The sequence below is a fragment of the Nocardioides psychrotolerans genome, from assembly GCF_900113685.1.
In the GTDB taxonomy this organism is placed as follows: Bacteria; Actinomycetota; Actinomycetes; order Propionibacteriales; family Nocardioidaceae; genus Nocardioides; species Nocardioides psychrotolerans.
In genome coordinates, this window is sequence record NZ_FOQG01000005.1 from 170,995 (window position 1) to 264,877 (window position 93,883).

A 93,883-nucleotide genomic window follows, 5' to 3' on the forward strand; every position below is an offset into this window, starting at 1 on the left:
AGCACGGTGAACTTCGCCCTCGTCATGCCGACGGCGTTCGCGCTGGCGTGCTTCCTGCTGCTCGGTCGTCGGGTGCGGCCCACCACCGGCTCGGTCGTCCTCCCGGCGATCGGCATCGGCTTCCTCACCCCGCTGCTGAGCATCCCGGGGCAGCTGCCCGTCACCTACCTCGACCTCGTCGACGCCCCGTCGTACGACGCGGTGCGGGTGGTCCTCTGGCTCATGCTCGTGGCCGCCACGGCGGTGCTGGTGCGGGAGCTGGTCGCCGCCTGGCGCGCGCCGACGGTGCGCGAGCCCGGGCTTCGCGGCGCCTACCCGACGGCCTACCTGGCGCTGTGGCTCGCGACGTTCGCGATCCTCGCCGTGGTCACGCCGCCGGCGGGCGTGGTGGCCTACCTCGTGCCCTGCTATGCCCTCAGCCTCGCCGTGCTCGTCACCGTGGCGCGATCACCGGTGGGCGGCGTGCCTCGGACCCGAGCGCGTCCGGGAGGTGGGCGCGGGGACCGAGTCGTGGGACGGGCGCCCATCGGGGGGTGAGGCCCTGATGCGCCGCGCCGGACCGACGTACGGCTAGGTGGGGCGGTGGCCGCCGTGCGCGCCGGCTGGCACACGCCTGGGTCCGCGAGGGGCTCGACCCCGAGAAGTGGGCACGGAGCTGGCAGGTCGTCAGCGAAGAGCTGCGGGGCGACACCGGGAAGGCGCGTTGCTCGGCCTGGCGCTGGGCCTCACCAGCCGGGTGGCAGTGCGGTGAAGTCGGGCTCACGCCCCTCGGCGAAGGCCGTGAGAGCCTCGAGGTTGGCGGGGCCTCCCATGAGCTCGGCGAAGGCGGCGTTCTCGCGCTCGCGGGCCGCCCGGATCTCGGACCGCAGCGGCTCGGTCATCGTGCGCTTCACCGCGACCAACGAGGAGATCGGGCGGCGGGCGAGGAGCTCCGCGTGACGACGCGCCTCGGGCAGCAGGTCGTCGGGCTCGCAGACCCGCCAGACCAGGCCCATCTCCAGCGCCTCCTGGGCACTGACCCACTCGGCCGACAGCAGCACCCACGCCGCGTCCTGGCGGCCGAGCAGCTGGGGGAAGAGGTAGGACGACGCCGCCTCCGGTGCCACCCCGAGGCTGGTGAACGGGCACTTCAGCCTCGCCGTCGACGACATGAAGGCGAGGTCGGCGTAGCCCAGGATCGTCATCCCGATGCCGAGCCCGACGCCGTTGACCGCGCACACCAACGGCTTGGGAAAGTCGACCAGCGCGTCGAGCAGTCCGAGGAAGCCGTGCTTGCCGCGCGCGAAGTCGGGGTTGGTCGCGAGCTGGTGCATCTCCAGCAGGTCGGTGCCCGCGCTGAAGCCCCGGCCGTTGCCGGTCAGCAGCACGACGGCGACGTCGGGGTCCTCCGCCGCGGCGATCAGCGCTTCCGCCGTCGCGTCGTAGAGCGCCTCGTTGAACGCGTTGAGAGCCTCGGGGCGGTCCAGGGTGATGGTCCGGACGCGGGCCTCGTCGGTGATCTGCAGGGTCATGGCGGCATGCTATCGCCCAACTAGAACGTGTTCTAGGTCATGGCCGTCCGGGCGTCGGTGGTCGCGTCTAGGCTCACAGCGTGGGCGCGGACACCGGCACGGGCGAGCGACGGGTGTGGCGACCCGACTGGCCGTGCTCGGTCGGCGGGGTGCTCCGGCCCCACCGCCGCGGCGGCGGCGACCCGACCTACACGATCGACGCGGCCGGCCGCCACTGGCGCGGCATCCGAACGCCGGAGGGTCCCACCACGCTGTGCGTGGAGGCCCGTCCGGGCGAGGGCGAGGTGGTCGGTGCGGCCTGGGGGCCGGGGGCGACCTGGGTCCTCGACGGGCTGCCCGCGCTGCTCGGCGCCGACGACGACTGGAGCACCTTCGAGCCCCGGCACCCGGTGCTGGCCGAGGCCCGCAAGCAGCACCCGCACGTGCGGCTGGGCCGCACGGGCCTCGTCATGGAGGCACTGGTGCCGGCGATCATCGAGCAGAAGGTGACCGGCCAGGAGGCGTTCGCCGGCTTCCGGATGCTCGTGCACCGCTTCGGCGAGCGGGCGCCGGGCCCGGGTGCCGACCTCAAGCTGTGGCTCCAGCCCACGCCCGACGTGCTCCGCACGGTCCCGAGCTGGGAGTGGCTCCGGCTGCACGTCGACCCCGCCCGCTCGCGCACCATCGTCACGGTCGCGCGGGTGGCCGACGCGCTCGAGCGCACGGCCGGGTTGTCGGGCGAGGAGGCGGAGCGGCGGATGCGCTCGGTCCCGGGCATCGGGGTGTGGACGAGCGCGGAGGTGCGCCAGCGCGCGCTCGGCGATCCTGACGCGGTGTCGTTCGGCGACTACCACGTCTGCAAGGACGTGGGCTGGGCCCTGACCGGCACGCCCTTCGACGACGTCGAGCTCGAGGAGTTTCTCGAGCCGTGGCGGCCGCAGCGTGGTCGGGTGCCCACGTTGATCGCCATGGCGGGGCTGCGCCGACCGCGCCACGGAGCGCGGATGTCACCGCGCGGGCACCTGCCCGCCACCGTTGTCCGACACCCGTCCGCCTGACTCGCTAGATTGTCCGACGTGTCCCTGCGCCGCCCGTCTCCCACGCGGCTCCTGACCGTCGCCCGCAAGACCCTGCTGAGCGTCCTGACGGTCCAGCTCGGGGTCGCGATCGTGATGTCGTTGGTCGACTCCTACCGGCGCCGCGGCAAGAAGCCCAAGCCCTTCCCGGTCAGTCCTCCCAGCACGGTCGAGGTGGGCTTCGGGTCGGTGACGACGTACACGTTCGGCAAGGACCTCTACGACGACATGATCGCGGCCATCGAGGGCGCGAAGAAGCAGATCCTCTTCGAGACCTACATCTGGAAGGGCGACGCGACGGGGGAGCGGTTCAAGGACGCGCTCGCGGCGGCGGCCGATCGAGGGGTCGAGGTCTACTGCATCTACGACGGCTTCGCCAACCTGGTCGTCTCGCCGGTGTTCAAGCGCTTCCCCGACAACATGCTGGTGCTGCGCTACCCCGTCTACGCCGCCGGGTGGCGCTTCTTCGACCTCAGCCGCTACGGCCGTGACCACCGCAAGATCCTGGTCGTCGACGACAACACCGGCTTCGTGGGCGGCTACAACATCGGCTCGGCCTACGAGACCGAGTGGCGCGACACGCACGTGCGCATCACCGGCCCGGCCGTCTGGGACCTCAAGCGCGCCTTCGCCGACTTCTGGAACCTCAACCGCCGGCGCCGGATCCGGCACAGCGAGCGGCCGCTGCTGCTCGAGACCGCCTCCACGTGGGAGCCGCAGATCCGGGTCCAGCGCAACGTGCCACGGCTGTGGATGTTCCCCATCCGGTCGATGTACATCGAGGCGATCAACCGGGCCAGTCGCAACGTGTGGATCACCACCGCCTACTTCACGCCCGACCAGGACTTCGTCAACGCGATGCGCCACGCCGCCCAGCGCGGGGTCGACGTGCGCCTGCTGCTCCCGCTGAAGTCCAACCACATCGTGGCCGACTGGATCTCGCGCGGCTACTTCACCCAGCTGCTGGATGCAGGCGTGCGGGTCTTCCGCTACAAGGACGCCATGGTGCACGCCAAGACCGCCACCGTCGACGGCACCTGGACCACCGTCGGCACCGCCAACATCGACCGGCTCAGCCTCACCGGCAACTACGAGATCAACGTCGAGTTCATCGACGAGTCATTGGCCAAGCAGCTGGAGCAGATCTTTGCCACCGACGAGGGCAACTGCCTGGAGCTGACGAGCCTCGAGTGGGAGGCACGCGACCTGCACCGCAAGTTCACCGAGTTCTTCCTGGCTCCGCTGCGACCCCTGCTCTGAGGCTCGGCCCCGCGCTCGTCACGGCGCTGTCGGTGGGCGCCCGTACGCTGGCTCTATGCGTCCCGTCACCGACCTCGAGCGCCGCGTCGCGCCCTTCCACGTGGAGGCCGACTACCAGCCCAGCGGCGACCAGCCGGCCGCCATCGCGGAGATCACCAAGCGGATCAACGGCGGGGTCCAGGACGTCGTGCTGCTCGGCGCCACCGGCACCGGCAAGACCGCGACCGTGGCGTGGGTGGCCGAGCAGGTGCAGCGGCCCATGTTGGTGCTGCAGCCCAACAAGACGCTGGCCGCGCAGTTCGCCAACGAGCTGCGGATGCTCTTCCCGGAGAACGCGATCGAATACTTCGTCTCCTACTACGACTACTACCAGCCCGAGGCCTACGTCCCCCAGACCGACACCTACATCGAGAAGGACTCCTCCATCAACGAGGAGGTCGAGCGGCTGCGGCACTCGGCGACCAACTCGCTGCTGACCCGACGCGACGTCATCGTGGTCTCGACTGTGTCCTGCATCTACGGTCTCGGCACCCCCCAGGAATACGTCGACCGCATGCTGCGGCTGCGCGTGGGCGAGGAGCGCGACCGTGACTCGATCCTGCGTCAGCTCGTCGAGATCCAATACACGCGCAACGACATGTCGTTCACCCGCGGCACGTTCCGGGTCCGCGGCGACACCCTCGAGATCTTCCCCGTCTATGAGGAGCACGCCGTCCGCATCGAGTTCTTCGGCGACGAGATCGAGCGGCTGATGTCTCTGCACGCTGTGACCGGCGAGGTGCTCACCGAGGACACTGAGCTCTACGTCTTCCCCGCGACCCACTACGTCGCCGGCCCCGAGCGCATGGAGCGGGCGATCGCCGGCATCGAGGCCGAGCTCGAGGAGCAGCTCGCGACGTTCGAGAAGCAGGGCAAGCTCCTGGAGGCGCAGCGCCTGCGGATGCGCACGACGTACGACGTCGAGATGATGCGCCAGGTCGGCTCCTGCTCCGGCATCGAGAACTACTCGATGCACATGGACGGTCGCGCGCGCGGCACCGCCCCCAACTGTCTGCTCGACTACTTCCCCGAGGACTACCTCGTGGTCGTCGACGAGTCCCACGTCGCGGTGCCCCAGATCGGCGGCATGTACGAAGGCGACATGTCGCGCAAGCGCAACCTCGTCGACCACGGCTTCCGGCTGCCCAGCGCGATGGACAACCGGCCGCTGCGCTGGGAGGAGTTCCTCGAGCGGATCGGCCAGACGATCTACCTCTCGGCGACGCCGGGCAACTACGAGCTCGACAAGGTCACCGGTGCCGACGGTCAGCCCGACACCGTCCAGCAGATCATCCGACCCACCGGTCTGATCGACCCCGAGGTCGTCATCAAGCAGACCAAGGGCCAGATCGACGACCTCATCCACGAGATCCGCACACGCGCCGAGAAGAACGAGCGGGTCCTGGTCACGACGCTGACCAAGAAGATGTCCGAGGACCTCACCGACTACCTCCTCGACGCCGGCATCCGCACCCGCTACCTCCACTCCGAGGTCGACACCCTCAAGCGCATCGAGCTGCTCCGCGACCTGAGGCTCGGGGAATACGACGTCCTCGTCGGCATCAACCTGCTCCGCGAGGGCCTCGACCTGCCCGAGGTGTCGCTGGTCTCGATCCTCGACGCCGACAAGGAGGGCTTCCTGCGCTCCGACAAGTCCCTCATCCAGACGATCGGTCGCGCCGCCCGCAACGTCTCGGGCCAGGTCCACATGTATGCCGACAAGATCACCCCCTCCATGGCGAAGGCGATCGACGAGACCAACCGTCGCCGGGTCATCCAGGTCGCCTACAACACCGAGCACGGCATCGACCCGACCCCGCTGCGCAAGAAGATCGCGGACATCACCGAGATGCTGGCCCGCGAGGACGAGAACACCCAGGAGCTCCTCGAGACCTGGGCCGGCACAGCAGCCAAGGGGCGCGCCGGTGGCGTCAAGGCCAAGCAGCCGGTCCCAGGCCTGTCCAAGGCCGCTTCGGGACAGCACGCCAAGGACCTGGCCGGCATGCCGAGCTCCGAGCTGGCCTCGCTCATCCAGGAGCTGACCGACCAGATGAAGGCAGCCGCTGCCGAGCTGCAGTTCGAGGTCGCCGCCCGCATGCGCGACGAGATCTCCGACCTGAAGAGGGAGCTGCGGCAGATGATGGAGGCCACCAAGTAGGTCGCCCACGTCGAGTCGGCGCGTTGTTGCGGGACCGCACGCCGAGTCGGCTCGGACGCCGAGCGGCCGCCGTCATCGACCCCCCTCAGCGCACGACCGTGAGCGGCCCCTCGTCAGGGGTGGGGGCCTCGAAGTGGTCGAAGTACTCAGCGGCGAGTTCTTCGGGGATCACGAAGTCATCGGCGTCCCGGCCGAGTCGATCGCGCACCCGCGCGAGCACCGTCTCACGGTCGGTGGCGAGATAGATCGTCTCCGGGACGACACCCACATCGCCCAGCAGACCCCGGTAGTCGTCGCGCATGGCCCGCGACCAGAACGAGAAGTCCAGGACGACGTCCTGGCCGGCCGCGACGAGGGAGCGCAGCCGCGTGCGGAGGTCCGACTCGATCTCAGCGCGGACCGAGGGCGACAGCGGCACCTGCGTGAGACCGCGGCGCCACATCTCGACGTCGAAGGAAAGCCGAACCATGCCGTCGACCTCGAGTCCCCTCGCGTAGGTCGACTTGCCGGAGCCCGAGGGACCGCACATGAGGACCACGCGGGGCATGGCCGGAGCCTACGTCGGGTGCGGGCACAATGGCGCCGTGACCTCGGGAGCCGACTCGGCCTACTTCGAGCGCCTCGGCGCGACGTCCTTTCGGGCGACCGACCACGTCGGTGGTGCGTGGGACACCGCGACCCAGCACGTCGCGCCGGCGTTGGGGCTGATGGTCCATGCCGTCGAGGCCGACCTGCGCAGCCGCAGGGACGACGCCCTCGTGGTCGGCCGCCTCTCCTTCGACATCCTCGGCACGATGCCGGTCGACGTGGTCGACATCGAGGTGGCGGTGGTCCGCCCCGGCCGCACCATCGAGCTGGTCGAGGCACGGCTCGGCCACACCGGGCGCGACGTCGTGCGGCTCCGGGCCTGGCTGCTCCGGCCCGGGGAGACCAGCCACCTCGCGGGCAGCGCCTTCGCCGCCCTGCCCAGCCCGGACCAGACCCCCGTCTGGGACGGGACGTCGCTGTGGCCGGGCGGGTTCATCGGATCCGTGGACGTGCGCCGACACCTGCACGAGCCCGGCCGCGGCACCTACTGGGTCCGCAGCAGGGTGCCGCTCCTGGCCGGTGAGCAGGTCAGCCCGCTCGCCGCGACCGCCGGTCTGTTCGACATCGCCAACGGCATGGTCGTGCGTGCCGACCCGCAGCACGTGGCGTTCCCCAACGTCGACCTGACCGCCCACCTCTTCCGCGCTCCGGCCCCAGGGTGGGTCGGCTTCGACACCACCGTGTCGTTCGGCGCCGGCGGCCTCGGCGTGACCAGCACCGTCCTGCACGACGTCGACGGCCCGGTCGGGACGATGTCGCAGGCGCTCACGGTCCGCCCCGTGAGCGCGCCCTCAGCGCCCCGGTAGGGCTCCGACCAACCCCTGCACCAGCTCGTACGTCGGACGGTCGGCCGCCGCGACCAGCCCGCGGGTCGTCGGGTCCTGCGGTCGGTAGGGCCCGCCGGTGAACGTCCCGACATGGCCACCCGCCTCGCTGAGCAGGAGCGAGCCCGGGGCGTGGTCCCAGGGCTTCGCGACCCAGTAGAGGGCGTAGTCGGCCGCGCCCTCGACCAGGTGCGGGTAGTCGACCCCGCAGCAGACCCAGGTGAGGTCGAGCTCGCGCAGCGTTCCGAGCGCCCGTCCCAACCAGCTGCGGCGGGACGTGACGCCGCGCAGGTCCTCGCCGAGGGGCGCACGCACCAGGCGCTCGCCGTTGCGCCAGGCGCCGGCGCCACGCTCGGCGACGTAGGCGACCTCGTGCTGGGGCTGCCAGATCCAGCTGCGCACGACCTCGCCCTGACGGAGCTCGGCCACCATCACCGCGTGGTCGGGCGAGCCGTTCACGAAGTTTTTCGTGCCGTCGACGGGGTCGACGGTGAACGCGTGCTCCGCCTCGGCGTAGTGGTCGAGCAGGCGGGGGTCGGCCGCGGTCGCCTCCTCGCCCAGGACGAGAGCGTCCGGGTAGGCCCGGAGCAGCGCCTCGGTGAGAAGCGCCTCGGCCTCATGGTCGGCGACCGTGACGAGGTCACCGGGATTCTTCTCCGAGACCTCATGGGCGCTCAGTGCCCGGAACCGCGGGTTGATGACCTCCTCGGCCACGTCACGGAGCAGGGTCAGGACCTCGTCTGTCTCCACGGGACGAACCTACCGAGGCGCGCGGCCGCGCAGCCACCGGGCCAGCAACGGGGTGAGCAGGAGGACGACCAGGAGTCGGAACAGTTGCACCGCCATGACGTAGGTGACGTCCGCGCCGCTGTCCGCGGCGGTGGCGAGCACCGCGAAGAGTCCGCCCGGAGTGGTGGCGAGGTAGGCCGTGAGCCCGTCGACCGACGTGAGCCAGGCCAGGGCCGACCCCATCAGTGCCGAGAGCACGATCATGGCGATGATGAGGCCGGTGACCACGGGGAGCATCCGGGTGATGGAGGCCAGGCTGGCCCGCGTGAAGCGCAGCCCGACCTGGACGCCGATCAGGGCGTATCCCAGCCACTGCAGCGGGGTCGGCACGGACACCTCGCCGAGCCACCCGGCGGACACGACGACGGCGGCGATGGTGAGCGGGGCGAGCAGGGTCATGGTCGAGACGGGAACGACCCGCGCGACCAGGAGGCCACCGCCGACGGTGAGGGCGACGTACGCCAGGGAGGCGGCGCCCAGCGACCCGTCGCCGCCGGCGAGCGTGCCGACGCCGGACGCGGGGTCGAAGACGACGGCCGTCACCAGCGGCATCGTCACCAGCACGAGAAGGACCCGGAGGTACTGCACGACGGTCACGACCCGGTCGTCGGCGCCGAGGTCGCGCGCGATGGCGACCACCCCGGAGGCGCCTCCGGCCACGAGCGCGAAGGCTCCGGTCACGGGGGAGACGTCACGTCGCAGCGCGAGGAGCCGCCCGGTCAGGAGGCTGAGCACGATGGTGCCGAGCGTGACCAGCAGGATCGGCCCGATCTCCCCGACCATGCGGCGCAGCGCCTCCACGCTCACCAAGGTCCCGATGGTGACGCCGATGAGGGCCTGGCCCAGCCGGAACGCGGCGACCGGCACCTTGATCTCAGTCGGGGAGGTCAGCGCGTGGGCCATCCCGCCGAGGAGCGAGCCGAAGAGCACCGCGGAGGGCACGCCTGCCAGCGCGAGCGCGATGCTCAGCACCACGGTCGTCGTCAGCACGAGGACGATGCCGGCCAGCGGTGTCCGTCCCCGAGCAGTCACACCACCACCCTAGGAGCGCCGGCGATCAGGGGCCTGACCGACTCTCGACCGGCCGGTGGTCGCGCCTAGGCTCACCCGCATGGACGTCAGAGAGCTCCAGGTGACCTTCGACTGCGCCGACCCCCACGGCCTGGCGGGCTTCTGGTGCGAGGCGATCGGTTACGCCTGCGACGCGCCACCACCCGGCTTCGACACGTGGGACGCCGCGCTCGACGCCTTCGGCGTGCCGCCCGACCAGCGCAACGGGCGGTCCGCCTGCCACGACCCGACGGGCGCGGGCCCGCGGTTGTTCTTCCAGGTCGTGCCCGAGGGCAAGACCGCCAAGAACCGGCTGCACCTCGACGTGCGGGCCGCGCCGGGCCTCCGGGGCGAGGAGCGGATGGCGGCGCTGGAGGCTGAGGGGAAGCGGCTGGTCGCCCTCGGCGCCGCGCGAGTGCAGCGTCACGAGCCCGCGCCCCCGTTGAGCCACGGGTTCCTCGTCATGGCCGACCCGGAGGGCAACGAGTTCTGCCTCGACTGACGCCCCCCTAAGATCATGGGGTGAGAGTCGAGCCGCCGACCAGGACCGTGCTGACGGTCTGGGGCGTCGGTCTCGCGGTCTACCTCGTGGCCGTGTTCCACCGCTCTTCCCTTGCGGTCGCAGGCCTGGCGGCGAGCGAGCGTTTCGACATCTCCGCCTCGCAGCTGGCGACCTTCACGATGCTCCAGCTGCTCGTCTACGCCGGCATGCAGATCCCCGTCGGCCTGCTCGTCGACCGGTTCGGCTCGCGCAGCGTCATGCTCGCCGGCACCCTCATGCTCGCCGGCGCCCAGGCGTTGTTCGCGGTCGCCGAGAGCTATCCACTGGCGCTGCTCGCACGCACCCTCGTCGGGGTGGGCGACGCCTTGACGTTCATCTGCGTGCTGCGGCTGGTCAGCCGCTGGTTCCCCGCCCGACGGGTCCCCCTCGTCACGCAGCTGACCGGCACCCTCGGGCAGGTCGGCGCCATCGGCGCTGCGATCCCGATGACCTACGCCCTGGGTCGCTGGGGCTGGACGACGGCCTACCTCGGCGCAGCCGTGCTCGGCTCCGTGCTCGCCGTCGCGATCCTGGTGGCCGTCCACGACTCGCCGGACGGGCGCAACCTGCGCGGCCCGCGGATGTCGTGGGGCGCGATGCGACAGACGTTGTCGGCGTCCTGGGCCCACCCCGGAACCCGCCTCGGCTTCTGGATGCACTTCTCCACACAGTTCAGCGCGACCGCACTCTCCCTGCTCTGGGGCTACCCGTTCCTGGTGCGCGGCGAGGGGTTGTCGTCGCGCCAGGCCGGCGTGCTGCTGTCGCTGATGATCGTGGCGGTGATGCTCAGCGGGCCGGTGCTCGGCTGGCTGATCGGCCGGCACCCCTGGCACCGCTCGACGATCGTGCTCACCATCGTCTGGTCGATCGTGGCGGTGTGGACCGTGGTGCTCGTCTGGCCGGGCGAGGCGCCGTTGCCGGTGCTCGTGGCCCTGGTCCTGGTGGCAGGTGTTGGAGGACCGGCGTCGATGATCGGCTTCGACCTCGGTCGCACCTCCAACCCCGTCGAGCGACTCGCGAGCGCCAGCGGCATCATTAACCAGGCCGGGTTCACGGCTTCCTTGATCCTCGTCGTGGCGATCGGCGTCATCCTCGACTGGCGCACCCCGGGCGACAGCACGGCGTACACGCCCGAGGCGTTCCGGTGGGCGATGAGCTCGCAGTACGTCCTGTGGGGGATCGGCCTGGTCCAGATCTGGCGCTACCGTCGCAAGGCACGCGCGGTCATCGACCGGACCCAGCTCGAGTCCGGCGTCCTGGCCTGAGTCGTCACGTGCGCGAGGCGACGGTCGCGACCACGAGCAGCACGGGCGTGTGTGCCACGAGCACGGCCAGAGCATGTCGCCCCACCGGGACCAGCACCCGACCGACCGTCGTGGCCAGCGGGCGCCACCAGGTGCCCACCAGCACCGTGACCACGAGGGTGCTCGCCGCCACGAGCGCCACCCGACCGATCGGCACGTCGACGCCGGCGACGAGGTCCTGGTCGAGCGCGATGTCGTTGAGCCACAGCCCGCCGACCGCACCGGCGTACGCCGCGACGACGACGCAGACCAGGAGGGTGCCACGCTGCCCGCGCAACCATGTCGCCACACCACGCCGATGGTGGCCGAGCACCAGGCCGTGCACGAAGAGCAGCTGCCAGGCGAGGGGGGGATAGGTGTCGGCGAACTGCGCCGGTGACCAGTCGGGGTGCCAGACCTGTCCGAGACCCCACAGCGCCCACGACAGGGAGAGCACCACCCACCAGAGACGTCGACGAAGCAGCGCGAGGACCAGGGGTGCCAGGAGTCCCAGGAGCACGAAGAGCCCCAGGATGCTGGTCACCCACGGACCGGTCTCCAGGAACAGCAGGCGTTGCGCGGCAGCCCAGGGGGTCGGGTAGTCGAAGAGGTGGTCGGCGTCGGGGAACAGCTCTCGCACCTGACCGGTGACCGGGTCGCGCAGCTGCATCAGGCGTCCGGCACGCACCCCGGGGACGAGGCTGACGACGTAGACGGCGAGGGCGGTGAGGACGGCTGCCGCGTAGAGCCGGCCCACGCGTCGCAGGGAGCGCACGGCCGCCGAGGAGGCGATTGCCAGGCCGGAGAGCAGCACCAGCCCCTCTGCCACCGGGACGGCACCGAGCGCCGAGCCGGCGATCTCGTGGTAGCCCAGGACCACGGCGAGGTGACCGGCCACCACCACGAGGACCAAGGCCCCGCGCACCAGGTCCAGCCGGAGGTCGCGTCCTGCCTCGTCCACCGGCCCCACGTCCGTCACCCGGGTCGTGGCGCGACCGGTCAGGAGTGCGAGCGCGAGCAGCAGCAGGAGCAGGAGGCCACCGATGCCGAGCCCGCGGACTGACGGGTCGGGGGTGACCCCGGCAGGCAGGTCGCTGCCGGCGACCGGGACGAAGGAACCGTCACCGTCGCGGACCGGGTCGTCGACGGCCGGAGTGACGGACTCGACCGGCTCGCTGACCGGGCCGAGGTCGATCGTGGACTCCTCGAGGTCGGCTCTGACGGCGGCCGCGATCTCGGGATCGGCGGTGACCCTCCAGTCCACCGCGAGGGTGTCGACCTCGGGCTCGATCCGGTCGACCTCGAGCCAGCTGATGAGCCCGATGAGAGGACGGTCCACCGCGCTGCCGAAGACCTGACGCCACCACGAGCGCTTCAGCTGCAGCTCCGTGGCTCCCCCGACGGCGGGGTTGTAGAGCGCGGAGGTCTGCACCAGCATCGGCCGGTCACCGGCCGCCGCGAAGCGGTCGTAGAAGGGACGCCCGTTGGTCCCCGGGGCGTAGCCCCAGGTCTCCGCGAGGCGTGCGTCGTACTCACCGGTCGGGACGACGTTGCTGTCGATGCCTTGGTCCTGGCCGAAGCGGTAGAGCGTCAGTCCCACCCAGTCGACGACGTCGTCGCCGGGGAAGTAGGGGCCGTAGGGGTCGTCGCCGGGAGCCAGGCGGCCGTTCCCGTCGGTGTCCAGGGGCTCGACGTCGACCTCGTCGGGCAGCCCGATGTCGCCGTCGGCGCCCTGCTCCTCGCGGTAGGGGTAGCCCGAGCCGTAGACCGGGGACCAGACGGTCTCCACGTGGGGCGCCGTGGCGTCGAGTCCTTCGGCGAGCAGCCTGAAGGCTGCCTTGTAGGCGACCGCCTGCTGGCCCCACGGCTCCCACGAACCGTTCATCTCGGCTCCGAAGCGCGCGAGGAACCAGGTGCCGAGCTCGTCGTGCAGCCCGTCGAGCAGGGAGCCGAGACCTTCGGCGTCCTCGGTCGAGAGCCCCTCGAGCGGCGTCCGTGGCTGGAGGTCCACGACCACGACCGCGCCCAGGGTCGCGATCGCGCGCACCTGGCGCTCGAGGAACACCTGGTCCTCGTTGCTGAGCGGGTAGTCGACCTGGAAGGTGAAGGACGACGGCGAGGCGCCGAGCGCGTCGGCGTAGTCCTGGGGGACCGCCGTCTCGATGTCGAGCTCCGGGCCGAACCACGGAGCGCCCGGCGCGGGCCTGGGCATCGTGTCCCCGGCCCCGGTCTCGCTGAGGGCAGAAGCTGGAGCAGGTAGGACGAGCAGCACGGCGAGCAGGGCACCCCCGGCTGCGACGGCCCCGGTCACCAGCGCAGGTCGGGACCTGGTCACTCGCTCGCGCGTAGGCACAGGAGGTCCCACAGGTTGCGGCCGTCAGCACGCTCGTAGGACAGGTCATCGAGGGCAGCGGTGGCCAGGGCCAGCCCGCGCCCCGACTCGGCCAGCACGTCGGGCATGGCCACCCCGCTCAGGTCGAGCGCCGTCGGGAGGCCGTTGTCGCCCAGATGGGCCATCAGCTGGGTGTCGGTGACGCCGATGACGATCTCGAAGCGACGGCCGTCCTGTCCGGGCACGTCGACGTGGTCGGCTGCGTAGGCGTGCTCGACGACGTTCCCGAGGATCTCGATGACCGACATCTCGAAGCGGATCCGGTCGCGGTCGGAGATATCGGGGTTGCTGATCCAGAGGTGCTCGAGCATCGCGTGCACGAGATCCATGATCTCCGGGGTAGCAGGGGCCGAGAGCGACAACCGGTTCTCGAGGGCGATGACCGCGCGAGCGGGTCCGGGCTCAGTCATCGAAGGCACCGTCCACGGACTCGCGCGCCCGCAGCACTCGGTCGAGGTTGGTGAGCTCGAAGACCGTCATCACGGCGGGCGACACCCGGGCGATGCGGAGGTCCCCTCCGGCCTGGCGTGCGGACTTGAGGCCGCCGATGAGGGCCCCCAGGCCGGAGGAGTCCAGGAAGCTGGTCTCGCCCATGTCGACGACGATGCGCGTCGTCCCGGCGCTGACGAGCTCGGAGAGGATCTCCTTGAGCCGTCGGGCGGACACCATGTTGAGACGGCCCTCAGGTGTCACGACACCGACGCCGTCGTCTCGGGTGTGGACCGCGAACTCGATCATGGTGCTCCTTGGTGGGTGGGACCGACACTGACGGTGGTGGGCGCAGGCTCGCTGGGGGCAACGTATCCCCGGTAGCGCGCCGCCTTGATGATGACGGAGAAGATCAGCAGGTCGAACACGACCCACACCATGTTGAAGAGGCTCCCCGGGATGTTGGCCTGTCCGGTCGCCATGCGGACGGAGCCCGCGACGAGCGCTCCGACGAGCAGGCCCATCGCCCACAGCTGGGGACGGATCAGGTGCCATGCCGGGCCGGTGGGCTCCCGCTTGGTCTTCGGCGTGACGGCGAAGTCCAGGCTGCGGCCCAGGAAGACGTTGCCGAAGGCGGTCGTGAACGACGCGATCCACACCGGGAAGAGGGCGAGGGAGTACTGCTGACCGCGCCAGGTCTTGCGTCCGTCCGCAACCACGAAGAACAAGAGCTGATTGATGATGAGGAACGGGATCAGCCGCACGAAGAACTCGGTGCTCAGGGCGTTGACCGGAAGCACGCCCAACGTGAGGTAGATGACCGGGGCAGCGATGTAGACCAGCGCGGCGAACCCGGACAGATAGCTCCACATCGTGGAGAAGTACATCAACCGTTGGGCCAGGGTCAGGCCCCTTTGCGTCAGGGGGTTCTCCTTGAACAGCACCTGCACCGTGCCCTGGGCCCAGCGCAGGCGCTGGGTCAGCATCGTCTGGAGGTCCTCGGGAGCCAGGCCGGTGGCGAGGACCTCGTCGTGGTAGGCCGACCGCCAGCCCAGCGTGTGCAGCCGCATGCAGGTCGCCATGTCCTCGGTGACCGAGATGGTGGCCATCGGCATCACAGCCTGGGCCTCGTCACCCCGGTCGACGTCGATGGCGTTGACGAGGGCCTGCACGGTCTCCACCGCTCCTAGCGGCGACCAGTCGCGGTGGGCCATCTGCAGGAGGACGCTCTCGTCGACCGTGGCCAGTGCGAGGTCCGGATCTGCGCCGATGCCCTCGAGCTCCGCGATGACGGCCAGGTCGGCCTGCAATGCCTCGAGGTCGGCGGCCACCAGGCCGCGACGGATGGCGGCCACCCGCTTCTGGAACGTGTAGGTCACGTCGAAGAGCGCACCACCCCTGGCCAGCTCACGGCGTGAGCACCCGATCTCGTGCAGGATCGCGTCGAGTGCCTCACGAGCCTCGGTCTCGTCCGGCTCCAGCGTCCTCCTCGCCGACCGGAGCACGGCGCGGGCGGTCTTGAGAGCCCGATGGACCCCGACCTCGACCTCACCCACGTAGCGCGACACACCCAGCTGCATCAGGGCCTCGCGACGGATGACGGCGTTGGAGCCGCAGAAGAAGGCGGAGTTCCACCCGTCCTTGCCCTGCTGGATCGGGCCGTAGAACAACGGGGCCTGGCTGCCGAGCGGGTCGTCCTCCGGCACGTTCGTGAAGTACTGAGGGGTCTGCACGAGCGCCATCCGCTCGTCGGTGAAGAAGCCCAGGGTGTGGTCGAGGATCTCGGGCTCGGGGATCATGTCGGCGTCGAGGATCAGCAGGAACTCACCCTCGGTGGTGAGCAGCGCGTTGTTGAGGTTGCCGGCCTTGGCATGGCGCGGCATGCCTGCCCACTCCGCCGACCGGGTGATCCACCCGATCCCCTCCGCCTCGGCGGCCGCTCGCATCTCGGGTCGGTTGCCGTCGTCGAGGATCCAGGTCTCGTGCGGGTAGGAGATCGCCTTGGCCGCGCGAGCCGTCGTCATCACGAGGTCGATGGGCTCGTTGTAGGTCGCGACGAAGACGTCGACGGTCAGCCCCGGCCCGGGCGGCGCGGGGGTGTCGCGCTCCTTGAGTCGCCACATGCCCAGGCCGAAGAGCAGCGAGTCGACGAGGCTGTAGGTCTCGGCCAGGACCAGGGGCACGGCGATCCACCAGGCGTCCCAGTTGACCGAGAAAAGCCAGCGCCAGACGACGTAGTTGAGGCCCAGGATCGACGTCAGGACGACGACGAAACGGATCAGCAGCAGCCGACGACTCACCGAGCGTCTCCCGCCACCGGGGCTCGGAACACCGCCACGGCCGTGACGTCGTCCAACGCAGTTCGGTCCCGAGCCAGTCGAGCCACGAGCTCCAGCAGCGTGCCGACGTCGTCGGCCCTGCGCATCAGGGCGCCGACCTCGTGCCACCACTCGATGGGATCGTCGATGAGATCGAGGAGGCCGTCGCTGAAGACCAGCATCCGACTGCCCGGTTCGAGCGTGACCTGGTGCTCGCTCCAGTGGTCGTCGGGCAGGATGCCGAAGGGCCGGTCGACGCTGTCGAGACGCTGCTCGCTCCCGTCGCCGTGCACGAGCAGGCAGAGGCCGGCACCTGCGTCGACGTAACGAGTGAACCCGTCATCAAGGTCGATCGCCGCCTCGAAGAGCGTCACGAAGGACTCGGTGCGCTCGAGGTCGGGCAGCAGGCTGCGAGCCACCTGCGTGGCAGTGATCCCGAGGTCGACCCCGGCGGTGACGGCGGCGTTGGTGCTGCGGATCGCGGCGCGGACCCCCGCTCCCACCAGGGCTGCTCCCGTGCCCTTGCCCATCACGTCACCCAGCCCGAGGTGGACGACGCCGTTGGTGACGCCGTAGTCGTAGAAGTCGCCGCCGACAGCGAGGGCGGGCAGGCAGAGCCCGTTGATCTCCCAGCCGCCGGTGCGCACGGCCCGGGCCGGGAGCATGGAGGCCTGCACGTGTCCGGCCTGCGACATCTCCGCCGAGGACACCAGCTCCTGCTCCGCCCAGGCCGCCATGTCGCGGAACGCGACGAGGAGGTCACCGTCGAGCGTGCGGGGCTCGGAGTCGTAGATGCAGAACGTGCCGACCACGTTGCCGATCGCGTCGCGCAGCGGGTGGCCGGCGTAGAAACGGACGTGGCCGTGCTCCACGAGGGGCAGGTGCCGGAAGCGTTCGTCCTGACTGGCGTCCTCGACCATCAGCAGGCGACCCTCGTCGGTCGTGCGGTCGCAGAACGTCTCCACCCGGGGCATCTCTGACACGTCAACCCCCTGAGCGCTGGGGAACCAGGCCCGGTCGTTGTCGAGGATCGTGATCGTCGTCATCGGCACGCCGAAGACGGTGCGGGCCAGGCGGGTGATCCGCTCGAAACGCTCGTCCTTCTGGCCCTCGGACAATTGGAGGCTCTCGACCGCGCGTTGGCGTCGCTCCTCGACGACCGGGTCGCGGGTCGGGCCTGATGGGGGAGTCATACCTGGTCCTTCGGCTGGTGTCGTGCCGCTCTGAAGGTGAACGTCCCCCACGGCCCCTTGAGCCCAGCCTCACACCCCGGCCCAAGTCTGTGCAAGGAAGCCACGCCGGTGGCACCGCATCATTGCCTGTTGCCATTCGCTAGATTGAATCAACGTCCAAGCTACCCAGGAGGTGACGGGCATGACGTCAGCACATCGAGCTGTGGTCGTCGACGACGACGACGACATCCGCGACCTCCTCGTCCACGTGCTCCGCGAGGCCGGTCTCGAGGTGTCCACGGCGTCCGACGGAGCGTCCGCCCTCGCCATGGTCCGCGAGGTGCAGCCCGACCTGGTCACCCTCGATCTGTCGTTGCCGGACATGGACGGCACGGACGTGTGTCGCGCCCTGCGCGAGTTCAGTGACGCCTACGTCGTGATGATCACCGGACGTGACGCCGAGATCGATCGGTTGGTGGGGCTGGAGGTCGGCGCCGACGACTACATGTCCAAGCCGTTCTCCCCCCGGGAGGTGCGCGCCCGGGTGTCAGCGTTGCTGCGCCGACCGCGAGTCGGCGCCGTCGCCGTCGCTGAGACCGCCCCTGACACCTCATCGGCGCCGGTGCCGACCCCGGAGCCGCGTGGCCCCGTCGACGTCGGTGGTGGGCTCGTGCTCGACGCCGAACACCACGTGGCGGTGCTGGACGGTCAGCGGGTCATGCTGACCCGCGCCGAGTTCGACCTGCTGCACGCCTTGGCGTCCCGTCCCGGCACCGGGTGGGAGCGTGGCGACCTGGTGCGCGAGGTGTGGGATGGCGAGTTCATCGAGTCCGACTTCCTCGTCGACGTCCACATCGGCAACGTGAGACGCAAGCTCCGGCGGGCGGGCAGCGTCCACCACTGGATCCGCACCATCGACGGCGCAAGCTACGTCTTCGACGTCGCGTGAGGTGCCCGGACGTCCTCAGCGGCGGGCGTGGCGGTTGGCGTTGAGCCCGACGGGTCGGGCGACGTCGAGCGCCACGCAGAAGACACCGGCGACCTGCTCCAGCATCACCAGCGACCTCGCGTGGTCCAGCACGGGGACGATGTCGGACATGTCCTGACGATGCCCAGGGTGCGGGTGGCCCCGACAGTGTCGCTGCGCTCGCCGAACGGGCCCCAGAGATCGGGTTGCACGATCGCCCGTCCTAGGGACGGCGACGGGGTTAGCCTGTGGACACCGTCACTGGTGGCGGGTCGAGCCGGGGAGGGCACGAGCTAAGGACGCGTCTCGTTGTGTGATAACAAGAACACGTTCTAGTGTGACGCTCGTCGTAGACATGGGGAGGTGTAGCGATGGCGCACAGTGCCGTGTCGATCCTGCGTGGGCCCGGTGAGCTGGCTGCGATGACCGTGGAGGTCGTCAAGCGGATCTTCACCAAGCCGTTCCAGTTCCGCGAGTTCGTGGAGCAGGCCTGGTTCATCACCAGCGTCACGCTCATGCCCACGATCCTGGTCTCCATCCCCTTCGGCGCGGTCATCTCGCTCCAGGTCGGCAACCTCACCGGGCAGCTGGGCGCGCAGTCCTTCGCCGGCGCCACCGCGGTCCTGGCCGTCGTCCGTGAGGCGGCACCCATCGCGGCGGCGCTGATCATCGCCGGCGCGGCCGGCTCTGCGATCTGCTCCGACCTCGGCGCCCGCAAGATCCGTGAGGAGATCGACGCGATGGAGGTCCTCGGTGTCGACCCGCTCGAGCGGCTGGTGGCGCCGCGGGTCGTCGCCACCATGTTCGTCGCGCTGATGATCATCGGCATCGTCATCGCCGCCGGCATCGGCGGGGGCTACTTCTTCACCGTCATCGTCCAGGGCGGCTCGGCCGGTGCGTTCCTGTCGTCTTTCACGGCACTGGCGAGCATCACCGACCTCTACATCGCGATCATCAAGGCCGTCGTGTTCGGCGGCATGGCCGCGATCGTCGGTGCCTACAAGGGCCTCAACGCCGGCGGCGGCCCCAGCGGTGTTGGTCGAGCGGTCAACGAGGCGGTGATCGTCGCGTTCATGCTGCTGTTCTTCATCAACGCCGTCATCACCGCCATCTACTTCCAAGTCGTCCCGCCCCCGGGGATCTGACGTGGCGAGCATCGGATCCATCGCAGGCGCCGTCGTCGACGGGCGACGCAAGTCGCTGGAGGCCTACGGCGACCAGCTGATGTTCTACGTCAAGGCGCTCGCCTGGACACCGAGGGCGATCCGCCGCTACCCCCGCGAGATCACCAACACCCTGGCCGAGGTCACCTTCGGTGCCGGGGGACTGACCCTGATCGCCGGGACGGTCGGCGTCATCGCGTTCCTGGCGTTCTTCGCCGGCACCGAGGTCGGCATCCAGGGCTACGCCTCGCTGAGCCAGCTGGGGGTCGCGAAGTTCAGCGCCTTCATCTCCGCCTACTTCAACACCCGCGAGGTGGCGCCGCTGATCTCCTCGATCGCGCTCGCGGCCACGGTCGGCTGTGGCTACACCGCCCGTCTCGGCGCCATGCGCATCTCGGAGGAGATCGACGCCCTCGAGGTGATGGGGATCCCCTCGCTGCCGTTCCTCGTCACGACCCGCATGATCGCGGCGTTCATCGCCGTCATCCCGCTCTACGTCGTGGCGCTCAGCGCCTCCTACCTCTCGCCGCGCCTGATCACCACGCTGATCTACGGGCAGTCGGCCGGCACCTACGACCACTACTTCCTGCAGTTCCTGCCACCCATCGACATCCTCTGGTCCTTCTTCAAGCTGCTCTTCCTGTCGGCGGCGATCATCCTGATCCACTGCTACTACGGCTACACCGCCTCAGGCGGCCCGGCCGGGGTCGGCATGGCGGTCGGTCGTGCGATCCGCACGAGCATCGTGTTCACCGTGGTGGCCGACTTCTTCCTGAGCTTCGCCATCTGGGGCTCGACCACGACCGTGCGGATCACGGGGTAGTCGACGATGCTGGTCAACATCCACCACGACTCCCCGGCCGAGCACCGTCGACTGCTGCTCGCCGGTGTCGTCTTCCTGACCGCCATGGCCGCCCTGGTCTACCTCTCCGTCGCGATCTACCAGAAGAAGTTCGACACCGTCACGATGGTGACCGTCAAGGCCGACCGGGCGGGGCTCCAGCTCGCCAAGTTCGGCGACGTGCGCCTCAACGGTGCGCTGATCGGTCAGGTCCGCAGCGTCGAGCAGGACGGGGCGATGGCCTCGATCGAGGTGGCCCTCGAGCCCGAGGCGGCCCAGGAGATCACCGAGGACGTGCGCGTCCAGATCCTGCCCACGACGCTGTTCGGGCAGAAGTTCCTCTCGTTCATCCCGTCGGAGCAGCAGAGCGGGAGACCCCTGAGCGACGGCTCGGTCATCCCTGCCGGCCAGGTGGAGACCAACGTCGAGCTGAGCGAGATCCTGGCCAACCTCTTCCCGCTGCTGCGTGCGGTCCGTCCGGCCGACCTCAACTCCACCCTCAACGCCCTCGCCACCGCGCTCGAGGGCCGCGGGGACCAGCTCGGCGACACCATCGAGGAGCTCGACTCCTACCTCGGGGCCATCGACGACAGCCTGCCCACGCTGCGTCAGGACCTCGTCGAGCTGGCGGCGGTCGCCGACACCTACGACCTCGCGGCACCGGACCTGATCGGCGTGCTGCGCAACCTGACCGTCACCAGCAAGACGATCGTGGCGAAGCGTCAGGAGCTCGACGTCTTCTTCACCGACGTCGCCGGACTCTCCGAGACCACCACCAGGATCCTGGCCGACAACGAGTCCGACCTGATCCGCATCGGCGAGGTGACGCAGCCGGTGCTCAAGCTCCTCGAGATCTACTCACCCGAGTTTCCCTGCCTGATCAAGGGCGCAGCCCGTTACCGCCCACTGCTCGCCAAGACCTTCGAAGGCAACCAGGTCAAGCAGTTCATCGAGTTCGGCACCGCCCAGTACCAGGCCTACGACCAGAGCGACCTACCGGAGTACGGCGAGGTGGGTCACGGTCCGTGGTGCTCCGGGCTGCCCTTCCCGCCGGTCCCGATCGGCCCCAACTCGTTCGACGACGGTGCCGACCTCGACGACAACCCGCCGAGCAGCGCCCTCCCGATCCTGCCGATCCCGGGCCTGTCCAAGGCAGCCGCGGCCGCAGGGTTCGGCTCGGGCATGTCCAGCGGCTACGCCGGCAGCCAGGCCGAGCAATCGGTCGTCAACGCGCTGCTGGCCGGCCGTTCTGGTCGGGCCGCCGACAGCTACGGCGCCCTCGGCTCGCTGCTCTACGCCCCCGTCGTACGGGGAGGTGGCGCCTGATGTCCCGCAACTCCGTGTTCATCTCCTCGGGCGTCAAGCTGCTGATCTTCACGATCGTCTCCGTGCTGGTCACCGGGCTGCTCGCCGCGATCATGGGCAACATCGGTTTCGGGGCGGGTCGGGAGTATCGCGCGGTCTTCACCTCCGCCTCGATGCTCGAGAAGGGCGACGACGTCCGGATCGCCGGCGTCAGCGTGGGGGAGGTGCGCAAGGTCGAGCACCACGACCGCACCCAGGCCATGGTCACCTTCCGCATCAAGGCCGACGTGCCCATGACGACCGCCGCTCGCGCGGAGATCCGCTTCCTCAACCTCGTCGGCGACCGCTACCTCGCCCTCGAGGAGGGCGTGTCCAGCGAGGCCCAGCCGCTCCAGGAGGACGACGTCCTGCCCGTGGCGCAGACCAGCCCGGCCCTGGACCTCACCACCTTGTTCAACGGCTTCAAGCCGCTCTTCCAGGCGCTCCAGCCCGAGCAGGTCAACGAGCTCACGATGAACCTGATCCAGGTACTCCAGGGTGAGGGCGGCACGGTCCGTGGCCTCCTGCAGAACACGGCGTCGCTGACCAACGCGCTCGCCGATCGTGACCAGCTGGTCGGTGAGGTGATCGACAACCTGAGCACCACCCTCGAGACCGTCGACGGGCGCCGCGAGCAGCTGAGCACCCTGGTGGTCGAGCTCAAGGACTGGATGGGCGACCTGGCCCGCGACCGCGACGTCATCGGGTCGTCCCTGGGCAGCATCAGCGACCTCACGGTGGTCCTGGCCGACCTGCTGCGCGAGAGCCGCCCGGTGCTCAAGGCCGACATCGCCGAGCTGCGCAAGCTGGCGGTCCTGCTGAACGAGAAGGCCAACCAGGAGCAGATCGTCGAGCTGCTCGACCGGCTCCCCGAGTCGATGACCGACCAGACCAGGACCGGGACCTACGGGTCTTGGTACAACTACTACATCTGCGGCTTCTCGGGCAAGATCACCCTGCCCGAGCTCCAGGTCCCGGGCATCCCGAAGGGGCTGCTCAACCAGCTCCTGTCGGGTCTCGACGACATCGAGTTCCACTCCAGCGCGCCGCGGTGCAACAGGTGATGACGACGTGAAGCGCTACTCGGAAGCCCAGATCCTCCGCCTCGGGGCGATGAGCCTGGTCGTGATGCTCGTGGTCATGGCCGCGGCCTTCAACCTCTCCAAGTTCCCTGGTTTCGGGGGCACGTCGTACCTCGCCGAGTTCACCGACGCCAGCGGCCTCCACCGCGGCAACATGGTCCAGGTCGGCGGGATCCGGGTCGGCCGCGTCCAGGACGTCACCCTCGAGGGCAACACCGTGCTCGTGCAGTTCGAGGTCGAGAACGGCGTGGAGTTCGGCACCGAGAGCGGGGCGTCGGTCGAGGTGCTCAGCCTCCTGGGCGAGAAGTACCTCGAGCTCACCCCCGCCGGCGAGGGCCAGCTCGACGAGGACACCCGCATCCCGAAGGAGCGCACCCAGTCGGCCTACGACATCGTCGGCGTCTTCGGCGATCTCACCACCACCACCGAGGAGATCGACAAGGACCAGCTGGTCCAGGCCCTCGGCGTCGTCGCGGACACCGTGGATGCCGCCGCCCCCGAGATCGAGGACAGCCTGACCGGCATCTCGCGGCTCTCGCAGACCGTCGCCTCGCGCGACCAGGAGATCCAGGCGCTGCTGGCCAGCTCCAAGGACGTCAGCAAGCTCCTGGCCGACCGCAGCCAGGACATCGTGCAGCTGCTCAGGAGCAGCGACCTGGTCTTCGCCGAGGTCCAGCGCCGCAAGGACGCCATCCACCGACTCCTGGTCAACGCGCGCAGCCTCGCCGTCGAGCTGCGCGGGGTCGCGACCGACAACCAGCGCCAGATAGGGCCCGCCCTGCGTGAGGTCGACGAGCTGCTGACGCTGCTCAACGGCAAGGAGAAGGAGCTGAAGGCGACGCTGGCGGCGCTCGGGCCCTACGTCTCGATCCTGGGCAACATCATCGGCACCGGTCCGTGGTTCGACGCCTATGCCGTCAACCTGGCCGCGATCCCCACGGGCGAGTTCCTGCCCGGGCCGGCGCAGTGAGAGGCCCCGCCATGAGACCCCTGTCCAAGATCGTCACCCCCGTCATCGTCGCGGTGCTGCTCGTCGCCGCCGTCATCACGTTCACCACGGGCGGCGGGGAGGGGACCCGCACGGTCACGGCGCACTTCCCGCGTGCCGTCAGCGTCTACATCGGCACCGACGTGCGCATCCTGGGCGTCACCGTCGGCGAGGTCACCGCGGTGGTTCCCGAGGGGGAGTCGGTGCGCGTCGAGATCGAGTACGTCGCCGCGTTCGACGTGCCCGCCGACGCCCAGGCCGTCATCGTCACACCGACGCTCGTGTCCGACCGCTTCGTCCAGCTCACCCCGGCCTACACGGAGGGGAAGGTGATGGCCGATGGTGCCGACATCGCGCTGCCGGACACGGCCGTCCCCGTCGAGCTCGACCGCATCTACGCCGCGCTGCGCGACCTCAGCCAGACCCTCGGGCCCAACGGAGTCAACGCCGACGGAACGCTCGACAACCTGCTCGAGGCGGGAGCCGAGGGTCTCGACGGACAGGGCGCCCGTGCCAACCAGATGATCCGCGACCTGTCCGAGGCCGCGGCGACCTTCGGCGAGGGCAGCGGCGACCTCTTCGACACCGTCTCCCAGCTTGCCGACTTCACCAGCACGCTGGCCTCCAACGACAAGCTCGTGCGCGCCTTCATCCGCCGCCTGGCCGGCGTCTCCTCGCAGCTCTCGGCCGAGCGGGGCGAGCTCCAGGGCGCACTGGCCTCCGTCGCTGATGCCGTCGGCACCGTCGAGACCTTCGTCCGGGGCAACCGCAAGGCGCTGGTGCGCAACGTCGAGAGGCTGAGCAGCATCGTCGAGGTCATCAACTCCGAGAAGACCAACCTCGACGACGCGCTGCGCATCGCCCCGGTCGCGATCGGCAACCTCGTGCTGGCCTACAACTCCGAGTCCGGAACCATTGGCTCGCGCATCGGCGTGAGCGGCAACGTGTGGGACGCCGACGGGTTCCTCTGCTCGGTCGTCCAGCAGTCGGCGCTCCCACGGATCAGCAAGGACCTGGCCTGCCAGATCTTCTCCACGCTGCTCGAGCCGATCGGCAAGGCACCGACCGTCCCGCCCGGCCCAGGCGGACGTGCCACCGGCGCAGCGGCCTCCGGGTCCGACGTACGACCGGAGCCTGCGGAGCGCGACGTCGTGCAGCAGCACTACGCCAGCGAGCTCGAGCCCAGCCTCGCGACCCTCCTGGGAGGCACCCCGTGATCCGCACGCCACGTCGTCGCTGGGTGGGCCTGGTCGCCGCCCTCGCGCTCGTGTCCTCGGGGTGCGAGTTCGACGGTGCCTACGACCTCCCGCTGCCGGGGTCGCCGGTCGACGCCGACGAGGCCTATGAGATCACCGCGGAGTTCCGCGACATCCTCAACATCGTGCCCCGCTCGCCGGTCATGGTCGACGACGTCACGGTCGGTGAGGTGATCGACGTGGAGCGCGTCGGGTGGCACGCGAAGATCACCCTGCGGGTGCGCGACGACATCAGGCTCCCCGACAACACGATCGCCGACATCCGGCAGGTCAGCCTGTTGGGGGAGAAGTACGTCGCCCTCGAGCAGCCGGAGGCAGGCACCGCCCAGGGACGTCTCGAGGACGGCGACAACCTGCCGCTGGAGGCCACCGGTCGCAACCCCGAGGTCGAGGAGGTGCTGGGCGCGCTGTCGTTCCTGCTCAGCGGCGGAGGCGTGGGCCAGCTCGGCGTGATCACCGAGGAGATCAACGACGTCATGGGTGGGCGCACCGACAAGGTGCGCAGCCTGCTGGGCTCGCTCGAGAGCGTCATCGGCACCCTGGACGCGCAGAAGGACGACATCATCAGCGCGCTCGAGTCGTTGAACAACCTCACCAGCACCCTCAACCAGGAGCGCACGACGATCGAGGGCGCGCTGAACGCAGCGGGACCCGCCATCGAGGTCCTGGGCAACCAGCACGACGAGCTGGTCGCGATGCTGTCCTCGCTGGACCGGCTCGGTGTCGTCGGCACCCGCGTCATCGGCGCCAGCAAGGACGACCTGATCGCCTCGCTGCGCAGTCTGCAGCCGATCGTCAACCGGCTGCGTGCCGCGGGCGACAAGCTGGCCCCGGGGCTCAACCTGATCCTGAGCTTCCCGTTCCCGCAGGAGGCCAGCGAGATCGTGCTCGGCGACTACGCCAACACCTCCATCAAGGCCGACATCAACATCGCCAACTTCCTCTCGCCCGGCGAGGGCGGTCCTGCCCCCGACCTGCCCGACATCCCGCTCCCCGGGCTGCCCGACGACCCGCTCAACACGGTCCTCGACTGCCTGACCAGCGCCGACCTCACCAGCAAGGCGTGCGTCAAGGTGCTCCGCAGCATCAACCTGCTCTCGAAGCTGGTGAAGGACTGCAAGCGCGCCAAGTACGCCGACAACCCGGTCTGCCTGGCCTTAAAGGAGTTGGAGACCGGCGGCCTCGAGCTGCCCGACCTCGAGCTCCCGGTCCCGGACCTCGGTGGGTTGCTGCCCGGCCTGGGTCGGCTCAACTTGGCCCTCACCAGCGGCACGGCGAGCCCCGAGCCCAGCACCACCAGCCTGCTCGGAGGTGGGGCGGCATGACCCGCACCGGGATCCGGATCCGCCTGCTGGCGTTCGTCGTGCTGGCCTGCGTCGGCATCGTCTACGTCACCGCCTCCTACCTCGGCTTCGTCGACAAGGTCCTGGGACGCGGGATCACCGTCGAGGCGACCCTGCCGCGCTCGGGTGGTCTGTTCGAGGGCAGCGAGGTGACCTACCGGGGCGTCCAGATCGGCAAGGTCGCCTCGATGACCCCGACCCGCTCGGGGGTCAGCATCGAGCTGGCCCTCGAGGAAGGCACCCGGCTGCCGCTGGACGCACCGATGTTCGTGCACAACCTCTCGGCCGTCGGGGAGCAGTACCTCGACTTCGAGCCCGCCGACGACGAGGGCCCCTACGCCGAGAACGGCAGCACGCTGGCCGGGTCGATGGAGTCCCTGCCCGTCGACGAGGCCGACCTGCTGGTCGAGCTCGACTCCTTCATCGGCTCGGTCGACCAGGAGAACCTCAAGACCCTCATCGAAGAGCTCGGCGTGATGTTCCGCGACACCGGGGTGCCCCTCCAGCGGCTGCTCGACGGTGGAGGCGAGTTCATCCGGGAGGCCGCGGCCAACACCGACGTGACGATCCGGCTGCTCGAGACGGCGCTGCCGGTGCTGCGCACCCAGCGTGCCGAGGGAGAGAACATCCGCGCGTTCTCGCGGGACCTGCGCCTGCTCACCGCCGCCCTGCGTGACTCCGACCAGGACATCCGCACGACGCTCGAGGGCACGCCGGGCACCGCCCGCGAGGTGCAGGCACTGCTGGAGGACCTCGAGCCCACGCTGCCGATCCTGCTGGGCAACGCTGTGAGCGTGAACCAGATCGTGGTCTCTCACCTCGACGGCCTCGAGCAGCTGCTGGTGACCTTCCCGCGCACGATCGCCGGCGGCTTCACGGGCACGACGCCCGACGGCTTCGGACATGTCAGCCTGCAGTTCGACAACAGCGTCCCGCCGTGCACCAAGGGCTACAAGCCGCCGTCGCAGTGGCGGCAGGCCAACGACCTGACCGACGCCCCGATCTTCCCGGCCCAGTGCCGCAGCGGACCGCCGTACGTCATGCGCGGTCCGAAGTACTCACCCGGTGCCCAGCGGCCGCCGGCCTCGCCGCCGCGCGCCCTGGGTGGCTCCTACGACCCCGCCTCGGGTCTGGTCTACGGTGCTGTGGACCGCAACGGCGACCCGGTGCGCTTCACCGATCCGGGCGACCTGTCGATCTTGGGGGATGACTCGTGGAAATGGCTGCTGGTGGGACCGGTGTCCCAGCGATGACGCCAGCGATGACGCCAGCGATGACGCCCGAGAGTGGGGCTGCCCGGTTCCCCGTCGTCCTCACCGTCCTGGTCGTGGTGCTCCTGGTGGCGTGCGGGGTCGGCGGATATGCCGCGCTCCGTGAGCACGACAACCGGACCGCGGCGCGGGCCGAGCAGGAACGCTACGGCGAGGTCCTGGTGGCGGCGCGCCGGATGGCCGCTGCGTTCGTCAACATCGACTACCGCAAACCCGAGGAGAGCTTCGAGGCCGTGGCCGACAACGCGACGGGCGAGTTCCTCGAGCAGTACCAAGGATCGAGCGAGAGCCTGGTCGACCTGCTGACCAGCAACGAGTCGGTCATGACCGGCGCGGTCCGATCCGCAGCCGTGACCGGCCTCGACGCCGACAGCGCGACCGTGATCGTCGCGACCAACGGCAGCGTCAGCAACGTGTCCAGCAACGAGGAGCAGACCGCGCGCGACTTCCGCCTGCGCCTCGACCTGCTGCTCGTCGACGGCGAATGGCGCACCAACAACCTCGAGTTCGTCGGATGAGCGCCTCGGGACCGGGTCCGCGCCCGCCCAAGCGGCCGCGGGGCGCCCGCACCCCGACCTCGCGACCGCGCAAGGTCGCGGGACGCACGTCGGGTCCCGGGGACCCGCTCGACGAGGCCCTGGCGGAGGCGCCCGCGAGCGCGCCGGAGCCGGAGGTCCACCACGAGCACGTCGAGTGGCCGATCGAGGACGAGCAGGAACGGCCACCCTCACGGCTCACGACGGGACTGCTGGCGGGCCTCGTCGTGCTGCTCGCGGTGGTGGCGGCAGGGGAGGGGTTCTACCTCTACGGCCAGGACGACCCCGTGGTCTCCTCCGACCGTCCGATCGTGACCGGCAAGGTGGCCGCGACCTCCGCCGTCGACACGGCTGCCCGCTCGGCAGTCGACATCGTCTCGTCGTCCTTCCGGACCTACGACGAGCAGGTGGACCTGGCGGCCTCGAAGATGACCGACTCCTTCGCCGAGGAGTTCCGCCAGACCAAGGACGAGATCCGCGACGACTTCGTCGCGCAGAAGACCGAGGTGACCGCCGAGGTGGCCGCCCAGGGCGTCGTGCAGGCCTCGCCGGAGCAGGTGGTCGCCCTGGTCTTCCTCGACCAGAGCACCACCAAGGCGGGCACCGACCTCAACGTCGCCCAGTACAAGATCCTGGTGACCGTCGTGCGCACCGAGGGTGGCTGGTTGGTCTCCCAGCTGGAGACCATCTGATAGCGTTCGGGCGAACTAGAACACGTTCCAGAAATGCCGCCGCTGAGACGAGGCGGCGCGTCTGTTGAGCATGACCGCCCAGGCACGGAAGGATCACGGCGTGACCTCTCCCACACCCGACGCCGTCGACACCGACCTCCTCATCATCGGCGCCGGGCCCACCGGTCTCTACGCCGCCTACTACGCAGGCTTCCGCGGCCACCGGGTCGCCGTGGTCGACTCGCTGCCCGAGCTCGGTGGCCAGATCACCGCGATGTACCCCGAAAAGCAGATCCTCGACGTCGCCGGCTTCCCCAGCATCAAGGGCCGCGACCTCGTCGAGGGCCTGGTCAGCCAGGCGGGGACCGCGAGGCCCACCTATCTGCTGGACCGCACGGCCTCGACGCTGGCGCAGGACGACGACGGGGTCACCGTCGGCCTCGATGACGGCACGACGGTCCGGGCCGGCGCCGTGATCATCACCGCCGGCATCGGCAAGTTCAGTCCCCGTCCGCTGCCCGCCCAGGCCGACTGGCTCGGGCGTGGTCTGGCGTTCTTCGTGCCGAGCTTCGTCCCCTACGCCGGCAAGGACGTCGTCATCGTCGGCGGCGGCGACAGTGCCTTCGACTGGGCGGTCCACCTCGAGCCGGTCGCGAGGTCGGTGACGCTCGTGCACCGACGCGACGCGTTCCGCGCCCACGAGCGCACCGTCCAGCAGGTGCGGGACTCCTCGGTCGAGATCGTGACCAAGGCCGAGGTGACCGCGATCAACGGTGGTGCCACCGTGGAGTCTGTGGACATCACCGTCGACGGGGTCACCACGACCCGGCCCGCGCAGGCCATCGTGGCTGCCCTCGGCTTCATCGCCGACCTCGGCCCCATGCAGCAGTGGGGGCTCGAGGTCCTCAAGCGGCACATCGTGGTCGACCCGTCGATGCAGACCAACCTGCCTCGGGTCTTCGCCGCCGGCGACATCACGGAGTACCCCGGCAAGGTCCGTCTGATCGCAGTCGGCTTCGGCGAGGCCGCCACGGCCGTCAACAACGCGACCGTCGCCATGGACCCCTCGGCCAAGGTGTTCCCGGGTCACTCGTCCGAGGCCTGAGCTGCACGTCCCCGACAACCAAGGAGAACACCCATGAAGATCAAGGTCGACTTCGACCTCTGCGAGTCCAACGCCCTCTGTGAGGCGATGGCCCCCGAGGTCTTCGAGCTCGATGACGACGACTACCTCGTGGTCAAGTCCGAGGAGACCACGCCCGAGAACCTCGAGAACGTCAAGCGCGCCGTGGCGGCCTGCCCGCGCGCCGCGATCTCCCTGGAGGACTAGGTCACATGGCTGCAGAGAAGGACCTGTCACTCGACGGCCGCGTCGCGATCGTCACCGGGGCAGGCGCCGGGCTCGGGCGTGCCGAGGCGCTCGCCCTCGCCGACGCCGGCGCCCGGATCGTCCTCAACGACCTGCCGGGCGCTGCCGACGAGGCTGCCGAGGAGATCCGCTCGCGCGGGGTCGACGTCACGATCGTCGAGGGCGACGTGGCCGAGCGCTCCACCGCCGACGCGATGATGGCGGCCGCCGTCGACGGTTTCGGCCAGCTCGACGTCGTGGTCAACAACGCCGGCATGACCCGGGACCGGATGCTCTTCAACATGAGCGACGACGAGTGGGACGCGGTCATCCGCGTCCACCTGCGCGGTCACTTCCTGCTCTCACGCAACGCCGCCTCCTACTGGCGGCAGAAGTCCAAGGACAGCGAGGCGCCGGTCTACGGACGAGTCGTCAACACCGCATCAGAAGCCTTCCTCGGGGGCTCCCCGGGGCAGGCCAACTATGCGGCTGCCAAGGCGGGCATCACCGCGCTCACGCTGTCGACGGCGCGTGGCCTCGGCAAGGTCGGCGTCCGCGCCAACGCCATCTGCCCCCGCGCCCGCACCGCCATGACGGCCCAGGTGTTCGGTGAGGACCAGTCGGGCCTCGAGATCGACCCCTACTCGCCCGAGCACGTGGCCCCCCTGGTCGCCTATCTCGCGTCACCGGCCGCCGACACCATCACCGGCCAGGTGTTCGTCGTCTACGGCGGGATGGTCGCCCTGGTGGCGGCCCCCGTGGTGGAGCAGCGATTCGACAAGGCCGGAGCAGCCTGGACGCTCGACGACCTCGACCAGCAGCTCGGCGGCTACTTCGAGGGGCGCGACCCCGCGCAGGGCTTCGCCGCCGACTCGATCATGCAGCTGACCGTCTAGCCACCTCAGTCCCACGTCACGCGAAGGAGCAACACCATGGGTCGTCTCGACGGCAAGGTCGCCATCGTCACCGGCGGCGCTCAGGGCCAGGGGGCGGGCATCGCCCGCGCCTACGTTGCCGAGGGTGCGCGGACGCTGATCGCCGACATCGCGAAGGACGAGGGGCAGGCACTGGCCGACGAGCTCGGCCCGGACGCCCACTTCGTGCACCACGACGTCAGCGACGCGGCCTCGTGGACGGCGGTCGTCGAGGACGTCAACACGCGCTTCGGTCCGGTCAGCATCCTGGCCAACAACGCCGGGATCCTGCGCTTCGGCGACATCGAGCGTCACGGTGCCGACGAGGTCGAGCTGCTCTGGCGCATCAACCAGCTCGGCTGCTTCCTCGGCATGCAGGCCGTCACCCGCACCATGCGCAAGAACGGAGGTGGTTCGATCATCAATGCCTCGTCGGTCGAAGGACTCGCCGGCATGGCCGGCTGCACGGCGTACGCCGCCACCAAGTGGGCCATCCGCGGCATGACCAAGTGCGCGGCCATGGAGCTCGGGCCCAAGGGGATCCGGGTCAACTCGGTGCACCCGGGCATGATCGACACCCCGATGACGCGCGTCCACGGGGGCGACGCGGCGATGGAGTTCGGCGCGTCCAGGATCCCGCTGCGGCGGGTCGGCCACCCCGAGGACGTCGCACCGCTCTACGTGTTCCTCGGCTCGGACGAGTCGGCCTACATCAACGGCGCCGAGATCGCGATCGACGGCGGCGTCACCTCCACCCACGCGTTCGGCGGTTGAGGCATGGCCAACCAACGCTCGCAGGTCGTGATGAGCGACGAGGAGGTCGACACCTTCCTCATCCAGCGGCGCAACGCCACCATCGCCACGCTCGGCCCGCAGGGCCGGCCGCACCTGGTGGCCATGTGGTATGCCTACCTTGACGGCCACATCTGGATCGAGACCAAGGCCAAGTCGCAGAAGGTCGTGAACCTCCGCCGCGACCCCACGATGAGCTTCCTGGTCGAGACCGGCAACACCTACGACCAGCTCCGGGGCGTGGCCATCGAGGGCACCGGTGTGATCATCGAGGACACCGACATGGTGTGGGACGTGTGCGTCAACGTCTTCGAGCGCTACAACGCGCCTTACACCGAGGAGCTCAAGCCGTTCGTGGAGCTGATGGCCAAGAACCGCGTCGTGGTGCGCCTCGACGCCGTGCGCACGCGCAGCTGGGACCACCGCAACCTCGGCCTGCCGGCGATGGACCTGGGGGGCTCGACCGCGGAGTTCCTCGGCCGCTAGCTGGTCCACGTCACGGGGTCGGTGACGTCGCGAGCGATCGTCCGGATCTAGCCGACAGCCGGGCGGCGTCGTCGGCCCGATTCTAGCCGCGTTGAGTGCGCTCTACGGATGCGCGACTGTCGTAGTCGGACGTGCTCAATCGGGCTCCACCCACCTTCCTCACGCCTGAGGCGGGTGCTCCGAAAGCCAATGAGTACGTTCGACTACGCGTCAGGGAGGGGCCACCTCCCGGCACAGATGAGAGGGGCCCACATGGACCCTTCTCACCCTCGGGACGCGGCTGCCACGAGCTGGTCGCGGGCCTGCGTGCTGCCGGCGACGGTGAAATGTCCAGCTCGAGGTCGCGGGTGAGGTAGCTGTCGGCGCCGGTGTTGATGCGCCGCAACATCGCGTTGATGAAGCGGGTCACCCACCTGAGCACGTACTGGACTCACGTCACCTCCCGAGACCGGCAGCCGGAGACGGAAGGGTGGTGGCAGGTCGTGCGCCGGTCAGTCGCGCAGGAGCAGCCGCACGGCGTTCTCCATGTGGGCGCCGGTCTCGGCGGCGGTGGACCGGCCGGTGACCCAGGCGACCAGGGCCGAGAGCCAGACGTCGCCGATGACCCGGGCGATGGCGACGTCGTCGTCGGTGAGCTCGGTCGCTCCCGGGTGCATGGCCTGAGTGAGCATCGAGCTGAGCAGCATGCCGACCGAGTGGATCTCGTTGGCCACGGACGCGTCGGCGAACATGAAGGCCCGGGTCAGAGCCTCGGTGAGGTGAGGGTCGCCCTGGAGGCCGCGGGTGGTCTTCTTGAGCACGAAGATGACCCGCTCCGAGCTGGTGTCGCCCGGGATCGGCTTGTCACGGAAAGCCGCCTCGGCGTGCTCGAACTCGCTGGCCAGTGCCGAGACCAGCAGGTGGATCTTGGACGGGAAGTAGCGGTAGAGAGTCCCGAGGGCCACCTCCGCCTTGTCAGCGACGGCGCGCATCTGGACCGCGTCGAACCCGCCGTCACGGGCCAGCTCGTAGGTGGCGTCGAGGATGCGTTTGCGGCGGTCGCGTTGTGCCGCAGATCCGAGATCGTCCACCGTCAGGGAGTTAGCACTGCTCACAAGGGACTCCTTGTGCTCGGGGTGCGCGGCACGTCGCGACGGTGGAATGTGCCGAGGACCTGGGTGGTGTTGGATGACTCAGGTCATCAGGCTAGCAATGAGTGGGTCATAATAGGAACACGTTCCACTTCGTCCGGCCCGGCGTGTCAGTCTTCCGGCAAGTGTCCGGATGTCGATGCGATCCCGCGGGGGTCGCATCACCGTTACCCAGAGAGAGGTCGTGACGCGTGCGCATCGCCATGCTGTCCTACCGCAGCAAGTCGCACTGTGGGGGCCAAGGCATCTACCTGCGCCACCTCAGCCGAGAGCTCACCCGCCTCGGCCACACCGTCGAGGTGTTCTCCGGACAGCCCTACCCCGACCTCGACGAGGGCGTCGCCCTCACCAAGGTGCCGAGTCTCGACCTCTACCGCGAGCCCGACCCGTTCCGGGTGCCTCAGCTCAAGGAGTTCCGCGACCTGATCGACGTCGAGGAGTTCGCCACGATGTGCGCCGCGGGCTTCCCGGAGCCCAAGACGTTCTCCAAGCGGGTCGCGCGGCTGCTCGCCGAGCGCGTCGGTGACTTCGACATCGCCCATGACAACCAGGTGCTCGGCTACGGGATGCTCGACATCGAGAAGCTCGGGCTGCCCCTGATCACGACGCTGCACCACCCGATCACCTTCGACCGGCGCATCGACCTCGCGCAGACCCGCAACCCGTGGCGCAAGGTCACCCTGCGTCGTTGGTACGGCTTCCTGCGGATGCAGGGCAAGGTGGCCCGGCAGGCACGCAAGATCATGACCCCGTCGGAGACCTCCAAGCGCGACATCGCCACCGACTTCGGGGTGGACCCGGCGAAGATGCAGGTGATCCTGCTCGGCGTCGACGACGGCTTCAAGCCGCCCACCAAGCCGCGCGTCCCCGGCCGGATCATGGCGATGGCGAGCGCGGACGCCCCGATGAAGGGCATCGCCACGCTCCTCGAGGCCTTCGCCAAGCTGCGCACCGAGCGGGACGTCGAGCTGATCTTGGTGACGAAGCCGCAGGCCGGCGGTCGCACCGAGAAGCTCATCGAGAAGCTCTCGATCGGCGACGCGGTGCGCTTCGTCCACGGCGTCAGCGAGGAGGAGCTCGTGGACCTCATGGGCTCGGCCGAGCTCGCCTGCGTGCCTTCGCTCTACGAGGGCTTCTCGCTCCCGACCGCCGAGCTGATGGCCTGCGCGACGCCGCTGGTCGTCTCCCGCGCAGGTGCCATCCCGGAGGTGGTGGGCCCCGACGGTCTCTGCGCCGAGGTGGTCACCCCCGGGGACGTCGGCGAGCTCAAGGCCGCCATCGAGGGCCTGCTCGACGACCCCGCCAAGCGCGTGCGCATGGGCGCAGCCGGTCGTCAGCGGGTCGAGGAGCTGTTCAGCTGGCGAGCGGTCGCCGCGACCGTCGCCCAGGCCTATGGCGAGGTCATCGCCGACTTCGAGCACGAGCGTGCCGCCGGCGCGTCGACCGCAGGAACCGAGAGGAAGAACCTTGCTGACCGTTGATTTCGACCGCCTGGGCCTGAAGGCCGGCGACCGGGTCCTCGACATGGGGTGTGGCGCAGGTCGCCACGCGTTCGAGATGTATCGCCGCGGGGGAGACGTGGTGGCGTTCGACATGGACGCCGACGAGCTCTCCGGGGTGCTCGAGCTCTTCTCCGCGATGAAGCAGGCCGGCGAGGTGCCGGTGGGCGCCGAGGCCGACATCAAGCAGGGCGACGCGCTCCAGCTGCCCTTCGCCGACGGTGAGTTCGACCGGATCGTCGCGGCCGAGGTGCTCGAGCACATCCACGCCGACGTGGAGGCCATCAAGGAGCTGGTCCGTGTGCTGCGACCTGGCGGCACCATGGCGATCTCCGTGCCCCGTTGGCTGCCCGAGGTCATCAACTGGAAGCTGTCGGACGACTACCACAACGCCGAGGGCGGCCACATCCGGATCTACACCGACCACGAGCTGGTCGACAAGGTCACCAAGGCCGGCCGCTTCAACGACGGCACGCCCGGCGAGGCGATGGTCTTCGAGGGCAAGGGCTACGCCCACGGGCTGCACGCGCCCTACTGGTGGATCAAGTGCGCGGTCGGTGTCACCAACGACGACCACCCGCTCGCCAAGGCCTACCACAAGCTCCTCGTGTGGGAGATCATGAAGCAGCCCAAGGCCCTGCAGCTCGCCGGCAAGGTGCTCGACCCGATGATCGGCAAGAGCATGGTGCTCTACTTCCGCAAGCCCGAGACCGATGCCCTGGACGGCAATGTCTGACCCGTTGGCGCGGATCCCCTACGTCGACGGCATCCTGACCGCGGCCCAGGTCGCAGAGACCGCGGCGTCGATCGCGGCGATGCAGGAGCCGAGCGGGGCGATCCCGTGGACGGTGGGCGAGCACGTCGACATCTGGAACCACGTCGAGGCGGCCATGGCGCTCCTCGTCGGTGGCGAGGTGGAGGCCGCCGAGCGTGCCTATGCCTGGGTCCCGACGATGCAACGCGAGGACGGCTCGTGGCCGATGAAGATCGTGGCCGGTGAGGTCGACGACCCGCGCGGCGAGGTCAACATGTCGGCCTACTTCGCGGTCGGCATCTGGCACCACTGGCTCGTACGCCGTGACATCGGCTTCGTCCGGCGCCACTGGCCCTCGGTGCGCGCCGGCCTCGACTGGGTTGTGTCGCAGCAGGTGGCCTTCGGCGGCATCAACTGGACCCCGACCGAGAGCTTCTCGCTGCTCACCGGCTGCTCGAGCATCTACCACTCGCTCCGCGCCGGTGTGGCGTTGGCCGACCTGCTCGACGACCCGCAGCCGGAGTGGGAGATCGCGGGCGGCCGTCTCGGGCACGCCGTGCGCGAGCACGCCGACATGTTCGAGGACAAGGCGAACTACTCGATGGACTGGTACTACCCGGTCCTCGGTGGAGCTGTCCGCGGCGACGCCGCCTACGCGCTGCTCGAGACGCGGTGGGACGACTTCGTGGTGCCGGGCCTCGGCATCCACTGCGTCGACACCAACCCGTGGGTGACCGGCGCGGAGACCTGTGAGCTCGCGATGGCCCTCGACGCGATCGGCGACCACCGCCGCGCCCTGCGGCTGGTGAGCGACATGCAGCACCTGCGGGGCGAGGACGGGAAGTACTGGACCGGCTGGGTCTACGGCGACGACGTCAACTGGCCGCACGAGCACACGACGTACACCGCTGCTGCCGTGATCCTCGCGATCGACGCCCTCGGGGAGACCCACGGCCACAGCACGGCCGGCTCGGGCATCATGCGCGGTACGTCGCTGGCGCCGCACTTCGCCGAGCTGATGCTCGAGTGCGAGTGCACCGTGGGGGATCCGGTCGGCTGAGGCGCGTCAGCCGACGGGGTGGCCCGCATCGCCGGTGAGCCGCCGCAGGACCCGCATTGAGCCCAGGGTGTCGACCTCGACGAACGCGCCGCTGTCGAGCGCGCGCCGGAAGACGTGGAAGGGTGCTTGGCCCCCGTCGGCGGGGTGCTCGAAGACGTCGTGGATGACCAGGCTGCCGCCGGGCATCACCCAGTGGGCCCAGCCGGTGTAGTCGTCCTGCGCGGCGACCTCGGCGTGACCGCCGTCGATGAAGAGCATCGCAAGCGGGGTGCGCCAGAGCGCCGCGACCGTGGTGCTCCTCCCCAGCACTGCGACGAGCTGGTCCTCGAGGCCGGCGGCGGCGATGGTCCTGCGGAAGACCGGCAGCGTGTCCATCAGGCCCGTCTCCGGATCGACCAGCGAGGCGTCGTGGTGCTCCCAGCCGGCCTGGTTCTCCTCGGAGCCGCGGTGGTGGTCGACGGTGAAGACCGTGCCTCCGACCTCGCGGGCGGCCGCGCCGAGGTAGATCGCGGACTTCCCGCAGTAGGTCCCCACCTCCAGCGCTGGGCCGTGGGTGAGTCGCTCACATGCCACCCGGTGCAGCAGGAGGCCCTCGTCCTCGGGCATGAAGCCCTTGGCAGCGAGTGCGTGGGCGAGCAGGTCGGCGGGCATGCTGGTGTCGGACACGACCATGACTCTAGAATATGAAACACGTTCTAGTTTTGGCCTCCTCCAGAAAGGGCCCGCATGTCGATCGGGATCTCCGACGAGCACGTCGAGCTGGCGGCCAGCATGCGCACGTGGGCGGGCTCGCTCAAGGGCATCGATGTTGCTCGCGCCGTCGATGCGCAGCCGGCTGCTGCGTTCGGTGAGGTGTGGGCGTCGGTCGTCGAGATGGGGGTCGCGACCATCGGCCTGCCGGAGTCGGTCGGTGGCGGTGGCGGGACCGCGCTGGATGTCGCGGTTGCTCTCGAAGCGTGTGCCCACGAGCTCGTGCCCGGAGCGTTGCTGTCCACCGTGGTGGCGATGTCGGTGCTTGCCCCGGTGATGGAGACGGCTCCCGGGCTGGCCGAGGTGCTGGGCTCCGGCGCGTCCTTCGGGCTGGCGCTGGATCCCGCGCTCGCCGTGGTCTGGGACGCGCCCGGTGCCACCCACCTGCTCCTGAGCGACGCCGACGACCAGTGGTACGTCGTGCCCGCGACGGCCGCCGACGTGACCGGGCTGCTGGGGCTCGACCTGACCCGGCGCTACGGATCGGCGCGGGTCGATCTCGACGCCGCAGGGGTGGTCCGCGTGGCCGGGCTGAGCGGTGACCTGGTGCGTCGTACGGCCATCACGTTCGCGGCCGCCGAGGCTGCCGGCGTCGCGCGCTGGTGCCTGAAGACCGCCGTCGACCACGCCAAGGTGCGCGAGCAGTTCGGGAAGCCGATCGGGTCCTTCCAGGCGATCAAGCACCTGTGCGCCGAGATGCTCGAGACCGCCGAGGCGGTCACGGCGGCGGCATGGGACGTCGCGTCCGCGGCGTTCGGCGACGAGGAGCAGTGGGCCTTCGCGGTGGACGTCGCCTCGGTGGTGGCCTTCGACGGCGCCGTGTCGGTGGCGAAGAGCTGCATCCAGGTGCTCGGGGGCATCGGCTTCACCTACGAGCACGAAGCGCACTTCTACCTGCGCCGGGCGCTGACGCTGCGGGGCCTGCTGGGCTCGGCGGACGAGGCCGCACTGTCCCTGACGGCGAGCGCGGTGGCCGGCACGCGACGACGCGTCGCGGTCGACCTCGACGGGCGCGACGACGCGGTGCGCGAGGAGATCGCGTCCCTGGTCGACCGGGTCGCGGCAGCAGGGTCGGACCAGCTGCGCGCCGGCCTGGTCGACACCGGGTTGTTGACGCCGCACTGGCCGGCGCCGTACGGCCTGGGGGCGGACGCCGTCACCCAGCTGGTCATCGACCAGGAGCTGGCGCGTGCGCGGGTCGAGCGACCCGACATCGTTATCGCCGGCTGGGCCCTGCCCACGATCCTCGAGCACGGGACGCCGGAGCAACGGGAGCGGTTGGTCCGACCGTCGCTGCTGGGCGAGCTCACCTGGTGCCAGCTCTTCTCCGAGCCGGGCTCAGGCTCCGACCTGGCGTCGCTACGCACCCGCGCGTCGCGGGTCGAGGGCGGCTGGCGACTCTCGGGGCAGAAGGTGTGGACGTCGGTCGCCCAGAAGGCTGACTGGGGCATCTGCCTGGCGCGCACCGACGCGGACGTCCCGCAGCACCAGGGCATCAGCTATTTCCTCGTCGACATGAGGAGTGCCGGCATCGACGTGCGTCCCCTGCGCGAGATCACCGGCGAGGCGCTCTTCAACGAGGTCTTCCTCGATGACGTCTTCGTGCCTGACGACTGCCTGGTGGCCGGCGAGGGCGATGGTTGGCGCCTGGCGCGCACGACCTTGGCCAACGAGCGGGTCGCCATGGCGACCAGCCGCCTCGACAAGAGCACGGAGCGGGCCGTGGCGCTGGCTTCTGCCGGCTCCGGCTCCAGCACTGGGGTGGGGCCTGGGGCTGGGGCCCGGGCTGGGGCTGCGGTGGGAATGACCGTGGCAGAGCGGGTGCGGATCGGCCGCGCTGTTGCGCTCTCGACGGTCTGCTCGCTCCTCGGCACGCGCTCCACCCTGCGCTCGCTGGCCGGCCAGGGCCCCGGTGCGGAGTCGAGCGTCGCCAAGCTCCTCGGTGTCCGCAACCGCCAGGACGGCGCCGAGCTGGTGGTCGAGCTCTACGGCGACCGTCTCGTCACCGACGACCCCGACGTCAGGGCCGCCGTCTGGGAGATGCTCAACACCCGGTGCCTGTCCATCGCCGGCGGCACCACCCAGATCCTGCGCAACATCGTCGGCGAGCGGATCCTGGGGTTGCCGCGCTGACCTGCTGCTGACCTGCTGCTGACCGGCTGGCGACCGGGGAGGAAATCACGCACCCGCTGCGTGATTTCCTCCCCGGTCGGCGCCGGGCTCTCGAGCGCGTGTCCTCAGGGGCTCGTCCACAGGCCCGACCAGTGCCACTGGCCGTTGGTCTCGCCCCGCGGCAGGCTCGCCGCATGGAGCAGAAGACGTACGAAGCGCTGCTGAAGCGTCAGGACGGCGTGATCTCGCGGCGCCAGGTGAGGGGGCTCGGAGGCAACGACCGCGACCTTGCCCGCCTGGTGCGGCAACGCGAGCTGACGCGCCTCCACACTGGCGTCTACATCGACCACACCGGCGAGCCCACCTGGCGGCAGCGAGCCTGGGCGGCGGTGCTGCTGCACCACCCTTCTGCCCTGGCTGGAGCAGCCGCGCTGCACGCCCACGGGCTGACGTCCGTGAGGGCGCCCGAGGTCATCACGGTGGTCGTGGCCGCCGGCCGCAGCGTCGATGATCCCTCAGGCGTGAGCACGAGCCGGCTGCGTTGCTACGACGACGCGGTGCAGCACCACCTCAGCCCGCCCCGGCTGCGTCTAGAGCACGCGGTCGTGATGCACGCCTCGGCCGCCCGCGACGAGGACACCGCCGTGGCACGGCTGGCAGACGCGGTGCAGTCGCGTCGTACGACCCCTGCCCGGCTGCTGTCCGCGCTCGAGCTGCTGCCCCGGTTGCCGCGGCGCGCTCTGGTGCGGGAGGTCCTCAACGACGTGGCCAGTGGTGCCTACTCCGCCATGGAGCGGCGCTTCCTCCTCGGTGTCGAGCGGGCGCACGGGCTGCCGGTCGGAGCCCGCCAGGTGCGAGTCACGCACGGCGACCGTGTGGCTTTCCAGGATGTCGCCTACCCCGAGCAGGCCACGGTCGTGGAGTTGGACGGGCGGCTCGGCCACGAGCGCGCATCTGATCGCTGGGCCGACCTCGAGGGTGACTTGGACGCCCTCGTCGCGGGTGAGGCCACGCTCCGCGCGGGCTGGCGTCAGGTGATCGCCCAGTGCCGCCTCGCGGGCGTGCTCGGGCGGGTGCCCGTGGCGCGCGGGTGGGAGGGCGCGGTGCGCGCCTGCTTGCCCGAGTGCGAGGCAGTCGACCGGGGAGGATCCCACGCACCGCTGCGTGACTTCCTCCCCCGTTCGGTCCCGGTCCGGGTGAGCACCATTGCGCCGTCTCGGCGGGCCGTGCACCATCGCGCCGACTGGGCTCAGGTGTGCTCGCGGCGGTAGGTGTTCCAGTGCCAGTGCAGGTAGCGATCGATCGCGCGCACGATGTGAGCGGAGCGGATCGAGGGGAAGACGTCGAAGGCGTGCTGGGCGCCGGGGAGCTCGGCATAGACGACCGTCCGCTTGGAGACCCGGCGCAGCTTCTCGACGAACAGTCGGGCCTGGTCGACGTGGGCGAGGGAGTCGTGGGCGCCGTGGAGCACGAAGAAGTCGGGTGCGTCGGGGGTGATCCGCAGGATGGGGGAGGCGTCCTCGAAGGCCTCGGGGTCACACTCCCAACGCTTCTTGAGGACGCGGGGGCCGAGGAACCGATCGCGCATCAAGATGGCGCTCTTGAGACCGGTCGAGCCCGCGAAGTCATAGATGCCGTAGTGGGGGACGGCGCACTGCACCGAGGCGTCGGCGTCCTCGAAGCCCGGCTGCCACGAGGTGTCACCGGCGGTGAGCGCCGCGAGCGAGACCAGGTGGCCTCCGGCAGAGCCGCCGGTGATGGCGATGTAGTCGGGGTTGCCGCCGTAGGACCCGATGTGCTCGCGGATCCAGGCGATGGCCTGCTTGACGTCGATGACCTGCGCGGGGAACGGGTCGCGCGGCGTGAGGCGGTAGTTGATCGCGACGCACACCCAGCCCTTGGCCGCGAGGTGCTGCATCAGCGGGATGCCCTGCTCCTCCTTCTTGCCGATGGTCCAGCCGCCGCCGTGCACCTGCAGGAGCACCGGAGCACCCTCGGGCGGACGGCCGACCGGGAGGTAGATGTCGAGGAGGCCCCGCTTGCCGTGGTCGTTGTAGGCGATGTTGCGCTCGACGCGGACCTGGTCGTTGCGCAGGCGGAAGGGGTAGACGAGCTTGCGCCACGGCACGGCGAGCTCCGCCGGCGTGGGCGCGTGGTCGAGCTGCTCGACGTAGTCGAGGCCGATACCCTCCGCCAGTGCGTCCTCGACCTCGGTGCCGACGCGGCGGGCCTGGTCGACCAGGAAGAGGAGCCCCGCGGCGCTCGCACCGGCCAGGGCGAGGCCGAGCGGGTCACGCCGGCGACCCGTCGCGTGGGTGATGGCGTCGGCCGCCGTGAACGCGAGCACCTGCGGTGCCAGCTCACCGGTCAACCACCCGGCGAAGAACACGGAGAAGCTGACGCGGAAGCCCGGCAGCGGTCGGATGGCGTTGGCCGTGAGAGCGGCGATGACGACCTGGCGACGAAGGAAGCCCATAACACCAGGCTAGACGACTCGTTGAGAACACGTTCTACTTCCCACGCCTAGGATGCCGATCATGGACCGCCTGTCAGGCCTCGACGCCAGCTTCCTCTACCTGGAGACGCCGGCCCAGCTCATGCACGTCTGCGGGCTGATCGTCCTCGACCCGGCGACCATGCCGGCGCCGTACTCCTTCGGGGCCATGCAGGAGGCGATCGACCAGCAGGTCAAGGGCGTCCCGGCGTTCACCCGCAAGCTGCGCCGCGTGCCGATGGGGCTCGACCACCCGATCTGGGTGCGGGACAAGCAGTTCGACATCGAGCGTCACGTGCACCGGCTGGCCCTGCCGAGCCCGGGCGGCTACGCCGAGCTGGTGTCGCTCGCCTCCCACCTCGCCGCACTGCCGCTGGACCGCTCGCGACCCCTGTGGGAGATGTGGGTGATCGAGGGCTACGAGGGCGGCGACAAGGTCGTGGTCTTCACCAAGATGCACCACGCGACGGTCGACGGGGTCTCGGGCTCCAACCTGATCTCCCACCTGTGCGCGCTCGAGCCGGACGCCGAGCCGATGGCGCTGATGGCGGGGGAGAAGCACGGTCGCGAGGCCGGAGCGCGCGAGCTGTTGGGGCGCGCGGTCCTCGCCAACCTCACCCGACCGGTGCACGCCGCTCGCATCCTGGCCCCGACGGCCAAGGGGGTGACGCGCACGATCAGCCGCGCCCGAGCCGGCACGGCGATGGCCGCGCCCCTCACGGCCCCCCGTACGTCGTTCAACGGCACCATCACCGGCCACCGCACCATCGGGGTGACCGACCTCGACCTGGAGGTGGTGCGCGACATCAAGACCGCCACGGGCACGACCGTCAACGACGTCGTGCTGACGCTCGCCGGTGGCGCCCTGCGCGCCTACCTCGAAGAGCGCGACGAGCTGCCCGACAGCTCGCTGCTCGCCTCGGTGCCGGTGAGCGTGCGCGAGCAGTCGAGACGCGACGGCGGGGCCAACAAGGTCTCCACGCTCTTCGCCCGGCTGGGCACCGACGTCGAGGACCCGCTCGAGCGGCTCCAGGACATGGCGCAGTCCAACCGCCACGCCAAGGAGCACCACAACGCGATCAGCGCCGACGCGCTGCAGGACTGGGCGGAGTTCGCTGCCCCACGCACCTTCGGCCTCGCGGTGCGGGCCTACGCCGGGCTGCGGTTGGCCGAGAAGCACCCGGTGGTCCACAACCTCGTGATCTCCAACGTGCCCGGGCCGCCCATGCCGCTCTTCTTCATGGGGGCGCAGATCATCGGTCTCTATCCGCTCGGCCCGGTCTTCCACGGCGCCGGCGTCAACATCACGGTCATGTCCAACGACGGCCGTCTGAACGTCGGCGTGATCGCGTGCCGCGAGTCGATGCCCGACGTGGAGTCGCTGGTCAAGCACTTCCCCCTCGAGCTGGAGCGGCTGAGCCAGGCCGTCGCAGCGGCGAGCGACGAGGCGACGCCGCTGGAGAAGGCTCGCGCCAGGAAGCGGTCGAAGCCTCCGGCCTGATCTCGCAGGGTCGGGGGCGTGGCAGGCTCAGGCCGGTCGGCGGAAGTCGCGTCGACGCGCGTTGACCGTGGCCGCGGCCTCGACGACGGCCGGCACGAACTTCTCGGACTCGAGCACGCACCCGGCGTGGCCGGTGTCGATGTCGTGGATCGTGGCGCCGGGGATGGCCCGGGCCAGGCTGATCTGGCGCGCCGCCGGGATGACGCGGTCGCGCAGGCCCACGACGACAGCCGTCGGCACGTCGATCTGCCCGAGCCACGGCCGGGAGTGGTGGCGCCCGAGCGCCGCGAGCGCCTGCCCCACGGCCCAGGGGCTGGTGGAGCGGAACTCACGCATCGCCCACTCGTGGATGTCGGAGGGCGCCAGGTCCAGGGCCCGGGCGGTCGCGCGGGCCGCGGTGAGCGCCGTACGGGATCGCGAGACGCCGCGGGCGCCGAGCATGGTGGCGCCCATGCCGCTGAAGAAGAGCCGCTCGGCGGCGTTGAGCTGGAACTTGTCGGTCGTCGCGCAGAGCACGAGGCCCTGGATCTTGTCCGCGTGCTGCCGCCACACCCGCTGGGCGACGACGCCACCCATCGAGTAGCCGGCGATGATCACGTCCTCGAGCCCCAGCACGTCGATCAGGGCCGCAACGTCGTCGGCGCAGTCGACGAGGGAGAACTCCTCGCTGCGGATGCCCTGGCCGTGCCAGCGCTGGTCGAGGGTCACGACGCGGAAACGGCGTGAGAGCGGCTCGATCGCGGGGAACCAGGTCAGCAGGCCGGTGCAACCGAGCGCGTGCAGGAGCACGATCGTGGGGGAGTCGGCCGAGGGGCCCGGCGTGTCCGTGACGTACGTCGACCCGCCGCGACCGGGCAGCTCCACCAGGCGGCCCGGGGGGATGCGCACCCACGGGATGTAGACCTGACGGCGCACGAGCGCCCCCGGTGAGAACACGGCCATCGACCCTCCCTCGGCATCTGGTCCCCTAGACTAGAACAGGTTACAGTTTCGCTGATCAGCGACCCCGACACGTACAGGAGATCGACGTGGGTTCGGATGGCTTCACCCAGGCAGACCAGGAGTCTATCGACGCGGTGCGCTCCGTCATCGGGCAGGCGCTCGACCGGGACGGCGACTGGGCGGCGCTCGCGTCGGCCGGGATGCTCGGGCTCGCGGTGCCCGAGGCGCAGGGCGGGGAGGGCCTCGGTCTCGCCGAGGTCGGCGTGCTGCTGCGCGAGACCGGGGTGCGTGGGGTGCACCTGCCCGTGTGGGAGACGCTGTGCTGCGGGGCGCTCACCATCGCCGCCCACGGCACGCCCGAGCAGCAGGCGCTGCTGGCTGGCGTCGCGTCCGGGGAGACCGTGCTCACGCCGGCCCTGCGCGAGGTCGGGCTCGCGATCACCGACCGGCCCGGCACCACGTTCGCCGCCGGCACGGTGACGGGACGCAAGATCGCCGTGACCTACGCCGACACCGCAGCGCGCCTGCTCGTGACGGCCCTCGACGGGGACGACGTGGTCGTCGCGCTCGTCGACCCTCACGGCCCGGGCGTCACGCTGCTCGAGTCGGGCTCGTCGGCCCGGATCACGACCCACACGGTCGTCCTGGACGGCGCGCCCGCCGAGCTTCTCGGCGCCGGCGCTGCGCGGACGCTGGTCGACCACGCGGTGGCAGGGCTCGCGCTGACGGCCGCCGGTGTCGTCGCGGGGGCGCGCGACCTCACCGCCACCTACATCAAGGGCCGCACCCAGTTCGGCCGCACGCTGGCGCAGTTCCAGGCGGTCGCGATGCAGATCGCGGACGTCTACATCGCCTCGCGGACGATCGCCCTCGCTGCGGAGAACGCCGTGTGGCGAGTCGGTGCCGGCCTGGACGCGGCCGACGACCTCGCCGTGGCGTCGTACTGGATCGGTGCCGAAGGCCCGAAGGCCTTGCGCACCTGTCACCACCTGCACGGCGGCATGGGGGTCGACGAGACCTACCCGCTGCATCACTACTTCTCCTGGATCACCGACATCGCGCACGCGCTTGAGTGCCTGCCCGGCGATGTGCCGGTCGAGGACCCGACCACGAAGAACCTCGAGCTCACCGCGGAGCAGCGCCGGCTCAAGGGCGAGCTGCGCGACTACTTCACCGGGCTCGCCTCCCACGACCAGCACGTCGACATGGGTCGCGACCGCCACGGCCCGACCTACCAGCGGGTCGTCAAGCAGATGGGCACCGACGGCTGGATGGGCGTCGGCTGGCCGAAGGAGTACGGCGGCCACGGGCTCGGCGAGATCGAGCAGACGCTCTTCGCCAACGAGGCCCAGCGCGCCGACGTGCACCTGCCGGCCGTGACGCTGCAGACCGTCGGCCCCACGCTGATCCGCTACGGCACGGAGAAGCAGAAGGGAATGTTCCTCGAGAAGATCCTCGCCGGTGACGTCCACTTCGCGATCGGCTACAGCGAACCCGACGCGGGCACGGACCTGGCCGCGCTGCGCACGACGGCACGCCGCGACGGCGATCACTACGTGGTGAACGGCCAGAAGATGTGGACCACCGGCGGGCACCAGGCCGACTACGTGTGGCTGGCCGTCCGCACCGACACCGAGGCGCCCAAGCACCGGGGGATCTCGATCCTCATCGTGGACACCACGGACCCGGGCTACTCGTTCACGCCGATCATCACCGCCGACGGCTCCCACCACGTCAACGCGACCTACTACAACGACGTCCGCGTGCCCGTCGACATGCTCGTGGGCGAGGAGAACCAGGGGTGGAAGCTGATCACCACCCAGCTCAACCACGAGCGGGTGATGCTGGGTCCGGCCGGGCGCATCGAGGGCCTGCGCGACCGGGTCGCCGACTGGGCGACCAAGGCCGGGGTGATCGACCGCGCCGACGTGCGCGACGTGATGGGACGCGTCACTGCGGCCTTCCGCGTCAACGAGCTCCTCAACTGGGAGGTCGCCCGTGCCGCCGCGACCGGTGAGGTCTCGGTGGGCGACGCGTCGTCGTCGAAGGTCTTCGCCGCCGACCAGGTCCAGCACCTGGCGGCCGACCTCGGCGGGATCGTGCACCGCTACGGCGACCCGGCCGAGGAGGAGACCAAGGCCTTGCTCGACTACCTGGACGCCCAGGCCAAGCGCAACCTCGTGCTCACCTTCGGTGGCGGGGTCAACGAGGTGCAGCGCGAGCTCATCGCGATGTTCGGCCTGGGGCTGCCGCGGGTGCCGCGGTGAGTGGTCCCGCGACGCTCGAGCCAGTCGAGACCCACGATCGGATCATGGCCGAGGCCGAGCGGATCAAGGCCTTCGGCGAGGCGGCGGAGCGCGAGGCGCGCGACCCGGTCAACCAGCCCACGATCAACAACTGGGTCGAGGCGATGGGCAACACCAACCCACGCTGGCAGGGTGGCGAGGCGCCACCCTCGATGGCGCAGGTCTGGACGATGTACGGGTTGGGCGGCAGGCCGCCTGCCGACGACCCGCTGCACGCGATGATGAAGGTGCTCACCGACGCGGGCTACACCGCCGTGCTGGGCACCAACTGCGAGCAGACCTACGAGCGCACGTTGAAGGTCGGCGAGCAGGTGCGCGTCACCACCGCGCTCGACTCCGTCGTCGGGCCCAAGACCACCGGCATGGGCGTCGGCTACTTCGTGACGTCGCGCAACACCTGGTACGTCGATGCACCTGACGGGCAGCGCGAGGTCGTCGCGCGGATGCTGTTCCGGGTGCTGAAGTTCGTCCCGCGGGTCTCGACCGACGGGGACTCCGCATGAGCGTCCGGCCGATGATCGGCCGAGACTCCCGCTTCTTCTGGGACGGCACGGCCGTCGGCGAGCTGAGGGTCCAGAGCTGCAACGCGTGCGGTGAGCTGCGCTTCCCGCCGGGGCCTGCCTGTCCCGACTGCGGTGCCCTCGACCGCGGCCACGTGGTGTCGGCCGGCGTGGGCACGGTCTTCAGCTATGTCATCCATCGGCACCCGCCGGTCCCCGGCAAGGTGCTGCCGATCGTGCTCGCGCTGATCGACCTCGACGAGGGCGTGCGCATGGTGGGCGAGGTGACCGACGTACACCCCGACGAGATCGCCATCGGCCAACGGCTGCAGGTGGACTTCCACCGCGTCGACGACGACCTGACCCTGCCGATCTGGCGCCCCGCTCCCCAGGAGCTTGCCCAGGAGCCTGCCCAGGAGGAGACCGCGTGAACGTCGGAGACACCATCCCTGAGTGGAGCGTGGCGATCACGCCCACGCTGATCGTGAGCACCGCGATCGCGACGCGTGACTTCCAGGACGTGCACCACGACCGGGACCTGGCGCAGGGCCACGGGTCGAAGGACATCTTCATGAACATCCTGACCTCGACCGGGCTGGTCGAGCGCTTCGTGACCGACTGGGCCGGTGGCGACACCGACGTGCGGGGGATCGCGATCCGCCTCGGCGCGCCGGCGTACCCCTCGGACACGTTGACCTTCTCCGGCACGGTCTCCGCGATCGAGGACGGAGTCGCCGTGATCGAGGTCAAGGGTGCGGTGTCGCTGGGCGACCACGTCGTCGGCACCGTGCGGGTGTCCGCGTGACCGGCCTGTCGGGCAAGGCGGCGATCGTCGGGATCGGCGCGACGGAGTTCTCCAAGGAGTCGGGGCGTTCGGAGCTGCAGCTCTCGGTCGAGGCGGTCCAGCACGCGCTGGTCGACTGCGGCCTGACGGCTGCCGACGTCGATGGGCTCACGACGTTCACGATGGACACCTCCTCGGAGATCGCGGTGGCGCGCGAGCTCGGGATCAAGGAGCTGCGGTTCTTCAGCCGGATCAACTACGGCGGCGGAGCGGCCTGCGCGACGGTGCAGCAGGCGGCGATGGCAATCGCGACCGGAGTCGCCGACGTCGTGGTCTGCTACCGCGGGTTCAACGAGCGCTCGGAGAGCCGCTTCGGCCAGTTCTCCCTCGCGGCCGCGACACAGGTCAACACCAACGGCCTCGACAACGCGTGGACCTACCCGATGGGGCTCGGCACGCCCGCGGCCACCGTGGCGATGCAGGCCCGTCGCTACATGCACGAGTACGGCGCCACGTCGGCCGACTTCGGCGCCGTCGCGGTCGCGGATCGTCGTCACGCGGCGACCAACCCCGAGGCGTTCTTCTACGGCAAGCCGATCACCATCGAGGACCACCAGGCCTCGCGGATGATCGCCGACCCGCTGCACCTGCTCGACTGCTGCCAGGAGAGCGACGGCGCGGTCGCGCTCGTGGTCGTGTCGGCCGAGCGAGCACGCGACCTGGCCCAGGCGCCGGCGTACGTCGCCGCGGCGGCCCAGGGCAGCGGTGCCGACCAGTTCGTGATGACGTCCTACTACCGCGACGACATCGGCATCCCGGAGATGGGTGTCGTGGGTCGCGAGCTGTGGCGCCAGTCCGGGCTGCGCCCCGACGACATGCCGATGGCGATCCTCTACGACCACTTCACGCCCTACGTGCTGATGCAGCTCGAGGAGCTCGGCTTCTGCGGCCGCGGCGAGGCGCCGGGGTTCGTCGCCGACGGGGCGATCGAGATCGGCGGCCGGCTCCCGCTCAACACCCATGGTGGTCAGCTCGGCGAGGCCTACATCCACGGCATGAACGGCATCGCCGAGGGCGTCCGCCAGATCCGTGGCACCTCGGTCAACCCGGTGCCCGACGCCGCTCACGTGCTCGTCACCGCCGGCACCGGCGTCCCCACGAGCGGGTTGATCCTCTCGGCCTGAGGGAGCCGTCACAATGGCCGGCGTGAGCCAGCCCGTCGTCGTGTCCATCCACGTCGCCAAGGGACGTCGGCTGCCGATGCGGTCGGTCGAGCAGGCCGAGGTGGTGGAGGCGCGGGGGATCGTGGGCGACCGCTACGAGGGCTCGAAGCACCGGCAGGTGAGCATCCAGAGCCTGGAGGCGATCGGCGAGGCGTCGGAGGTCTTCGGGGCGCCGATCGACCCAGCCCTGACGCGCCGCAACATCACGGTCTCCGCAGGCGTCATCCCGAAAGCACCCGGCAGCCTGATCCGCATCGGTGACCTGCTGCTCGAGGTCGTGCGGGTCGCCGCCCCCTGCAAGCTCCTTGACGACACCATCGGTCCCGATGCGCAGGTCGCGCTGCGCCGCCGCGGCGGCTCGATCTGTCGGGTGCTCGAGTCGGGCGTCGTCGCGGTCGGTGACGGCGTGGAGCTGCCACCGGTCTCGTGAGTGGGACCTGCTCAGCTGTGGGGGCGGGGCTCGAGGTCGCTTCCTGGGTTGCTGGGTCTCGACGTGCGCTGCTCGCTGGCGCTCGTCACTGCTCGACCGGCGGGTGGCCGTCGTGACGCACGTGCGACGCTGGCGCCGTGGCCCAGGACCCGATTGCGCGGCTGCTCGCGGACCCGCCCGACCTGCCGGTCGTGGCCGGGCTCGACGCGCTGCGCCGGGCCGTGGCGGACCGTGGGGCCGCGGTCGTCATGGCCCCTCCGGGCACCGGCAAGACGACGATGGTGCCGCCGGCGCTCGCGGCCCTCGTCGACGGCCGCGTGGTCGTCACCCAGCCGCGTCGGATCGCGGCCCGCGCGGCCGCCCGTCGCCTGGCCCACCTGTTGGGGGAGCCGGTGGGGCAGACGGTGGGCTACGCGGTGCGGGGCGACCAGCGGGTCAGCAGCGCGACGCGCGTGGAGTTCGTGACGACCGGGATCCTGCTGCGCCGGCTCCAACGTGATCCCGGGCTGACCGGCGTCGGCGCGGTCGTGCTCGACGAGGTGCACGAGCGCCAGCTCGACACCGACCTGACATTGGCGCTGCTCGTCGACGTGCGCCGCCACCTGCGCGACGACCTCCCACTCGTCGCGATGTCCGCAACGGTGGAGGCCGAGCGCACGGCCGCCCTCCTCGGCGACGCGGGCGACTCCGGCGACGACGTGGCCGGGCCCGTGCCCGTCGTCGACGTGCCCGGCGCCCTGCACCCGGTGACCGAGGTCTGGTCGCCGTTGCCGCCCGGGGTCAAGCGCTCCGACGACCGCGGCATCACCCCTGCCTTCCTTGACCACGTCGCCGCGACCACCCGCCGTGCCCTGGCACAGCACGACGGTGACGCGCTGGTCTTCCTCCCGGGGGTGGCCGAGGTCGGCGGCGTCGTACGACGACTCGCCAGCCTCGACGCCGACGTCTTGCCGCTCCACGGGCGACTGCCCGGCCGCGAGCAGGACGCCGCGCTCACGGCCGGGCCGCGGCGCAGGGTCGTCGTGTCGACGTCAGTGGCGGAGTCGTCGCTGACCGTGCCCGGCGTGCGGATCGTCGTCGACGCTGGCCTGTCCCGCGAGCCCCGGACCGACCACCGTCGCGGCCTCGCGGGACTGGTCACCGTCCGGGTGAGCAGGGCGTCCGCCGAGCAGCGCGCGGGCCGCGCGGGCCGTGAGGGCCCCGGGGCCGTCCACCGCTGCTGGTCCGAGGCCGAGCACGCGCACCTGCCGGCACACCCCGCCGCGGAGATCGCGACGGCCGACCTGACCGCCTTCGCGCTCGACCTGGCCTGCTGGGGCAGCGGTGACGGAGCCGGCCTCGCCCTGCTCGACCCTCCACCGGCCCCGGCGATGGAGGCCGCGCAGACGACGCTCCTCGGCCTCGGCGCGCTGGCGCCCGACGGCACCGTCACCGAGCGTGGCCGCGCGATCGCAGCCGTCGCCGCCGACCCGCGGCTGGCCCGGGCGCTGCTCGACGGAGCTGCGCTCGTCGGTGGTCGACGCGCAGCCGAGGTCGTCGCCCTGCTGTCCGAGGACGTCCGCTCCCCGGGCGCCGATCTCGTGGCCGCGCTGAGGGCCGTGCGTCGTGGTGGTCCCGACGCCGGCCCCTGGACCGCGGCGGTGAAGCGCCTCGAGGCGGCACTGCCGGCCGACCGGAGGGGCGGAGGGGGCAGCGAGAGGCTGGGCGACGACCTCGCCGTCGGGCTCGTGGTCGCCCTGGCGCACCCCGAGCGCATCGCCCGGCTGAGGCCGGGCGGCACGGCGTACCTCATGACCGGCGGCACAGGTGCCGCCTTCCGGGCGGGGGAGTCCTCGCTTGCCGGGGTGCCCTGGCTCGCCGTTGCCGACGCCGACCGTCCGGCGGGCCGTCGTGACGCGACCATCCGCTCAGCGGCGCCGATCGACGAGGACCTCGCGCTCGAGGCTGCCTCGGCGCTGTGGGAGGAGGCCGAGCAGGTCGGGTGGGTCGAGGGCCGCGTGGTCGCTCGTCGTACGACGTCACTCGGCGCGATCGAGCTCTCCGCCTCCACCATCCCCGACCCGGCCCCTCACCTCGTGGCGGGCGCCGTCCGCGACGGGCTGCGCAGCGACGGCCTCGCCGTGCTGCCCTGGAAGCCGTCGGCGCTCGAGCTGCGCCGGCGCCTGGCCTTCCTGCACCGCGCCCTGGGCGCCCCCTGGCCGGACGTGTCGGACGAGGCGCTGACGGACGCGGTCGAGGCCTGGCTCGGGCCCGACCTTGCCCGGGTCCGCGGCACCCGCGACCTGGGCCGGATCGACGTCACCTCGGCGCTGAGGCGGCTGCTGCCGTGGCCCGAGGCCGGTCGTCTCGACGAGCTGGCCCCGGAGCGGGTGGTGGTGCCGAGCGGGTCGGCGGTGCGCGTCGACTACGACGGTGACCAGCCCGTCCTCGCCGTCCGCATCCAGGAGGTCTTCGGCTGGCGGGCCGCCCCAGCGTTGGCCGAGGGACGGGTCCCACTCCTGTTGCACCTGCTGTCACCGGCGCGGCGCCCGGCAGCGGTCACCGCCGACCTAGCGTCGTTCTGGGCGACCGGCTATCCCGCGGTGCGCGCGGAGCTCCGCGGGCGCTACCCCAAGCACGCCTGGCCCGACGACCCGTGGACGGCGCCACCGACGACGCGGACCAAGCCACGTCGCTGAGATCGGGTGGCGCCGGACCGCAAGACCAGGCCTCACCCGGCGAGCTTGTCGCGGAAGAACGCGAGCACCCGGTCGACGCCCTCCTGCTGACGGTGCGCAGTGACGGTGGAGTGGCCCTTGCCCTCGAACTCGACCCGGATGAAGGCCCCGCCGATCTCGCGGGTGAGGGTGTCGAAGCGGGTGCCGGTCGCGACGTCGGAGGCGTACTGCAGGCCCAGCACCTGGCAGCCACCAGCCGCCCGTGACTTGACGACGCTCAGGTCGGCCGGCGAGAGGTTGAGGTCGGCGGCTCGCGCCTTTCCGACGGGGAACGGCGCCGAGGGTTGGCACAGCACGGGGGCGGCGACGGCGTCGTCGACCATCATCGCCAGGGCGAAGCCGCCCGTGAAGCACATCCCCAGGGCCCCGACGCCGGGCCCGCCGAGCTCGGCGTGCAGGTCGCGCGCGAGGCTGCGCAGCCAGCCCGCGACCGGTGAGGTCTCGCGCTTCGCGAGCTTGGTGAACTCCTTGCTCACGCAGACCTGCCGCAGCGCACCCGTCACGCTGCCCACGCCCAGCGACTTCTCGGGGGTGCCGAAGAGGTGCGGCATCACGACCGTGAAGCCGGCCGCCACGACCTCCTCGCCGAAGCCGATCACCTCAGGCGTCAGGCCCGGGATCTCGTGGATCACGATGACGCCGGGCCCGCTGCCCTTGCGGTACGTCGGGTGGGTCGCCGTGGTGCCGCGAAGCGTCTCGCCGGTGTGCGCACCGCGGGTCCAGCTGTCGAGGAGGCTCATGCGCCGAGGATAGGGGCCAGGCAACCGGCGCCTGGCTAGTCTCGCCGCATGGGGGAACGACACGTGCGGCTGGTGCTGCCCCACCAGCTGTTCCGCGACCACCTCGACGCCCCCGAGGACACGGTCTTCGTCCTGGTCGAGCACGACCTGCTGTTCCGGCACTACCGCTTCCACGCCCAGAAGCTCGTCCTGCACCGCGCCTCGATGCGTCGGTTCGCTGACCTGCTCCGCGAGCACGACCGTGAGGTCCACGTCGTCGAGACCAGCGCCGAGGCGACCAGCCACGACCAGCTCACCGACCTCCTCGCCCGTCTGGAGCCGAGCCGCGTCGACGTCTTCGACGTCGTGGACGACTGGCTCTCCCGGGACCTTCACCGGGCCGTGACCGACCTCGAGGTGCTGGAGACCCCCAACTTCCTCACGACCCGGCAGCAGCTCACCGACCACTTCGCCGGCTCGTCCGCGCGCATGCAGACCTTCTACACCTGGCAGCGTCGCCGGCTCGACGTCCTGGTCGAGGCCGACGGCAGCCCTGTCGGCGGGAAGTGGTCCTTCGACGAGGACAACCGCAAGAAGCTGCCGAAGAATCATCGTGTCCCGGACATCACGCCGCCCGCGCGCCACGAGGCGGTGGAGGAGGCGATCGCGTGGGTCGCCCGCGAGTTCCCCGACGCGCCCGGCAACGCCGAGACCTTCGCCTGGCCCACCTCCCACGCCGAGGCCGAGGCGTCGTACGACGAGTTCCTGGCGCAGCGTCTCGACGGGTTCGGCCCGTTCGAGGACGCGATCTCGGCCCAGCACGGCTTCGTCTTCCACTCGCTGCTGACCCCGGGGCTCAACATCGGGCTCGTCTCGCCCCACCACGTCCTCTCCCGAGCGCTCGAGCACGCCGAGGGGCACGACGTGCCGCTGGCCTCGCTGGAGGGCTTCGTGCGGCAGGTGATCGGGTGGCGCGAATACATGCGCGCGACCTATCACCTGTGGGGTCGCCGGATGCGCAGCCGCAACCACCTCCAGCACACCCGACCCCTGAGCAAGGGCTGGTGGGAGGCGACCACCGGGCTCGCCCCCGTCGACCTCGTGCTGCGGCGGGTCCTGGACACGGGCTACGCCCACCACATCGAGCGGCTCATGGTCCTCGGCAACGCCCAGTGCCTGCTGCGCACCGACCCCGACGCGACCTACGAGTGGTTCATGGAGCTCTTCGTCGACGCCTACGACTGGGTGATGGTGCCCAACGTCTACGCGATGAGCCAGTTCGCGGCCGGTGCCGCGATCACCACCAAGCCCTACGTCTCGGGCAGCAACTACCTGCGGAAGATGTCGGACCTGCCCAAGGGCGAGTGGTGCGACGACTGGGACGCGCTCTACTGGACCTTCGTGCGCGACCACCTCGACGTCTTCGCCGGCAACCCGCGATCGCGGATGATCGCCAACCTCTACGACCGGATGGACGCTGCCAAGAAGGCCGCCCACACCCGCCGCGCCCACGACTGGATCACCTGACCCCGCCGGGACCTTGGGCCCTTCTCGGGCTCCTCCCGCGGCGAAAGAGTCGGCGGTGGAGGAGCCTCTCGCGGGCATCGGCTCGCCGTCCTCCGCGGAGGGAGACCACCATGAAGGCACTCGTCTACCACGGCCCTGGTCGCAAGAGCTGGGACGAGGTCCCGGACCCGAGCATCCAGCAGCCCACGGACGTCATCGTCCGCATCGACACGACCACGATCTGCGGCACGGACCTGCACATCCTCAAGGGTGACGTGCCCGCGGTCGCCGAGGGCCGCATCCTCGGCCACGAGGGCGTCGGGACCGTCGTCGAGACCGGATCGGCCGTGTCGACCGTAGCCGTGGGTGATCGGGTGATCATCTCCTGCATCAGTGCCTGTGGCTCGTGCTCCTACTGCCACCAGGGCCTCTACGCGCACTGCCTCGCGGAGGAGGGCGCCAGCGGCATCGGCTGGATCTTCGGCCACCTCATCGACGGCACCCAGGCCGAGCTCGTGCGCGTGCCCTTCGCGGACAACTCGGTCTACAAGATCCCTGAGGGGGTCACCGACGAGCAGGCCGTCATGCTCTCCGACATCTTGCCGACCGGCTTCGAGATCGGCGTCCGCTACGGGCGCGTCAAGCCCGGGGACGTCGTCGCCGTCGTCGGGGCCGGGCCCGTGGGACTGGCCGCGATGATGACCGCCGGCCTGTACGGCGCCGCGCGCGTCATCGCGCTCGACATCGACCACAACCGTCTCGACCAGGCGCTGGCCTTCGGGGCGAGCGACACCGTCGACAGCGCTGCTGCGGACTGGGTGGAGCAGGTGATGGCCATGACCGACGGTCACGGCGTCGATGTGGCGATCGAAGCCGTGGGCATCCCTCAGACCTTCGATGCCTGCACCAAGATCGTCCGTCCGGGCGGCACGGTCGCCAACGTCGGCGTGCACGGAGCACCGGTCCAGCTGAACCTGCAGGACCTGTGGATCTCCGACATCGCGATCACCATGGGCCTGGTCAGCACCTCGACGACCCCGATGCTGCTCAAGCTGGTGGCCCAGAACAAGCTCCACGCCGAGCGTTTCGCCACCCACCACTTCGACCTCGACCAGATCCTCGACGCCTACGAGACCTTCGGCACCGCCGCGGACACCAAGGCGCTCAAGGTGGTGATGAGCCGGCGATGACCAGCCGGCGACTGAGCCCGCCCCACTGAGCCCGCCCCACTGAGCCCGCCCCACTAGGGTTCGGAGCATGGCCGACCCGCTCGTGCTCGACCCGACCGAACAACGCCTGCTCGGCAGCCTCCTGGAGAAGGAGACGACGGTCCCGGCGTCCTATCCGCTCTCGCTCAACGCGCTGCGCACCGCCTGCAACCAGACCAGCAGCCGCGACCCGATCACCGACCTCGACGAGCCCACCGTCGAGCGGGTCGCCCGTGAGCTCAAGGATCGCGGCCTGGTCCGCATCGTGTGGGCGGCGACCGGGCGCCGCACGCTGAAGTACCACCAGACGCTCGCCGAGGACCTCTCGCTCGCCGACGACGAGCGGGCCCTGGTGACCGTCCTGCTGCTGCGGGGTGCCCAGACCCCCGGTGAGCTGCGCTCCCGCTCGGAGCGGCTGCACACTTTCGCCGACAAGGGTGCCGCCGAGGTCGTCCTGGGCCGGCTCGCCGCGCGACCGACCCCGTTGGTCAGGGAGCTCGGAAGGCGACCTGGCCAGCACGACAACCGGTGGATCCATCTCCTCGGCCCCGTCGAGGTCGAGACCACACCGAGCGCCCCCGGACCGACCGTGGACCGGGAGCGGGTGATCGTCGACGGCCGTGAGGCGCGCGACGAGCGGGTCCGCTCGTCGTACGGCGTGGTGGCGGAGGCCTACGCCGCCGCGCTGGCCGACGAGCTCGACGACCTGCCGTTCGAGCGCTGGCTCCTGGGGCACGTGGCCGACCTCGCCGGCCCCTACCCGGTCGTCGAGGTGGGGTGCGGGCCCGGCCACGTGACCGCCCACCTCGCGGCGCTGGGCGTCGAGGCGTCCGGGATCGATCTCGCGCCGGAGATGGTCGAGGTGGCCCGCCGCCTGCACCCCGAGGGCGACTATGCGGTCGGTGACCTGCGTCGGCTGATGCGCCCCACCACCAGTGACGGCTGGGGCGCGGTGCTCGCCTGGTACTCCCTGATCCACCTCGCCGGCTCCGAGCTGCCCGACGCGATCGCGGCGCTGGTCCGTCCGCTGCGCACCGGCGGAGTGCTCGTGCTCGCGATGCACGCCGGTGCCGAGGTGCGTCACCTCGACGCGTGGTTCGACCATGAGGTCGCGCTGGACTTCGTGGGGCACGAGCCGGCCGCGCTCGTCGCGCTCGTCCGGGCTGCCGGGCTCACCGACGTCGAGTGGTACCTCCGCGGGCCGGTGGCCTCGCGGGGCGAGACCACCGAGCGGCTGTACGTCGTCGGGAGGGCGTCGGGCACAGTGGCGTCGGGCACAGTGGCGTCGGGCACGGTGGCGTCGGGCACGGTGGCGTCGGGCACGGTGGCGTCATGACCTCGGCTTTCGCAGATTCCTGGCTGATCACGCCGATCACGTCCGACCTCGTGCGGGGCGCGCTCGAGCTCGAGCCCACCGCGCTGGGCCTCCGACCGCACCGGCTGCCGGCGTGGGCCCGCGCCCAGGTGCCGGACGGCCAGCTGGCGATGGCCGAGGCCCAGCCCTCCGGCGTACGCCTGGTGCTGCGGACCGCGGCCACCTCCCTCGAGATCGACGTGCTGCCGACCAGGATGGCCTACCGCGGGGCGCCGCCGCGGCCCGACGGCGTCTACGACCTGCTCGTCGACGGCGTCCTGGTCGACCAGCAGAGCGCCGACGGTGGCCACGTCCACACGATCGACATGGCGACCGGTGCGGCCGAGCTGACGCGGGGCCCGGTCGGGACGCTGCGCTTCTCCGGGCTCGCCGCGGGAGAGAAGGACGTCGAGGTGTGGCTGCCCCACAACGAGGCCACCGAGCTCGTCGCGCTGCGCTCCGACGCCCCGGTCCGCCCGGTCCCGGACCGCGGGCACCCCGTCTGGGTGCACCACGGGAGCTCGATCAGCCACGGCTCCAACGCTGCGGGCCCGAGCACCACGTGGCCCGCGCTCGCTGCGGCAGGAGGCGGTGTCGAGCTGGTCAACCTCGGCTTCGGCGGTAGCGCGCTGCTCGACCCGTTCACCGCGCGCACCATCCGCGACGTCCCGGCTGACCTGATCAGCGTCAAGATCGGGATCAACCTGGTCAACACCGACCTGATGCGGCTGCGCGCCTTCGGTCCGGCCGTCCACGGCTTCCTCGACACCATCCGAGAGGGCCATCCCACGACACAGCTGCTGGTGGTCTCACCGCTGTGGTGCGAGATCCACGAGGAGACCCCGGGCCCCGCCGCGCCGGACCTCAGTGCCCTGTCCGAGGGGCGACTCGGCTTCGTGGCGACCGGCGACCCTGCGGATGGGACCCGGCTGACGTTGCGGATCATCCGGGAGCAGCTGGCGGCCATCGTGGCTGCGCGTGCCGCGGACGACGCGCACCCGCACCTGATCGATGGCCGGGAGCTCTACGGCGAGGCCGACGCGGTGGATCTGCCGCTGCCCGACCAGCTGCACCCCGACGCTGCCACTCATCGCCTGATCGGTGAGCGCTTCGCGGCGCTTGCGTTCGGTGCCGGCGGGGCGTTCAGCGCACAACGCTGACCCGGAGCGGGACCGGTCGGAGGTCCTGTCTACGGTGACGACTTCGTCCGGGAGCGACCAGGGCAGCGACTCACAGGGGAGGAGGACCATGGACGCGGTGCTCGACTGGGTCGTCGAGATCATGAAGACGATCGGGGCGCCGGGCGTGGGCCTGGCGACCCTGCTCGAGACGGTCTTTCCTCCGATCCCGTCCGAGGCGGTGCTGCCGCTGGCCGGCTACACCGCCAGCCAGGGCCACTACGGGCTCCTCGCCGCGATCATCTGGGCGACCGTCGGCTCGCTGGTCGGCGCCCTGGTCCTCTACTACGCAGGAGCCGTGCTGGGGGTGGGCCGGCTGTGCGCGATCGCCGAGCGGGTGCCGCTCGTGCACGCCCGCGACGTCGAGCGCTCGACCGAGTGGTTCGACCGCCACGGCCGGGCCGCGGTGTTCCTCGGCCGCCTCGTGCCCGGGGTGCGGAGCCTCATCTCCATCCCCGCGGGGGTCAACCGGATGCCGGTCCTCCAGTTCGCCGGCTACACCACCGCCGGCAGCCTGCTGTGGAACGCCGGGCTGATCGTGGCCGGCTACCAGCTGGCCGAGCAGTGGCACGTGGTCGAGGGCCGCATGGGGGAGGTCTCCCACGTGGTCTACGTCCTGCTGGCACTCCTGCTGGCCGTGTTCGTCGTACGGCGGCTGCGGGCGCGGGCGGAGAAGCTGTAACTCCCCGGATGCCCCGGGCCCTACGTCGTGATGCAGGCAGCGGCGTGGCGTGCGGCGGCGCGAGCGGCGTCCACGTCGTCGCCGAGGGCGAGGGTGACGGCCATGCGTCGACGCCCGGCGACGGCGGGCTTGCCGAAGATTCGGACCTGGGTGTCGGGGGCGGCCAGGGCGCGGTCGACGCCGGCGTACGACGGCGCCACCTGGTCGCCCTCGAGGAGCACCGCGCACGAAGCCGAGGCGCCGCGGGTGCGGATCGAGGGGATCGGGAGGCCGAGGATCGCGCGCACGTGCAGGGCGAACTGCGAGAGGTCCTGGGAGACCAGGGTGACCAGGCCGGTGTCGTGCGGGCGCGGGGAGAGCTCGGAGAAGATCGCCTCGTCGCCGCGCACGAAGAGCTCGACGCCGAACAGCCCGCGACCGGCAGGCTGGCAGAGATCACCCACGACCGTCGCCGCGATCTCCTGGGCCCGCGCCAGCACCGCCGGGCTCATCGGCTGCGGCTGCCACGACTCGCGGTAGTCGCCGTCGACCTGCACGTGCCCGATCGGGTCGCAGAAGGAGATGACGTCGGGGCCCCCGTCGGCAGAGGCGTGCCTCACCGTCAGCAGGGTGATCTCGTAGTCGAAGGGCACGAAGCCCTCCACGATGACGCGGCCCTGCCCGGCGCGACCGCCGGACTGCGCGTAGTCCCACGCCGGTGCGACGTCCTCGGGCGTGTGCAGCGTCGACTGGCCCTTGCCCGAGGAGGACATGACCGGCTTCACGACGCACGGCAGCCCGATCTCCTCGACGGCGGCGGCGTAGTCCTCGGCGGTGCCGGCGAAGCGGTAGGGCGACGTGGGCAACCCGAGGTCCTCGGCGGCGAGCCGGCGGATGCCCTCGCGGTCCATCGTCAGCCGGGCCGCGCGGGCGGTCGGGATGACGGTCACGCCCTCGGACTCCAGCTCCTGGAGGGTGGGGGTGTGGATCGCCTCGATCTCCGGCACGACGAAGTGCGGCCGCTCCAGCTCGACCACCCGGCGCACCTCGGCCGGGTCGAGCATGTCGATGACGTGGCTGCGGTGGGCGACCTGCATGGCCGGCGCGTCGGCGTAGCGGTCGACGGCGATGGTCTCGACGCCGAGGCGTTGAAGCTCGATGACCACCTCCTTGCCGAGCTCTCCCGAGCCCAGCAGCAGCACGCGGGTGGCGGTCGAGCTCAGCGGCGTGCCCAGGATCGTCACGGGCACCAACCTAGTGGGTGCTCTTCCCGCGACGGTCAACGACTGGCGCTCACCAGGGCGAGCACGTCCCAGACGAAAGCACGCGTGCGGAGCGCCCGCTCGGGGTCGGCCTCACGGTGCACGCGCCCCCACGGGTCCGGCCGGTCGGCCACCGCAGCGAGCACGAGGTCGTGCCACTCGTCGGGCAGGATCCCCAGCGCCCACCGGGCTGCGGGCTCCTTGCCGACCACGGCGCCTTCGCGGGCGGTGTAGAGGATCCGGCACATCGTGAGGACCAGGTAGGGCTGCATCCAGGCGTTGCGCAGCGCTGCGGGGTCGTCCTCGACGGCGGCCGCACGCTGGCGGGCCTCGCCGACGGCCTCGGCGAAGAGCGCCCCGCGCGAGACCCGGGGGAGCAGGTCGTGGGCGGGCGGCCCGCTGACGATGCAGGATTGCTCACGAAGCACCCAGCGCGTGTGGGCGGAGTTGTCGTGGCCCGAGCGTTCCAGGACGCGGCTGCCGTTGTCGACGTAGAGCCAGCGTCGCCCGACGGTCGTCGGGTTGGCCAGGTCGGTCACCGGTGCATAGCTGCCCTCGAGGTGACCGGCCCACGGGGAGTCCAGGTCGGGCAGGTGCGCGTGCACGGTCCTCAGCGCTGCCTCGGCTGCCGGGGTCGGGCCGGTGCGCGTGACGACCAGGAAGTCGACGTCGCTGTGCTCGTCGGCGTCTCCCGCGGCGAAGGAGCCGACCAGGTGGACACCGACGACCTCGTCGCCCAGAGCCTCGCGTGCACGCTCGTCGAGCGCCCGCAGCACGTCGACCAGATCGGCAGCCGAGTCGGGGCCGACCTGGGGCTCGAGGTGCGCGAGCAGCCCCGGGTCCATGCGGTCAGGCTAGCGTCAGCGCCACGTCGGAGAGGACCGGCGAGCCGTCGCGCTCGCCGCCGGCGATGGTCGCTGCAGCGACGATGCGGTCGTCCTCGCGCCAACCCTGCACGCGGATCGTCTCGCCGGGGAAGACCACCCCGGAGAAGCGGCCGCCGAAGCCGGCCACCCCGGTCGCGTCACCGCCGAGCAGTCCGTCGGTGAGCTCGCGCAGCACGATCCCGTAGGAGCACAGGCCGTGCAGGATCGGTGCCGGGAAACCGGCCGCCTTCGCGAAGTCGGGGTCGGCGTGCAGCGGGTTGCGGTCACCGCACAGCCGGTAGAGCAGCGCCTGCTGCGGCGTCACGTCGTACGTCGTGTCGGTGTCGGCCGGCCGGTCGGGCAGCCCGATCTTCTCGGAGCTGCCACGGTCCCCGCCCCAGCCGCCCTCGCCCTTGACGAAGATCGACGAGCGGACCGTCCACAGCTCCTCGCCGGACGGCGCCGTGGCGACGCCCTCCTGCCAGATCACAGCAGCCTTGCCCTTGTCCCAGATGTCGCTGATGTGCACCCGGATCGTCGCCTCGCCGGAGGTCGGCAGGGGGCCGTTGACCGTGATCGACTGCGAGCCGTGCACGACCTGGGCGAGGTTGATGTCGCAGCCGGGCAGGTCGAGGGGCGGAGGGTCGGTCTCGTGGAAGCTCGGGGCGACGACGCCGAAGGACGGGAGCACCTGGAGCGCAGGACCGTCGAGGGTGTGGCGCAGGGCGTCGCTGCTCAGGTTGTCGCCGGCACGGGAGCCGGCTCCGATGCCGAGGTGGTAGAGCAGCACGTCGCTCGGTGACCAGGCGAAGTGGCGCTCACCGATCTCGGCGCCGATCGCGACGGACGGGTCGATAGGCATCAGGCGGTCTCCTGGATCTCGGCGGGGATCTCGGCGGGGGCCTCGGCGACGGGGCTCTGGACCGGCGAGTTCGCAGCGATGTCCTCGGCAGCGAGGTAGCCGAAGGCCAGCGCCGGGCCGATCGTGGCGCCCGGGCCGGCGTAGGTGTTGCCCATGACGGCCGACGACACGTTGCCGGCGGCATAGAGGCCGCCGATGACCGAGCCGTCCGGGCGCAGCACCCGGGCGCGCTCGTCGGTGACGAGGCCGCCCTTGGTGCCGAGGTCGCCGGGGACGATCTTGACGGCGTAGAAGGGGCCCTGGTCGATGGTGTGCAACGACGGGTTGGGCTTGACCGTGGGGTCGGAGTAGTACTGGTCGTAGCCCGACTCGCCGCGGTGGAAGTCCTCGTCGGTGCCGGACCGGGCGAAGCCGTTGAAGCGATCGATGGTCGCGGCGAGGGCGTCGGCCGGGACCTCGATCTCGGCAGCCAACGCCTCGATGGAGTCGGCCTTCCTGATGGTGCCGTGCTTGTACCAACGGCCCGGGAAGGGCTGGCGCGGCATGAGGCCGGCGAACAGGTAGCGGTTGCGGTAGCGCTGGTCGATGATCATCCAGCTCGGCACGTGGCCGACACCGGACGCCTCCCCCTGGTAGATCTCGTGCACGGCCTCGACGTAGGGCAGCGCCTCGTTCATGTAACGCCGGCCGGCCTGGTTGACGATGATCGAGCCGGGCAGGTTGCGCTCGGCCAGGCAGAACCATGGCCCCGACGGCAGCGGGATCGTGGGTCCCCACCAGGCGTCGTCGAGCAGGTCGGTCTGGGCACCGGCGCCGATGCCGGCCAGGATGCCGGCGCCGGTGTTGAACTCCGACCCGGTGGTCCAGTCGATGCTGGTGGGCTGCGGCTGGTACTTCTCCCGCATCTCGAGGTTGCGCTCGAACCCGCCGCTGCCGAGGATCACACCGCGCAGCGCTAGTACGACGTGCTCCTCACCGTCGCGCAGCACGCGCACGCCGACGACCCGGCCGTCCTCGATGACCAGGTCCTTCAGCTCGGTCTCGAAGTGCACCGGCACGCCGGCGTCGATGAGTCCCTTGCGCAGGCCGATGGCGATCGCGTTGCCCATCGCGAACATGCGACGACCACGCAGCCCGGCGATGATCCGGTTGAGGAGCACCTTGAGCATCGTGAGCGGGCCCTTGACGGTGCGCATGCCGAGGCTGAGCTTCCGGAAGTCGGCCTGGGTGACGATCAGGTTGGCCGGGGCCTTGGTGTATTGCGGGTGCAGCCGCTCCAGCTCGTCACCGAGGAAGCTCGCGTCCAGGGGGATCGGCTCGACCGAGCGCCCCTTGAGCCTTCCGCCCGGTGCCTCGGGGTGGTAGTCGGCGTAGTCCGGGACCCAGGCGAAGCGCACCGGGGTGTTCTCGCGGATGAAGTCCATGACCTCGGCGCCACGCTCGAGGTAGGTGTCGCGACGGACCTTGGGCACGACGTCGCCGACGATGGAGTCGAGGTACCGCTTGGACTCCTCCAGGGCGTCGGCCTGGCCGGCGGCCTGGAGTGCGTAGTTGCCCGGCATCCACACGCCGCCCCCGCTGCGTGCGGTCGAGCCGCCGAAGTAGGCGCTCTTCTCGACGAGGATGGTGTCCAGGCCGTGCTTGCGGGAGGCCAGCGCTGCAGTCATGCCGGCGCCACCAGCGCCGACCACGACCACGTCCACCGACTCAGGCAGAGGGGTGCTCATGGCACGAAACTGTAACAGGTTCTAGTATGACGTCCGTGACCCATCAGGACGCTGTTCCGGCCGCCGTCGATCGGCTGGCGCAGGCGCAGGAGACCCGCACCCCGTGCGCCCCCGTGCGCGATCTCATCGGCACCGACGACCTGCCGGCGGCGTACGCCGTGCAGCGGGGGCTGGTGCAGCGTCGCCTCGCGGCGGGCGCCACCGTGGTCGGTCGCAAGATCGGCGCCACCTCCGAGGCCGTGCAGCGCCAGCTCGGCGTCGACCGGCCCGACTTCGGCTACCTGCTCGACGAGATGGACGTCAGTGCCCAGTCGCCCGTGTCGATGGCACGGCTGCTGCAGCCGCGGGTCGAGGCGGAGGTCGCGTTCGTGCTCAGCGACGACATCGCGCCGGGGACCGAGGACGAGATCACCCTGGAGCTGGTGCGCGCCGCCGTCGAGGTCGCGTTGCCGGCCCTGGAGATCGTGGACTCGCGGATCGCCGACTGGGCGATCACCTTCACCGACACCGTGGCCGACAACGCCTCCAGCGGCCTGTTCGTGGTCGGCAGCGAGGGGCGCACGCTCGACGACTTCTCGCCGGTCGACGTGGTGATGTCGCTGAAGATCAACGGCGAGGAGCGCTCCAGCGGCACCGGCGCCGCCTGCCTCGGTGACCCCCTCGAGGCGCTGCGCTGGCTCGCCGTCCAAGCCTTCCGCTTCGGTGACCCGTTGCGGGCCGGCCACCTGATCCTGTCCGGGGCCCTGGGCCCGTTCGTCCCCTTCGCGCCGGGTGACCGGGTGGAGGCGTCCATCAGCGGGTTCGCCCCGTTGGTCGCCCAGTTCGAGGAGTAGACCCAATGTCCACCAAGCAGAAGCTCACCGCCGCGATCGTCGGCCCCGGCAACATCGGCACGGACCTGCTCTACAAGCTGCTGCGCTCGGCCGAGAACGGAGGGAGCATCGAGCCACGCTGGATGATCGGAGTCGACCCGGCGTCCGAGGGCCTGCGCCTCGCGGCCGACCAGGGGCTGGAGGCCTCCCACGAGGGGGTCGACTGGCTGCTCAAGCAGGACGTGCTGCCCGACCTGATCTTCGAGGCGACCTCGGCCTACGTGCACCGCGAATACGCCCCGCGCTACGAGGAGGCCGGCATCCGCGCGATCGACCTGACGCCCGCCGCCGTCGGTCCCGCCGTCATCCCGCCGGTCAACGGTGAGGAGCACGTGGGCGCGTGGAACGTCAACATGATCACCTGCGGCGGCCAGGCCACGATCCCGATGGTCGCGGCTGTCTCGCGAGCGGCCCAGGGCTTCGGCGGAGTGTCCTACGCCGAGATCGTCGCCTCGGTCTCGTCCATGTCCGCCGGTCCGGGCACGCGTGCCAACATCGACGAGTTCACCCGTACGACGTCCGCGGGTGTCATGTCCATCGGCGGAGCCGAGCGCGGCAAGGCGATCATCATCCTCAACCCGGCCGAGCCGCCGATGATCATGCGCGACACGATCTACTGCGCGGTGTCGCCGGATGCCGACCGAGACGCGATCATCGCGTCGGTCTTCGCGATGGAGAAGGCGGTGCAGGAGTACGTCCCGGGCTACCGACTCCTCCAGGAGCCCCAGATCGACGAGCCCTCCGCTGCGACCCAGGGCCAGACCAAGGTCTCGATCTTCGTGGAGGTCGAGGGTGCCGGCGACTTCCTGCCGCCCTACGCCGGCAACCTCGACATCATGACCGCCGCGGCCACCCAGGTCGGTCAGAACATCGCCCGCTCGCTGCTCGGAGGCAACTGACATGCCCGCTCACGCTGCTGACCTCAACACCCTCACCCGCACCTGGTCCGGCGCGCACGGCACGGAGCCGTGGGGAGACCTGGACCTGCGGCTGACCGACACCTGCCTGCGCGACGGCTCGCACCACAAGCGCCACCAGTTCACCGCGACCGAGGTCCACGACATCGTCGAGGCGCTCGATGCGTCCGGGGTGCCGGTCATCGAGGTGACGCACGGTGACGGCCTGGGGGGCTCGTCGTTCAACTACGGCTTCTCCCGCACACCGGAGCAGGAGCTCATCAAGATCGCGGCCGAGACCGCCAAGCGCGCCAAGATCGCCTTCCTGATGCTCCCGGGGCTCGGCACGAAGGACGACATCCGTGCCGCGCAGGACAACGGCGGCCAGATCTGCCGGGTCGCCACGCACTGCACCGAGGCCGACGTCTCGATCCAGCACTTCGGGCTGGCCCGCGAGCTCGGCCTGGAGACCGTCGGCTTCCTGATGATGAGCCACACCCAGCCGCCCGAGGTGCTCGCGAAGCAGGCCCGGATCATGGTCGACGCCGGTTGTCAGTGCGTCTACGTCGTCGACTCCGCCGGGGCGCTCGTCATGGAGCAGACCGCCGACCGGGTCTCCGCCCTCGTCGCCGAGATCGGCCACGAGGCGACCGTGGGCTTCCACGGCCACGAGAACCTCGGGCTCGGCGTCGCCAACACCGTCATCGCGGCCCGCGCGGGTGCCACCCAGATCGACGGCTCCGTGCGCCGCTTCGGTGCGGGTGCGGGCAACACGCCGCTGGAGGCCTTCGTCGGGGTGTGCGACAAGCTGGGCTGGAAGACCGGCATCGACTTCCTGACCATCGTGGACGCCTCCGAGGACGTCGTCCGTCCTGCGATGCCCGAGGAGTGCCAGCTCGACCGGATGACGCTGATGATGGGCTACGCCGGCGTCTACTCCTCCTTCCTCAAGCACGCCGGCAACGCCGCCGAGCGCTACGGCGTCTCGGGCGCCAAGATCCTGCTCGAGGCCGGTCGCCGCAAGCTGATCGGCGGCCAGGAGGACCAGCTCATCGACATCGCGCTGATGCTGCGGGCCGAGGCCGACAAAGTGGCTTCGAACTCCTGACTCGGCTGTTGGCTGGGACGAAGGCCGATCGCACGTGGGTCGGCGCGGGGTGTCGTTCGGCGGCATGACGCGGCTCCGGGCCCCGGGCGCTCCGAAGGCCTGAGCGACGATGGTGTGGCGCGTGACGGCACAATGCAGACATGGCAGAGCGGAGTGCGTGGATGCAGCAGGTGGCGGCCGACCCGGATCACTCGTCCTGGTACGTCGAGCGGTTCCGCTCGATGGCAGCGGCCGGCGACGACTTGGCTGGGGAGGCGCGTCTGATCGACACGATGGTCGGCCGTGGGTCACGCATCCTCGACGCGGGTTGCGGCCCGGGTCGCGTGGGCTCCGCGCTGGCCCGACTCGGGCACAACGTGGTCGGTGTTGACGTCGACCCGGTGCTGATCGAGGCGGCCGCCGAAGACCACCCGGGTCCTCGTTGGATCGTCGAGGACTTGGCGGAGCTCAATCTGGGTGCTCACGGGATCCCGGATCTTTTCGACGTCATCGTGTGTGCCGGGAACGTGATGACGTTTCTGGCCCCGAGCACCCGCGTTGAAGTGCTGCGACGGTTGAGGAAGCACGTTCATGGCGAGGGACGCGTCGCGATTGGCTTCGGTGCCGGCCGGGGCTACGAGTTTTCCGAGTTCCTGAACGATGCTCGTCAAGCGGGGCTGGAGGCCGACCTGTTGTTGTCCACGTGGGACCTGCGTCCGTGGCTTCAGGACTCGGACTTCCTGGTGGCAGTCCTGAGACCCGTCTAAGTATCGACGGCTCTGAGCCTAGGCCGACCTGAGGTGCGCCCGCTTGCAGTGCAGAGCGACATTCCTGGCGAACGCAGTCCCTATGCGGTGGGTCCTTCGGCTGGGTCGCTCGGCGGTGACACCGCCTCCAGGCTGTAGGTCACGGGGAGGTCGTTCATCCCTGCGTGTCCTTCGCCGATGTCGTTGATGCTCTCGAGCGCCACCACCTCGGTCACTCCCGCCTGTGAGAGGGCATCGATCGCGTAGCGCTTCAGGGCACTGGAGCCGCCCGGTGACTGAAGGCCGTCGGCGAGGACGCGATCGCCTCCGATGCCCGCGTTGAGCACGGAGAGCACGGATCCCCCTCGGTCGAGCCGGCGCTGCCGCCGTCGCTCGGTGCTGCGGCCCACGATCCGGCGCAGTGTCTCCCGCACAGCCGGTGTTCGCGGGGTGCAGGGTCGAGGCCGCCACGGCCGGCTGCCAGGTGACCGACGCCGAACCCGGAGCCACCGGAGCCATGAGCGCCACCGGTGGACGTCTCCCGCGCGACCAGGGGAGGGGGAGCCGTGAAAGACCAACTCGGGACTGGATGAGCCGATCCGTGCTGTGACGGGCCGTCCGCCCGCACCTGCGCCGCCCCGACGCTGAGCGTCACGTCGCACAGCTTCTGCGAGGCGGCGATCAGCTGGCCGCGTTGCAACGACACGTCCGCGGAGCCAGCCTCTGTCGAGGCTGACACGTTCGTCAGCATGAACCACCTCGAGGCTGCCCGGGCGCCAGGGTGCGATGCCCGGACCTCAGAGCCCCGGTTCCTCCGTGTCACGATCGGAGAGGTGAACATTGCCCGGGTCGACCAACACGGTGTCCGCCACGTGTTCGGACAGCCGTTGGCGGGCGATGTGCGACAGGCCCGTGTCGGTGATCAGTGCGGAGGCGCTGGAGAGCGTGGCCATCGAGCTCAGCCCCACCACTCCCCACTTGGTCGAGTCTGCGAGGACCACGAGGCGACGGCCGCTGGCGATCATGGTCCGGTTGGTCTCTGCCTCATGGAGGTTGGGGGTGCTGTAGCCGCCGTTGAGGTCCATGCCGTGAACCCCCATGAACACCACGTCGACGTGGAGCGACCGCAGGGCGGCGATCGCGATCGGCCCGACCAGGGCGTCGGACGGTGTGCGAAGTCCGCCCGTGAGGAGGACGGTGTGGCTGGGCACCCGTGCGTCGTGGAGGAGGTCGGCGACCCACACCGAGTTCGTGACGACCGTGAGGCCGGGGATCGCGACCAGGTGCCGCGCCAGGGCGAAGGTCGTCGTCCCGGCGGAGACGGCGATGGCCGAACCCGGACGGACCATCTGCACGGCACGGGCGGCGATCGCCTCCTTCTGGGCCAGCTGGCGCACGGACTTGGCCTCGAAGCCGGGCTCGCTCGAGCTCGGCTCCGCACGCACGACCGCACCGCCGTGCACCTTCTCCAGAGCACCCTGCTCGTGAAGGGTCAGGAGGTCCCGCCGGATGGTCATGTCGGACACCCCGAGCGTGGTGACCAGGTGGCTGACCCGCACGATGCCATCCCGTTCGAGCTGAGCCATGATCTCTGAGCGCCGCTGAGCTGCCAACATCACATCTCCCTGATGACCGCGATGCGTCCGGCGTCGACCGACACGTGTCCCTCTGCCTGCCGGTCCTCCACGAGGTCGAGCCCGTGGGCCTCCACGACGACGTCCTCGTCGGTGTGGTTCACCACGAACAACCAGGACTGGCCATCATCAGCAGTACGCCGGGTGACCTCGACCCCCGGTGGCACGACCGCGATGGGAGCGACGTCTGCCTCGGCGAGGAGCATCGCGACCAGCCCGTCACACCCCGCACGGTCGAGTCGGCACGCGGCGTACCAGGCCGAGCCGTCGCCCACCGTGTGCCGGGTGATCGCCGGGACCCCGGGGGCCGGACCGTCGACGTACGTCGCGAGGGCCTCGGCCCCGGCCAGACGCAGGTCCTCGGCCCAGACGTCCGCGGTCCACCCGTTGGACAGCTCGACCGTCTCACCGAGGCGCAGCGGCAAGAACTCCTCGACCCGGAGGCCGAGCAGGTCGCGGAAGGCCCCCGGATAGCCACCGAGGCGGATGTGGTCGTGCTCGTCGACGATCCCGCTGAAGTAGGTGACCAGCACGGTCGCGCCGCCCTCCGCCGCCGCGAGCAGGCGATCGACGGCGGTGTCCGTGACCGAGTAGAGCGTGGGCACGAGCACCAGGTCGTAGCGGCTGAGGTCGTCCTCGGGATGAGCCAGGTCGACGCCCACCCCGGCGTCGGTGAGCGACCGATGCAGGGCGTGGGCGCGGTCGAGGTAGGTGACGTCGACGCTGGGGTGCGAGTCGAGCTCGCACGCCCACCAGGCATGCCAGTCGAAGACGATCGCCACATGGTTGTGCACGACGGACCCCGCGACCTCGGCGACGGCATCCAGCACCTGCCGCAGCTCGACCGCCTCCCGCCACACCCTCGTGTCGGTGCCGGCGTGCGGCACGATCCCTGCGTGGAACTTCTCGGCGCCGGCCCGTGCTGCACGCCACTGGAAGAACAGCACGCCGTCGGCGCCCCTGCTCACGTGCTGGATCGCGGAGCGCAACAGCTCACCGGGCCGTCGGGCGATGTTGCGTGGCTGCCAGTTGACCGCGCTGGGCGAGGTCTCCATCAGCAGCCAGGGGCCACCGCCGGCGAGGCCACGAGTCAGGTCGGCGCAGAACGCGAGCTCGCGATAGCTGTCCGGGTCGGCCGCCACCAGGTAGTGGTCGTTCGAGACCACGTCGACCTCGCGGGCCCATGCCCAGTAGTCCATCTCACGAATGTGCTCGGTGACCATGAAGTTCGTGGTCACCGGAACTCCGGGCGATACCTCGTGCAGGATGTCGCGCTCGGCCACGTAGTTGGCCAGCAGCTCGTCGGAGGAGAAGCGTCGGAAGTCCAGCTCCTGCGTGGGATTGCCGGAAGCCGCGGCGGATCGAGGTGGCAGGACCTGCTCGAAGTCGGTGTAGCGCTGGGACCAGAAGGCGGTACCCCAGGCGTCGTTGAGCGCGTCGACGGCGCCGTACCTGGCGCGGAGCCATTCCCGGAATGCAGTCGCGCTCACGTCGCAGAAGCACAGGGCGTTGTGACAGCCGAGCTCGTTGCCGACGTGCCAGAGCTGCAAGCCGTCGAGATCGCCGTAGCGTTCGGCGAGCTGGCGGCACAGGTGTGCTGCGTAGGTCCGATAGATGGGCGAGCTCGGACAGAAGGCCTGTCTGCCTCCGGGCCACAACCGCGTGCCCTCGCGTGTCATCGGCAGCATCTCGGGATGGAGGGTGCTCAGCCACGGTGGTGGAGAAGCCGTCGCGGTCGCGAGGTCGATCCCGATGCCAGCAGACGTGAGACGTCCCAGCACGTCGTCGAGCCACGCGAAGCGGTAGTCGCCCGGTCCGACCTCCAGGTGTGCCCACGAGAAGACGCCGACGGTGACGAGGTCGACACCGGCCTCGAGCATCAGCCGCACGTCCTCGTCCCAGACCTCAGCGGGCCATTGCTCCGGGTTGTAGTCGCCACCGAAGGCGAGCCGCGCAGGTGCTTGCCCGGCGCTCGGAAGGCGCCCTCGGACACGTGTTGAAAACAACAGCTCACCTTCCTGAATGTTTGCTCTTGTGTGATGCAGCCCGAACTTCTACGCTGTCGATTGTTGCAATGTGACCGCCATCACGTCAATCTCGGCCAAACCAGTGTTCGTTCTTGTTTACCTTGGAGGCTCTTCATGAATCAACCACGCCCCGGCTACCAGCAGATCCCGGCGTCCGTGCTCGGGATGGCCGCCTCCCGCAGGAACGTGCTCCGGGGCGGCCTGCTGACGGGTGCGCTCCTGGGCTCGTCGACCTTCCTGGCTGCCTGTGGAGGTGACAGCGGCGGCGGTGACGCGTCCGGAGCCGTCAAGTTCGGCATGAACGAGGCCAGCGGCGCAGGTCCAGCCTTCGACCGCCTGGCCCAGATGGCCGAGGCCTACGCCAAGAAGTCCGGCGTCAAGGTCGACCGCAACGAGGTCGACCACAACACGTTCCAGGAGAACATCAACACCTACCTCCAGGGCAACCCCGACGACGTCTTCACCTGGTTCGCCGGCTTCCGGATGAACGAGTTCGCCGAGAAGGGCCTGATCAGCGACGTCAGCGACGTCTGGCCGATCGACGGCATGGCCGACAGCTTCAAGACGGCCGCGACCGCGAGCGACGGGAAGCAGTACTTCGTTCCGAAGGACTACTACCCGTGGGCGGTCTTCTACAAGAAGTCGGTCTTCGAGAAGTTCGGCTACGTCCCGCCGACGGACCTTGCCGAGCTGATGACGTTGACCAAGAAGATGCAGGGCGACGACATCACTCCGTTCGCCTTCGCCGACAAGGACGGCTGGCCCGCGATGGGCACCTTCGACATCCTCAACATGCGCATCAACGGCTTCGACTTCCACATGAGCCTGATGGCAGGCGACGAGGAGTGGGACTCCGCGGAGGTCAAGCAGGTGTTCGAGACCTGGGCCAGCCTGCTTCCGGTGCACCAGGCAGACCCGCTGGGTCGCACGTGGCAAGAGGCTGCCACGTCGATGAGCAAGGGCGAGTGCGGCATGTACCTCCTCGGCACCTTCGTCGTGGACGCGATCCCCGACGACGAGGACGACCTCGACTTCTTCACGTTCCCCGAGCTCGACAGCTCGATCGGCGCGACCGCGCTGGACGCGCCGATCGACGGTTTCTGCCTCTCTGTCGCCGGCAAGAACCAGGCGGGCGGCAAGGAGATGCTCAAGTACCTCGGCACGGCGGAAGCGGCCGACGCTGGCAACAAGGGCACCACGCCGTTCATCGCTGCCAACTCCAACGCCACCACCAGTGGCTACTCGGCGTTGCAGACGAAGTCGGCCGAGGTCGTCGGAGCCGCGGAGAACATCGCCCAGTTCCTCGACCGTGACACCCGCGCGGACTTCGCCACGACGGTCATCATCCCGTCGATCCAGAAGTTCCTCGACGATCCCTCCGACATCGACGGGGTGACCAAGAGCATCCAGGAGCAGAAGGAGTCGATCTTCGTCTGATGCTGACCAGTCTCCGGCACGAACACCTCGAGGAGTGTGAGGACCAGTGGCAGCGCCCTCAGCCAAGACCAAGCCACCCCTAGGGACGGCAGCCAAGTCACGCAATCGTCGGCTCCCGCCGCGCGACCGCGCCGTGGTCATCGCGATGGTCGCGGTCCCCACACTCTTCGTGGTGGTCCTCGTGTGGGTGCCCGCGATCTTGTCGATGGTGCTCTCGTTCGGCGCTTGGAACGGCATCGGCGACCTCGACCAGATCACGTGGATCGGCACCAAGAACTACGAGGACATCGTTCAGATCTACCCGCCCTTCTGGCCGGCGATCCAGCACAACCTGATCTGGTTGCTGTTCCTGTTCCTCGGGCCGACGCTCCTGGGGATGCTGCTGGCCGTGATCCTGGACCGCAACATGCGCGGTGGCCGCTTCTACCAGACGGCGTTCTACATGCCGGTGGTGCTCTCGCTGGCCCTGGTCGGCTTCATCTGGCAGCTCTTCTACTCCCGTGACCAGGGCCTCATCAACCAGGTCTTCAACTCCGAGGTCGACTGGTACGGCGACTCGAGCGTCAACCTCTGGGCTGTCCTGGTGGCCACCGCGTGGCGACACACCGGCTACGTCATGCTCATCTATCTGGCCGGCCTGAAGGGTGTGGATTCTTCGCTGCGGGAGGCCGCCGCGATGGACGGGGCGAGCGAGCGCCAGACGTTCTTCCGGGTCGTCTTCCCGGTGATGAGGCCGATCAACATGATCGTCCTGGTGATCGTCGTCATCGAGTCCCTGCGCGCCTTCGACCTGGTCTGGGTCGTCAACCGCGGCACCAACGGCCTCGAGCTGATCGGGGCACTCGTCGCCCAGAACGTCGTGGGTGAGGCCAGCCGCTACGGCTTCGGCTCTGCCTTGGCGGTGATCATGATGCTGATCTCGACGGTCTTCATCGCGATCTACCTTCGCATCGTCTTCAAGGAGGAGCGGCGATGAGCGCGACTGCCACGGCACCCGACCGCCTTCGTGCGGGCGGCAAGCCACCACGAAGGGCCGAGGGTGGGGCGCTGAGCCGGCCGCGCGGCACGATCGCGACCGTGATCATGGCGGTGCTGGCGCTGGTGTGGCTCTTCCCGCTGATCTGGGCCGTGCTCAACTCGTTCCGCAGCTACGCCTACACGCAGCAGAACGGCTACCTCTCGTTCGGTGGCTGGACCCTCGACAACTACCGCACGGTCTGGCAGGACTCCGGCCTCGGCAAGTACTTCCTCAACTCCTTGATCATCACGGTTCCGGCCGTCATCCTGACGCTGTTCTTGTCGTCGTTGGTCGCCTTCGTGCTCGCCCGGTTCAGCTACCGGTTCAATCTGACCTTGTTGGCGGTCTTCCTGGCAGCCAACCTGATGCCGCCCCAGGCCCTGCTGATCCCGGTCTACCGGATGTTCCGCTCGATCCCGCTGCCCTTGTTCATGAGCGAGTCCGGAACCGTGCTGGGCAGCTACTGGGGACTGATCGCGATCAATGTCGCCTTCCAGATGGGGTTCTGCACGTTCGTGCTCAGCAACTACATGAAGACGTTGCCGCACGAGATCTACGAGCAGGCCCAGCTCGACGGAGCCAGCGTGTGGCGGCAGTACTGGCAGCTGACCATGCCCCTGGTTCGTCCCGCCCTCGCGGCGCTGGGGACCCTCGAGGTCACCTGGATCTACAACGAGTTCTTCTGGGCCACCGTCCTGCTCGGCGGTCAGGGCGACAAGTTCCCGATCACCAGCGCGCTCAACAACCTGCGCGGGCAGTTCTTCGTCGACTACAACCTGCTCTCGGCAGGGTCGGTCCTGGTGGCGCTCCCGGTGCTCGTCGTGTTCTTCGTCCTCCAGAAACAGTTCGTGGCCGGTCTGACCCTCGGCTCCACCAAGGGCTAGCAACGAGGACCCGTGAACAACACATCTGTCCACCTGACCCGGGCGGGCGTCAGCCTGGTGCTCTCGCCCACCCCGTCGGGAGAGCCGTCGCTGCTCCACTGGGGAGCTGCTCTCGACGCCCTCTCGGACGCAGATCTCGAGGCTCTCGCGAGGCTGCACCGGCCGGGGGTGCCGCACTCCGCGGTCGACCTCCCGCGACAGGCGGGGTTGCTGGCGCAGTCGGCGTCCGGCTTCACCGGTCTGCCGGCGCTCGAGGGCTTCCGCCCCGACGCCACCGCAGGCGCGGTAGCGCCGCACTTCACCGACTGGGCATGGGAGCTGGAGGAGGGGCCACCGGCTGACGCGATGATCCGGCTGATGGCCGCCGACGACGAGGCGGGTTGGGCCGTGGTGGTGCGGTTGGGGCTCACGCGCGAAGGCCTGGTCACCATCGGCACCCGGGTCACCAACGTCGGGGTGGGCGAGCTCGTGCTGACAGCCGTGCGGTGCGCGCTGCCTGTCGGGACGCGGGCAACCGAGCTCCTCGACCTCACCGGCCGTTGGTGCCGCGAGCGCAGCCCCCAGCGTCGACCGTGGCTGATCGGCACCCATCTGCGCGAGGGGAGACACGGTCGCACCGGCCACGACGCGACCCTCCTGCTCGCGGCGGGTCAGCCCGGTTTCGGTTTCCGCCACGGCGACGTCTGGGCAACGCACGTGGCGTGGAGCGGCGACCATGCGGCGTACGCCGAACGGACCCCCGAGGGGGAATGTCGCCTGGGTGGCGGCGAGCTGCTGGGGCCGGGGGAGATCCGCCTGGGAGAGGGGGAGTGCTACGAGAGCCCCCTCCTGGTCGGCTCCTTCTCCAGCGTGGGGCTCGACACCGTCGGCGAGCGTTACGTCGCTTGGGTGCGGCGCCAGCACGGCGACCGTCCGCCCCGACCGGTGCTGGTCAACACCTGGGAGGCGGTCTACTTCGACCACGACCTGGTCCGGCTGACGAGTCTTGCCGATGCCGCGGCGGCAGTGGGGGCGGAACGGTTCGTCCTCGATGACGGTTGGTTCCGTGGCCGCAGGCACGACCGCGCCGGTCTGGGCGACTGGACCGTCGACCCGGAGGTGTGGCCCCAGGGGCTGCACCCGCTCATCGACCACGTCCGCTCCGCCGGCATGGACTTCGGGCTCTGGGTCGAGCCCGAGATGGTCAACGAGGACTCCGACCTGGCCCGCGAGCACCCCGACTGGGTGTTGCGTGGACGCGCCGGGCTGCCGGTTGGCTGGCGCCACCAGCAGGTGCTCGACCTCCAGGTGCCGGAGGCCTACGCCCACGTGCGCGACGCCCTGCTCGCACTCCTCGATGAGTACGACATCGCGTTCCTCAAGTGGGACCACAACCGCGATCTCATCGACGCGGGCCACGCCGCTCGGCCCGCCGTGCACGGTCAGACGCTCGCCTTCTACCGGCTTCTGGACGGGCTGCGCGCCGCACACCCCGGCCTCGAGATCGAGTCCTGTGCGAGCGGCGGAGGACGCATCGACCTGGGGGTCCTTGCCCGGACCGACCGGGTCTGGCCCAGTGACACGATCGACGCCGTGGAGCGCCAGCGCATCCAGCGCTGGACCGGGTTGCTCGTGCCGCCGGAGATGCTCGGGACCCACGTCGGGGGCCTGGTCGCCCACACGACGGGTCGCACCCTTGGTCTCGGCTTCCGGGCTGCCACGGCTCTGCTGGGGCACTTCGGCATCGAGTGGGACCTGACGATGGCGAGCGACGCGGAGCGGGCGGAGATGGCGGCCTGGGTGGCACTGCACAAGCGGATCCGGCCGCTGGTGGCGTCCGGTCGGGTCGTACGGGGCGAGGCACCTGATCCTGCTGTGGTCGTCTCGGGAGTCGTGGCTCCTGACGGCGGCGAGGGCTGGTACGTCGTGGCCACCGTGGCGACCGTCGTGACCCAGAGCCTGGCGCCGGTCGTGCTTCCCGGCCTGGACCCGACGCGCCGGTATCGCATCAGCTGCGAGACACCGGGCGGACAGCGCCACACCGCAGATCTCGGTGAGTCCTGGGTCGACGGGGACCCTGTCGAGGTCGGTGGTTCGGTGCTCGGAACGGTCGGCGTGCGGCTGCCCGTGATGGCGCCCGAGGAGGCCTGCGTGATCCGGGCGGTGGCGCTCACGCCTGAAGGGTGAACAGACCTGCGCTCGCGAGCCGGGATGCTTCACCCTGGACACGTCTAGTCTCGGCTTTGGGTCGTGGACATCTCTCGGCCCGACCGGGGGAGGGGGAGCGCAACCCCTAGGCGGGGGGCGCTTCGGCTGGGTCAGTCAGAGCCTTGTCGAACGTGAGCGCGGCGCCGTTGATGCACCAGCGCTGGCCGGTGGACGAAGGGCCGTCGCCGAAGACGTGACCCAGGTGGCCCCCGCAGTTGGTGCAGGTTGCCTCGCGGCGCGGAAACAGCAGCTTGAAGTCGGTGCGGATGAGCGCAGCATCGCGAGTAACGGCGTCCGAGAAGCTGGGCCAACCCGTCCCGGAGTCGAACTGATCGGTTGAAAGGAACAACTCGGCAGCGCAGCCCGCGCACCGGTAGATGCCGTCTGAATCGGACGGATGCACGTATGGGCTGCTCCCAGGAGCTTCTGTGCCCGACCGGCGGAGCACGCGGTAGGTCTCGGGGCCCAGGCGTGCCCGCCATTCGGCGTCCGTGCGCACCACCTGCGGATCGGGTCGGGCGCGCCGCTTGAACATGGGACCAGCCTAGTTGCCGAGTCCTGACCTCCTGCTCACGACGTGGGCAGGTCGAGGTGGTCCTGGGGAATCAGGCGCCATCCTCGCTCAGGGTCGCGGGTGGCAGCCAGTCGGCCCCGAGGAGCAGGGCGAGGTCGGTGAGGCCGGTGGTGTCGCTTCCCACCGTGTCGGAGGCGGCGGCGATGCGCTCCACCATGACCCTGCCGACCTGTTCCTCGACGGTGCCCTCGGCGTAGGCGATGTGCCACGGTGAGACCTGGTGGTCGCGGTGGGTGCGGCCGGTCACCTGCCGCGCGGCGATGCCCGAGAAGCGGGCCTGATGGAAGACGCCGACCCGCGGTGCGGAGCTCGCCCGGCGGCCCTCGGTGAGGGTCTCGCCGGCGTGTAGGCTGATCGAGGCGACCGTGGTGAAGACGCAGACCTTCGCCTGCCCGGTCTGGAACCGGAGCCTCTCGGCCTCGGGGTCGAACCGGCCGCGGCCGTAGATGGTGGCCACGTCGATGCCTGAGTCACGCAGCCGATCGGCGATGGGGTCGGCGGCGGTCGCGACGAACTCGACCGAGCACGCCACCTGTCGCTCCGCCTCGACCTGCTGGGCGATCCAGGCGACCGTCGAGTCGACGCGGATCAGGCCGGCCTTCTGCCGGAAACGCAGCAGCGCGGCACGGCCCTTCGCGATGCTGCGGCCGCGTCGGGCAAGGTCCATCTCTCGGCAGAACTCTCCCCAGTCGGCAACGTATGCCGTGCGCTCTGCCGGCGTGAGCGCGACCGGCATGCCGGAGATCGGCACCGGCCCCCACGCCGCAGCGCGGTGCAGCATGGCCGGGGGCCGCTCCTCGTCGAGCCAGCCGCGGACCAGCTTGAGGTCCGCGGCGCGCCGGGCCGGATCGTCGGTCCACGTCGCGCCGTAGCGTCCCCGCTCCACTCCCACGCCGTGGCGCTCGAGCGCGCTGGCGAACGCGGCCGCGGGCTTCGTTGCCGAGGTCCACTCCTGCATCGGCTCGCCGAGCACCTGCGCATAGGCCGGCGCGAGGTAGGGCAGCTCGAGCGGCGTGTGTCCGGGCGTCGCGGTCGTCGCGATGACGAACGGCGCCTTGTCGTGTGGTCGCCCGTGTCCTGAGATCCGTGCCCAGAGCTTCCATCGTCTCGTCGTCGTACGTCGCAGTGCGTGGGCCTCGTCGGCGATGATCACGTCCCACGTGTGGTCCTTGACCTTCTCCAGCCGGTCCCAGGTGATCACGACCCATTCGAGACCGCCGTCGCCCAGGCCTGAGATGGTGCGGCACCAGTGGCCGATCGTGATCGCGGCGGGCCGGTCGGCGATGACGAGCACCCGCCGGGCGCCGCGGAGGTCGCCCACCGCCGTGGCTCCGAGGACCGCGGAGATGGTCTTGCCCACGCCGGGCTCGTCGGCCAGCAGGAACTGCCGTCCGCCCGACGCGGCGCGCGCCGCGATCGCATCAGCAGCTTCGAACTGGATCCTGCGGGGCTCGAGCACCGCTGTCGGCTCGGGGCTGGGCGTCGGGTGGTCGGGGTTGAGGGTGTTCTCGATGAACCGCCCGAGCGTGTGCGGACCTGGAGCGTAGGGCGCGAGGTGCGCGGGCAGAGCGCGCCCGACGTGCAGGTGGGTCTTGAGCTCCGGGTGCCAGGTGGCGCCGTCGACCTGTGTCGCGTAGGGCACGTCGAGCACCCACAGCCGTTCACCCGGCCCAGGGGTCGGTAACGGCCGCTGTTGCTGTCGCGTCCCGCTCCGGCGCGGGGACGTGCTGCGTCGACGAGCGCTGGATCGACGAGGACTGGCCACCCCCGGACGCTATCGGGTCTCAACCACGAACACGGCCGGCTCGCCCAGGTCCGAGCGCGGTCGATGGGCGCCCTGCGCCCACGCCCGTGCTGAACCTTGTCGCGCGCCGCACGTGCAGGCGTCGACTGAGCCAATCCACGGCGTGACACAAGATCGCGCTTGACAGACGTCTCGAACGTATGTTCTAATGAAGCAGATGCAGTAGTACTCCGTCTTTCGGAGCTCGTTACGTGACGCGCTGGCATCGACGTTCTTGAGAGTCCCGGTGGGTGAGTCCCCGGGCGACCGTCGACCACAGGTGTCCTCATGTCGAACGCTACGCTCCAGCAGCACCCGGTGCTTGCCGCGATGCAGGCTGTTGAGCGAGCGCTGGAGGAGACGGCCGAGGTCGAGCCGCTCTACATGGCGACGGACGACAAGGCGGAAGCCCTGCTCGCGCTCAGCTCGCTGGTCGACCGGCTCGAGGAGCTGCAGATGCGCGTGCTGGCCGCGGCCGGCGACGTCGCCGCTCGGGACGGCGCTCGGGACCCCGCCGCCTGGCTGGCGCACCACGGGCGCCGTGACCGCGGGGAGTGTCGCCGTCTGCTTCACCTGGCGCGCGCCCTGGCCACGCGACCCAGGACGCAGGGGGCGCTGCGCGACGGCTTGATCAACCTGGCGCAGGCCGAGGTCGTGGCGCGCGCCGTCGAGGCGCTGCCGGGCGCGGTCGACCAGGAGGTCCGGGCTCAGGCCGAGGAGCTGCTGGTGACGGAGGCGGCCACGTTCGGGCCGCAGGCGCTGAGGGTCATGGGTCGCCGGGTCCTGAGCGTCGTCGCGCCCGAGGTCGCCGAGGAGCTGGAGCGCCGCTTGCTCGAGCAGGAGGAGAAGCGGGCGGCGCGTCGCAGCTCGCTGACGACCCGACGCAACGGCGACGGCACCACCGACATCCACATCCGTGTCGCCGACCGCCATGCTCAACGGCTGCTGACCTATCTCCAGGCGCTCACCGCTCCGCGCGCGGAGGGCGAGAGGTCCCCCGACGATCGACGCGCTCCCCAGCAGCGGCTCGGGGAGGCCTTCGGAACGTTCCTCGAGGCGGCCGACCCGGCGCGGATGCCGTTGCACGGCGGGGACGCGACGACGGTCCTGGTCAACATCGATCTCACGACCCTGCGCGGCCAGCTCGGCGTCGCGCTCGTCGGTGACGAGCCGATCTCGGCCGGCGAGGCCAGGCGGCTCGCATGCACGGCGGGGATCATCCCTGTGGTCCTCGGCGGTCAGGGCCAGGTGCTCGACCTGGGCCGGGCGCGCTGGCTGTTCTCGCCCGCGCAACGCAAAGCGCTCGCGGTGCGTCAGCCGACCTGCCGGGGCGAGGGCTGCGACATCCCGGCCGCCTGGTGCGAGGCCCACCATGGCGGCACCCCCTGGTCCCGAGGTGGGCGCACCGACCTCGCAGACGGGGTGCTGCTGTGCTCCTACCACCACCATCGAGCCCACGACCACCGCTATCGCAGCGACCGGCTCGCCGACGGGCGGGTCCGCTTCCACCTGCAGACGTGGACCGGGACGCAGTCCACGACGGAAGTGCATAAGTTGGCGCCACCTGCCGAGGTCGACCAAAACAAGAACGTGTTCTAGTATTACTCCTGTCCCACCATGACAGGAGATCGAGATGTCCCAGGCTGTGCTCGACGGAGTGCGTGATCTGCTTCCCACGTTCCGGGATCGTGCTGATGAGACCGAGCGTCTCCGCGTCGTCCCCGAGTCCAACATCAAGGAGCTCGAGGAGACCGGCTTCTTCAAGCTGCTCCAGCCGAAGCGGTTCGACGGCCACGAGGCCGACCCGATCACCTTCTACACGGCCGTCCGCGACATCGCGGGCGCCTGTGGGTCGACGGGCTGGGTCTCCAGCGTCGTCGGCGTCCACCCCTGGCAGGTCGCGCTGTTCGCCGACGAGGCGCAACAGGCCGTGTGGGGCGAGGACACCAACACCCGGCTGAGCTCGTCGTACGCCCCGACGGGGAAGGCGACCGTCACCGACGGTGGCTACCGACTGTCGGGCAAGTGGAGCTTCTCCTCAGGCTGCGACCACTGCTCGTGGGTGCTGCTCGGCGGGCTGGTCTTCAACGAGGACGGCAACGTCATCGACTTCAAGACCTTCATGGTGCCGCGCGACAACTACACGATCATCGACGTCTGGCACATGGTGGGTCTGAGCGGCACGGGCTCCAACGACATCCTCGTCGAGGACGTGTTCATCCCCGAGGCCTTCACGCTGAGCATGGGCGAGACCGGTCAGTGCAAGGGCCCGGGCCAGGAGCAGAACACCTCCGACCTCTACAAGCTGCCCTTCCACTCGATCTTCACCGGCACCATCACCACCCCGATCATCGGCATGGCGATGGGCGCCTACGTCGACCACATCGAGATGCAGCAGAAGCGCAGCCGTGCGGCGTACCTCGGCGAGAAGGCCTCCAAGGACCCCTTCGCCATGGTCCGCATCGCCCGCGCCTCCTCGGAGATCGACGCTGCCTGGGCGCTGCTGGTCAACAACATCCGCGAGGAGCAGGACTACGTCGCCAAAGGGGAGAAGATCCCGCTCGGCACGCGGCTGAAGGTCCGCCGCGACCAGGTCATCGGCAGCCAGCGCGCCATCGAGGCCATCGACTCGCTGTTTGAGGCCTCCGGTGGTCGGGCCCTGGCCGAGGGCACCTACCTCCAGCGCGCCTGGCGCGACGCCCACGCGGGTCGGGTCCACGCGGCCAACGACCCCGAGCGCGCGCTCCAGATGTTCGGCGCCCACGAGTTCGGCCACAAGGTCGACCCGGGGATGTACTGACCTGCGATGACCGACTTCTCCCAGGAAGCGACTCGGCGCTCGGCGAAGGCCGGCGAGATCACGCTCAACTACTACGAGGCGGGGGTCTCGACCGAGGTCGGTGGGGGTCTGCCTCTCGTCATGCTCCACGGCGGCGGCCCGGGCGCCAGCGCCTGGTCCAACTTCGGCCGCGCACTGCCCGGCTTCGCCGCGTCGTTCCGCACGCTGCTCGTCGACCAGCCCGGCTTCGGCGCCTCCGACAAGCCGCCGGTGGTCGGCAACTTCTACCGGCACTCCGCCGACCACGTGGTCAGGCTGCTCGACGAGCTCGGCATCGAGAAGGTGCACCTGCTGGGCAACAGCCTCGGGGGCGGCACGGCGATGCGCCTGGCGCTCACCTACCCCGACCGGGTCGGGAGGCTGGTGCTGATGGGCCCGGGCGGCCTCTCGCTCAACCTCTTTCACGCCGACCCCACCGAGGGCGTGCAGCGGCTGATGGACTTCGGCGCCGACCCCACGCGCGAGAAGCTCCGCGCGTTCATCTCCACCATGGTCGTCGACCAGTCGCTCGTGACCGACGAGCTCGTCGAGGAGCGCTTCGCCGACGCGACCGCGCCCGGCGCCCAGGAGGCCATGCGATCGATGGGCATGAGCTTCTGGAACACCGAGACCGCCGAGGACGGGATGCTCTGGCGCGAGGCGCACCGCCTGCGCAAGCACACGCTGCTCACCTGGGGACGCGAGGACCGGGTCAACCCGCTCGACGGCGCCATGGTCGCGCTCAAGCTCATCCCGAAGGCGTCGCTGCATGTCTTCCCGAACTGCGGGCACTGGGCACAGATCGAGGCCGCCGACGAGTTCCGCGAGGTCGCCGCGTCGTTCTACGCCCGACACGTCGAACGACGTGCCGCACCGACTCAGGAGCCCTGATGAGCATCGACATCAAGTCCATGGGCTACGTGCGCGTCGCCTCCACCGACCTCGAGCAGTGGCGCACGTTCGCCGGCAAGGTGCTCGGTCTGGCCGAGGGTCGCGGGCCAAACCCGGACCACCAGTACTGGCGCATCGACCAGGTCTCCGCGCGCCTCGTGGTCGTCCCCTCCGACGTCGACCAGCTCTCCGCGGTCGGCTGGGAGGTCGCCGACCCGCGTGCCCTCCAGGAGGCCCGGGAGCACCTGCAGAAGGCCGGTGTCGCGTTCGAGGAGGGCACCGCGGAGGAGCTCGCCGAGCGCCGCGTCCAGGAGCTGGTGCGCTTCAGCGACCCGTGGGACAACGTCTTCGAGCTGTTCCACGGCATCACCTATGAGTCGCACCCGCTCGTGACGCCGTACGCCGCCCGCTTCGTCACCGGGGACCAGGGGATGGGCCACATCGTGGTGCCCGTCCTCGATGACGTCGAGGCGTTGCGCTTCTACACCGACGTGCTCGGCTTCCGCCTGCGCGACTCGATGAGCATGCCGGGGGAGTTCGTCGGCAAGGAGCCCGGCTCCAAGGTGTGGCTGCGCTTCCTGGGGGTCAACCCGCGCCACCACTCGCTCGCGTTCCTGCCGATGCCCAACGACTCCAAGTGCGTGCACATCATGCTCGAGGTCGAGGACCTCGACGACGTGGGCCGTGCCCTGACCCGGGTGCGCAAGCACAAGGCCCCGCTCTCGGCCACGCTCGGGCGTCACATGAACGACGAGATGGTGTCGTTCTACGTGAAGTCCCCGGGTGGCTTCGACATCGAGTTCGGCACCGACGGCCTGACCGTGGAGGACGACCGTTGGGTCGCCCGTGAGTCGACCGCCGTGTCTTACTGGGGGCACGACTTCGGTGGAGGCCACTGAGCATGACTAGCGTTGGGGCCATGCCACACCACTCCGGCACTCCCGAGATCCCCGACGGGATGAGCCACGACGCCCGCGAGACCTGGCCCAGCCCGGAGCTCATCAGCTCCTGGCTCGGCGACGTGGACTTCGACGTCGAGTGGCGTCCCGGGGAGGGCTCGGGCGTCCACGCCGACGACCCCGAGGCCGTCGCGGCCGCTCGCCGCTTCCGTGACGTGCTCGGCAGCTTCGCCTCCGGTGTCACCGTCGTCACCTCCACGAGCAACGGCGAGCCGGTCGGCATGACCTGCCAGTCGTTCTCCAGCGTCTCGCTCGACCCGCCGCTCGTGCTCTTCATCCCCGCCAAGACCTCGCGGGCCTGGCCGCTCATGCAGCGCTCCGGCAAGTTCTGTGTCAATTTCCTCGCCGCCGACCAGGCCGACCTCTCCAACACCATGGCCAGCCGTGGCACCGACAAGTTCGCCGACATCACCTGGGCCCCCTCGGCAGCCACCGGCTCGCCGCTCTTCGCCGACACCGTCGGCTACGTCGACTGCCAGATCCACGCTGTCCACGAGGCCGGGGACCACTACGTCGTCATCGGTCGTGTGCTCGAGCTGGGCCTGCAGGGTGCCGAGTCGCCGCTTCTCTTCTTCCAGGGGCAATACCGCACGACGCACTGATCCCGACGCTTGCGCGACGGACCAAGCCGGCGCGAGACCGGCGACGAACGCCTGGTGTGCAGACGATCACGTTCGACAGCCATGGTGTGCGGTGCGAGGCCTGGCGGCTGACCGCTCGTTCGGACGCGCTGACGACCGGTGCCGGGAGACCGTGCGTGGTGATGGGACACGGGTTCGGGGCGACCCGAGATGCGGGCCTGCTGCCGTTCGCGGAGCGGTTCGCCGACGCTGGAGCCGACGTGCTGGTCTTCGACTATCGCGGCTTCGGGACCTCCGAGGGCCGGCCGCGACAAGACGTGGACCACCGACGGCACCGCGAGGACTACCGCGCGGCGGTCGACGCCGCGAGGGCGCTCGAGGGGATCGACCCGGAGCGGATCGTGCTGTGGGGGAGCTCCTACTCCGGTGGGCACGTGGTCGTCGTGGCCGCGGGGGACCCGCGGATCGCGGCGGTGGTCAGCCAGGGTGCGGCGATGGACGGGCTCGCGGCGTTCCGTGGGGTGCAGCAGACGAGTGGGAGCGGCAAGGCGCTCGCGCTCACGACCGCGGGGCTCCGCGACCTGGGCCGGTGGGCGACCCGGCGAGCGCCCTATCTCGTGCCCGTCGTCGGGGAGCCCGGCACCGCGGCGGTCATCTCGGCACCGGGTGCGGTGAAGGGCTACGAGAACATCATGGGGCCGACGTTCCGCAACGAGATGTGCGCCCGCGGGATCCTGCGGATCGCCACCAACCGCCCGGTGCGGCATGCGGCGGACGTTCGCTGCCCGGTGCTGCTGGTGATCGCGGAGGCGGACAACATCGCTCCCGTCGCCTCAGTGCACGAGGTTGCCCGCAGGCTGGGCGACCGGGTCGAAACGCTGTCGTTCGCGTGCGGCCACTTCGACATCTACGTCGACGAGGTCTTCGAGGCCAACGTCCGTGCCCAGGTCACCTTCCTGGAGAAGGTGCTGGCGCCCTGACGGCGGTTCGGGCGCAGGTCCGTCGGGCGCGGGATGCGGGTGCGGCTCCAGCGAACCTCAGAGCTCGAGCAGCGCGCGGTGCTCGTGCGCCTGGCCGAAGAGCTGGCCGAGTGCGTGGGCGCGCTTGAGGACGAGGTGCGCGTCGTGCTCCCACGTGATCGCGATGCCGCCGTGCAGCTGCACGGTCTCGCCGGCGATGCGAGCCATCGCCTCCGAGCAGTAAGACTTGGCCACGTGGGTCAGCCGCTCGGCGTTGTCGGCACCGCTCGACACGGCGTACGACGCCGCCCAGGACGCCGAGCGCGACATCTCGAGCAGCACCAGCATGTCCGCCATGCGGTGCTTGAGCGCCTGGAACGAGCCGATCGGGCGACCGAACTGCGCGCGATCCTTCGAGTAGGCGACCGTCATGACCAGGGCCCGGGCGGCCAGCCCCGCCTGGAGCGCGGCCGTGCCGACGGCACCCACGAGGCGGGCACGATCGAGCGCGGGAGCCGCTGAACCGATCACGGTCGTCGTGGCACCAGTGAGGTCGACGTGCGCCAGGCGGATCGTCTGGTCCATCGACGCAGCCCAGGTGCGGGTGGCGCTGGCCGGGTCGACCTCGACCAGGCCCGCCTCGGTGATCGCGACCAGGACGGTGGCGGTGTCGCCGTCGAGGACCGGCCCGTCGCCGAGGGCGATCGCGGCGACCTCGCCCGCCGCGATACGGGGGAGCAGCCGGGCCTGGGCGTCCTCGTCGGCGCCGGCCAGCAGCGCCTCCGTCACCACGAGCGTGGACAGCAGGGGGCTGGGCGCCAGCGAGCGGCCGAGCTCCTCCAGGACGATCAGCGGCTCGAGGAGCGTGAAGCCCGCGCCGCCGTACTCCTCCGGGATCGCGAGCGCGCTGACGCCGATCTGCTCGCACAGGGTCTGCCACAGGATCTCGTCGTGGCCGAGGTCGGAGCTCATCGCGGCACGTACGGCGCGTGAGTCGGCGCGCCTCTCCAGCAACGAGCGGACCATCGTGGCCAGCTCCTGCTGCTCGGGGGAGAACGAGAAGTCCATCAGCCCACCAGCTCCTGCAGGATCCTGGCACGGTGGTGTGCCGGGGTGCCCCAGGCGGTCACGAGCGCCCGCACCTTGGTGATCCAGATGCTGAGGTCGAGCTCCGCGGTGTAGCCGATCGCCCCGTGAACCTGGAGGCCCGTGCGCGAGGAGAGGTAGGCCGCGTCGCCGGCGGCCACCTTGGCCGCCGAGACGCCGACCTCACCGAGCGCCGCCCCGAGGACGAGCGGCCGGGCGAAGTCGAGAGCGATGCGTACGTCGGCCAGCGCGTGCTTGATCGCCTGGTAGGACCCGATCTCGCGCCCGAACTGCTTGCGCTGCTTCACGTAGGCGACGGCGTCGGCCAGGATCCGCTCGCCCGCGCCGAGCAGCTGGGCCGAGGTGGCCAGGACGGCGAGGTCGAACGCCGCGTCCAGGTCGCCGGCAGTCACGGCGTCCTCTGCCGAGACGGTGAACAGGTGACGGGTGCGGTCGACCGAGGTCTTGTGCTCCCCTGGGGTCGCCCTGGCCAGGGAACCGCCGGTGACGACGAAGACGTGGTCGGCGACGTCGGCGTCCAGGGCATAGGGCACGAGAGGAGGGACGGCGACCGTGGCCACGCCCTCGACCTCCCGGCCGAGCGCGAGCGGGAGGTAGGCCGCGGACTCGACCCAGGGCCCGGGGACCGCGTGCCGGCCGAGGGACTCGAAGGCGATGCAGACCTCGACGGGGGTGGCGTCGGTGGCCAGCATGGTCAGGCCCTGGTCAGCCAGTCGCTTCCACAGCGCGAGACCCGGGGCGTGGTCACCGCTCGCCCAGGCTCGGGCCGCGCCCACGGTGTCGGCCGACGACAGGAGGGACTCCAGCGACGACCGGAAGTCGCCTTGGTCATCGGTGAGCTCGAACTTCACGTCCTCGCCCCCTTCGGCTCGCGGGGCAGTCCGAGGATCCGCTCCGCCACGATGTTGCGCTGCACCTCGTTGGTGCCGGCATAGATGGGGCCCGACAGCGAGAAGACGTAGCCGTCGAGCCAGGTGGAGTCCACCTCGGCCTCGGGCCCGAGGAGGTCGAGGGCGGTCTCGTGCAGGGCGATGTCGAGCTCGGACCAGAAGACCTTGTTGACCGAACCGGCGGCTCCCATGTCGCCGCCTCCGGCGAGGCGCGTGACCGTGCCCCACGTGTAGAGCCGGTAGGCCTGCGCCTTCACCCACGCGTCGACCACCTGCTCGCCGGTCGAGCCCGCGATCTTGCCGGTCGAGCCCGCGTCGTGACCGTCGAGACCCGCCCTGTAGAGGTCGACCAGCCGGTCGGCGGCTGCACAGAAACGGCCGGGTGAACGCAGGGACAGCCCCCGCTCGTTGCCGGCGGTGCTCATCGCGACGCTCCAGCCCTCGCCCACCCCGCCGAGCACGTCGGAGTCGGGCACGAAGACGTCCTCGAAGAAGATCTCCGCGAAGCCGGCCTCGCCGTCGAGCTGCGCGATGGGGCGGACCGTGACGCCCTCGGCGTCGAGGGGGAAGAGGAAGTAGGTCAGCCCGGCGTGACGCTGGGCCCCGGGGTCGGAGCGGAACAGCCCGAAGCCCCAGTGGGCGAAGGACGCCCGCGAGGACCAGGTCTTCTGCCCGCCGAGCAGCCAGCCGCCGCGGGCCTCGTCGCGTCGAGCCGTCGACGTCAGGGACGCGAGGTCCGAGCCGGCCTCGGGTTCGGACCAGCATTGCGCCCAGATCTGCTCGCCGGTCGCCATCGTCGGCAGGAAGCGGGCCTGCTGCTCCGGGGTGCCGTGGTCGAAGAGGATGGGTGCCAGCAGGAAGATGCCGTTCTGGGAGACGCGGCCCGGCGCGCCGGCGCGGTAGTACTCCTCCTCGAAGATCACCCACTCGACCAGCGAGGCCTCGCGGCCGTGGAAGGCCTCGGGCCACGACACGACCGACCAGCGCGCTGCCGACAGTCGGGCCTCCCACTCCTGGTGGGCCACCCAGCCCTCGGCGGTGTCCATCGAGGGCAGCGGCGTGCTCGGCACGTTGGCCGCGAGCCAGGCGCGGGCCTCGGCCTGGAAGGCCAGCTCCGACTCCGACAGGGTCAGGTCCATCTCAGTCCTCTCGCAGGGCGGTCTTGAGGACCTTGCCCGACAGGTTGCGGGGGAGTGCGTCCACGAAGGTGACGTGCCGGGGCACCTTGAAGTTGGCGAGGCGCTGGCGGGCGAAGGCGATGACGTCCTCGACGGTGAGCGCCCCCTCGGAGGACGTGCCGGAGCGGACGACGTACGCCTTGCCGACCTCACCCAGGCGTTCATCCGGTACGCCGATCACGGCAACGTCCGCGACCCCGCCGAGGCGGGCGAGGGCCTGCTCGACCTCCGCGGGATAGACGTTGAAGCCACCGGAGATGTACATGTCCTTGAGTCGGTCGGTGATGCGCAGGTTGCCCGCCTCGTCGACCGTGCCGACGTCGCCGGTGTGGAGCCAGCCGTCGGCGTCGACGGTCTCGGCGGTCGCGGCCGGGTCGTCGAGGTAGCCCAGCATCACGTGCTCGCCACGGAGCAGCAACTCACCGGCCTCCCCGGTGGTGGAGTCGATGCGCACCTCCATGCCGGGGATCGCGCGGCCGCAGGTGGTGGCGACCGTCTCCGCGGAGTCGTCCTCACGGCACATGGTCGCGACGACGGCCTCGGTCATGCCGAAGGCGGTGACGACCTGGTCGATGCCCAGCCCCTCGGGTGCGGGCGCGCGCATGCGCTCGATGAGCACGACCGGCACGACGGCGGCTCCGGTGACGGCGAGCCGCAGCGACGAGAGGTCTCGCTCCTCACGGCCCGGCGCGCCCAGCAGGGACTGGTAGATCGTGGGAGCACCAGGCAGCAGCGTGATGCGCTCGGTCTCGATCAACGTCATCGTCGCGTCGAGGTCGAAGGTCGCGACCGGGTAGAGCGTCGCGCCGGTGAGCAGCCCGACGACGATGCCGATCTTGTAGCCGAAGGAGTGGAAGAACGGGTTGACCACGAGGTAGCGGTCATCAGCCCGCACGCCGCCGAGGTCGGCCCACACCTGCGCGACGCCGATCGTCTGGCGGTGCGCCGACATGGCGCCCTTGGAGCGACCGGTCGTGCCGGAGGTGAAGAGGATGTCGGCGACGTCGTCGCGGGAGACCGCGTCGGCTGCCCGGTCGATGTCGCCGGGGTCGGTGGCGACCGCGTCGAGCCGCGTCACCTCGACGACCTCGACGACGGTGGCCAGGTCGCTCGCTGCGCGCAGGTCGGCGACCTGCGTGCGACCGAGGAAGCCGTCGGCCACAACGACGAGGAGGGCACCCGTGCGGTCGACCACGTCGGCGACCTCGGACCCCGTGTAGCGGGAGTTGACCGGCACGAGCGTGCCGCCGGCGTAGGTCACCGCGAGCGCGGCGACCGCCCAGTCGATGCTGTTGGGCGCCCAGAGGACGACCCGGCCACCGCGTTCCAGGCCGCGCGACCGGTAGCCCGCGGCGACGCGTCGGACGTCGTGCAGCAGGTTGATGAAGGACAGGACGCGGTCGCCCTCGACGTACGCCGGGTGGTCACCGAAGCGGTCGGCAGCCGCGCGCAGGACCCGCGGCAACGTCGTCGGCATCGTGTCTCCTATCCACACCAAGCAAGTGCTTGGTAGGGTAGCACTCGTGGACCTGAGCTACTCCGAGGAAGACCAGGCGTTCCGGGTCGAGATCCGGACCTGGCTCGAGGACAACCTGACCGGCGAGTGGGCCGCGCTGCGCGGTGTCGGCGGCCCCGGTCGCGACCACGAGATGTTCGAGGAGCGGCGGGCGTGGAACCGCCACCTCGCGGCCCACGGCTGGACCTGCGTCGGCTGGCCCGTCGAGCACGGTGGCCGCGGCCTCAGCCTGTGGCAGCAGGTGATCTTCCACGAGGAGTACGCCCGTGCCCAGGGCCCGGCCCGCGTCAACCACCTCGGCGAGGAGCTGCTAGGGCCCACGCTGATCGCCTTCGGCACCCCCGAGCAGCAGCAGCGGTTCCTGCCCAGGATCGTGGCGGTCGAGGAGCTGTGGGCGCAGGGCTACTCCGAGCCCGGCGCCGGCTCCGACCTGGCCAACGTGCAGACGAAGGCTCGGCTGACCGACGACAGGCAGGACTGGGTGATCGACGGGCAGAAGGTGTGGACCTCCAACGCCCACCTCTCCCAGTGGGTGTTCGTGATCGCCCGCACCGAGCCCGGGTCGCAGCGCCACCACGGCCTCTCCTTCCTGCTCGTGCCGCTCGACCAGGAGGGCATCGACGTGCGCCCGATCGAGCAGCTGACCGGCGGCTCGGAGTTCAACGAGGTCTTCTTCACCGGTGCCCGCACCGACGCCGACCTGGTGGTCGGGGAGGTCGGCAAGGGCTGGCCGGTCGCGATGGGGTTGCTCGGCTTCGAGCGCGGCGTTTCGACGCTGGGGCAGACGGTCGACTACGCCCGCGAGCTCGCCGGGGTCGTGGACCTGGCCAAGCAGACCGGCGGGATCGACGACGCCGTGCTGCGAGACCGACTGGCCGGCCTCAGCGCCGAGCTGGAGGTCGTGCGGGCGTTCGCGCTGCGCGGGCTGTCGTCGGTCGAGGGCGGCTCGGACTCGGCAGCCGGCGGGGGAGCGGGCTCGATCTTCAAGCTGGTCTGGGCCAACTGGCACCAACGGCTCGGTGAGGTGGCTCTGCAGGTGGCCGGTCCTGCCTCGCTGCTCGCACGGGAGTCGGGCACGCCCTACGACCTCGACGAGTGGCAACGACTCTTCCTCTTCTCCCGCGCCGACACGATCTACGGCGGCAGCGACGAGGTCCAGAAGAATATCCTCGCCGAGCGTGTGCTCGGCCTTCCGAAGGAGCCCCGCGGATGACCCGCCCCCAGAATGTGTCGGAGCGACCCGAGCAGCCCGCCCCCGACTACGTCCGAGGCCACGACCTGCTCGAGGGCAAGGTCGTCGTCGTGACAGCCGCTGCCGGTGCGGGCATCGGCGCCGCCGTCGTACGACGGGTGCTCGAGGAGGGTGCCAAGGCCGTCGTGTTCAGCGACACCCACGCCCGGCGGCTCGCGGAGGCCGAGCAGGCGCTGGCCGAGGAGTTCGGCGGTGATCGCGTGCGCCAGCTGGTCTGCGACGTGACCGACGAGGCCCAGGTGGGTGCGCTGCTCGACGTCGCCGACGAGCTCGGTGGCGTCGACATCATGATCAACAACGCCGGCCTCGGCGGCACCGCCAACGTGCTCGACATGACCGACGAGCAGTGGCTCAAGGTCCTCGACATCACGTTGACCGGCACCTTCCGCTGCGTGCGCGCGGCCGGGCAGCGCTTCGTCGCCTCGGGCACCAAGGGCGTGATCGTCAACAACGCCTCGGTCATCGGTTGGCGTGCCCAGGAGGGCCAGGCACACTATGCGGCGGCCAAGGCCGGCGTGATGGCGCTGACCCGGTGCGCTGCCCTCGACCTGGCGCCGCACGGCATCCGCGTCAACGCGGTCTCGCCGAGCCTGGCGATGCACCCGTTCCTCGCCAAGGTCACCTCCGACGAGCTGCTCCACGAGCTCAAGCAGCGTGAGGCCTTCGGCCGCGCGGCGGAGCCGTGGGAGATCGCCAACGTGATGGTGATGCTGGCCAGCGACTACGCCTCCTACATGACCGGCGAGGTCGTCGCCGTCAGCTCCCAGCAGGCGTGAGGGGCGTCGTGACCACACGAGAGGACGAGGCCGGTCGCAACCGGCGCGCGGAGCTGTTGGGCATCGCGGCCGGGCTGTTCGCCGAGAAGGGCTTCAAGAACACCACGGTCCGTGACATCGCCGACGCCTCCGGCATCCAGTCCGGCAGCCTCTACCACCACTTCGACTCCAAGGAGTCGATGGTCGACGAGATCCTCTCGACCTTCCAGGAGGAGCTCTTCGGCTCCTACGACCAGATCCTCGACAGCGTGGACGACGCGCGCACCAAGCTGGAGCGAGCCGTGCAGGTCTCCTTCGAGGCCATCGACCGGCACCGTCACGAGGTCGCGATCTTCCAGAACGAGGCCGACTACCTCGGTGCGTTCGAACGCTTCGCCTACCTAGCCGAGCGCAACGCGCAGTCGCGCGCGGTGTGGATCACCCTCCTCGACGACGGCGTGCGCTCCGGGGCACTGCGCGCCGACCTCGACATCGAGCTCACCTACCGCTTCATCCGCGACACCGTGTGGGTCGCGGTGAAGTGGTACCGCCCCGGCGGCACGCTCACCCACGAGCACGTCGCAGACCAGTACCTCCACATCCTCCTGGACGGGATCTCCCATGGCTGAGGCCTACATCATCGACGCGGTCCGCACCCCGGTCGGCAAGCGCGGCGGCGCGCTCGCGGCCATGCACTCCGCCGACCTCGCGGCCCACACGCTGCGCGCGCTCATGCGCCGTACGGGCGTCGACCCGGGGGCCGTCGACGACGTCATCCTGGGCTGCTGCGACACCATCGGCTCCCAGGCCGGCGACGTCGCGCGCACGGCCTGGCTCGTCGCCGGGCTGCCCGACCACGTGCCCGGCGTGACGATCGACCGCCAGTGCGGCTCGTCCCAGCAAGCGGTGCACTTCGCCGCCCAGGGCGTCATGTCCGGCACCCAGGACCTCGTGGTCGCCGGTGGCGTGCAGAACATGAGCGCGATCCCGATCTCGGCGGCCATGATCGTGGGGCAGCAGTACGGCTTCACCACGCCCTTCGCCGAGTCGCCGGGCTGGCACGCGCGCTACGGCGACGTCGAGGTCTCCCAGTTCAGGTCCGCTCAGATGATCGCGGAGACGTGGGACGTCAGCCGTGAGGACATGGAGTCCTTCGCGCTGGCCTCGCACGAGCGCGCGCGCCACGCGATCGCGGAGGGCCGTTTCACCGGGGAGATCGAGCCCGTCACGCTGCCCGACGGCTCGACCTTCGCGGTCGACCAGTGCCCGCGCGAGACGTCGCTCGAGAAGATGGCCGGCCTCCAGCCGCTCGAGCCGGGTGGTCGCATCACCGCCGCCGTCGCCTCCCAGATCTGCGACGCCTCCTCCGCGATGCTCATCGCCTCCGCGGCAGCGGTGGCCGAGCACGGCCTCACCCCACGCGCCCGCATCCACCACCTCTCGGTCAAGGGCGACGATCCGGTCTGGATGCTCACCGGCCCCATCCGGGCCACCAAGCACGCGCTGGAGAAGACCGGGCTCTCGATCGACGACATCGACCTCTTCGAGTGCAACGAGGCGTTCGCCTCCGTCGTGCTGGCCTGGATGAAGGAGACCGGCGCTCCGCACGGACGCGTCAACGTCAACGGTGGCGGCATCGCCCTCGGTCACCCGATCGGCGCCACCGGCACGCGGCTCATGACCACGATGCTCCACGAGCTCGAGCGCACCGGTGGCCGCTATGCGTTGCAGACGATGTGCGAGGGCGGCGGCCAGGCCAACGTCACGATCATCGAGCGCCTCTAGATGACAAATTCCAAGGGGTCTCAGTGGTCGTAGGCGATCAGTGAGCGTCGCACGCTGAGGTTCAGGGCGTCGTTGTGCCAGATCGCGGCGG

Annotated in this window: 87 protein-coding genes (1 of these 87 cut by a window edge); 59 read left to right on the plus strand and 28 right to left on the minus strand. The window is 70.3% G+C overall.

The features are described from left to right. Positions 1 to 537, plus strand: the 3' end of a protein-coding gene (locus tag BM204_RS08260) for a hypothetical protein (RefSeq protein ID WP_143099692.1). The gene continues 624 nt to the left of window position 1, outside the view; 537 of the gene's 1,161 nt are visible here — the last part of the coding sequence; its start codon lies beyond the left edge, outside the window; it ends in the stop codon at positions 535 to 537. A 188-nt stretch (positions 538 to 725) separates the two neighbouring features. Here the strand turns inward: BM204_RS08260 and BM204_RS08265 are convergent, their stop codons facing one another. Then, a complete protein-coding gene (locus BM204_RS08265; RefSeq protein WP_091111951.1) occupies positions 726 to 1,511 on the minus strand; it encodes an enoyl-CoA hydratase/isomerase family protein in 786 nt (261 codons plus the stop codon). An 80-nt stretch (positions 1,512 to 1,591) separates the two neighbouring features. Between BM204_RS08265 and BM204_RS08270 the strand changes: the two genes are divergently transcribed. The 3 genes from BM204_RS08270 to uvrB are packed head-to-tail and all read left to right on the plus strand — an operon-like array spanning position 1,592 to position 6,023. Further along, a complete protein-coding gene (locus BM204_RS08270) occupies positions 1,592 to 2,548 on the plus strand; it encodes a DNA-3-methyladenine glycosylase family protein (protein ID WP_246165985.1) in 957 nt (318 codons plus the stop codon). Between the two features lie 18 nt (positions 2,549 to 2,566). Next, a complete protein-coding gene (locus BM204_RS08275; RefSeq protein WP_307725891.1) occupies positions 2,567 to 3,826 on the plus strand; it encodes a phospholipase D-like domain-containing protein in 1,260 nt (419 codons plus the stop codon). Between the two features lie 55 nt (positions 3,827 to 3,881). Continuing rightward, entirely contained in the window at positions 3,882 to 6,023 is a 2,142-nt protein-coding gene (gene uvrB / locus BM204_RS08280; protein WP_091111952.1) for an excinuclease ABC subunit UvrB, read from the plus strand. Positions 6,024 to 6,108: 85 nt separating this feature from the next. Here uvrB and BM204_RS08285 read toward each other — a convergent pair whose 3' ends face one another. After that, the gene (locus tag BM204_RS08285; RefSeq protein ID WP_218031145.1) at positions 6,109 to 6,570 is read right to left on the minus strand and encodes a P-loop nucleotide/nucleoside kinase family protein; all 462 of its coding nucleotides are present in this window, start codon (positions 6,568 to 6,570) and stop codon (positions 6,109 to 6,111) included. 37 nt (positions 6,571 to 6,607) lie between these two features. Between BM204_RS08285 and BM204_RS08290 the strand changes: the two genes are divergently transcribed. Further along, on the plus strand, positions 6,608 to 7,417 hold the full coding sequence (locus BM204_RS08290) for a thioesterase family protein (protein ID WP_246165991.1): 810 nt from the start codon (positions 6,608 to 6,610) through the stop codon (positions 7,415 to 7,417). On the opposite strand, the gene BM204_RS08295 is transcribed toward BM204_RS08290, so the two are convergent. Both BM204_RS08295 and BM204_RS08300 read right to left on the minus strand, forming a co-directional pair. Next, positions 7,403 to 8,185, minus strand: coding sequence for an inositol monophosphatase family protein (locus tag BM204_RS08295; RefSeq protein WP_091111956.1), 783 nt, complete (start codon positions 8,183 to 8,185; stop codon positions 7,403 to 7,405). The two genes, BM204_RS08290 and BM204_RS08295, sit on opposite strands and share 15 nt — an antisense overlap. Positions 8,186 to 8,194: 9 nt before the next feature. Further along, the gene (locus tag BM204_RS08300; RefSeq protein WP_091111957.1) at positions 8,195 to 9,256 is read right to left on the minus strand and encodes an AbrB family transcriptional regulator; all 1,062 of its coding nucleotides are present in this window, start codon (positions 9,254 to 9,256) and stop codon (positions 8,195 to 8,197) included. 79 nt (positions 9,257 to 9,335) lie between these two features. On the opposite strand from BM204_RS08300, the gene BM204_RS08305 reads away from it, so the two are divergent. Together BM204_RS08305 and BM204_RS08310 are read left to right on the plus strand one after the other, a co-directional pair. Further along, positions 9,336 to 9,776, plus strand: coding sequence for a VOC family protein (locus BM204_RS08305; RefSeq protein WP_091111959.1), 441 nt, complete (start codon positions 9,336 to 9,338; stop codon positions 9,774 to 9,776). Positions 9,777 to 9,796: 20 nt separating this feature from the next. Then, positions 9,797 to 11,080, plus strand: coding sequence for an MFS transporter (locus BM204_RS08310; protein ID WP_246165993.1), 1,284 nt, complete (start codon positions 9,797 to 9,799; stop codon positions 11,078 to 11,080). Between the two features lie 4 nt (positions 11,081 to 11,084). On the opposite strand, the gene opgC is transcribed toward BM204_RS08310, so the two are convergent. From opgC to BM204_RS08335, 5 genes are read right to left on the minus strand one after another with little or no spacing between them, the layout of a single operon-like run. After that, a complete protein-coding gene (opgC, locus tag BM204_RS08315; protein WP_143099693.1) occupies positions 11,085 to 13,433 on the minus strand; it encodes an OpgC domain-containing protein in 2,349 nt (782 codons plus the stop codon). Beyond that, on the minus strand, positions 13,430 to 13,900 hold the full coding sequence (locus tag BM204_RS08320) for an ATP-binding protein (protein ID WP_091111962.1): 471 nt from the start codon (positions 13,898 to 13,900) through the stop codon (positions 13,430 to 13,432). The genes opgC and BM204_RS08320 overlap by 4 nt, the downstream gene beginning before the upstream one ends. Continuing rightward, the gene (locus BM204_RS08325; RefSeq protein WP_091111963.1) at positions 13,893 to 14,228 is read right to left on the minus strand and encodes an STAS domain-containing protein; all 336 of its coding nucleotides are present in this window, start codon (positions 14,226 to 14,228) and stop codon (positions 13,893 to 13,895) included. The genes BM204_RS08320 and BM204_RS08325 overlap by 8 nt, the downstream gene beginning before the upstream one ends. After that, complete coding sequence (locus BM204_RS08330; protein WP_091111964.1) at positions 14,225 to 16,219, minus strand: glycosyltransferase family 2 protein; 1,995 nt, start codon at positions 16,217 to 16,219, stop codon at positions 14,225 to 14,227. Before BM204_RS08330 ends, BM204_RS08325 begins: the two co-directional genes overlap by 4 nt. Further along, positions 16,216 to 17,430, minus strand: a complete 1,215-nt coding sequence (locus BM204_RS08335) for a PP2C family protein-serine/threonine phosphatase (protein WP_091111965.1) — start codon at positions 17,428 to 17,430, stop codon at positions 16,216 to 16,218. The genes BM204_RS08330 and BM204_RS08335 overlap by 4 nt, the downstream gene beginning before the upstream one ends. A 181-nt stretch (positions 17,431 to 17,611) precedes the next feature. Here BM204_RS08335 and BM204_RS08340 point away from each other — a divergent pair, with 181 nt between their 5' ends. Continuing rightward, positions 17,612 to 18,358 carry a response regulator transcription factor gene (locus BM204_RS08340; protein ID WP_091111967.1) on the plus strand — a complete coding sequence of 249 codons (747 nt, stop codon included), beginning with the start codon at positions 17,612 to 17,614 and terminating at the stop codon, positions 18,356 to 18,358. Between the two features lie 15 nt (positions 18,359 to 18,373). On the opposite strand, the gene BM204_RS08345 is transcribed toward BM204_RS08340, so the two are convergent. Continuing rightward, positions 18,374 to 18,508 carry a hypothetical protein gene (locus BM204_RS08345; RefSeq protein ID WP_256215595.1) on the minus strand — a complete coding sequence of 45 codons (135 nt, stop codon included), beginning with the start codon at positions 18,506 to 18,508 and terminating at the stop codon, positions 18,374 to 18,376. A gap of 239 nt (positions 18,509 to 18,747) precedes the next feature. Between BM204_RS08345 and BM204_RS08350 the strand changes: the two genes are divergently transcribed. The 15 genes from BM204_RS08350 (at position 18,748) to BM204_RS08420 (ending at position 32,411) form a co-directional block, all read left to right on the plus strand. Then, positions 18,748 to 19,521 carry an MlaE family ABC transporter permease gene (locus BM204_RS08350; RefSeq protein ID WP_091111968.1) on the plus strand — a complete coding sequence of 258 codons (774 nt, stop codon included), beginning with the start codon at positions 18,748 to 18,750 and terminating at the stop codon, positions 19,519 to 19,521. A gap of 1 nt (position 19,522) precedes the next feature. Further along, on the plus strand, positions 19,523 to 20,362 hold the full coding sequence (locus tag BM204_RS08355; protein ID WP_174812983.1) for an MlaE family ABC transporter permease: 840 nt from the start codon (positions 19,523 to 19,525) through the stop codon (positions 20,360 to 20,362). Between the two features lie 6 nt (positions 20,363 to 20,368). Further along, a complete protein-coding gene (locus tag BM204_RS08360) occupies positions 20,369 to 21,706 on the plus strand; it encodes an MCE family protein (protein ID WP_091111969.1) in 1,338 nt (445 codons plus the stop codon). Then, positions 21,706 to 22,788 (plus strand): MCE family protein, encoded by a 1,083-nt coding sequence (locus BM204_RS08365; protein WP_091111971.1) that lies wholly within the window; start codon positions 21,706 to 21,708, stop codon positions 22,786 to 22,788. Before BM204_RS08360 ends, BM204_RS08365 begins: the two co-directional genes overlap by 1 nt. A gap of 7 nt (positions 22,789 to 22,795) precedes the next feature. Beyond that, positions 22,796 to 23,776, plus strand: a complete 981-nt coding sequence (locus BM204_RS08370) for an MCE family protein (RefSeq protein ID WP_091111972.1) — start codon at positions 22,796 to 22,798, stop codon at positions 23,774 to 23,776. 11 nt (positions 23,777 to 23,787) lie between these two features. Beyond that, on the plus strand, positions 23,788 to 25,011 hold the full coding sequence (locus BM204_RS08375; protein WP_091111974.1) for an MCE family protein: 1,224 nt from the start codon (positions 23,788 to 23,790) through the stop codon (positions 25,009 to 25,011). Beyond that, complete coding sequence (locus tag BM204_RS08380; protein WP_246165996.1) at positions 25,008 to 26,375, plus strand: MCE family protein; 1,368 nt, start codon at positions 25,008 to 25,010, stop codon at positions 26,373 to 26,375. Before BM204_RS08375 ends, BM204_RS08380 begins: the two co-directional genes overlap by 4 nt. Continuing rightward, positions 26,372 to 27,646, plus strand: a complete 1,275-nt coding sequence (locus BM204_RS08385; RefSeq protein WP_091111976.1) for an MCE family protein — start codon at positions 26,372 to 26,374, stop codon at positions 27,644 to 27,646. The genes BM204_RS08380 and BM204_RS08385 overlap by 4 nt, the downstream gene beginning before the upstream one ends. A gap of 20 nt (positions 27,647 to 27,666) precedes the next feature. Further along, complete coding sequence (locus BM204_RS08390) at positions 27,667 to 28,182, plus strand: Rv1363c family protein (RefSeq protein WP_091111977.1); 516 nt, start codon at positions 27,667 to 27,669, stop codon at positions 28,180 to 28,182. Then, positions 28,179 to 28,892, plus strand: coding sequence for a hypothetical protein (locus BM204_RS08395; protein ID WP_091111979.1), 714 nt, complete (start codon positions 28,179 to 28,181; stop codon positions 28,890 to 28,892). The genes BM204_RS08390 and BM204_RS08395 overlap by 4 nt, the downstream gene beginning before the upstream one ends. A gap of 100 nt (positions 28,893 to 28,992) precedes the next feature. Beyond that, positions 28,993 to 29,976, plus strand: a complete 984-nt coding sequence (locus BM204_RS08400) for an NAD(P)/FAD-dependent oxidoreductase (RefSeq protein ID WP_246165999.1) — start codon at positions 28,993 to 28,995, stop codon at positions 29,974 to 29,976. Positions 29,977 to 30,009: 33 nt separating this feature from the next. Further along, positions 30,010 to 30,201: a ferredoxin gene (locus BM204_RS08405; RefSeq protein WP_091111982.1), complete on the plus strand. Its 192-nt coding sequence runs from the start codon at positions 30,010 to 30,012 to the stop codon at positions 30,199 to 30,201. A 5-nt stretch (positions 30,202 to 30,206) separates the two neighbouring features. Then, positions 30,207 to 31,115 carry a 3-oxoacyl-ACP reductase gene (locus BM204_RS08410; RefSeq protein ID WP_174812984.1) on the plus strand — a complete coding sequence of 303 codons (909 nt, stop codon included), beginning with the start codon at positions 30,207 to 30,209 and terminating at the stop codon, positions 31,113 to 31,115. Between the two features lie 36 nt (positions 31,116 to 31,151). Next, positions 31,152 to 31,907: a glucose 1-dehydrogenase gene (locus tag BM204_RS08415; RefSeq protein WP_091111984.1), complete on the plus strand. Its 756-nt coding sequence runs from the start codon at positions 31,152 to 31,154 to the stop codon at positions 31,905 to 31,907. A gap of 3 nt (positions 31,908 to 31,910) precedes the next feature. Beyond that, positions 31,911 to 32,411, plus strand: a complete 501-nt coding sequence (locus tag BM204_RS08420; RefSeq protein WP_091111985.1) for a pyridoxamine 5'-phosphate oxidase family protein — start codon at positions 31,911 to 31,913, stop codon at positions 32,409 to 32,411. Positions 32,412 to 32,902: 491 nt separating this feature from the next. Here BM204_RS08420 and BM204_RS08425 read toward each other — a convergent pair whose 3' ends face one another. Continuing rightward, positions 32,903 to 33,505 carry a TetR family transcriptional regulator gene (locus BM204_RS08425; protein WP_091111987.1) on the minus strand — a complete coding sequence of 201 codons (603 nt, stop codon included), beginning with the start codon at positions 33,503 to 33,505 and terminating at the stop codon, positions 32,903 to 32,905. Between the two features lie 227 nt (positions 33,506 to 33,732). Here BM204_RS08425 and BM204_RS08430 point away from each other — a divergent pair, with 227 nt between their 5' ends. From BM204_RS08430 to BM204_RS08440, 3 genes are read left to right on the plus strand one after another with little or no spacing between them, the layout of a single operon-like run. Beyond that, complete coding sequence (locus BM204_RS08430; RefSeq protein WP_091111989.1) at positions 33,733 to 35,022, plus strand: glycosyltransferase family 4 protein; 1,290 nt, start codon at positions 33,733 to 33,735, stop codon at positions 35,020 to 35,022. Then, on the plus strand, positions 35,009 to 35,776 hold the full coding sequence (locus tag BM204_RS08435) for a class I SAM-dependent methyltransferase (RefSeq protein WP_174812985.1): 768 nt from the start codon (positions 35,009 to 35,011) through the stop codon (positions 35,774 to 35,776). The genes BM204_RS08430 and BM204_RS08435 overlap by 14 nt, the downstream gene beginning before the upstream one ends. Continuing rightward, entirely contained in the window at positions 35,769 to 36,854 is a 1,086-nt protein-coding gene (locus tag BM204_RS08440) for a prenyltransferase/squalene oxidase repeat-containing protein (RefSeq protein WP_174812986.1), read from the plus strand. Before BM204_RS08435 ends, BM204_RS08440 begins: the two co-directional genes overlap by 8 nt. A 6-nt stretch (positions 36,855 to 36,860) precedes the next feature. Here the strand turns inward: BM204_RS08440 and BM204_RS08445 are convergent, their stop codons facing one another. Beyond that, complete coding sequence (locus tag BM204_RS08445) at positions 36,861 to 37,520, minus strand: class I SAM-dependent methyltransferase (protein ID WP_246166002.1); 660 nt, start codon at positions 37,518 to 37,520, stop codon at positions 36,861 to 36,863. A 60-nt stretch (positions 37,521 to 37,580) separates the two neighbouring features. Between BM204_RS08445 and BM204_RS08450 the strand changes: the two genes are divergently transcribed. Together BM204_RS08450 and BM204_RS08455 are read left to right on the plus strand one after the other, a co-directional pair. Continuing rightward, complete coding sequence (locus tag BM204_RS08450) at positions 37,581 to 39,737, plus strand: acyl-CoA dehydrogenase family protein (RefSeq protein WP_091111991.1); 2,157 nt, start codon at positions 37,581 to 37,583, stop codon at positions 39,735 to 39,737. Between the two features lie 173 nt (positions 39,738 to 39,910). Continuing rightward, complete coding sequence (locus BM204_RS08455; RefSeq protein ID WP_091111992.1) at positions 39,911 to 40,987, plus strand: type IV toxin-antitoxin system AbiEi family antitoxin domain-containing protein; 1,077 nt, start codon at positions 39,911 to 39,913, stop codon at positions 40,985 to 40,987. On the opposite strand, the gene BM204_RS08460 is transcribed toward BM204_RS08455, so the two are convergent. Further along, on the minus strand, positions 40,966 to 42,192 hold the full coding sequence (locus BM204_RS08460; RefSeq protein WP_091111994.1) for an alpha/beta hydrolase: 1,227 nt from the start codon (positions 42,190 to 42,192) through the stop codon (positions 40,966 to 40,968). The two genes, BM204_RS08455 and BM204_RS08460, sit on opposite strands and share 22 nt — an antisense overlap. A gap of 61 nt (positions 42,193 to 42,253) precedes the next feature. Here BM204_RS08460 and BM204_RS08465 point away from each other — a divergent pair, with 61 nt between their 5' ends. Then, the gene (locus BM204_RS08465; protein WP_091112123.1) at positions 42,254 to 43,711 is read left to right on the plus strand and encodes a WS/DGAT/MGAT family O-acyltransferase; all 1,458 of its coding nucleotides are present in this window, start codon (positions 42,254 to 42,256) and stop codon (positions 43,709 to 43,711) included. 27 nt (positions 43,712 to 43,738) lie between these two features. On the opposite strand, the gene BM204_RS08470 is transcribed toward BM204_RS08465, so the two are convergent. Continuing rightward, on the minus strand, positions 43,739 to 44,653 hold the full coding sequence (locus BM204_RS08470) for an alpha/beta fold hydrolase (protein WP_091111995.1): 915 nt from the start codon (positions 44,651 to 44,653) through the stop codon (positions 43,739 to 43,741). A gap of 86 nt (positions 44,654 to 44,739) precedes the next feature. Between BM204_RS08470 and BM204_RS08475 the strand changes: the two genes are divergently transcribed. From BM204_RS08475 to hrpB, 7 genes are all read left to right on the plus strand, one after another. Next, complete coding sequence (locus tag BM204_RS08475; RefSeq protein ID WP_246166006.1) at positions 44,740 to 46,920, plus strand: acyl-CoA dehydrogenase family protein; 2,181 nt, start codon at positions 44,740 to 44,742, stop codon at positions 46,918 to 46,920. Positions 46,921 to 46,964: 44 nt separating this feature from the next. Next, positions 46,965 to 47,462 carry an FAS1-like dehydratase domain-containing protein gene (locus BM204_RS22605; protein WP_170259090.1) on the plus strand — a complete coding sequence of 166 codons (498 nt, stop codon included), beginning with the start codon at positions 46,965 to 46,967 and terminating at the stop codon, positions 47,460 to 47,462. Then, positions 47,459 to 47,890: a Zn-ribbon domain-containing OB-fold protein gene (locus tag BM204_RS22610; protein ID WP_170259091.1), complete on the plus strand. Its 432-nt coding sequence runs from the start codon at positions 47,459 to 47,461 to the stop codon at positions 47,888 to 47,890. Before BM204_RS22605 ends, BM204_RS22610 begins: the two co-directional genes overlap by 4 nt. Next, positions 47,887 to 48,264 carry a MaoC family dehydratase gene (locus BM204_RS08485; protein ID WP_091111998.1) on the plus strand — a complete coding sequence of 126 codons (378 nt, stop codon included), beginning with the start codon at positions 47,887 to 47,889 and terminating at the stop codon, positions 48,262 to 48,264. The genes BM204_RS22610 and BM204_RS08485 overlap by 4 nt, the downstream gene beginning before the upstream one ends. Beyond that, the gene (locus BM204_RS08490; RefSeq protein WP_091112000.1) at positions 48,261 to 49,427 is read left to right on the plus strand and encodes a lipid-transfer protein; all 1,167 of its coding nucleotides are present in this window, start codon (positions 48,261 to 48,263) and stop codon (positions 49,425 to 49,427) included. The genes BM204_RS08485 and BM204_RS08490 overlap by 4 nt, the downstream gene beginning before the upstream one ends. A 22-nt stretch (positions 49,428 to 49,449) precedes the next feature. Further along, positions 49,450 to 49,896: an MOSC domain-containing protein gene (locus BM204_RS08495; protein ID WP_218031146.1), complete on the plus strand. Its 447-nt coding sequence runs from the start codon at positions 49,450 to 49,452 to the stop codon at positions 49,894 to 49,896. Between the two features lie 137 nt (positions 49,897 to 50,033). After that, positions 50,034 to 52,574, plus strand: a complete 2,541-nt coding sequence (gene hrpB, locus BM204_RS08500) for an ATP-dependent helicase HrpB (protein ID WP_218031147.1) — start codon at positions 50,034 to 50,036, stop codon at positions 52,572 to 52,574. 32 nt (positions 52,575 to 52,606) lie between these two features. On the opposite strand, the gene BM204_RS08505 is transcribed toward hrpB, so the two are convergent. After that, positions 52,607 to 53,353 (minus strand): dienelactone hydrolase family protein, encoded by a 747-nt coding sequence (locus BM204_RS08505; protein ID WP_091112003.1) that lies wholly within the window; start codon positions 53,351 to 53,353, stop codon positions 52,607 to 52,609. A gap of 48 nt (positions 53,354 to 53,401) precedes the next feature. Between BM204_RS08505 and BM204_RS08510 the strand changes: the two genes are divergently transcribed. The 5 genes from BM204_RS08510 to BM204_RS08530 all read left to right on the plus strand — a co-directional run bounded on the left by BM204_RS08510 (position 53,402) and on the right by BM204_RS08530 (position 59,260). After that, positions 53,402 to 54,859 (plus strand): cryptochrome/photolyase family protein, encoded by a 1,458-nt coding sequence (locus tag BM204_RS08510; protein ID WP_091112005.1) that lies wholly within the window; start codon positions 53,402 to 53,404, stop codon positions 54,857 to 54,859. A 110-nt stretch (positions 54,860 to 54,969) separates the two neighbouring features. Continuing rightward, positions 54,970 to 56,028, plus strand: a complete 1,059-nt coding sequence (locus tag BM204_RS08515) for a zinc-dependent alcohol dehydrogenase family protein (protein WP_091112006.1) — start codon at positions 54,970 to 54,972, stop codon at positions 56,026 to 56,028. A 67-nt stretch (positions 56,029 to 56,095) separates the two neighbouring features. Continuing rightward, a complete protein-coding gene (locus tag BM204_RS08520) occupies positions 56,096 to 57,382 on the plus strand; it encodes a DUF480 domain-containing protein (protein WP_091112008.1) in 1,287 nt (428 codons plus the stop codon). Next, positions 57,379 to 58,560: a GDSL-type esterase/lipase family protein gene (locus BM204_RS08525; RefSeq protein WP_091112009.1), complete on the plus strand. Its 1,182-nt coding sequence runs from the start codon at positions 57,379 to 57,381 to the stop codon at positions 58,558 to 58,560. Before BM204_RS08520 ends, BM204_RS08525 begins: the two co-directional genes overlap by 4 nt. An 88-nt stretch (positions 58,561 to 58,648) precedes the next feature. Further along, positions 58,649 to 59,260, plus strand: a complete 612-nt coding sequence (locus BM204_RS08530; RefSeq protein WP_091112011.1) for a DedA family protein — start codon at positions 58,649 to 58,651, stop codon at positions 59,258 to 59,260. Between the two features lie 20 nt (positions 59,261 to 59,280). Here BM204_RS08530 and purT read toward each other — a convergent pair whose 3' ends face one another. The 4 genes from purT to kstD are packed head-to-tail and all read right to left on the minus strand — an operon-like array spanning position 59,281 to position 63,956. Further along, positions 59,281 to 60,483: a formate-dependent phosphoribosylglycinamide formyltransferase gene (gene purT / locus BM204_RS08535; RefSeq protein WP_091112013.1), complete on the minus strand. Its 1,203-nt coding sequence runs from the start codon at positions 60,481 to 60,483 to the stop codon at positions 59,281 to 59,283. Between the two features lie 35 nt (positions 60,484 to 60,518). Then, positions 60,519 to 61,346 (minus strand): aminoglycoside adenylyltransferase domain-containing protein, encoded by an 828-nt coding sequence (locus BM204_RS08540; RefSeq protein WP_091112014.1) that lies wholly within the window; start codon positions 61,344 to 61,346, stop codon positions 60,519 to 60,521. 4 nt (positions 61,347 to 61,350) lie between these two features. Further along, positions 61,351 to 62,229, minus strand: a complete 879-nt coding sequence (gene chsH3, locus BM204_RS08545; protein WP_091112016.1) for an enoyl-CoA hydratase ChsH3 — start codon at positions 62,227 to 62,229, stop codon at positions 61,351 to 61,353. Further along, positions 62,229 to 63,956, minus strand: a complete 1,728-nt coding sequence (gene kstD, locus BM204_RS08550) for a 3-oxosteroid 1-dehydrogenase (RefSeq protein WP_091112017.1) — start codon at positions 63,954 to 63,956, stop codon at positions 62,229 to 62,231. Before kstD ends, chsH3 begins: the two co-directional genes overlap by 1 nt. A gap of 26 nt (positions 63,957 to 63,982) precedes the next feature. Between kstD and BM204_RS08555 the strand changes: the two genes are divergently transcribed. From BM204_RS08555 to BM204_RS08570, 4 genes are all read left to right on the plus strand, one after another. Beyond that, positions 63,983 to 64,789 (plus strand): 2-keto-4-pentenoate hydratase, encoded by an 807-nt coding sequence (locus BM204_RS08555; RefSeq protein ID WP_091112019.1) that lies wholly within the window; start codon positions 63,983 to 63,985, stop codon positions 64,787 to 64,789. A gap of 5 nt (positions 64,790 to 64,794) precedes the next feature. Next, on the plus strand, positions 64,795 to 65,727 hold the full coding sequence (locus tag BM204_RS08560; protein WP_091112020.1) for an acetaldehyde dehydrogenase (acetylating): 933 nt from the start codon (positions 64,795 to 64,797) through the stop codon (positions 65,725 to 65,727). Position 65,728: 1 nt separating this feature from the next. Further along, on the plus strand, positions 65,729 to 66,832 hold the full coding sequence (dmpG, locus tag BM204_RS08565) for a 4-hydroxy-2-oxovalerate aldolase (RefSeq protein WP_091112022.1): 1,104 nt from the start codon (positions 65,729 to 65,731) through the stop codon (positions 66,830 to 66,832). 161 nt (positions 66,833 to 66,993) lie between these two features. Next, positions 66,994 to 67,578 carry a class I SAM-dependent methyltransferase gene (locus BM204_RS08570; protein ID WP_246166009.1) on the plus strand — a complete coding sequence of 195 codons (585 nt, stop codon included), beginning with the start codon at positions 66,994 to 66,996 and terminating at the stop codon, positions 67,576 to 67,578. 80 nt (positions 67,579 to 67,658) lie between these two features. Here BM204_RS08570 and BM204_RS08575 read toward each other — a convergent pair whose 3' ends face one another. From BM204_RS08575 to BM204_RS08585, 3 genes are all read right to left on the minus strand, one after another. Further along, entirely contained in the window at positions 67,659 to 67,913 is a 255-nt protein-coding gene (locus BM204_RS08575; protein WP_143099694.1) for an SGNH/GDSL hydrolase family protein, read from the minus strand. Positions 67,914 to 68,354: 441 nt separating this feature from the next. Next, positions 68,355 to 69,173 (minus strand): DeoR/GlpR family DNA-binding transcription regulator, encoded by an 819-nt coding sequence (locus BM204_RS08580; protein ID WP_091112027.1) that lies wholly within the window; start codon positions 69,171 to 69,173, stop codon positions 68,355 to 68,357. Then, entirely contained in the window at positions 69,173 to 71,197 is a 2,025-nt protein-coding gene (locus BM204_RS08585) for a beta-galactosidase (RefSeq protein WP_246166015.1), read from the minus strand. Before BM204_RS08585 ends, BM204_RS08580 begins: the two co-directional genes overlap by 1 nt. A 135-nt stretch (positions 71,198 to 71,332) precedes the next feature. On the opposite strand from BM204_RS08585, the gene BM204_RS08590 reads away from it, so the two are divergent. The 4 genes from BM204_RS08590 to BM204_RS08605 are packed head-to-tail and all read left to right on the plus strand — an operon-like array spanning position 71,333 to position 76,723. Then, the gene (locus tag BM204_RS08590; protein ID WP_091112029.1) at positions 71,333 to 72,655 is read left to right on the plus strand and encodes an ABC transporter substrate-binding protein; all 1,323 of its coding nucleotides are present in this window, start codon (positions 71,333 to 71,335) and stop codon (positions 72,653 to 72,655) included. Between the two features lie 46 nt (positions 72,656 to 72,701). Beyond that, complete coding sequence (locus tag BM204_RS08595) at positions 72,702 to 73,631, plus strand: carbohydrate ABC transporter permease (RefSeq protein ID WP_218031149.1); 930 nt, start codon at positions 72,702 to 72,704, stop codon at positions 73,629 to 73,631. Next, positions 73,628 to 74,557 carry a carbohydrate ABC transporter permease gene (locus BM204_RS08600; RefSeq protein WP_174812987.1) on the plus strand — a complete coding sequence of 310 codons (930 nt, stop codon included), beginning with the start codon at positions 73,628 to 73,630 and terminating at the stop codon, positions 74,555 to 74,557. Before BM204_RS08595 ends, BM204_RS08600 begins: the two co-directional genes overlap by 4 nt. A 12-nt stretch (positions 74,558 to 74,569) precedes the next feature. Further along, positions 74,570 to 76,723, plus strand: a complete 2,154-nt coding sequence (locus BM204_RS08605; RefSeq protein ID WP_091112031.1) for an alpha-galactosidase — start codon at positions 74,570 to 74,572, stop codon at positions 76,721 to 76,723. A 106-nt stretch (positions 76,724 to 76,829) separates the two neighbouring features. On the opposite strand, the gene msrB is transcribed toward BM204_RS08605, so the two are convergent. Then, entirely contained in the window at positions 76,830 to 77,279 is a 450-nt protein-coding gene (gene msrB / locus BM204_RS08610; protein WP_091112032.1) for a peptide-methionine (R)-S-oxide reductase MsrB, read from the minus strand. 70 nt (positions 77,280 to 77,349) lie between these two features. Next, positions 77,350 to 78,960 carry a DEAD/DEAH box helicase gene (locus BM204_RS08615; RefSeq protein ID WP_246166018.1) on the minus strand — a complete coding sequence of 537 codons (1,611 nt, stop codon included), beginning with the start codon at positions 78,958 to 78,960 and terminating at the stop codon, positions 77,350 to 77,352. Positions 78,961 to 79,389: 429 nt separating this feature from the next. Here BM204_RS08615 and BM204_RS08620 point away from each other — a divergent pair, with 429 nt between their 5' ends. The 6 genes from BM204_RS08620 to BM204_RS08645 all read left to right on the plus strand — a co-directional run bounded on the left by BM204_RS08620 (position 79,390) and on the right by BM204_RS08645 (position 85,330). Next, the gene (locus BM204_RS08620) at positions 79,390 to 80,700 is read left to right on the plus strand and encodes an HNH endonuclease signature motif containing protein (protein ID WP_091112035.1); all 1,311 of its coding nucleotides are present in this window, start codon (positions 79,390 to 79,392) and stop codon (positions 80,698 to 80,700) included. Between the two features lie 34 nt (positions 80,701 to 80,734). Further along, positions 80,735 to 81,901, plus strand: coding sequence for a 3-hydroxy-9,10-secoandrosta-1,3,5(10)-triene-9,17-dione monooxygenase oxygenase subunit (gene hsaA / locus BM204_RS08625; protein WP_091112037.1), 1,167 nt, complete (start codon positions 80,735 to 80,737; stop codon positions 81,899 to 81,901). 6 nt (positions 81,902 to 81,907) lie between these two features. Then, a complete protein-coding gene (gene hsaD, locus BM204_RS08630) occupies positions 81,908 to 82,810 on the plus strand; it encodes a 4,5:9,10-diseco-3-hydroxy-5,9,17-trioxoandrosta-1(10),2-diene-4-oate hydrolase (protein WP_091112038.1) in 903 nt (300 codons plus the stop codon). Next, a complete protein-coding gene (gene hsaC, locus BM204_RS08635; RefSeq protein ID WP_091112040.1) occupies positions 82,810 to 83,709 on the plus strand; it encodes an iron-dependent extradiol dioxygenase HsaC in 900 nt (299 codons plus the stop codon). Before hsaD ends, hsaC begins: the two co-directional genes overlap by 1 nt. 20 nt (positions 83,710 to 83,729) lie before the next feature. Beyond that, positions 83,730 to 84,371: a flavin reductase family protein gene (locus BM204_RS08640; protein ID WP_246166021.1), complete on the plus strand. Its 642-nt coding sequence runs from the start codon at positions 83,730 to 83,732 to the stop codon at positions 84,369 to 84,371. An 86-nt stretch (positions 84,372 to 84,457) separates the two neighbouring features. Continuing rightward, positions 84,458 to 85,330 (plus strand): alpha/beta hydrolase, encoded by an 873-nt coding sequence (locus BM204_RS08645; RefSeq protein WP_371863247.1) that lies wholly within the window; start codon positions 84,458 to 84,460, stop codon positions 85,328 to 85,330. A 57-nt stretch (positions 85,331 to 85,387) separates the two neighbouring features. Here the strand turns inward: BM204_RS08645 and BM204_RS08650 are convergent, their stop codons facing one another. Genes BM204_RS08650 through BM204_RS08665 form a run of 4 tightly spaced genes read right to left on the minus strand, consistent with a single transcriptional unit; the run spans position 85,388 to position 89,961 of the window. After that, positions 85,388 to 86,377 carry an acyl-CoA dehydrogenase family protein gene (locus tag BM204_RS08650; protein WP_091112044.1) on the minus strand — a complete coding sequence of 330 codons (990 nt, stop codon included), beginning with the start codon at positions 86,375 to 86,377 and terminating at the stop codon, positions 85,388 to 85,390. Continuing rightward, positions 86,377 to 87,267, minus strand: coding sequence for an acyl-CoA dehydrogenase family protein (locus tag BM204_RS08655; RefSeq protein ID WP_091112045.1), 891 nt, complete (start codon positions 87,265 to 87,267; stop codon positions 86,377 to 86,379). The genes BM204_RS08650 and BM204_RS08655 overlap by 1 nt, the downstream gene beginning before the upstream one ends. Continuing rightward, positions 87,264 to 88,445 (minus strand): acyl-CoA dehydrogenase family protein, encoded by a 1,182-nt coding sequence (locus tag BM204_RS08660; protein ID WP_091112047.1) that lies wholly within the window; start codon positions 88,443 to 88,445, stop codon positions 87,264 to 87,266. The genes BM204_RS08655 and BM204_RS08660 overlap by 4 nt, the downstream gene beginning before the upstream one ends. Position 88,446: 1 nt before the next feature. Continuing rightward, complete coding sequence (locus BM204_RS08665; RefSeq protein WP_091112049.1) at positions 88,447 to 89,961, minus strand: FadD3 family acyl-CoA ligase; 1,515 nt, start codon at positions 89,959 to 89,961, stop codon at positions 88,447 to 88,449. 46 nt (positions 89,962 to 90,007) lie between these two features. On the opposite strand from BM204_RS08665, the gene BM204_RS08670 reads away from it, so the two are divergent. From BM204_RS08670 to BM204_RS08685, 4 genes are read left to right on the plus strand one after another with little or no spacing between them, the layout of a single operon-like run. Then, positions 90,008 to 91,213 carry an acyl-CoA dehydrogenase family protein gene (locus BM204_RS08670; RefSeq protein ID WP_091112051.1) on the plus strand — a complete coding sequence of 402 codons (1,206 nt, stop codon included), beginning with the start codon at positions 90,008 to 90,010 and terminating at the stop codon, positions 91,211 to 91,213. Then, complete coding sequence (locus BM204_RS08675; protein WP_174812989.1) at positions 91,210 to 92,028, plus strand: SDR family oxidoreductase; 819 nt, start codon at positions 91,210 to 91,212, stop codon at positions 92,026 to 92,028. Before BM204_RS08670 ends, BM204_RS08675 begins: the two co-directional genes overlap by 4 nt. Before the next feature lie 8 nt (positions 92,029 to 92,036). Beyond that, complete coding sequence (locus tag BM204_RS08680) at positions 92,037 to 92,636, plus strand: TetR/AcrR family transcriptional regulator (RefSeq protein ID WP_177223716.1); 600 nt, start codon at positions 92,037 to 92,039, stop codon at positions 92,634 to 92,636. Further along, positions 92,629 to 93,792, plus strand: coding sequence for an acetyl-CoA C-acetyltransferase (locus BM204_RS08685; RefSeq protein WP_091112055.1), 1,164 nt, complete (start codon positions 92,629 to 92,631; stop codon positions 93,790 to 93,792). Before BM204_RS08680 ends, BM204_RS08685 begins: the two co-directional genes overlap by 8 nt. Positions 93,793 to 93,883: the final 91 nt, after the last annotated feature.

Excerpts from the sequence above, each read along its gene's own strand:
- BM204_RS08650 (WP_091112044.1), bottom strand. The coding sequence starts at position 86,377 with ATGGACTTCTCGTTCTCCCCCGAGCAGCAGGAGCTGGCCACGATGGTC.
- BM204_RS08385 (WP_091111976.1), top strand. The coding sequence starts at position 26,372 with ATGACCCGCACCGGGATCCGGATCCGCCTGCTGGCGTTCGTCGTGCTG.
- BM204_RS08665 (WP_091112049.1), bottom strand. The coding sequence starts at position 89,961 with ATGCCGACGACGTTGCCGCGGGTCCTGCGCGCGGCTGCCGACCGCTTC.
- BM204_RS08440 (WP_174812986.1), top strand. The coding sequence starts at position 35,769 with ATGTCTGACCCGTTGGCGCGGATCCCCTACGTCGACGGCATCCTGACC.
- BM204_RS08570 (WP_246166009.1), top strand. The coding sequence starts at position 66,994 with ATGCAGCAGGTGGCGGCCGACCCGGATCACTCGTCCTGGTACGTCGAG.
- BM204_RS22610 (WP_170259091.1), top strand. The coding sequence starts at position 47,459 with ATGAGCGTCCGGCCGATGATCGGCCGAGACTCCCGCTTCTTCTGGGAC.
- BM204_RS08685 (WP_091112055.1), top strand. The coding sequence starts at position 92,629 with ATGGCTGAGGCCTACATCATCGACGCGGTCCGCACCCCGGTCGGCAAG.
- BM204_RS08340 (WP_091111967.1), top strand. The coding sequence starts at position 17,612 with ATGACGTCAGCACATCGAGCTGTGGTCGTCGACGACGACGACGACATC.
- BM204_RS08675 (WP_174812989.1), top strand. The coding sequence starts at position 91,210 with ATGACCCGCCCCCAGAATGTGTCGGAGCGACCCGAGCAGCCCGCCCCC.
- BM204_RS08375 (WP_091111974.1), top strand. The coding sequence starts at position 23,788 with ATGAGACCCCTGTCCAAGATCGTCACCCCCGTCATCGTCGCGGTGCTG.
- BM204_RS08360 (WP_091111969.1), top strand. The coding sequence starts at position 20,369 with ATGCTGGTCAACATCCACCACGACTCCCCGGCCGAGCACCGTCGACTG.
- BM204_RS22605 (WP_170259090.1), top strand. The coding sequence starts at position 46,965 with ATGGCCGAGGCCGAGCGGATCAAGGCCTTCGGCGAGGCGGCGGAGCGC.
- BM204_RS08395 (WP_091111979.1), top strand. The coding sequence starts at position 28,179 with ATGAGCGCCTCGGGACCGGGTCCGCGCCCGCCCAAGCGGCCGCGGGGC.
- BM204_RS08305 (WP_091111959.1), top strand. The coding sequence starts at position 9,336 with ATGGACGTCAGAGAGCTCCAGGTGACCTTCGACTGCGCCGACCCCCAC.
- BM204_RS08520 (WP_091112008.1), top strand. The coding sequence starts at position 56,096 with ATGGCCGACCCGCTCGTGCTCGACCCGACCGAACAACGCCTGCTCGGC.
- BM204_RS08560 (WP_091112020.1), top strand. The coding sequence starts at position 64,795 with ATGTCCACCAAGCAGAAGCTCACCGCCGCGATCGTCGGCCCCGGCAAC.
- BM204_RS08580 (WP_091112027.1), bottom strand. The coding sequence starts at position 69,173 with ATGTTGGCAGCTCAGCGGCGCTCAGAGATCATGGCTCAGCTCGAACGG.
- BM204_RS08600 (WP_174812987.1), top strand. The coding sequence starts at position 73,628 with ATGAGCGCGACTGCCACGGCACCCGACCGCCTTCGTGCGGGCGGCAAG.
- BM204_RS08510 (WP_091112005.1), top strand. The coding sequence starts at position 53,402 with ATGGGGGAACGACACGTGCGGCTGGTGCTGCCCCACCAGCTGTTCCGC.
- hsaD (WP_091112038.1), top strand. The coding sequence starts at position 81,908 with ATGACCGACTTCTCCCAGGAAGCGACTCGGCGCTCGGCGAAGGCCGGC.
- BM204_RS08505 (WP_091112003.1), bottom strand. The coding sequence starts at position 53,353 with ATGAGCCTCCTCGACAGCTGGACCCGCGGTGCGCACACCGGCGAGACG.
- BM204_RS08335 (WP_091111965.1), bottom strand. The coding sequence starts at position 17,430 with ATGACTCCCCCATCAGGCCCGACCCGCGACCCGGTCGTCGAGGAGCGA.
- dmpG (WP_091112022.1), top strand. The coding sequence starts at position 65,729 with ATGCCCGCTCACGCTGCTGACCTCAACACCCTCACCCGCACCTGGTCC.
- msrB (WP_091112032.1), bottom strand. The coding sequence starts at position 77,279 with ATGTTCAAGCGGCGCGCCCGACCCGATCCGCAGGTGGTGCGCACGGAC.
- BM204_RS08515 (WP_091112006.1), top strand. The coding sequence starts at position 54,970 with ATGAAGGCACTCGTCTACCACGGCCCTGGTCGCAAGAGCTGGGACGAG.
- BM204_RS08320 (WP_091111962.1), bottom strand. The coding sequence starts at position 13,900 with ATGACTGAGCCCGGACCCGCTCGCGCGGTCATCGCCCTCGAGAACCGG.
- BM204_RS08405 (WP_091111982.1), top strand. The coding sequence starts at position 30,010 with ATGAAGATCAAGGTCGACTTCGACCTCTGCGAGTCCAACGCCCTCTGT.
- BM204_RS08640 (WP_246166021.1), top strand. The coding sequence starts at position 83,730 with ATGCCACACCACTCCGGCACTCCCGAGATCCCCGACGGGATGAGCCAC.
- BM204_RS08525 (WP_091112009.1), top strand. The coding sequence starts at position 57,379 with ATGACCTCGGCTTTCGCAGATTCCTGGCTGATCACGCCGATCACGTCC.
- BM204_RS08470 (WP_091111995.1), bottom strand. The coding sequence starts at position 44,653 with ATGGCCGTGTTCTCACCGGGGGCGCTCGTGCGCCGTCAGGTCTACATC.
- BM204_RS08420 (WP_091111985.1), top strand. The coding sequence starts at position 31,911 with ATGGCCAACCAACGCTCGCAGGTCGTGATGAGCGACGAGGAGGTCGAC.
- BM204_RS08660 (WP_091112047.1), bottom strand. The coding sequence starts at position 88,445 with ATGGACCTGACCCTGTCGGAGTCGGAGCTGGCCTTCCAGGCCGAGGCC.
- BM204_RS08350 (WP_091111968.1), top strand. The coding sequence starts at position 18,748 with ATGGCGCACAGTGCCGTGTCGATCCTGCGTGGGCCCGGTGAGCTGGCT.
- BM204_RS08415 (WP_091111984.1), top strand. The coding sequence starts at position 31,152 with ATGGGTCGTCTCGACGGCAAGGTCGCCATCGTCACCGGCGGCGCTCAG.
- BM204_RS08530 (WP_091112011.1), top strand. The coding sequence starts at position 58,649 with ATGGACGCGGTGCTCGACTGGGTCGTCGAGATCATGAAGACGATCGGG.
- BM204_RS08345 (WP_256215595.1), bottom strand. The coding sequence starts at position 18,508 with ATGTCCGACATCGTCCCCGTGCTGGACCACGCGAGGTCGCTGGTGATG.
- hsaC (WP_091112040.1), top strand. The coding sequence starts at position 82,810 with ATGAGCATCGACATCAAGTCCATGGGCTACGTGCGCGTCGCCTCCACC.
- chsH3 (WP_091112016.1), bottom strand. The coding sequence starts at position 62,229 with ATGCCTATCGACCCGTCCGTCGCGATCGGCGCCGAGATCGGTGAGCGC.
- BM204_RS08620 (WP_091112035.1), top strand. The coding sequence starts at position 79,390 with ATGTCGAACGCTACGCTCCAGCAGCACCCGGTGCTTGCCGCGATGCAG.
- BM204_RS08325 (WP_091111963.1), bottom strand. The coding sequence starts at position 14,228 with ATGATCGAGTTCGCGGTCCACACCCGAGACGACGGCGTCGGTGTCGTG.
- BM204_RS08590 (WP_091112029.1), top strand. The coding sequence starts at position 71,333 with ATGAATCAACCACGCCCCGGCTACCAGCAGATCCCGGCGTCCGTGCTC.
- BM204_RS08455 (WP_091111992.1), top strand. The coding sequence starts at position 39,911 with ATGGAGCAGAAGACGTACGAAGCGCTGCTGAAGCGTCAGGACGGCGTG.
- BM204_RS08465 (WP_091112123.1), top strand. The coding sequence starts at position 42,254 with ATGGACCGCCTGTCAGGCCTCGACGCCAGCTTCCTCTACCTGGAGACG.
- BM204_RS08285 (WP_218031145.1), bottom strand. The coding sequence starts at position 6,570 with ATGCCCCGCGTGGTCCTCATGTGCGGTCCCTCGGGCTCCGGCAAGTCG.
- uvrB (WP_091111952.1), top strand. The coding sequence starts at position 3,882 with ATGCGTCCCGTCACCGACCTCGAGCGCCGCGTCGCGCCCTTCCACGTG.
- BM204_RS08265 (WP_091111951.1), bottom strand. The coding sequence starts at position 1,511 with ATGACCCTGCAGATCACCGACGAGGCCCGCGTCCGGACCATCACCCTG.
- BM204_RS08390 (WP_091111977.1), top strand. The coding sequence starts at position 27,667 with ATGACGCCCGAGAGTGGGGCTGCCCGGTTCCCCGTCGTCCTCACCGTC.
- BM204_RS08365 (WP_091111971.1), top strand. The coding sequence starts at position 21,706 with ATGTCCCGCAACTCCGTGTTCATCTCCTCGGGCGTCAAGCTGCTGATC.
- BM204_RS08460 (WP_091111994.1), bottom strand. The coding sequence starts at position 42,192 with ATGGGCTTCCTTCGTCGCCAGGTCGTCATCGCCGCTCTCACGGCCAAC.
- BM204_RS08540 (WP_091112014.1), bottom strand. The coding sequence starts at position 61,346 with ATGGACCCGGGGCTGCTCGCGCACCTCGAGCCCCAGGTCGGCCCCGAC.
- hsaA (WP_091112037.1), top strand. The coding sequence starts at position 80,735 with ATGTCCCAGGCTGTGCTCGACGGAGTGCGTGATCTGCTTCCCACGTTC.
- BM204_RS08555 (WP_091112019.1), top strand. The coding sequence starts at position 63,983 with ATGACGTCCGTGACCCATCAGGACGCTGTTCCGGCCGCCGTCGATCGG.
- kstD (WP_091112017.1), bottom strand. The coding sequence starts at position 63,956 with ATGAGCACCCCTCTGCCTGAGTCGGTGGACGTGGTCGTGGTCGGCGCT.
- BM204_RS08450 (WP_091111991.1), top strand. The coding sequence starts at position 37,581 with ATGTCGATCGGGATCTCCGACGAGCACGTCGAGCTGGCGGCCAGCATG.
- BM204_RS08410 (WP_174812984.1), top strand. The coding sequence starts at position 30,207 with ATGGCTGCAGAGAAGGACCTGTCACTCGACGGCCGCGTCGCGATCGTC.